The organism is Pseudomonas pseudonitroreducens, assembly GCF_021603645.1.
Taxonomy (GTDB): domain Bacteria; phylum Pseudomonadota; class Gammaproteobacteria; order Pseudomonadales; family Pseudomonadaceae; genus Pseudomonas; species Pseudomonas pseudonitroreducens.
This window is the reverse complement of record NZ_BQHJ01000001.1, coordinates 628,815-741,747: the sequence shown is the minus strand read 5'-3', so window position 1 is coordinate 741,747 and position 112,933 is coordinate 628,815. Positions and strand designations below refer to the sequence as shown.

The 112,933-nt window shown below is 65.1% G+C and carries 101 protein-coding genes, 1 other RNA gene and 1 pseudogene (2 of these 103 only partly in view); 61 read left to right on the top strand and 42 right to left on the bottom strand.

The features are described from left to right. Nucleotides 1-1,047, top strand: partial view of a pyruvate dehydrogenase (acetyl-transferring), homodimeric type gene (gene aceE / locus L6D89_RS03460; RefSeq protein WP_236198740.1) — the 3' portion only. Its footprint begins 1,602 nt before the window's first position; only the last 1,047 of its 2,649 coding nucleotides appear in the window; its start codon lies off the left edge, out of view; its stop codon occupies nt 1,045-1,047. Nucleotides 1,048-1,058: 11 nt separating this feature from the next. Then, nucleotides 1,059-2,999 (top strand): dihydrolipoyllysine-residue acetyltransferase, encoded by a 1,941-nt coding sequence (aceF, locus tag L6D89_RS03455; RefSeq protein WP_236198739.1) that lies wholly within the window; start codon nt 1,059-1,061, stop codon nt 2,997-2,999. Between the two features lie 277 nt (nt 3,000-3,276). On the opposite strand, the gene L6D89_RS03450 is transcribed toward aceF, so the two are convergent. Both L6D89_RS03450 and L6D89_RS03445 read right to left on the bottom strand, forming a co-directional pair. Beyond that, complete coding sequence (locus L6D89_RS03450; protein ID WP_236198738.1) at nt 3,277-4,140, bottom strand: MBL fold metallo-hydrolase; 864 nt, start codon at nt 4,138-4,140, stop codon at nt 3,277-3,279. After that, nucleotides 4,137-4,616 carry a GNAT family N-acetyltransferase gene (locus tag L6D89_RS03445; protein ID WP_236170709.1) on the bottom strand — a complete coding sequence of 160 codons (480 nt, stop codon included), beginning with the start codon at nt 4,614-4,616 and terminating at the stop codon, nt 4,137-4,139. The genes L6D89_RS03450 and L6D89_RS03445 overlap by 4 nt, the downstream gene beginning before the upstream one ends. A gap of 93 nt (nt 4,617-4,709) precedes the next feature. Here L6D89_RS03445 and L6D89_RS03440 point away from each other — a divergent pair, with 93 nt between their 5' ends. Both L6D89_RS03440 and L6D89_RS03435 read left to right on the top strand, forming a co-directional pair. Next, nucleotides 4,710-6,290, top strand: a complete 1,581-nt coding sequence (locus L6D89_RS03440) for a RimK family protein (RefSeq protein WP_236198737.1) — start codon at nt 4,710-4,712, stop codon at nt 6,288-6,290. Nucleotides 6,291-6,313: 23 nt separating this feature from the next. Further along, complete coding sequence (locus L6D89_RS03435) at nt 6,314-6,457, top strand: hypothetical protein (RefSeq protein WP_236198736.1); 144 nt, start codon at nt 6,314-6,316, stop codon at nt 6,455-6,457. On the opposite strand, the gene L6D89_RS03430 is transcribed toward L6D89_RS03435, so the two are convergent. Together L6D89_RS03430 and L6D89_RS03425 are read right to left on the bottom strand one after the other, a co-directional pair. Further along, complete coding sequence (locus tag L6D89_RS03430; protein WP_236170712.1) at nt 6,436-7,539, bottom strand: WD40/YVTN/BNR-like repeat-containing protein; 1,104 nt, start codon at nt 7,537-7,539, stop codon at nt 6,436-6,438. The two genes, L6D89_RS03435 and L6D89_RS03430, sit on opposite strands and share 22 nt — an antisense overlap. A gap of 27 nt (nt 7,540-7,566) precedes the next feature. After that, the gene (locus L6D89_RS03425; protein ID WP_236198735.1) at nt 7,567-7,836 is read right to left on the bottom strand and encodes a ubiquitin family protein; all 270 of its coding nucleotides are present in this window, start codon (nt 7,834-7,836) and stop codon (nt 7,567-7,569) included. Nucleotides 7,837-8,068: 232 nt separating this feature from the next. On the opposite strand from L6D89_RS03425, the gene L6D89_RS03420 reads away from it, so the two are divergent. The 8 genes from L6D89_RS03420 to L6D89_RS03385 all read left to right on the top strand — a co-directional run bounded on the left by L6D89_RS03420 (nt 8,069) and on the right by L6D89_RS03385 (nt 16,987). Further along, a complete protein-coding gene (locus tag L6D89_RS03420) occupies nt 8,069-8,257 on the top strand; it encodes a hypothetical protein (RefSeq protein WP_024763537.1) in 189 nt (62 codons plus the stop codon). Between the two features lie 176 nt (nt 8,258-8,433). After that, nucleotides 8,434-9,798 carry a glutamine synthetase family protein gene (locus tag L6D89_RS03415; RefSeq protein ID WP_236170713.1) on the top strand — a complete coding sequence of 455 codons (1,365 nt, stop codon included), beginning with the start codon at nt 8,434-8,436 and terminating at the stop codon, nt 9,796-9,798. 209 nt (nt 9,799-10,007) lie between these two features. Then, on the top strand, nt 10,008-11,321 hold the full coding sequence (locus tag L6D89_RS03410; RefSeq protein ID WP_236198734.1) for an NAD(P)/FAD-dependent oxidoreductase: 1,314 nt from the start codon (nt 10,008-10,010) through the stop codon (nt 11,319-11,321). Between the two features lie 644 nt (nt 11,322-11,965). Continuing rightward, on the top strand, nt 11,966-12,889 hold the full coding sequence (locus tag L6D89_RS03405; RefSeq protein ID WP_037018793.1) for a LysR substrate-binding domain-containing protein: 924 nt from the start codon (nt 11,966-11,968) through the stop codon (nt 12,887-12,889). Between the two features lie 139 nt (nt 12,890-13,028). Then, a complete protein-coding gene (locus L6D89_RS03400) occupies nt 13,029-14,114 on the top strand; it encodes an ABC transporter ATP-binding protein (RefSeq protein WP_236198733.1) in 1,086 nt (361 codons plus the stop codon). 56 nt (nt 14,115-14,170) lie between these two features. Continuing rightward, the gene (locus tag L6D89_RS03395; RefSeq protein ID WP_236170716.1) at nt 14,171-15,301 is read left to right on the top strand and encodes an ABC transporter substrate-binding protein; all 1,131 of its coding nucleotides are present in this window, start codon (nt 14,171-14,173) and stop codon (nt 15,299-15,301) included. 15 nt (nt 15,302-15,316) lie between these two features. Then, on the top strand, nt 15,317-16,153 hold the full coding sequence (locus L6D89_RS03390; protein WP_236170717.1) for an ABC transporter permease: 837 nt from the start codon (nt 15,317-15,319) through the stop codon (nt 16,151-16,153). An 18-nt stretch (nt 16,154-16,171) separates the two neighbouring features. Continuing rightward, entirely contained in the window at nt 16,172-16,987 is an 816-nt protein-coding gene (locus L6D89_RS03385; RefSeq protein WP_236170718.1) for an ABC transporter permease, read from the top strand. Between the two features lie 823 nt (nt 16,988-17,810). Here the strand turns inward: L6D89_RS03385 and tusA are convergent. Continuing rightward, nucleotides 17,811-18,050 (bottom strand): sulfurtransferase TusA, encoded by a 240-nt coding sequence (gene tusA, locus L6D89_RS03380; RefSeq protein ID WP_043251558.1) that lies wholly within the window; start codon nt 18,048-18,050, stop codon nt 17,811-17,813. Nucleotides 18,051-18,202: 152 nt separating this feature from the next. Between tusA and L6D89_RS03375 the strand changes: the two genes are divergently transcribed. After that, entirely contained in the window at nt 18,203-19,759 is a 1,557-nt protein-coding gene (locus L6D89_RS03375) for an alpha/beta hydrolase (RefSeq protein ID WP_236198732.1), read from the top strand. Between the two features lie 229 nt (nt 19,760-19,988). Here the strand turns inward: L6D89_RS03375 and L6D89_RS03370 are convergent, their stop codons facing one another. Then, nucleotides 19,989-20,867 carry a MaoC family dehydratase gene (locus L6D89_RS03370; RefSeq protein WP_236198731.1) on the bottom strand — a complete coding sequence of 293 codons (879 nt, stop codon included), beginning with the start codon at nt 20,865-20,867 and terminating at the stop codon, nt 19,989-19,991. Between the two features lie 100 nt (nt 20,868-20,967). After that, nucleotides 20,968-22,035, bottom strand: a complete 1,068-nt coding sequence (gene rlmM / locus L6D89_RS03365; RefSeq protein ID WP_236198730.1) for a 23S rRNA (cytidine(2498)-2'-O)-methyltransferase RlmM — start codon at nt 22,033-22,035, stop codon at nt 20,968-20,970. A gap of 345 nt (nt 22,036-22,380) precedes the next feature. On the opposite strand from rlmM, the gene acnA reads away from it, so the two are divergent. Both acnA and L6D89_RS03355 read left to right on the top strand, forming a co-directional pair. Further along, complete coding sequence (acnA, locus tag L6D89_RS03360; protein ID WP_236198729.1) at nt 22,381-25,113, top strand: aconitate hydratase AcnA; 2,733 nt, start codon at nt 22,381-22,383, stop codon at nt 25,111-25,113. Nucleotides 25,114-25,307: 194 nt separating this feature from the next. Next, complete coding sequence (locus L6D89_RS03355) at nt 25,308-26,873, top strand: methyl-accepting chemotaxis protein (protein WP_236170723.1); 1,566 nt, start codon at nt 25,308-25,310, stop codon at nt 26,871-26,873. A 157-nt stretch (nt 26,874-27,030) separates the two neighbouring features. Here the strand turns inward: L6D89_RS03355 and cprA are convergent, their stop codons facing one another. Further along, nucleotides 27,031-28,203, bottom strand: a complete 1,173-nt coding sequence (gene cprA / locus L6D89_RS03350; protein ID WP_236170724.1) for a cationic peptide resistance protein CprA — start codon at nt 28,201-28,203, stop codon at nt 27,031-27,033. A gap of 89 nt (nt 28,204-28,292) precedes the next feature. Beyond that, the gene (locus L6D89_RS03345; RefSeq protein ID WP_236198728.1) at nt 28,293-28,991 is read right to left on the bottom strand and encodes an alpha/beta family hydrolase; all 699 of its coding nucleotides are present in this window, start codon (nt 28,989-28,991) and stop codon (nt 28,293-28,295) included. A gap of 120 nt (nt 28,992-29,111) precedes the next feature. On the opposite strand from L6D89_RS03345, the gene ccoN (L6D89_RS03340) reads away from it, so the two are divergent. From ccoN (L6D89_RS03340) to L6D89_RS03260, 17 genes are all read left to right on the top strand, one after another. Then, complete coding sequence (gene ccoN, locus L6D89_RS03340) at nt 29,112-30,536, top strand: cytochrome-c oxidase, cbb3-type subunit I (protein ID WP_045209130.1); 1,425 nt, start codon at nt 29,112-29,114, stop codon at nt 30,534-30,536. 10 nt (nt 30,537-30,546) lie between these two features. Beyond that, nucleotides 30,547-31,155 carry a cytochrome-c oxidase, cbb3-type subunit II gene (gene ccoO, locus L6D89_RS03335; RefSeq protein WP_015477751.1) on the top strand — a complete coding sequence of 203 codons (609 nt, stop codon included), beginning with the start codon at nt 30,547-30,549 and terminating at the stop codon, nt 31,153-31,155. 4 nt (nt 31,156-31,159) lie between these two features. Next, nucleotides 31,160-31,351, top strand: a complete 192-nt coding sequence (locus tag L6D89_RS03330) for a CcoQ/FixQ family Cbb3-type cytochrome c oxidase assembly chaperone (protein WP_017516305.1) — start codon at nt 31,160-31,162, stop codon at nt 31,349-31,351. After that, entirely contained in the window at nt 31,348-32,271 is a 924-nt protein-coding gene (ccoP, locus tag L6D89_RS03325) for a cytochrome-c oxidase, cbb3-type subunit III (RefSeq protein WP_236170726.1), read from the top strand. The genes L6D89_RS03330 and ccoP (L6D89_RS03325) overlap by 4 nt, the downstream gene beginning before the upstream one ends. A gap of 343 nt (nt 32,272-32,614) precedes the next feature. Next, nucleotides 32,615-34,057, top strand: a complete 1,443-nt coding sequence (gene ccoN / locus L6D89_RS03320) for a cytochrome-c oxidase, cbb3-type subunit I (protein WP_045209126.1) — start codon at nt 32,615-32,617, stop codon at nt 34,055-34,057. Beyond that, a complete protein-coding gene (ccoO, locus tag L6D89_RS03315; RefSeq protein WP_017516817.1) occupies nt 34,057-34,665 on the top strand; it encodes a cytochrome-c oxidase, cbb3-type subunit II in 609 nt (202 codons plus the stop codon). Before ccoN (L6D89_RS03320) ends, ccoO (L6D89_RS03315) begins: the two co-directional genes overlap by 1 nt. A 5-nt stretch (nt 34,666-34,670) precedes the next feature. Further along, on the top strand, nt 34,671-34,862 hold the full coding sequence (locus tag L6D89_RS03310; protein WP_024763940.1) for a cbb3-type cytochrome oxidase subunit 3: 192 nt from the start codon (nt 34,671-34,673) through the stop codon (nt 34,860-34,862). Then, nucleotides 34,859-35,824 carry a cytochrome-c oxidase, cbb3-type subunit III gene (gene ccoP / locus L6D89_RS03305; RefSeq protein WP_236170727.1) on the top strand — a complete coding sequence of 322 codons (966 nt, stop codon included), beginning with the start codon at nt 34,859-34,861 and terminating at the stop codon, nt 35,822-35,824. Before L6D89_RS03310 ends, ccoP (L6D89_RS03305) begins: the two co-directional genes overlap by 4 nt. 211 nt (nt 35,825-36,035) lie before the next feature. Further along, the gene (gene ccoG, locus L6D89_RS03300) at nt 36,036-37,451 is read left to right on the top strand and encodes a cytochrome c oxidase accessory protein CcoG (protein WP_236170728.1); all 1,416 of its coding nucleotides are present in this window, start codon (nt 36,036-36,038) and stop codon (nt 37,449-37,451) included. Nucleotides 37,452-37,580: 129 nt separating this feature from the next. After that, nucleotides 37,581-38,126, top strand: a complete 546-nt coding sequence (locus L6D89_RS03295) for a FixH family protein (protein ID WP_373873546.1) — start codon at nt 37,581-37,583, stop codon at nt 38,124-38,126. Further along, complete coding sequence (locus tag L6D89_RS03290) at nt 38,123-40,600, top strand: heavy metal translocating P-type ATPase (protein ID WP_236198727.1); 2,478 nt, start codon at nt 38,123-38,125, stop codon at nt 40,598-40,600. The genes L6D89_RS03295 and L6D89_RS03290 overlap by 4 nt, the downstream gene beginning before the upstream one ends. Nucleotide 40,601: 1 nt before the next feature. Continuing rightward, the gene (ccoS, locus tag L6D89_RS03285; protein WP_236170731.1) at nt 40,602-40,823 is read left to right on the top strand and encodes a cbb3-type cytochrome oxidase assembly protein CcoS; all 222 of its coding nucleotides are present in this window, start codon (nt 40,602-40,604) and stop codon (nt 40,821-40,823) included. Beyond that, nucleotides 40,816-41,541, top strand: coding sequence for a sulfite exporter TauE/SafE family protein (locus L6D89_RS03280; protein ID WP_236170732.1), 726 nt, complete (start codon nt 40,816-40,818; stop codon nt 41,539-41,541). The genes ccoS and L6D89_RS03280 overlap by 8 nt, the downstream gene beginning before the upstream one ends. 72 nt (nt 41,542-41,613) lie before the next feature. After that, on the top strand, nt 41,614-42,996 hold the full coding sequence (hemN, locus tag L6D89_RS03275) for an oxygen-independent coproporphyrinogen III oxidase (RefSeq protein ID WP_236170733.1): 1,383 nt from the start codon (nt 41,614-41,616) through the stop codon (nt 42,994-42,996). 258 nt (nt 42,997-43,254) lie between these two features. Next, the gene (gene anr / locus L6D89_RS03270; protein WP_015477764.1) at nt 43,255-43,989 is read left to right on the top strand and encodes a transcriptional regulator Anr; all 735 of its coding nucleotides are present in this window, start codon (nt 43,255-43,257) and stop codon (nt 43,987-43,989) included. A 115-nt stretch (nt 43,990-44,104) separates the two neighbouring features. Continuing rightward, nucleotides 44,105-44,653: an adenine phosphoribosyltransferase gene (locus tag L6D89_RS03265; RefSeq protein ID WP_138521687.1), complete on the top strand. Its 549-nt coding sequence runs from the start codon at nt 44,105-44,107 to the stop codon at nt 44,651-44,653. Between the two features lie 284 nt (nt 44,654-44,937). Beyond that, nucleotides 44,938-45,768: a metal-dependent hydrolase gene (locus L6D89_RS03260; protein ID WP_236170734.1), complete on the top strand. Its 831-nt coding sequence runs from the start codon at nt 44,938-44,940 to the stop codon at nt 45,766-45,768. An 83-nt stretch (nt 45,769-45,851) separates the two neighbouring features. Here the strand turns inward: L6D89_RS03260 and L6D89_RS03255 are convergent, their stop codons facing one another. Both L6D89_RS03255 and L6D89_RS03250 read right to left on the bottom strand, forming a co-directional pair. Continuing rightward, nucleotides 45,852-46,247, bottom strand: a complete 396-nt coding sequence (locus L6D89_RS03255; RefSeq protein ID WP_236170735.1) for a GFA family protein — start codon at nt 46,245-46,247, stop codon at nt 45,852-45,854. A 26-nt stretch (nt 46,248-46,273) separates the two neighbouring features. After that, entirely contained in the window at nt 46,274-46,969 is a 696-nt protein-coding gene (locus L6D89_RS03250) for a TetR family transcriptional regulator (RefSeq protein WP_236198726.1), read from the bottom strand. 77 nt (nt 46,970-47,046) lie between these two features. On the opposite strand from L6D89_RS03250, the pseudogene L6D89_RS03245 reads away from it, so the two are divergent. The 3 genes and pseudogenes from L6D89_RS03245 to L6D89_RS03235 all read left to right on the top strand — a co-directional run bounded on the left by L6D89_RS03245 (nt 47,047) and on the right by L6D89_RS03235 (nt 50,217). After that, a pseudogene (locus tag L6D89_RS03245) lies at nt 47,047-48,626 on the top strand (flavin-containing monooxygenase). Beyond that, nucleotides 48,623-49,513: an SDR family NAD(P)-dependent oxidoreductase gene (locus L6D89_RS03240; RefSeq protein ID WP_236198724.1), complete on the top strand. Its 891-nt coding sequence runs from the start codon at nt 48,623-48,625 to the stop codon at nt 49,511-49,513. The pseudogene L6D89_RS03245 and the gene L6D89_RS03240 overlap by 4 nt, the downstream one beginning before the upstream one ends. A gap of 164 nt (nt 49,514-49,677) precedes the next feature. Then, nucleotides 49,678-50,217 carry a CbrC family protein gene (locus tag L6D89_RS03235; protein ID WP_236198723.1) on the top strand — a complete coding sequence of 180 codons (540 nt, stop codon included), beginning with the start codon at nt 49,678-49,680 and terminating at the stop codon, nt 50,215-50,217. Nucleotides 50,218-50,241: 24 nt separating this feature from the next. On the opposite strand, the gene L6D89_RS03230 is transcribed toward L6D89_RS03235, so the two are convergent. Both L6D89_RS03230 and ftrA read right to left on the bottom strand, forming a co-directional pair. Beyond that, nucleotides 50,242-51,390 carry an acyl-CoA dehydrogenase family protein gene (locus L6D89_RS03230; RefSeq protein ID WP_236198722.1) on the bottom strand — a complete coding sequence of 383 codons (1,149 nt, stop codon included), beginning with the start codon at nt 51,388-51,390 and terminating at the stop codon, nt 50,242-50,244. 75 nt (nt 51,391-51,465) lie between these two features. Continuing rightward, nucleotides 51,466-52,434: a transcriptional regulator FtrA gene (gene ftrA, locus L6D89_RS03225; RefSeq protein WP_236198721.1), complete on the bottom strand. Its 969-nt coding sequence runs from the start codon at nt 52,432-52,434 to the stop codon at nt 51,466-51,468. Nucleotides 52,435-52,527: 93 nt separating this feature from the next. On the opposite strand from ftrA, the gene L6D89_RS03220 reads away from it, so the two are divergent. Further along, entirely contained in the window at nt 52,528-52,968 is a 441-nt protein-coding gene (locus tag L6D89_RS03220; RefSeq protein ID WP_236198720.1) for a rhodanese-like domain-containing protein, read from the top strand. 47 nt (nt 52,969-53,015) lie between these two features. Here the strand turns inward: L6D89_RS03220 and recR are convergent, their stop codons facing one another. From recR to dnaX, 3 genes are all read right to left on the bottom strand, one after another. Further along, a complete protein-coding gene (gene recR / locus L6D89_RS03215; protein ID WP_236170743.1) occupies nt 53,016-53,615 on the bottom strand; it encodes a recombination mediator RecR in 600 nt (199 codons plus the stop codon). Between the two features lie 127 nt (nt 53,616-53,742). After that, nucleotides 53,743-54,069, bottom strand: a complete 327-nt coding sequence (locus L6D89_RS03210) for a YbaB/EbfC family nucleoid-associated protein (protein WP_017516839.1) — start codon at nt 54,067-54,069, stop codon at nt 53,743-53,745. A 37-nt stretch (nt 54,070-54,106) separates the two neighbouring features. Next, nucleotides 54,107-56,245, bottom strand: a complete 2,139-nt coding sequence (dnaX, locus tag L6D89_RS03205; protein WP_236198719.1) for a DNA polymerase III subunit gamma/tau — start codon at nt 56,243-56,245, stop codon at nt 54,107-54,109. A gap of 152 nt (nt 56,246-56,397) precedes the next feature. Here dnaX and L6D89_RS03200 point away from each other — a divergent pair, with 152 nt between their 5' ends. Continuing rightward, nucleotides 56,398-57,120: a substrate-binding periplasmic protein gene (locus tag L6D89_RS03200; RefSeq protein WP_236170746.1), complete on the top strand. Its 723-nt coding sequence runs from the start codon at nt 56,398-56,400 to the stop codon at nt 57,118-57,120. Nucleotides 57,121-57,181: 61 nt separating this feature from the next. Here L6D89_RS03200 and ffs read toward each other — a convergent pair. Further along, an RNA gene (gene ffs, locus L6D89_RS03195) (signal recognition particle sRNA small type) lies at nt 57,182-57,278 on the bottom strand. A gap of 221 nt (nt 57,279-57,499) precedes the next feature. On the opposite strand from ffs, the gene L6D89_RS03190 reads away from it, so the two are divergent. After that, nucleotides 57,500-57,859 (top strand): hypothetical protein, encoded by a 360-nt coding sequence (locus tag L6D89_RS03190; RefSeq protein WP_236198718.1) that lies wholly within the window; start codon nt 57,500-57,502, stop codon nt 57,857-57,859. A gap of 5 nt (nt 57,860-57,864) precedes the next feature. Here L6D89_RS03190 and L6D89_RS03185 read toward each other — a convergent pair whose 3' ends face one another. From L6D89_RS03185 to L6D89_RS03160, 6 genes are all read right to left on the bottom strand, one after another. Next, a complete protein-coding gene (locus L6D89_RS03185) occupies nt 57,865-58,242 on the bottom strand; it encodes a hypothetical protein (RefSeq protein ID WP_236198717.1) in 378 nt (125 codons plus the stop codon). A gap of 70 nt (nt 58,243-58,312) precedes the next feature. After that, entirely contained in the window at nt 58,313-58,660 is a 348-nt protein-coding gene (locus L6D89_RS03180; protein WP_275094667.1) for an HU family DNA-binding protein, read from the bottom strand. Further along, a complete protein-coding gene (ligA, locus tag L6D89_RS03175) occupies nt 58,644-61,031 on the bottom strand; it encodes an NAD-dependent DNA ligase LigA (protein WP_236198716.1) in 2,388 nt (795 codons plus the stop codon). Before ligA ends, L6D89_RS03180 begins: the two co-directional genes overlap by 17 nt. An 87-nt stretch (nt 61,032-61,118) precedes the next feature. Further along, entirely contained in the window at nt 61,119-62,018 is a 900-nt protein-coding gene (gene zipA, locus L6D89_RS03170) for a cell division protein ZipA (RefSeq protein WP_236198715.1), read from the bottom strand. A gap of 299 nt (nt 62,019-62,317) precedes the next feature. Then, a complete protein-coding gene (gene smc, locus L6D89_RS03165; RefSeq protein WP_236198714.1) occupies nt 62,318-65,806 on the bottom strand; it encodes a chromosome segregation protein SMC in 3,489 nt (1,162 codons plus the stop codon). Between the two features lie 26 nt (nt 65,807-65,832). Next, nucleotides 65,833-66,501 (bottom strand): GntR family transcriptional regulator, encoded by a 669-nt coding sequence (locus tag L6D89_RS03160; RefSeq protein ID WP_236170753.1) that lies wholly within the window; start codon nt 66,499-66,501, stop codon nt 65,833-65,835. A 184-nt stretch (nt 66,502-66,685) separates the two neighbouring features. On the opposite strand from L6D89_RS03160, the gene L6D89_RS03155 reads away from it, so the two are divergent. From L6D89_RS03155 to guaD, 5 genes are all read left to right on the top strand, one after another. Then, complete coding sequence (locus L6D89_RS03155) at nt 66,686-67,822, top strand: alkane 1-monooxygenase (RefSeq protein WP_236198713.1); 1,137 nt, start codon at nt 66,686-66,688, stop codon at nt 67,820-67,822. A 371-nt stretch (nt 67,823-68,193) separates the two neighbouring features. Beyond that, nucleotides 68,194-69,657, top strand: coding sequence for a xanthine dehydrogenase small subunit (gene xdhA, locus L6D89_RS03150; protein ID WP_236198712.1), 1,464 nt, complete (start codon nt 68,194-68,196; stop codon nt 69,655-69,657). Next, entirely contained in the window at nt 69,650-72,040 is a 2,391-nt protein-coding gene (xdhB, locus tag L6D89_RS03145) for a xanthine dehydrogenase molybdopterin binding subunit (protein ID WP_236198711.1), read from the top strand. The genes xdhA and xdhB overlap by 8 nt, the downstream gene beginning before the upstream one ends. A gap of 185 nt (nt 72,041-72,225) precedes the next feature. Further along, the gene (gene xdhC / locus L6D89_RS03140) at nt 72,226-73,077 is read left to right on the top strand and encodes a xanthine dehydrogenase accessory protein XdhC (protein ID WP_236198710.1); all 852 of its coding nucleotides are present in this window, start codon (nt 72,226-72,228) and stop codon (nt 73,075-73,077) included. A gap of 150 nt (nt 73,078-73,227) precedes the next feature. Next, nucleotides 73,228-74,532, top strand: a complete 1,305-nt coding sequence (guaD, locus tag L6D89_RS03135; protein ID WP_236198709.1) for a guanine deaminase — start codon at nt 73,228-73,230, stop codon at nt 74,530-74,532. Nucleotides 74,533-74,977: 445 nt separating this feature from the next. Here guaD and L6D89_RS03130 read toward each other — a convergent pair whose 3' ends face one another. Then, the gene (locus tag L6D89_RS03130; RefSeq protein WP_236198708.1) at nt 74,978-75,400 is read right to left on the bottom strand and encodes a universal stress protein; all 423 of its coding nucleotides are present in this window, start codon (nt 75,398-75,400) and stop codon (nt 74,978-74,980) included. Between the two features lie 165 nt (nt 75,401-75,565). Here L6D89_RS03130 and L6D89_RS03125 point away from each other — a divergent pair, with 165 nt between their 5' ends. The 4 genes from L6D89_RS03125 to L6D89_RS03110 all read left to right on the top strand — a co-directional run bounded on the left by L6D89_RS03125 (nt 75,566) and on the right by L6D89_RS03110 (nt 80,751). After that, nucleotides 75,566-76,489, top strand: a complete 924-nt coding sequence (locus tag L6D89_RS03125) for a LysR family transcriptional regulator (RefSeq protein ID WP_236170760.1) — start codon at nt 75,566-75,568, stop codon at nt 76,487-76,489. 165 nt (nt 76,490-76,654) lie between these two features. Next, on the top strand, nt 76,655-78,232 hold the full coding sequence (locus L6D89_RS03120; RefSeq protein ID WP_236198707.1) for an MFS transporter: 1,578 nt from the start codon (nt 76,655-76,657) through the stop codon (nt 78,230-78,232). A gap of 15 nt (nt 78,233-78,247) precedes the next feature. Then, on the top strand, nt 78,248-79,312 hold the full coding sequence (locus tag L6D89_RS03115) for an HlyD family secretion protein (RefSeq protein ID WP_236198706.1): 1,065 nt from the start codon (nt 78,248-78,250) through the stop codon (nt 79,310-79,312). Then, a complete protein-coding gene (locus L6D89_RS03110; RefSeq protein ID WP_236198705.1) occupies nt 79,309-80,751 on the top strand; it encodes an efflux transporter outer membrane subunit in 1,443 nt (480 codons plus the stop codon). The genes L6D89_RS03115 and L6D89_RS03110 overlap by 4 nt, the downstream gene beginning before the upstream one ends. A gap of 169 nt (nt 80,752-80,920) precedes the next feature. Here the strand turns inward: L6D89_RS03110 and L6D89_RS03105 are convergent, their stop codons facing one another. Next, nucleotides 80,921-81,697, bottom strand: coding sequence for a GntR family transcriptional regulator (locus tag L6D89_RS03105; RefSeq protein ID WP_017517526.1), 777 nt, complete (start codon nt 81,695-81,697; stop codon nt 80,921-80,923). A gap of 395 nt (nt 81,698-82,092) precedes the next feature. Between L6D89_RS03105 and L6D89_RS03100 the strand changes: the two genes are divergently transcribed. Next, a complete protein-coding gene (locus tag L6D89_RS03100; RefSeq protein ID WP_236170764.1) occupies nt 82,093-83,439 on the top strand; it encodes an NCS2 family permease in 1,347 nt (448 codons plus the stop codon). A 147-nt stretch (nt 83,440-83,586) separates the two neighbouring features. Here the strand turns inward: L6D89_RS03100 and L6D89_RS03095 are convergent, their stop codons facing one another. Together L6D89_RS03095 and uraH are read right to left on the bottom strand one after the other, a co-directional pair. Beyond that, complete coding sequence (locus tag L6D89_RS03095; protein ID WP_236198704.1) at nt 83,587-85,383, bottom strand: ATP-binding protein; 1,797 nt, start codon at nt 85,381-85,383, stop codon at nt 83,587-83,589. Between the two features lie 147 nt (nt 85,384-85,530). Next, nucleotides 85,531-85,884 carry a hydroxyisourate hydrolase gene (uraH, locus tag L6D89_RS03090; protein ID WP_045209039.1) on the bottom strand — a complete coding sequence of 118 codons (354 nt, stop codon included), beginning with the start codon at nt 85,882-85,884 and terminating at the stop codon, nt 85,531-85,533. 409 nt (nt 85,885-86,293) lie between these two features. Between uraH and puuE the strand changes: the two genes are divergently transcribed. The 5 genes from puuE to L6D89_RS03065 all read left to right on the top strand — a co-directional run bounded on the left by puuE (nt 86,294) and on the right by L6D89_RS03065 (nt 91,501). Next, nucleotides 86,294-87,229: an allantoinase PuuE gene (gene puuE, locus L6D89_RS03085; RefSeq protein WP_054910389.1), complete on the top strand. Its 936-nt coding sequence runs from the start codon at nt 86,294-86,296 to the stop codon at nt 87,227-87,229. Beyond that, on the top strand, nt 87,226-87,741 hold the full coding sequence (gene uraD, locus L6D89_RS03080; RefSeq protein WP_236198703.1) for a 2-oxo-4-hydroxy-4-carboxy-5-ureidoimidazoline decarboxylase: 516 nt from the start codon (nt 87,226-87,228) through the stop codon (nt 87,739-87,741). The genes puuE and uraD overlap by 4 nt, the downstream gene beginning before the upstream one ends. A 68-nt stretch (nt 87,742-87,809) precedes the next feature. Next, nucleotides 87,810-88,316, top strand: coding sequence for an ureidoglycolate lyase (locus tag L6D89_RS03075; protein WP_045209032.1), 507 nt, complete (start codon nt 87,810-87,812; stop codon nt 88,314-88,316). 53 nt (nt 88,317-88,369) lie between these two features. Then, complete coding sequence (locus L6D89_RS03070) at nt 88,370-89,704, top strand: urate hydroxylase PuuD (RefSeq protein WP_236198702.1); 1,335 nt, start codon at nt 88,370-88,372, stop codon at nt 89,702-89,704. Between the two features lie 450 nt (nt 89,705-90,154). Further along, the gene (locus L6D89_RS03065; protein ID WP_236170768.1) at nt 90,155-91,501 is read left to right on the top strand and encodes a nucleobase:cation symporter-2 family protein; all 1,347 of its coding nucleotides are present in this window, start codon (nt 90,155-90,157) and stop codon (nt 91,499-91,501) included. Between the two features lie 178 nt (nt 91,502-91,679). On the opposite strand, the gene L6D89_RS03060 is transcribed toward L6D89_RS03065, so the two are convergent. Both L6D89_RS03060 and L6D89_RS03055 read right to left on the bottom strand, forming a co-directional pair. After that, nucleotides 91,680-92,897, bottom strand: a complete 1,218-nt coding sequence (locus L6D89_RS03060; protein WP_373874927.1) for a methyl-accepting chemotaxis protein — start codon at nt 92,895-92,897, stop codon at nt 91,680-91,682. 491 nt (nt 92,898-93,388) lie between these two features. Further along, entirely contained in the window at nt 93,389-93,730 is a 342-nt protein-coding gene (locus tag L6D89_RS03055) for a hypothetical protein (protein WP_236198700.1), read from the bottom strand. Nucleotides 93,731-93,924: 194 nt separating this feature from the next. On the opposite strand from L6D89_RS03055, the gene dusA reads away from it, so the two are divergent. Then, a complete protein-coding gene (gene dusA / locus L6D89_RS03050; protein ID WP_236170771.1) occupies nt 93,925-94,929 on the top strand; it encodes a tRNA dihydrouridine(20/20a) synthase DusA in 1,005 nt (334 codons plus the stop codon). A 62-nt stretch (nt 94,930-94,991) separates the two neighbouring features. Further along, nucleotides 94,992-95,912: a transaldolase gene (gene tal, locus L6D89_RS03045; protein ID WP_045209021.1), complete on the top strand. Its 921-nt coding sequence runs from the start codon at nt 94,992-94,994 to the stop codon at nt 95,910-95,912. Nucleotides 95,913-95,977: 65 nt separating this feature from the next. Here tal and rssC read toward each other — a convergent pair whose 3' ends face one another. The 4 genes from rssC to L6D89_RS03025 all read right to left on the bottom strand — a co-directional run bounded on the left by rssC (nt 95,978) and on the right by L6D89_RS03025 (nt 99,412). After that, nucleotides 95,978-96,460, bottom strand: a complete 483-nt coding sequence (gene rssC / locus L6D89_RS03040) for an anti-sigma factor antagonist RssC (protein ID WP_017517513.1) — start codon at nt 96,458-96,460, stop codon at nt 95,978-95,980. Further along, nucleotides 96,457-97,641: a two-component system response regulator RssB gene (gene rssB / locus L6D89_RS03035; RefSeq protein ID WP_024763890.1), complete on the bottom strand. Its 1,185-nt coding sequence runs from the start codon at nt 97,639-97,641 to the stop codon at nt 96,457-96,459. Before rssB ends, rssC begins: the two co-directional genes overlap by 4 nt. A gap of 181 nt (nt 97,642-97,822) precedes the next feature. After that, nucleotides 97,823-98,527, bottom strand: a complete 705-nt coding sequence (locus tag L6D89_RS03030) for an MlaA family lipoprotein (protein ID WP_236170772.1) — start codon at nt 98,525-98,527, stop codon at nt 97,823-97,825. Between the two features lie 168 nt (nt 98,528-98,695). After that, nucleotides 98,696-99,412, bottom strand: a complete 717-nt coding sequence (locus L6D89_RS03025; RefSeq protein WP_236198699.1) for a UTRA domain-containing protein — start codon at nt 99,410-99,412, stop codon at nt 98,696-98,698. A gap of 114 nt (nt 99,413-99,526) precedes the next feature. On the opposite strand from L6D89_RS03025, the gene L6D89_RS03020 reads away from it, so the two are divergent. The 3 genes from L6D89_RS03020 (at nt 99,527) to L6D89_RS03010 (ending at nt 101,190) form a co-directional block, all read left to right on the top strand. Then, entirely contained in the window at nt 99,527-100,270 is a 744-nt protein-coding gene (locus tag L6D89_RS03020; RefSeq protein WP_236198698.1) for an HAD superfamily inactivated hydrolase PcrP, read from the top strand. Beyond that, nucleotides 100,267-100,848 (top strand): phosphonate degradation HD-domain oxygenase, encoded by a 582-nt coding sequence (locus L6D89_RS03015; protein WP_236170775.1) that lies wholly within the window; start codon nt 100,267-100,269, stop codon nt 100,846-100,848. Before L6D89_RS03020 ends, L6D89_RS03015 begins: the two co-directional genes overlap by 4 nt. Nucleotides 100,849-100,926: 78 nt before the next feature. After that, entirely contained in the window at nt 100,927-101,190 is a 264-nt protein-coding gene (locus L6D89_RS03010) for a DUF4404 family protein (RefSeq protein WP_024763885.1), read from the top strand. A gap of 70 nt (nt 101,191-101,260) precedes the next feature. Here L6D89_RS03010 and queF read toward each other — a convergent pair whose 3' ends face one another. The 5 genes from queF to L6D89_RS32605 all read right to left on the bottom strand — a co-directional run bounded on the left by queF (nt 101,261) and on the right by L6D89_RS32605 (nt 105,549). After that, on the bottom strand, nt 101,261-102,091 hold the full coding sequence (gene queF / locus L6D89_RS03005; RefSeq protein ID WP_236198697.1) for an NADPH-dependent 7-cyano-7-deazaguanine reductase QueF: 831 nt from the start codon (nt 102,089-102,091) through the stop codon (nt 101,261-101,263). 216 nt (nt 102,092-102,307) lie between these two features. Continuing rightward, complete coding sequence (locus L6D89_RS03000; RefSeq protein ID WP_236198696.1) at nt 102,308-103,015, bottom strand: copper resistance protein B; 708 nt, start codon at nt 103,013-103,015, stop codon at nt 102,308-102,310. A 9-nt stretch (nt 103,016-103,024) separates the two neighbouring features. After that, a complete protein-coding gene (locus tag L6D89_RS02995) occupies nt 103,025-104,698 on the bottom strand; it encodes a copper resistance system multicopper oxidase (protein WP_236198695.1) in 1,674 nt (557 codons plus the stop codon). A 10-nt stretch (nt 104,699-104,708) separates the two neighbouring features. Continuing rightward, complete coding sequence (gene copI / locus L6D89_RS02990; protein WP_236198694.1) at nt 104,709-105,245, bottom strand: copper-resistant cuproprotein CopI; 537 nt, start codon at nt 105,243-105,245, stop codon at nt 104,709-104,711. Between the two features lie 172 nt (nt 105,246-105,417). Then, entirely contained in the window at nt 105,418-105,549 is a 132-nt protein-coding gene (locus L6D89_RS32605; protein ID WP_275094668.1) for a co-regulatory protein PtrA N-terminal domain-containing protein, read from the bottom strand. A gap of 126 nt (nt 105,550-105,675) precedes the next feature. Here L6D89_RS32605 and L6D89_RS02985 point away from each other — a divergent pair, with 126 nt between their 5' ends. Both L6D89_RS02985 and L6D89_RS02980 read left to right on the top strand, forming a co-directional pair. Then, a complete protein-coding gene (locus L6D89_RS02985) occupies nt 105,676-106,356 on the top strand; it encodes a heavy metal response regulator transcription factor (protein ID WP_236170780.1) in 681 nt (226 codons plus the stop codon). Further along, entirely contained in the window at nt 106,353-107,669 is a 1,317-nt protein-coding gene (locus L6D89_RS02980; RefSeq protein WP_236198693.1) for a heavy metal sensor histidine kinase, read from the top strand. Before L6D89_RS02985 ends, L6D89_RS02980 begins: the two co-directional genes overlap by 4 nt. A 203-nt stretch (nt 107,670-107,872) precedes the next feature. On the opposite strand, the gene L6D89_RS02975 is transcribed toward L6D89_RS02980, so the two are convergent. The 4 genes from L6D89_RS02975 to L6D89_RS02960 all read right to left on the bottom strand — a co-directional run bounded on the left by L6D89_RS02975 (nt 107,873) and on the right by L6D89_RS02960 (nt 111,146). Beyond that, nucleotides 107,873-108,652 carry an ABC transporter permease gene (locus tag L6D89_RS02975; protein ID WP_205336452.1) on the bottom strand — a complete coding sequence of 260 codons (780 nt, stop codon included), beginning with the start codon at nt 108,650-108,652 and terminating at the stop codon, nt 107,873-107,875. Next, nucleotides 108,649-109,581, bottom strand: coding sequence for an ABC transporter ATP-binding protein (locus L6D89_RS02970; RefSeq protein ID WP_236170782.1), 933 nt, complete (start codon nt 109,579-109,581; stop codon nt 108,649-108,651). Before L6D89_RS02970 ends, L6D89_RS02975 begins: the two co-directional genes overlap by 4 nt. 105 nt (nt 109,582-109,686) lie before the next feature. Beyond that, entirely contained in the window at nt 109,687-110,304 is a 618-nt protein-coding gene (locus L6D89_RS02965) for a glutathione S-transferase family protein (RefSeq protein WP_236198692.1), read from the bottom strand. 116 nt (nt 110,305-110,420) lie between these two features. Continuing rightward, nucleotides 110,421-111,146: a transglutaminase-like domain-containing protein gene (locus L6D89_RS02960; protein ID WP_236198691.1), complete on the bottom strand. Its 726-nt coding sequence runs from the start codon at nt 111,144-111,146 to the stop codon at nt 110,421-110,423. 247 nt (nt 111,147-111,393) lie between these two features. Between L6D89_RS02960 and L6D89_RS02955 the strand changes: the two genes are divergently transcribed. Then, nucleotides 111,394-112,933: the 5' portion of an acyl-CoA dehydrogenase gene (locus tag L6D89_RS02955; protein WP_236198690.1), read on the top strand. The gene runs 953 nt beyond the window's last position; only the first 1,540 of its 2,493 coding nucleotides appear in the window; its start codon is at nt 111,394-111,396; the stop codon falls past the right edge of the window.

Genomic DNA, 112,933 nt, shown 5'->3' with positions numbered 1-112,933 from the left:
GTAGGCCAGCTGTACGAGCCGGTCGACAAGGAACAGCTGATGTTCTACCGCGAGGACAAGAAGGGCCAGATTCTCGAGGAAGGCATCACCGAGGCCGGCGCCATGTCGTCGTTCATCGCCGCCGGCACCGCGTACAGCAACTACCGCCAGCCGATGCTGCCGTTCTACATCTTCTATTCGATGTTCGGCTTCCAGCGCATCGGCGACCTCGCCTGGGCGGCCGGCGACAGCCTCACCCGCGGCTTCCTGCTCGGCGGCACCGCCGGGCGCACCACGCTCAACGGCGAGGGCCTGCAGCACGAGGACGGCCACAGCCACGTGCTGGCATCGGTCATCCCCAACTGCCGCACCTACGACCCGACCTACTCCTACGAGCTGGCGGTGATCATCCGCGAAGGTGTGCGGCAGATGATGGAAGAACAGCAGGACGTCTTCTACTACATCACCGTGATGAACGAGAACTACCCCCACCCGCCCCTGCCCAAGGGCGCCGAGGAAGGCATCATCAAGGGCATGTACCTGCTCGACGAGGACAAGCGCGGCGCCGCGCACCACGTCCAGCTGCTCGGCTCGGGCACCATCCTGCGCGAGGTGGAAGCGGCGGCGAAAATCCTCCGCGAAGACTTCGGCATAGGCGCGGACATCTGGTCCGTCCCCAGCTTCAACGAACTGCGCCGTGACGGCCTGGCCGTGGAGCGCTGGAATCGCCTGCACCCGGGGCAGAAGCCTCGGCCCAGCTACGTCGAGCAGTGCCTGGGAGGGCGGCGCGGGCCGGTGGTGGCGTCCACCGACTACATGAAGGTCTACGCCGAACAGATTCGCCAGTGGGTGCCAACCAAGGAATACAAGGTGCTGGGCACCGACGGCTTCGGCCGCAGCGACACCCGCGCCAGGCTGCGCCACTTCTTCGAGGTGGACCGCCATTGGGTGGTGCTTGCCGCGCTGGAGGCGCTGGCCGATCGCGGCGACATCGAGCCGAAAGTGGTGGCGGAAGCCATCGCCAAGTTCGGTCTCGATCCGGAAAAACCCAACCCGCTGGACTGCTGAGGAGAGGCACCGTGAGCGAGACAATACGCGTACCCGACATCGGCAACGGCGAGGGCGAAGTCATCGAACTGCTGGTCAAGGTCGGCGACCGCATCGAGGCCGAGCAGAGCCTGCTGACCCTGGAATCGGACAAGGCCAGCATGGAAATCCCCGCGCCGAGGGCGGGCGTGGTGAAGGCCATCAAGGTGAAGGTCGGCGACACCCTCAAGGAAGGCGACGAGATTCTCGAACTGGAGGCCGAAGGTAGCGCCACCGCGGCCAAGGCCGAAGAGCCCGCCAAACCTGCCGCTGAGCCGCCCAAACCCGCCGCCGCACCAGCCCCGCAACCCGCGCCCGCGGGAGGTGGTGGCGTGGAAACCATCAAGGTGCCGGACATCGGCAACGGCCAGGGCGAGATCATCGAACTGATGGTCAAGGTCGGCGACCGCATCGAGGCCGACCAGAGCCTGCTGACCCTGGAATCCGACAAGGCCAGCATGGAGATTCCTGCGCCCAGGGCCGGCGTGGTGAAGGCGATCAAGGTGAAGATCGGCGACACGCTCAAGGAAGGTGACGACATCCTCGAGCTGGAAACCGAGGGCAGCGCACAGGCGGCCAGTGCTCCGGCCGCTGCGGCTCCAGCGCAACAGCAGCCGGCCGCTGCGCCGGCGCCAGCACCAGCCTCCGGCGGAGTCAGCGGAGGTGGCGGCATCGAGACCGTCCGCGTGCCGGATATCGGCAATGGCCAGGGCAACGTCATCGAACTGATGGTCAAGGTGGGCGACTCCATCGAGGCCGACCAGAGCCTGCTGACCCTGGAATCCGACAAGGCCAGCATGGAGATTCCCGCGCCCAGGGCCGGCGTGGTGAAAGCCATCAAGGTGAAGATCGGCGACACGCTCAAGGAAGGCGATGAGATCCTCGAACTGGAAGTCGCCGGTAGCGCCGCGCCCGCTCCTGCGCAGAGCGCCGAGCAACCCGCTCCAGCGCCCAGTGCAAAAGCCGAGCAACCCAAGGCACCGGCAGCCGCGCCCGTCGGCGCGCCGAGCCGCGACGGCAGCAAGGTCCATGCAGGCCCCGCTGTGCGCATGCTCGCCCGCGAATTTGGCGTCGACCTGGCCGAAGTGAAGGGCAGCGGACCCAAGGGCCGCATCCTCAAGGAGGACGTGCAGTTGTTCGTGAAGGAGCAACTGCAACGGAGCAAGTCTGGCGCCTCAGCGGGAGCGACTGGCGGCGCAGGGATTCCGCCGATTCCGGAAATCGACTTCAGCAAGTTCGGCGAAATCGAAGAAGTAGCGATGACCCGCCTGATGCAAGTCGGCGCCGCCAACCTGCACCGCAGTTGGCTGAATGTGCCCCACGTGACGCAGTTCGAGTCCGCCGACATCACCGAGGCGGAAGCCTTCCGCATCGCGCAGAAGGCGGCGGCGGAAAAGGCCGGGACCAAGCTGACCATCCTGCCGATCCTGCTCAAGGCCTGCGCCCACCTGCTGCGCGAGCTGCCGGACTTCAACAGCTCGCTGGCGCCCAGCGGCAAGGCGCTGATCCGCAAGAAGTACGTGCACATCGGCTTCGCCGTGGACACGCCGGATGGCCTGCTGGTGCCGGTGATCCGCGACGTCGACAGCAAGGGGCTGCTGCAGCTTGCCCTGGAGGCCGCCGAACTGGCGGAAAAGGCACGCACCAAGAAGCTCTCCGCCGACGCGATGCAGGGCGCCTGCTTCACCATCTCCAGCCTCGGGCATATCGGCGGCACGGGCTTCACGCCCATCGTCAATGCGCCGGAAGTGGCGATCCTCGGCGTGAGCAAAGCGACGATGCAGCCGGTGTGGGACGGCAAGGCCTTCCAGCCACGGCTGATGCTGCCGCTGTCGCTGTCCTATGACCACCGGGTGATCAACGGTGCGGCAGCGGCGCGGTTCACTCGGCGGCTGGGAGAGGTGCTGGGGGATATTCGCAGTCTGTTGCTGTAACCGGAACACACCTGTTAGGAGCAAGCGTCCTCTTCGGAGAGGTCCGTGCCGCCGAATTTCCCTCACCCCAGCCCTCTCCCAGAGGGAGAGGGAGCCGACCGTGCCGGCTGACGCCGAAGTTTCATCCTTCACCGAACGGTCCCCTCTCCCCCTGGGAGAGGGTTAGGGTGAGGGCCGCCCCAAGCGCAGAGGCATCTCGTAGGAGCGGGCCCATGGGGCGCTGCTACAGGATCACCATCACCATCACCATCGCCATCGCCATCGCCATCGCGGGTGACTACATCCGATCCAGCGGAATCCGCAGATAGCGCACGCCATTGGCTTCGGCCTCCGGCAACACGCCGCCACGCATGTTCACCTGGATCGACGGCCAGATCAGCGCCGGTGCGTTCAGCGTCGCATCCCGGGCCACGCGCATGGCGACGAAGGCATCCTCGCTGATGCCATCGTGGACATGCACGTTTTCCCTGCGCTCGCGTTCGACCGTGGTCTGGTGCTGGTGCTCCTCGCGCCCCTCCGTCAGGTAGTCGTGGCAGAGGAGCAGCCGGGTCGAATCGGGCAGCGCGAACAGCCGCTGGATCGAACGGTACAACTGCCGCGCATCGCCGCCGGGGAAATCGCAGCGGGCGGTGCCGTAGTCGGGCATGAACAGCGTGTCGCCGACGAAGGCCGCATCGCCGATGCGGTAGGTCATGCAGGCCGGCGTGTGGCCGGGAGTGTGCAGGGCTTCGGCGTGCAGGCTGCCGATGCGGAAGGTCTCGCCGTCCGCGAACAGATGGTCGAACTGGCTGCCGTCGCAAGGGAAGTCTTCGCCCAGGTTGAACAGCCCGGCAAAGGTGCGCTGCACCTGGGCAATGCTGGAGCCGATGGCCAGGCCTCCGCCCAGTTCGCCCTTGAGCCACGCCGATGCGGACAGGTGGTCCGCATGCAGATGGGTTTCCAGCAGCCATTCCACCGTCAGGCCCTGTTCGCGCACATAGGCCACGATGCGCCGGGCGCTGTCATGGCTGACCCGGCCCGCTGCGGCGTCATAGTCCAGCACCGGGTCGACAATGGCGCAACGGCTCGTCGCGGGGTCGGCGACCACGTAGCTGTAGGTGGACGTGGCAGTATCGAAGAAGTGCTGAATGCGGGCGGTCATGCCGGGTTCCTTGCTGTCGGGGCCGGAGCGCCGAGCGCTTTCTCGTAGCGCCAGGCATCGCTGCCGTCTTCGTAGAAACCGGCGCTGCGGGCAAAGCGGACGTAGCCGCTGCGCTGGTAAAGGCCAATGGCGCTGGCGTTATCGGTGCGCACTTCCAGACGCAGGCGCCGGCAACCGCGCGCCCGGGCCTGCTCTTCGCAGCGCTCCAGCAGCGCAGCGCCAAGACCCTGCCCTCGCGCTTGCCAGGAAATCGCCAGGGAGTATAGGCGGGCGATCTCCGAGCCCCGTTTCAACAGGAGCAACGCGTAACCCAGCAACCCGCCATCACGTTCGGCGACCAGCAGGATGGCGCTGGGTGCTCCGATCAGTCGGCGAAAGCTGCGGCCACTGATGCGATCCTGCTCGAAACACGCCTCTTCCAGCTCCAGCAAGTTCACCAGATCGGCCGGCGCGGCAAGGCGATATAACAGCGACATGGGCACTCCGTAAAACTTTCGTAATGAACCGGGACATTTCAGAAAGTTGCTGCTTAATAGACACACGGCAACTTCCAGACAGGTCCGTGAACAATGTCCTCGTTACACACTAACTTCCATGAAAAGTTCAGCGCAAGTTCCCTGCATGTCGTCGCCGACACCTCTGCGGAGCCTCCTTCAGCGAGGGCCAGCCGGGTTCTGATCATCGTCGAGCGCAAGGAAGACTGGGCGTCCTATATTCCCAGCGAAGATATGCTGAGCGCCCGCGAGTACCTGGAAGATTCGCATCAGTTCGAATCGGGAAAGCGCTTCCAGGTCATCAACCTGTGCCGCCACTATAAATATCTCGGCCACGGTTATTACTGTTCACTATTGGCCGAAGCACGGGGCCACAAGGTGATTCCGTCGGTACGCACCATCAGCGAACTGGCGAAGAAATCCCTCTACGGCCTGGCCCTGGACGGCCTGGAAAGATCCCTGGAAAAAGCCCTCGCCCAGCATCCCTGCGCCAGCACCGACGGCTTCACCCTGCGCCTGTATTTCGGCCATACGGAGCTTGAGCCACTGCAGCCCATCGCCCGCCAACTGTTCGAGGCCTTCCCCTGCCCCATCCTGCTGGTGGACTTCCGCCGCACCGACGCCTGGCACATCGCGGGAATCCGCCCCGGCGCGCTGCACAAGCTGCGCGATAACCAGGAGGACCAGTTCGCCGACGCCCTCGACCGTTTCAGCCGGCGCGTCTGGCGCCAGCCCAATTCGCGGCGCCTGGCGCGCTACGACCTGGCCGTCCTACACAACCCGGCGGAAAGCCTGCCGCCCTCCAATGCCGGCGCCCTGGAAGGCTTCGTCCGGGTCGGCCGGCAACTGGGCATCGACGTCGAGTTGATCGAGAAAAAGGACTACGCGCGGCTGGCCGAGTACGACGCCCTGCTGATCCGCGAGACCACCAGCGTTGACGACCACACCTATCGCTTCGCCAAGAAAGCCGAGAGCGAGGGGCTGATCGTGATGGACGACCCGGCGTCGATCCTGCGCTGCACCAACAAGGTCTATCTCACCGATCTGCTGCGCAACCACGGCCTGGGCATGCCGGACACGGAAATCCTCTACAAGGACAACCCCCAGGAACTGGAGCGCGTCGGCGCGCGGCTGGGCTTCCCGCTGGTGCTGAAGATCCCCGACGGCTGCTTCTCCCGTGGCGTCTACAAGGTCGAGGACGCCCAGCAGCTGCGCAGCGTCAGCGCGCAGCTGTTCGAGCACTCGGTGCTGCTGCTCGCCCAGGAGTACCTCTACACCGAGTTCGACTGGCGCATCGGCATCCTCAACCGCCAGCCACTGTTCGCCTGCCAGTACTTCATGTCGCGCGGGCACTGGCAGATCGTCCAGCACCAGGCCGATGGCGAGGTGATCGGCGAGTGCCGCACGCTGCCGGTGGAAAGCGCGCCGCCCGCCGTCGTCGAGCTGGCACTGAAGACCGCCAACCTGATCGGCGACGGCCTTTACGGCGTCGACCTGAAGGAGGTGGACGGCGAAGTGGTGGTGATCGAAGTGAACGACAACCCCAACCTCGACGCCGGCATCGAGGATGCCTGCCTCAAGGACGACCTCTACCGCCGGGTGCTGGAGGAGTTCATCCGCCGCCTGGAACTCAAGCGCCGCGGCCAGGCGCTCTGAGCGCACCGCCCAAGGAGAAGCCCATGGAAGCCACACAGATCGGCCTGACCATCCTGATCGCCATCGTCGTGTTCGGCACCGCGATCAATTACTTCGACCACCGCATGAAGCCACGCGAGGTGCGCGAACAGGCCCGGCGCAAGGCTCAGCCAAAGCGCACGCAGTAGATCGGCGGCAGGTTGGCGGACAGGCATTGCCAGTGGTCGCCGCCATTCTCCGACAACCACAGGCCACCGGTGGTGGAGCCCATCGCCAGACAGGCGCCGTCATCGTCGATGGCCAGGCCGTGGCGATAGACCAGGTCGAAGGCGGCGCCCTGGGGCAACCCGCCATCGAGTACCTCGAAGCTGGCGCCGCCATCGCGGGTACGGGTGACGACGAAGCGGGCGTCCACCGGAATGCGGCAGACGTCCTTCACCGCCGGAACGAACCACGCCGTGCCCGGCCGTGTCGGGTGGACGGCGACGGCGAAACCGAAACTCGAGGGTTCGACCGGTACGTCGTTCCAGCGCAAGCCGCCATCGGTGGAGGTGAAGATGCCATTGTGGTGCTGCACCCACAGGCGATCCGGCTGTGCCGGGCAATGCACCAGGCGGTGCGGGTCCTGGATGGCGCCCTCTTCGCGCAACTCCGGCGGCATGTAGTCGGCGTACATGCCGGCGGTGCTCAGGCGCCAACTGGCGCCGCCGTCATCGCTCTGCCAGACGCCGCCGCAGGATACGGCGACGGTCAGGTGCCGGCTGTCGCGCGGGTCGACGCTGACCGAGTGAATCCCCGGCCAGTCATAGCCGCCACCCATCCAGCGCGAGCGCTCGGGCACATCCCAGAGCGGGCGGTTCAGCTCCCAGCTGTCGCCGCCGTCGTTGCTGCGGAACAGGCCGCCGGGAATGGTGCCGGCCCAGAGCACGCCGGGTTCGGCGGCGCCACCGGTTTCCAGGCACCAGATCTGTTGCAGGGTCCAGGGCGCGGGCGGCGCTTCGCCTTCCGCGGGTTCGGGCAGCGGGTCGGGTTGCGGCGGATAGGTCGGCACGCTGACTTCCTGCCAATCCTCCCCCGCGCGCTGGCGCCACAGCTTGCAGCCGAAGTGACCGAGGTTGAGCGCGGCGTAGAGAGTGTCGTCGCGCGGATCGGCGAGCACCGTGCTCAGGGGCTCGCCGATGAAGTCGCGGCGGCATTCCCGCCAGCCATCCGCGCCACGCTGGAAGGTGAACAGGCCCTTGCGGGTTGCCACCAGCAGTCGATCATCCATTCTGCTCTCCTGAATTGCCGCCGCGTCTCAACCACCGCTCAAGGCCTGCACCACGTAGACCTCGCTGTCCGCCGCCAGCGCATCGCTGAGGCGGGCGCGGTCCCGCAGGCGCAGCCCGTCGATGAAAATCGTCAGGTGCCGACGCAATCCGCCCTGGTCGTCCAGCAGGTAGCCGCGCAGCTTCGGCGCTTCGGCGAAGATCATTTCCAATGCGCCGGACAAGGTATCCGCGGTCAGCTCGCGCTCCTCGATGGGAACGTGACGCTGGATCGACGGGGCGAAGGCGATACGGCACATGGGCGAACTCGCAACGGGCGCTGACTGCACCAGTCTAGGGCAGGCGCGACGGGTGCTCCGAGCGCTTCGACGGGATGCGCGGTAGCCACGGGAGAGGCTCTGGAACGGCCTTCGCGGCAGTCCTTCCCCGGCATTCAGTTTCGATAACACGAAACCAAACGTCGTGAAAATCACATTTAACAAACCCATCCGCCGTGCGAGTCTCCGGGAATCGTCAGCCATAACCTTCGACATGCATCTGCTCGTTTCGCCCGCATCGCTGGAACCCGTCGCCGCCCGCAAGGCCGGCAGCGCTGTCCGCCTGCCGCGCAAACATGCCCGCTGGCTCGAACTGCAACCGCTGACCCTGCCTCTCGAACTGGCCTTCTGGGCGCTCTGGCACTGCCGCCACGCCCGTCCACCGGACAGCACCTCTCGCTGACCGGGCGTCATCGCCCGGATTCCCTCGACGGAACTACGCTCAAGGACTGGCACAACGCCGTTCTCGAACAAGACGTAGCCCGTTGCATCGCTTGCCTGCCTTCAATCCTGCGCCTGTCGGCGCGGCCCTGGCCTGCAGGTCGTCAGCGCATCCGTGTGGATGCTAACGAGAGCCCCATGAATTTCGCCTCCGTGCAAGAAGCCCAGTATTTCCTGGCCCAGAACCCCGATATCGAGATGGTCGAGCTGTTCATCCTCGACGCCAACGGCGTGCCGCGCGGCAAGCTGCTGCACCGCGAGGAACTGCTCGCCGTGTACCAGTCCGGCCGGCCGCTGCCCAGCACCATTCTCGGCCTCACCCTGCACGGGGAGGATGTGGAGGATTCCGGGCTGGTCTGGGACGTGGGTGACATCGACTGCCGCGCCTATCCCCTGCAAGGCAGCCTGGTGCGCCTGCCCTGGCGGCAGATTCCCACAGCAGCGGTGCAGGTCAGCATGCACCCGGAGGAAGGCAAGCCAGCCGACATCGCCGACCCGCGCCACGTGCTGCTGCGCGTGATCGACGGCCTCAAGGCCGATGGCTACCACCCGGTGATGGCCTGCGAGCTGGAGTTCTACCTGCTGGACGCCAAGCGCGATGCCAATGGCCGCCCGCAACCGGCGCTGGACGCCGACGGCGGTCGCCCGCGCGCCACGCAGGTTTATGGCCTGCGCGAGCTGGAGCAGATCGAGCCGTTCCTCGCCGACCTCTATGCCGCCTGCAAGGCCCAGGGCATTCCGGCGCGCACGGCGATTTCCGAATACGCGCCGGGCCAGGTGGAGATCACCCTGGAACACGGCGACGCGCTGCTCGCCATGGACCAGGCCGTGCGCTACAAGCGCCTGGTGAAAGGCGTGGCACACAAGCACGGCATGCAGGCCTGCTTCATGGCCAAGCCGTTCGACGACCTGGCCGGCACCGGCATGCACATGCACGTTTCCCTGGCTGACGCCGAGGGCAACAATCTCTACGCCAGCGAAGACCCTGCCGGCACTCCGCTGCTGCGTCAGTCCGTGGGCGGCATGCTGAAAAGCCTGCTCGACTCGCTGCTGCTGTTCTGCCCCAACGCCAACTCCTACCGCCGCTTCCAGGCCAACAGCTACGCGCCGCTGGCGCCGACCTGGGGCTGCGATAACCGCACCGTGAGCCTGCGCGTCCCGGGCGGCCCGGCCAACACCCGGCACGTCGAGCACCGCATCTGTGGCGCCGATGCCAACCCGTACCTGGCTGCCGCCGCCATCCTCGCCGGTATCCATCGCGGCATCCGCGAGGCCATCGATCCGGGCGCGCCGGTGGAAGGCAACGGCTACGCCCAGGCCAAGGAGCTGCTGCCCACCGACTGGCTCACCTCGCTGCGCGCGCTGGAGCGCTCCAGCTGGGCCCGCGATGCCCTGGGGCACGAATTCCTCGGTGTCTACCTGAAGGTCAAGCAGGCGGAGTACCGCCAGTTCATGGGCGAGGTCGGCGAGCAGGACTGGCGCTGGTATCTGACGCAGGCTTGAGGCTGTGCTGATAGAACTGCAGCGCCCCTCACCCCAGCCCTCTCCTACAGGGAGAGGGGGCCGTCCGTGCCGAGACGAGCTTTTCGCTCACTGATGCACCCGGCGAGAACCCAACTTCAAAGCCCGCTCCGATCAGTCCCCTCTCCCTCTGGGAGAGAGTCAGGGTGAGGGAGAAGGGCCAAACGAACGAACAAGAAAGGAACACCGTAATGAACGCCGCTGTTAACCCCGCCACGCCCGCCCCTGAGCGCGCGAAGTCCTATTACTCCGCGAGCCTCAACGAAGAGACCAGCTATCCCACGCTGCAGGGCGAGGTGAACGTCGACATCGCCATCATCGGCGGCGGCTTCACCGGCGTCGCCACCGCCGTGGAGTTGGCCGAGCGCGGCTACAAGGTCGCCATCGTCGAGACCAACAAGGTCGGCTGGGGCGCCAGCGGGCGCAACGGCGGGCAGGTCACCGGCAGCCTCTCCGGCGATTCCGCCATGGAAAAGCAGATGCGCCAGTGGCTCGGCGACGACGTCGACGACTTCATCTGGCACCTGCGCTGGCGCGGCCACGAGATCATCAAGAGCCGCGTGGAGAAATACGGCATCCAGTGCGACCTGAAGTTCGGCCACCTGCACGCGGCGATGAAGCCGTCGCACATGGACGAACTGAAGGCCACCTTCGATGACGCCAAACGCCGCGGCATGGGCGACGAGATCAGCCTGCTGGACGGCGCCGGCGTGCGCGCGCACCTGGAAAGCGACCTCTACTGCGGCGCCATCAAGAACACCCGCAACATGCACCTGCACCCGCTCAACCTGTGCATCGGCGAAGCCAAGGCCGCCGCCAGCCTGGGCGCGCTGATCTTCGAACACTCCGAAGTGCTGGACATCATCCACGGCCCGCGCCCGGCGGTGGTCACCTCCGGCGGCCGGATCAACGCCGCGCAGGTGATGCTCGCCGGCGACGTCTACCACAAGCTGGAGCGCAAGCAGCTCAAGGGCATGATCTTCCCGGCCATGGGCGGCATCGTCACCACCAAGCCGCTGGGCGAGCTGGCCAAGCGCATCAACCCGCAGGACCTGGCCGTCTACGACTGCCGCTTCGTGCTCGACTACTACCGCATGACCGGCGACGGCCGCCTGCTTTTCGGCGGCGGCGCCAACTACTCGGGCCGCGACTCCCGCGACATCGCCGGCGAACTGCGCCCCTGCATCGAGCGCACCTTCCCGGCGCTCAAGGGCGTGGACATCGAGTTCCAGTGGAGCTGCGCCATGGGCATCGTGATGAACCGCATCCCGCAGCTGGGCAAGCTGTCGGAGAACGTCTGGTACTGCCAGGGCTACTCCGGCCACGGCGTGGCGACCACCCACATCATGGGCGAGATCATGGCCACGGCGATGACCGGCGACCTGGAGAAGTTCGATACCTTCGCCCAGTGCAAGCACATCCGCGTGCCCATGGGCGACGTCTTCGGCAACCCGATGCTGGCGGCGGGCATGTGGTACTACCAGATGATGGAGAAGCTGCGCTAACGGCCAGCTTCACAGTCCGCTCCTACGCAGGCTGGCAAGGCCGAGGTTGCCGTTGCGCACGAACCGCTCTTTGTAGGAGCGAACTTGCTCGCGAACCTGGCCCCGCAGCGACGCCGTTCGCGAGCAAGCTCGCTCCTACAGGAAAGCCGTGCTCCGCGCTCTGACTCTTGCTCTAGAGGATTTCCAGAAAAACTTCCGCGCACTCCGAACCGCCCCGTTCAGGAGGCCTCGTCGAAGCGGAGTTTCAGGGGTTGAGCGACATGGATGTCGCGAGAGCCGCGATGGGCCAAGGATGGCCCTTCGCGGCGTGCCCCTGAAACTTCGCTTCAACGAGGGTATTTTTCGCCCCAAGCGAAAAACCGGATGATTGGGGCAAGACCTTTGCCTCCTTTGGGGCGTTTGCCAAAGGAGGTCGCCCGCGGGGGCGAAACAAGGAGTCCCAGCGCACGCCGATGCGGCGCGTAAACACCCGAGCCGAAACATCACCTCTGCAACATAAAGGGCGAGGCTGGCTCCGGCGCTTCGGGGAAGACACGGGAAACGCCCCGCAACAACCGCCCTCTCCGCCCGTACCCGCAGCCACTCGACACCACCGCCCCGCTCAGGGATAAAGGCTCCACTTCGCGCACCAGGAGTGAGCAGCCATGCGTTTCCCCTCGATGACCGCCCTGCGCGTGCTGGACGCCGTCGCCCGCCTGGGCAGCCTGTCCGGCGCGGCGAGCGAGCTGAGCCTGACCCGCAGCGCGGTCAGCCACCAGTTGCACAGCCTGGAAGACTGCCTGGGCATCCCGCTGACCGAACGGGTTGGCCGCGGCATTGCGCTGACCTACCACGGCGAATGCTTCGCCCGCGAAACCCAGCGCGCCCTGGCCATCCTCAACGAGGCGCGGCGCTTCGCCAACGCCGAGGAAGTCTCCGGCCGCCTGTGCGTGAGCTGCACGCCGGGCTTCGCCACGTACTGGCTGTGCCACCAGATCGGCAAGTTCCAGCGCGCTCACCCGCAGGTGGAGCTGAATCTGGTTTCCCCCCGCGTCCCCGACGATGTCAGCGATCGTGACGTCGACCTGTTCATCGCCTACGGCGTGGGCGACTGGCAGGACCTGCACGTGGACCTGATCGCCACCCTGGACACCTTCCCGGTGTGCAGCCCGTCGCTGATCAACTCCGTCGGCGGCCTCGATTCGCCGGAAGACCTCGCCAGCCTGCCGTTCCTGCACATGGTCGATCACTCCGACTGGCTGCTGTGGACCGCCGCTGCCGGGGTGAAGAACCTCAACGTGCGCAACGGCATCGTCTTCTCCGACGCGCACCTGGTGCAATCGGCGGCCATCGCCGGGCAAGGCGTGGCCATGGGCGATGCGCTGGTCAGCGGCGACGCCATGGCCAAGGGGCAGTTGGTGCGCCTGTTCAACGTCGCCATCGAGCCGCCCAATCGCTACTACTTCGTCACCGACCCGGCCAAGTCCGAACGCCCCGACGTACGGGCCTTCAAGGCCTGGATGAAGGCCGAGCTGCGGATGTCCGAGCAGTTCCGCCAGAATGCGCGCCACGCGCTGATTGGTGAGTGATTTCGAACAATGAGGGCAAAAAAACGCGATTGAAGCGAAGAGAGATTTGACAATACTGCGTTAAAAAAAGGCCGCTGATTTTTACCTGATCCTCACCCGGCGGCTGCTCGAACAAGAACAAGAAATCGAGGTAAGTGCAGTGGAGCGACAGCCCCAACTACGTGCGATCGGCATCGGCAAGAGCTACGGCAGTTTCAACGCGCTGGATGGCGTGAACATCGACATCCAGCAGGGTGAGTTCCTCACTCTCCTTGGCCCCTCGGGCTCCGGCAAGACCACCTTCCTGATGATCCTCGCCGGCTTCCAGGACCCATCCCGCGGTCGTCTGGAGGAAGGCGGCGCCGACATCACCAGGCGCCCCGCCGAGAAGCGCAACTTCGGCATGGTGTTCCAGGGCTACGCCCTGTTCCCGCACATGAGCATCGAGGACAACGTCGCCTTCCCGCTGAAGATCCGCGGGGTGAAGGCCGAGGAACGCAACCGCCGCGTGCGCCACATGCTGGAAGTGGTCGGCCTCGGCGAGCACCTGGGCAAGCGCCCCGGCGAGCTCTCCGGCGGCCAGCAGCAACGCGTCGCCATCGCCCGTGCCCTGGTCTTCGAACCGGACATGCTGCTGCTCGACGAACCGCTCTCCGCCCTCGACAAGAACCTGCGCGAGCAACTGCAGGCTGAGCTGCAACGCATCCACCGCCAGGTCGGCACCACCTTCGTCTTCGTCACCCACGACCAGAACGAAGCCCTCGCCCTGTCCACTCGCATCGCCATCTTCAACCGTGGCCAACTGGCCCAGGTCGACGCGCCGGAAATCATCTACAACCAGCCGAACAACCGCTTCGTCGCCGAATTCCTCGGCAAGATGAACCTCTTCCCGCTGAGCCAGGTGGGCCGCGCCGGCGAGCTGGCCTGCGGGCGCTTCGGCGAGACCGAACTGCGCGCCAGCTACTCTCCCGCCCTGCAGGCCGACGCGCCGCTGCTGGCGGTACGCCCCGAGCACATGCAGCTGCACAGCGCTCCGCCACAGGTGAATGGCCACAACGTGGTGCAGGCCGTGCTGACCGCCAAGACCTACCAGGGCGCCAGCACCGAGCTGTGCCTGGGTGCCGGCGCCGAAGGCAAGTTGCCCATGAGCCTGGCCGTACACGCCGACCACCAGGCCTCGCGCCTGGAGCACGGCTCGAAGGTCTGGCTGAGCTGGCCCATCGAGAAAAGCCTGCTGCTGGCCTGAGCCGCCGAACGCGTTAGTCCCCTTTTCGCCATCCCACCTGATCGGGAGCTGCCCCCATGTTCAATCCGAAAGAGTTCAATCCGCACCAGCAAGACTGCATCGAAGTCCTCATCGAGAAGACCCGTCGCGGCCAGATCGACCGCCGTACCTTCCTCAAGGGCATGGGCCTGATGGCCGCCCTGCCGCTGGCCCTGCGCAACGGCGTGAGCTTCGCCGCCGGCGACAAGCCGCTGGTGGTGGTGAACTGGGGCGGCGACGCCATCAAGGCCTTCGGCAAAGCCTGGACCGAGGGCTTCTCCAAGGCCACCGGCATCCCGACCAAGATCGACGGCAGCGGCCCCACCGAGGGCGCCATCCGCACCCAGCTGTCCAGCGGCCGGGTGAGCTGGGACGTGGTCGACGCGGAAAGCTCGATCCTGCAGAACCTCGGCAAGGAAGGCCTGGTGCAGCCGATCGACTACAACGTCGTCTCCAGGGACAAGGTGCTGCCCGGCTTCGCCTACGAATACGGCATCGCCGACTACATGCTCAGCTACGTGATCGCCTACGACAGCGAGCGCTTCGGCGACAAGGTGCCGAAGACCTGGGCGGACTTCTGGGACGTGAAGACCTTCCCCGGCAAGCGCACCCTCTACAAGTGGATGAACGGCATGCTGGAGGCCGCGCTGCTGGCCGACGGCGTGACGCCGGACAAGCTCTACCCGCTGGACGTGCCGCGCGCCATGAAGAAAATCGAGGAGCTGAAGCCCCACGTACTGGCCTTCTGGGGCTCGGGCGCGGAAACCCAGCAGTTGCTGATCGAGGGCGAAGTGTCCATGGGCGCAATCTGGAACACCCGCGCCCAGGTAATCACCGAGGACAGCGAAGACCGCATCAAGTGGACCTTCGACAACGCCCTGCTGGGCTGCAGCAACTGGGGCGTGCTCAAGGGCAACCCGGCCGGCACCGAGGCCGCGATGAAGTTCATCGCCTACGCCCAGGACCCGCAATCCCAGGTCGAGCTGTTCAAGATGTTCGGCAACGGCCCGGCCAACCCCGCCGCCGCCGCGCTGATCCCCGAGGACCGCAAGCACCTCAACTGCACCGATCCGGCAAACCTGCCCAAGCAGATCATGCTCAGCCACGAGTGGTACACCGACCACTACGCGGCGACCCTGGAGCAGTACCTGACCCACATTTCCAAGTGACGCGGAGCGCAGGTCATGGCCGATAACGCCCCCTCGCGGCTGAAGCTGGGCGCCCTGCTGCTGCCGCTGCCGGTTGTCCTGTTCGTGTTCTACGTACTGCCCTTCCTCGGCGTGCTCGGCTGGAGCGTGACCCTGCCGGAGCCGGGGATCGAGCAGTACCAGCGGATCATGACGGACCCGGCGATCCACGACGTGCTCTGGCGGACCTTCCGCCTGTGCACCACGGTCAGCGTGATCTCCCTGCTGATCGCCTACCTGATGGCCTATTGCTGGGTCTACAGCCCGCCGTTCTGGCAGCGCGTGGTGGAAATCTGCGTGTTCATCCCGTTCTGGCTGTCGGTGCTGGTGCGTGCCTTCGGCTGGCTGATCGCCCTGCGCAGCAACGGGCTGCTCAACGACTGGCTGCAGTACCTGGGCATCACCAACGAGCCCTTGCAGCTCACGCGCAACGAACTGGGGGTAGTGATCGGCATGGTCCACTTCATGGTGCCCTTCGCGCTGTTCCCGCTGGTCTCGACCATGCGCCGCCTCGACCCGCGCGTGCTGCTGGCCGCGCGCGGCCTGGGCGCCGGGCAGATGCGCACCTTCTGGAGCATCTTCGTGCCGCAGACCATTCCCGGCATCCTCGGCGCCTTCATCATCGTCTTCGTGTTCTGCCTGGGCTTCTTCATCACCCCGGCGATCCTCGGCGGTGGGCAGACGGTGATGGTGGCCGAGTACGTCTACCTGCAGATGTTCCAGACCAGCAACTGGGGCCTGGGTGCGGCGCTTTCAGTGGTGCTGCTGGCATTGGTGAGCGGGATGATCTGGGCGCTGTTGCGCATGACCCGCGTCGACAAGCTGGTCGGCTGAGGAAAGAGGTACTCATTGATGAACGCACACGAAACCAAAGCCCCCAGCCGCCTGCTGGCGACCATGGCGATGATCTTCATGATCTTCCCGCTGCTGGCGGTGATTCCGGTGTCCTTCACCAGCAAGCGCTTCCTCTCGATGCCCAACGGCAACTGGTCGCTGCGGCATTACCAGGCGCTACTGGACAGCCCGGAATGGCTCTCGGCGATCAGCCAGAGCCTGATCGTCGCCACCGCCACCTGCATCATCGCCACCGCCCTGGCGGTGAGCTTCAGCCTCGGCATCTGGTACCTGCGCTCGCGCCTGGCGACCCTGCTGATCGGCCTGGTGCTGCTGCCCATGGCGATCCCGCCGATGATCTCGGCGATGGTCCTGTACTTCATGGAAACCAAGGTCAGCCAGTTCGCCCCGGGCCTGGGCTACGACACCCTGGTCGGCCTGACCATCGCGCACATCGTGATGGTGGTGCCCTACGGCGTGGTGACCATGCTGGTGGCGCTCAGCCAGCTGGACCGACGCATCGAGCTGGCCGCGCGCAACCTCGGCGCGAGCCTGGGCCAGACCACCTTCATGGTGGTGCTGCCGAACCTCAAGCTGGGCGTGGCGAGCACGGCGCTGCTGTGCTTTGCGCTGAGCTGGGAGGAGATCGCGGTGACGCTGTTCGTTACCAGCACCGAGGTGAACACGTTGCCCCGGCAGATCTGGTCCGGCCTGCGCGACAACATCGACCCGGCGGTGGCGGCGATTTCGGTGGTGCTGATCGCCCTGACCTTCGTCGCGCTGATCGGGCGAATGATCGCCCAGAAGATTGCAGCACGCCCGGCAGGAAGCTGAAGCCTTTCCCTGTAGGAGCGAGCTTGCTCGCGAACAGATCCCCCGGCAGCTCCGGCGCTGGGCGGTTCGCGAGCAAGCTCGCTCCTACAAAAAAGCGCTATCGCCAGTGATTCTGCGGCCGAGACTCAGCGTAAGAGCGGACTCTGTCCCCGATCGCGCATCGGCCACTCCCTGCGACAACCGAGCGGCGCAAAGTCATCGCGGACGAAGTCCGCTCCCCGCGAATCCGAGCCTGTAGGAGCGAGCTTGCTCGCGAACAGATCTCCCGGCAGCTCCGACGCTGGGAGGTTCGCGAGCATGCTCGCTCCTACAGAACAGCGCTATCGCCGGTGATTCTGCGGCCGAGACTCAGCGTAGGAACGGGCTCCGTCCGCGATCGCGCATCGGCCACTCCCTGCGACAACCGAGCGGCGCAAAGACATCGCGGACGAAGTCCGCTCACCGCGAATCCGAGCCTGTAGGAGCGAGCTTGCTCGCGAACAGGTCCCCCGGCAGCTCTGGCGCTGGGCGGTTCGCGAGCAAGCTCGCTCCTACAGAACAGCGCTATCGCCGCTGACTCTGCGGCCGAGACTCAGCGTAGGAGCGGACTCCGTCCGCGATCGCGCATCGGCCACTCCCTGCGACAACCGAGCGGCGCAAAGACATCGCGGACGAAGTCCGCTCCCCGCAAATCCGAGCCTGTAGGAGCGAGCTTGCTCGCGAACAGATCCCCCGGCAGCTCTGGCGCTGGGCGGTTCGCGAGCAAGCTCGCTCCTACAGAACAGCGCTATCGCCGGTGACTCTGCGGCCGAAACTCAGCGTAGGAGCGGTATCGGCAGAACGATCAGTCCGCCTTCTTGCGAATCCAGTACAGGTAGGTCCCCGCCTCTTCCTGCTGCTCCACCAGCTCGTGGCCGAGGAACACGCAGAACTTGGGAATGTCACGGCGCGTGGAAGGGTCGGTGGCGATCACCTTGAGCAGGCCGCCGGCCGGCAGGTCGCGCACCTTGTTGTGCAACATCATGACCGGCTCGGGGCAGTTCAGGCCGGTGGCGTCGAGAATCGCATCGACTGGCTGGGACATCGGGTAACTCCAGAAAAACCAATGGCGCATTGTCGCGCAAAGCGCACCATGCGGTCACCTCGCGTCCGTCCGGGTCACCCAACCTTGGTTGGGGGTGGGCGCTGCGGGCGCCGGGCATGCTGGCGCACCTGCCTGATCCGCCTGGAGTTCCGATGCGCGCCCTTCTCTGCCTGTGCCTCGCCCTGCTCGCCGGCTGCGCCGCCCGCGACCAGGTTCCGGACTTCAGCGCCAGCCGCGGCCAGGACCTGCCGGCCACCTGGTTCGAGGCAGTCATCGTCGCGCGCGACGGCACGCGGCTTTCCGCCACGGTCTTCCAGCCCGCGCTGAAGGCCGGCGAAACGGCCCCGGTCATCGTCCACACCCACGGCTGGGGCGGCTGGCGGGTGACCGGGCCGGAGGGTTACTACGGCAAGAACATGATGTCCGGCCGCGCCGCCTTGCGCGCCTGGAAGGCCGGCTTCTGGGTGGTCAGCTACGACCAGCGTGGCTGGGGCGGCAGCGACGGGCGCATCGAGATGATGAACCCGCAGTTCGAGGTCCAGGATGCCAGCGCGGTGATCGACTGGGCCGCCACGCACCTGGCACGGCTGACCATGGACGGCCCGAACGACCCGCGCGTCGGCATGCTCGGCGAGAGCTACGGAGGCGCCGTGCAGCTATTGGCCTCGGCGGAAGACCCGCGCATCGACGCCATCGTGCCCATCGCCACCTGGTACGACCTGGCCGACGCCCTGGCGCCGGATGGCCAGCTGAAGATCGGCTGGGGCGGCGTACTGGTCAGCCTCGGCCTCGCCACAGGCTACGACCTGGGCAAGTTCGTCCAGGCCGATTACCTGCACACCAGCGGCGGCCGTATGGCCGCGCCGGTGCAAGCCGAGCTGCACGCCAACAGTCTTGCCAGCTATTGCGCGGCGGGCCGCCTGCCCCATGCCGACGCCCTGCTGATACAGGGCCTGCGCGACACCCTGTTCCCGCTGGACCAGGGCCTGCAGATCCGCCAGTGCCTGAAGCAGGGCCCGGCCGACGTGCGCCTGCTCGGCATGCAGGGCGGCCATATCCTGCCGCCGCCCCTGCAAGCCTGGAGCGGATTGCCGCCGTTCAACAACGAGCCGGTGATCCATTGCGGCTCGCGTGCGATCAATCTCTATACCGGCATCGTCGCCTGGTACGAGGAGAAGCTGCGCAAGCGCCCTGGCGCCGCCGACGGCGTGCCGGACCTGTGCATCAGCCTCGATCTCGACCAGGGAATGGCGCTGGACGACCTGCCTCCTCCGGGCGCCACCGTCGCACTGCCGGCCACGGCGCTCCGGCCGGCATTGAGTGGCCTGGTGCAGCCTTCGACGTTCATCCCCTTGCAGCGCGTGGGCGAAGCCAGCGCCTTGCTCGGCAGCGCCGAAGTGCGCCTGGATCAACCGCTGACGGAACGCCCGGACGCACAGGTTTTCGCGGCCCTGGCGATCCGCAGCGCCGATGGCCGCACGCGGCGCCTGGATGAACAGGTAAAACCCCTGGCGAACCAGGGCAGCACACGCCTCAACGCCGTCAGCGCCAGCCTTGCCCCGGGGGACGAGATCGGCTTGCAGGTGAGCGGTTTCAGCGACCAGTACCTGTTCAACAGCTCCTGGCGTTTCTCGGAGGTGGAGTTGCAGGGCGAAGTGCAGCTACCGAGCCTGGTGCCGCTGCAGCCGCGTGTGGCGGAGCGTCGATAAATACGCATCGGTCGTCGAACCGTAGGATGGCGTGGAGCGAAGCGATACCCATCAATGGCCCGCGAGCAATCACGGCAGACATCGTGTTCGACGGGTTGTCAGCATCGGGCAAGCGCTGCGCCGAGCGGTTCGCGAGCAAGCTCGCTCCTACAGGTTTGCATCGGCGCACTGTTTGTAGGAGCGAGCTTGCTCGCGAACAGAGCCGCACCAACGCTTCCCGGCGAAACGCCTAACGCAACGGCCCGTCCGGCGCCTCGTCCAGCTGCGCCAGCAGCATCGGCTGGCCATCGCCTTCGGCGGGCAGCAACGCCCACTGCTCCTTCTTGCCGAGGCGGCGATAGACCTGCTTCACCTGGCTGCCCAGCGGCAGCGGCGCCTTGAAGTGCGCGTCCAGGCGCACGTTCTCCGCCAGGCGACGGCCGGTGAGGCTGCGCGCCAGGCCCCACATGCCGTGGGCGAAGGGTTTGCCGAAGCCGTAATGCGAGGCCATCAGCCGCGACAGGTGCAGTGGGTTGAAGTCGCCGCTCAGCCCGGCATAGCGCCAGCCGACGATCTTCGGCACGCGCCACTGCACGCCGGAATGCACCGGCGCTTCCAGTGTGTGCCACTGGGCGCGCTCGGGCAGCGGATCGGCTTTGGCCTCGGCATCGAGGAAGTCGCCGCGGCGCAGGTAGGTGGTGATCGACTGCCAGTAGAGCATGTCGTGGTGCCAGGCCTCGGTGACCACATCCACCTCCAGCCCAAGCTCGCTGCGTCGACTGGTGAGAATGCGGCAATCGAACTGCAGCGGTTCGTTCTCGTCGAGCATGCGGTAGCGCTGGATGTGGCTGCGCAGGTGGATCAGCCCCACGACCGACAGCGGCATGCGCGAGCGGCTGAGCAGACGCAGGTGCAGCGGCAGGCTGATCACCTGCGGATAGAGCAGCGGCACGCCCAGCGCCGGATCGAGCCCGAAGTGCTGGCGGTAGGCGCGCAGGTGGCGCAGGTCGAATTTCAGGGTGCGGCTGTCCATCGCCAGGTAAGGCACGCGCTCATCGCGGCCAAGGCCGCGGCGCGGCAGCAGCATGCGGCTGTAACTGCCCAGGAGGGAGGGCAACTTTCGCTTCACGAAGGTCTCCGCAAGGATTCGCGCCGCACAGCATGGGCAATGCCGGGCGGCGCGGCAAGTCACCGAAGGTCGGGTGGCGTGGCCGGGCAGTTCCGCGCCGCTAGCGCTCGCCCCTCTCGATGCGGCGCAGGTGGCAGGTTACTTCCTCACGGTCGTGGTAGAGCTGCTTGCAGCCGATCTGCACTTTCAGCCCGCGCTCGCGGAAGGACTCTTCCAGGCGATCAAGGATGCGCCGTACCTCGGCGTAGCGCTGTTTCATCGGTAGCTTGAGGTTGACGATGGCCTCGCGGCAGAGTCCCTCGCCGATCCAGGTTTCGATCATCGCGCCCGTGCGCGCGGGCTTCTCGACGATGTCGCAGACCATCCAGTCCATGCGCTGGCGCGGACGGAAGGCGTAACCATCAACGCGCTGGTGCTCCACCAGCCCGGAGTACATCAGGTTCTCCGCCATCGGCCCGTTGTCCACGGCGACCACGCGCATCTCGCGGTTCACCAGTTGCCAGGTCCAGCCGCCGGGCGACGCGCCCAGGTCCACGGCGAGCATGTCCGGCGCCAGACGGCGATCCCAGTCGGCGCGGGGGATGAAGTGGTGCCAGGCTTCTTCCAGCTTGAGCGTCGAGCGGCTGGGCGCCTCGCGAGGGAACTTCAGGCGCGGGATGCCCATCGGCCACATGGCGCAGTTGCGCGCCTCGGCCAGACCGATGAACGCCTCGCGACCGGAGCGGAAGGTCAGCAGCAGGCGCGGCAGGCTCGGGTCTTCCACCAGCTTGCCGGCTTTCACCAGGGCCGCGCGCAGGGGCTTCTCGAACTTGCGGCAGAAGGTCGACAGCTCCTTGCCGTCGTTGGTGTCGAACACCTCCAGCCAGAGGCTGCCGCACTGCGGGAAACCGGCCAGGGCCTCGAGGATCGCGCCGATACGGTCCGTTTCCGGCAACGCGGTGAAACCGCTACCACGCGCCCACTGGCGCGGGAAGATCAGCTCGGGAAAGCGCAGTTGGCGCATCAGGCGCTCGGCGCCATCGGCGTCCATGCAGATAAATTCGGCGTAGGCGCTAGCCGGCTTGGCGCGGGCGTAGCCGGGAATGTCCAGGCGCGCGGCGTGCTCGGACAGCTCGGCGCAGACCTCGTTCTCGAAGCCCGGCCGGCAGTGCAGTAACAGGGTATTCATCGGGGTGTCTCCTCGGCCGCGCACTATAGAGGCTGCCCACGAAGGTTTCATGCAGATTCGCAGGAATAGTCCCACAGACAGAGTCATTTGTTCTGAACCCGTTCGCCAAGCGAACGGTCCAGAACAGATGGCAACACCCCGTCGGACGGTCTAGCTTGAGTGTTCTGGCCTAACCGCCCAGAAGACTGCCCGATGATTGCCCTGCATGGCGAAATTTGCCGTCAATCGCGCTTTTTCTGCGATGGATCAGCTCGGTTGAGCGCACTTTCGCCAAGTATCGCTAGCGCACCCGAGATCAGCCGTGCCTGACGATCACGAGCAGAATCCAAGCCTGAGGAGAATGTCATGCCCGCAGTGGATAGCCTGAACAGCCTGCGTACCCTGGAGGTCGCCGGCAAGACCTATCACTACTACAGCCTGCCTGAAGCGGCGAAGAGTCTAGGGGACCTGGGCAAGCTGCCGATGTCCCTGAAAGTCCTGCTGGAAAACCTGTTGCGCTGGGAGGACGGCAACACCGTCACCGGCGACGACCTCAAGGCCCTGGCCGGCTGGCTGAAGACGCGCAGCTCCGAGCGCGAAATCCAGTACCGCCCCGCCCGCGTGCTGATGCAGGATTTCACCGGCGTGCCGGCGGTGGTCGACCTCGCCGCCATGCGTGACGCCATGGCCAAGGCCGGTGGTGATCCGCAGAAGATCAACCCGCTGTCGCCGGTCGACCTGGTCATCGACCACTCGGTAATGGTCGACAAGTTCGCCAGCCAGTCCGCCTTCGCGCAGAACGTCGAGATCGAGATGGAGCGCAACGGCGAGCGTTATGCCTTCCTGCGCTGGGGTCAGAACGCCTTCGACAACTTCCGCGTGGTACCGCCGGGCACCGGCATCTGCCACCAGGTCAACCTGGAGTACCTGGGGCGCACCGTGTGGACCAAGGACGAGGACGGCCGCACCTACGCCTTCCCTGACACGCTGGTCGGTACCGACTCGCACACCACCATGATCAACGGCCTCGGCGTGCTCGGCTGGGGCGTGGGCGGCATCGAGGCGGAAGCGGCGATGCTCGGCCAGCCGGTGTCGATGCTGATCCCCGAGGTGATCGGCTTCAAGCTCACCGGCAAGCTGAAGGAAGGCATCACCGCCACCGACCTGGTGCTGACCGTCACCCAGATGCTGCGCAAGAAAGGTGTCGTCGGAAAATTCGTCGAATTCTACGGCGACGGCCTCGCCGACCTGCCGCTGGCCGACCGCGCCACCATCGCCAACATGGCCCCGGAATACGGCGCCACCTGCGGTTTCTTCCCGGTGGACGAGATCACCCTGGGCTACCTGCGCCTGTCCGGCCGCCCGGAAGATGCCGTGAAGCTGGTGGAGGCTTACAGCAAGGCCCAGGGCCTGTGGCGCGAGAAAGGCCACGAGCCGGTGTTCACCGACTCCCTGCAACTGGACATGGGTGATGTCGAAGCCAGCCTCGCCGGCCCCAAGCGTCCGCAGGATCGAGTCGCCCTCGGCCACGTCAGCCAGGCCTTCGATGACTTCCTCGGTCTGCAGATCAAACCCGTGCCCAGCGAAGAAGGCCGCCTGCTCAATGAGGGCGGCGGCGGTGCGGCCGTTGGCGCGTCCAGCGCGACTGGCGAAGCCGACTACCAGCACGAGGGCCATACGCATCGGCTGAAGAACGGCGCCGTGGTGATCGCCGCCATCACCTCCTGCACCAACACCTCCAACCCCAGCGTGATGATGGCCGCCGGCCTGCTGGCGAAGAAGGCGCTGGAGAAGGGCCTGCAGCGCAAGCCCTGGGTAAAGAGTTCGCTCGCCCCGGGCTCCAAGGTGGTCACCGACTACTTCCGCGCCGCCGGCCTGACCCGCTACCTCGATGAACTTGGCTTCGACCTGGTGGGTTATGGCTGCACCACCTGCATCGGCAACTCGGGCCCGCTGCTGGAGCCCATCGAGAAAGCAGTGCAGCAGGCCGACCTGACCGTCGCCTCGGTGCTCTCCGGCAACCGCAACTTCGAGGGCCGCGTGCATCCGCTGGTGAAAACCAACTGGCTGGCCTCGCCGCCGCTGGTGGTCGCCTACGCCCTGGCCGGCACGGTACGCACCGACCTCACCAGGGACCCGCTGGGTACCGGCAAGGATGGCCAGCCGGTCTATCTGAAGGACATCTGGCCAACCCAGCAGGAAATTGCCGACGCCGTACAGAAGGTCGACACGGCGATGTTCCACAAGGAATATGCCGAAGTCTTCCAGGGTGATGAGAAATGGCGCGCGATCCAGGTGCCGGACGCCCAGACCTACGTCTGGCAGAACGATTCCACCTACATCCAGCATCCGCCGTTCTTCGAGCACATCGCCGACGCACCGCCAAAGGTCGAGGACATCAACGGCGCCAGCATCCTCGCGGTGCTGGGCGACTCGGTGACCACCGACCACATCTCCCCCGCCGGCAACATCAAGAAGGACAGCCCCGCCGGTCGCTACCTCAGCGAGCACGGCGTGGCCTACGCCGACTTCAACTCCTACGGCTCGCGGCGTGGCAACCATGAGGTGATGATGCGCGGCACCTTCGCCAACATCCGCATCAGGAACGAGATGCTCGGCGGCGAGGAAGGCGGCAATACCCTCTACGTGCCCACCGGCGACAAGCTGGCGATCTACGACGCCGCCATGCGCTACCAGCAGGACGGCACGCCGCTGGTCATCGTGGCGGGCAAGGAGTACGGCACCGGGTCGTCGCGCGACTGGGCGGCCAAGGGCACCAACCTGCTGGGCGTGAAGGCAGTGATCGCCGAGAGCTTCGAGCGCATCCACCGTTCCAACCTGGTGGGCATGGGTGTATTGCCGCTGCAGTTCAAGGATGGCCAGGACCGCAAGGCGCTCAAGCTGACCGGCAAGGAAGTGCTGAGCATCAGCGGCCTGTCCGGTGCGCTGAAGCCGCACATGAACCTGAAAGTCACGGTGAAGCGCGAGGACGGCAGCGAGGACAGCTTCGAGATGCTCTGCCGCATCGATACCCAGAACGAAGTCGAGTACTTCAAGGCCGGCGGCATCCTCCATTATGTGCTGCGCAGCCTGATCTAGAGCGGAGCGGCGGCCTGCAACGGGCCGCCGCCCTCCTTCTTTGGTTTCATTTCCGTGACCGATGGCGATAGGCTATCGTCCATATCCTGGCGTCACTCTTCTGACATTTTTCTGTGATCGCTATCAAATTTCCGATCCGGCGGCCGATAAGCTGGACAGACGTACCATTTCGACCTTCCCGAGATTCCAGCCTGATGCGCAACAACCAGCCGATCACCCAGCGTGAACGCACCTTCCCCGCCGAACAGCGGCTGATCTCCACCACCGATGCCCGCGGCGTCATCGCCTATGCCAACGACGCCTTCACCGCCATCAGCGGCTTTTCCCGCGAGGAGCTGGTCGGCGCGCCGCACAACCTGGTGCGCCATCCGGACGTCCCGGCAGCCGTCTTCGCGCACATGTGGGCGACCCTGAAGAAAGGCCGCCCGTGGATGGGCATCGTCAAGAACCGCTGCAAGAACGGTGATCACTACTGGGTCAGCGCCTACGTCACGCCCATCTATGAGCGCAACGAGATCGTCGGCTACGAATCGGTGCGGGTGAAACCCTCCGCCGAACAGGTACGCCGAGCCGAAGCGCTGTACGCACGGATCAACGCCGGCAAGTCAGCCATTCCCACCCGCGACCGCTGGTTGCCGGTGCTGCTGGACTGGCTGCCGTTCATCCTGATCGGCCAGATCGGCTTCCTTATTGGCGTCTGGCTGAATTCCCACTGGGGCTTCCTGCTGGCGGCGCTGCTCTCCATTCCACTGGGCCTGGCCGGCCTCGGCTGGCAGCAGCGCGGCCTCAAGCGCCTGCTGCGCCTGGCCGAGCAGACCACCTCCGATCCGCTGATCGCACAGATGTACACCGACAGCCGCGGCGCCCAGGCACGCTTGGAAATGTCCATTCTCAGCCAGGAAGCACGCCTGAAGACCTGTCTGACGCGTCTGCAGGACACCGCCGAAACCCTCACCGAGCAGGCCCGCGAAGCCGACTCGCTGGCCCACCACAGCTCCGCCGGCCTCGACCGCCAGCGCCAGGAGACCGAGCAGGTGGCCACCGCCGTCAACCAGATGGCCGCCACCACCCAGGAAGTGGCTGACAACGTGCAGCGCACTGCCGATGCCACCCGCCAGGCCAACGACCTGACCACCGAGGGCCGGCAGATCGCTGCCGAGACCCGCGAAGCGATGCAGCGCCTCTCCAATTCCGTGGGCGAAACCGGTGAAGCGGTCAGCCAGCTGGCCCGCGACAGCGAGCAGATTGGCGGCGTGGTGGACGTGATCAAGGGCATCGCCGACCAGACCAACCTGCTGGCCCTCAACGCCGCCATCGAGGCCGCGCGTGCCGGTGAAATGGGCCGCGGCTTTGCCGTCGTCGCCGACGAGGTCCGCTCGCTGGCCCAGCGTACCGCCGAGTCGACCGGACAGATTCACCAGTTGATTGCCAACCTGCAGAACACCGCCACCGAGGCGGTACGCGCCATGGACTCCGGTCGTCGCCAGGCCGATGAAGGCGTGGAGCGCGTGCTGCAGGCGGACAGCGCCCTGGTGGGCATCAGCGATGCGGTGGCCAACATCACCGAGATGACCACCCAGATCGCCGCCGCTGCCGAGGAGCAGAGCGCCGTGGCCGAGGAGATCAACCGCAACATCAGCACCATCGCCAACCTCGCCGACCAGACCTCGGGCGAAGCCCAGCGCACCGCCCTGCTCAGCGAAGAGCTGACGCAGACCGCGCACCGCCAGTATTCGCTGGTGGAGCGGTTCAACCGCTGAGGCCAGACAACGCGTAGGGCGCATAACGCGCCCTACGCCTCTGTCGCGCGGCGACAACTGTAGGAGCGAGCTTGCTCGCGAACCTGGCCCCGCACAGAGGCAGTTCGCGAGCAAGCTCGCTCCTACAAAATCCACCGACCCGCAGCATTTCGCCGGGTTACTTGAAGTCCCACTGCATCTGCGCCGGAATGCTGACATCCCGCGAGGAATGCACGCACACGTCCACGTAATCGGTGAAACGCGGCGGCGCGGCGATGCCTTCATCCAGCAGGCGCTGGTTGTCGAACAGGTAGTTGAGGTCGGCGAAGCCGCTGTACAGACGTAGCGCCCGCAGCACCAGGCGCGGATTGGCCTTGCCGATGCGGCTTTCGAAGCTGCCGGCCAGCTCGCGCAGGTCCTCACTGCTGACCTTGCGATAACGCTTGCCCACCGGTGCCTCGCCACGAGCGTCGGCGTAGGCGCGATCGATTTCGCCGAAGGTGCAGGCCGAACCGTTGCCCGCGGAGATGTGGTAGAGGCTGTGGCTCAGAGTCGGCTTGAGAGCCAGGGCCACCAGCGCTTCGGCGCAGTAGTCCACCGGGATCACGTCGATCTGCTCATCCAGGCCGCAGGTGAAGCTCTCGAGGGCGAAGCCCATGCGGAACACCCAGAAAATGCTCCCCGAGGCGCGACAGCCAAGCTCGCGATGCCCCACCACGATGGAAGGACGCGCCACCACCAGGGGCAGCGACGGCAGCTCCTCGCGCATGCGCCGCTCGATCTCGGCCTTGGAGGCCGTGTAGTCCACCAACTGGTCTTCGCTGTCCGGGAAATCCCAGGACTCGCGAACCGGCGACTCGCGTTGCGGCCCGCAGCACATGGCCGTACCCACATGCAGGAAGCGCTTGAGATTGCGCGACTGACTGAGCAGCTTGGCGAAAGCAAAAGTGCCCTCGACATTCACCGGCCAGATGCTTGGGTTCTTCGAGAACGAAGCCACCGCCGCGCAGTTGATCACCTGCTCCACCCGCATCAGGCGGGCACGCGCGCCCTGCATCCAGGCGGTATCCAGCAGGTCGCCGCAGAGAATCTGCTGCTCCTGAAGGCTCTGCAGCGCAGATTCCGGCACACAGTGCAGGCGCAGGTTGTCGCGCAGGCGCAGCAGGCCCTGCTCGGGCGATTCGGCGCGAACCAGGAACAGTAGCGCCGGAGCGTGACCATCGGCGATCAGGTGGGCGGCGACGGCGCCACCGAGGAAGCCCGTGGCGCCGGTCAGCAACAGGCTATGCGCGGCGCTGGTGGAGTATCGGAGGGGTTGGGTGGCAATGCGTTCAGCGTAATCGGGGTTCATGGCAGCTTTCGGCCTGTCCTCTGGAAGCGGGGCGTCGACTACCAGGAGTCGACGCCGGCGAGGATAGGAAGCGCTGCCTTAAGGGCCGATTAGGGCAATAGAAAAGCTTCGATCCTTGCCGCAGTGCTTTGCAGATGCTGCTCGTGAGTCAGCCCGGAAGCCTTCAACGGCTTCAGGTCATGGTCGGCAGCCGCCAGCCAGTGCAACTGGATCGCCGGTGACAGCGAATAGCCGGCCACCGTGGGGCGATCACCCAGCGCATCGCGCTCGCCCTGAACGATCAGGGTCGGCGTCTGCAGATCCGCGAGATGGGCGACGCGGGGCTTTTCCGGCTTGCCGGCGGCATAGAACGGGTAGCCGAGACAAACCAGCGCGTCCACACCCAGCTCGTCCGCCAGCAGGCTGGCCATCCGCCCGCCCATGGACTTGCCACCGATGGCCAGCCGGCCCGGCACTTCGGCGCGGACCTGGGCATAGACCTGCCGCCAGCAGTCGAGCAACTGCTTCTGCGGATTCGGCGGACGGCGCCGACCGTCCTCGCGACGCATAGCCATATAGGGGAACTCGAATCGCACTACCGAGATACCTCTTTCAGCCAGACGCGCGGCGATCTCGTGCATGAACGGACTGTCCATCGGCGCACCGGCGCCATGCGCCAGAACCAGCGTCGCTGACAGTTCGCGGGGTGCCGGGTTCCGCAGCAGCGACAAAGGACCGCAGGCGCGCGCGACAGAGGTCTCAGGCGCCAATTGATCCGAATCAATATTCCAAGAGGTGCCTTTATCCATCCTTCACTCCGCTAATTCCGAATTAGTACCTATCCCAAGGGGGAGGGGCGGCATACGCCGTAAGCCGTAAAAACCTTGCCGGGATGGGCATAGCCCATAACCGTGGATGGAAGCCCATAAATGAGCACAACCAATCAGACCGCTTATAACTATAAGGTGGTCCGCCAATTCGCCATTATGACAGTGGTGTGGGGAATCGTCGGCATGGCCGTCGGTGTCCTGATCGCCGCGCAACTGGTGTGGCCGGACCTTAACCTCGGCCTACCGTGGACGAGCTTCGGGCGCCTGCGTCCGTTGCATACCAATGCGGTGATTTTCGCCTTCGGCGGCTGCGCACTGTTCGCCACCAGCTACTACTCGGTGCAGCGTACCTGCCAGACCCGTCTCTTCGCAGGCCCGCTCGCTTCCTTCACCTTCTGGGGTTGGCAGCTGGTGATTCTGTTGGCCGCCATTACCCTGCCGCTGGGCATGACCTCCTCCAAGGAGTACGCCGAGCTGGAATGGCCGATCGACATCCTGATCACCATTGTCTGGGTTTCCTACGCCATCGTCTTCTTCGGCACCCTGATGAAGCGCAAGACCAAGCACATCTATGTGGGCAACTGGTTCTTCGGCGGCTTCATCCTGACCGTGGCGATCCTGCACGTGGTCAACAACCTGGAGATCCCGGTCAGCCTGACCAAGTCCTACTCGCTGTACTCGGGCGCCACTGACGCCATGATCCAGTGGTGGTACGGCCACAACGCCGTGGGCTTCTTCCTGACCGCCGGCTTCCTGGGGATGATGTACTACTTCGTTCCGAAGCAGGCCGAGCGTCCGGTCTATTCCTATCGCCTGTCCATCGTCCACTTCTGGGCGCTGATCGCCGTCTACATCTGGGCCGGCCCGCACCACCTGCACTACACCGCGCTGCCGGACTGGGCGCAGTCGCTGGGCATGGTGATGTCCCTGATCCTGCTGGCTCCGAGCTGGGGCGGCATGATCAACGGCATGATGACCCTCTCCGGCGCCTGGCATAAGCTGCGCACCGACCCGATCCTGCGCTTCCTGGTGGTTTCCCTGGCCTTCTACGGCATGTCCACCTTCGAAGGCCCGATGATGGCCATCAAGACCGTCAACGCCCTCTCCCACTACACCGACTGGACCATCGGCCACGTACACGCCGGCGCTCTGGGCTGGGTAGCGATGGTGTCCATCGGCTCGCTGTACCACATGATCCCGAAGGTCTTCGGCCGCGAGCAGATGCACAGCGTGGGCCTGATCAACACCCACTTCTGGCTGGCCACCATCGGCACCGTTCTGTACATCGCCTCCATGTGGGTCAACGGCATCACCCAGGGCCTGATGTGGCGCGCAGTGAACTCCGACGGCACCCTCACCTACTCCTTCGTCGAAGCCCTGGCCGCCGGCCACCCCGGCTTCATCGTGCGAATGATCGGTGGTGCCATCTTCCTGCTGGGCATGCTGGTCATGGCCTACAACGTCTGGCGCACCGTAGCGGCCGCCAAACCGGCTGAAATGCAAGCCGCGGCGCAGATGGCCTGAGGAGACCGACATGAAACACGAAGTACTTGAGAAAAACGTCGGCCTGCTGGCCCTGTGCATGGCCGTCGCCGTGAGCATCGGCGGCCTGACCCAGATCGTCCCGCTGTTCTTCCAGGACGTGACCAATACCCCGGTGGAAGGCATGAAGCCCTACACCGCCCTGCAACTGGAAGGCCGTGACGTTTACATCCGCGAAGGCTGCGTGGGCTGCCACTCGCAGATGATCCGTCCGTTCCGCGCCGAGACCGAGCGCTACGGCCACTACTCCGTTGCCGGCGAAAGCGTCTGGGACCACCCGTTCCTGTGGGGCTCCAAGCGTACCGGCCCGGATCTGGCCCGCGTTGGCGGCCGCTACTCGGACGACTGGCACCGCGCGCACCTCTACAACCCGCGCAACGTGGTCCCGGAGTCGAAGATGCCCGCCTACCCCTGGCTGGTCGAGAACAAGCTCGACGGCAAGGACACGGCGAAGAAACTGGAAGTGATGCGTGTCATGGGCGTGCCCTACACGGACGACGACATCGCCGGCGCCAGCGACGCCGTCAAAGGGAAGACCGAAATGGACGCGGTAGTCGCGTACCTGCAGGTCCTCGGCACCTCCATCAAGAACAAGCGGTGACAGCATGGATATCGGGACCATTCGCGGCCTCGGCACCGTCATCGTGATGGTGGCCTTCGTCGGCGTACTGCTCTGGGCTTACGGCGGCAAACGCAAGGAGCGCTTCGACGAAGACGCCCTATTGCCCTTCGCGGATGACCCGGCAGCCAAGCGTCACGCTGAGCAAGAGCAAGCTTCTAGGAGCAACAACGCATGACTACCTTCTGGAGTCTGTACATCACCGTACTAACAGTCGGCTCGCTGATCGCCCTGCTGTGGCTGGTATTCGCCACCCGCAGCGGGCAGTCCTCGAACACCACCGACCAGACCATGGGCCACGCCTTCGACGGCATCGAGGAGTACGACAACCCGCTGCCCAAGTGGTGGTTCCTGCTGTTCGTCGGCACCATCGTGTTCGCCGCCGGCTACCTGGTGCTCTACCCGGGCCTGGGCAACTGGAAAGGCGTCCTGCCGGGCTACGACGGCGGCTGGACCCAGGACAAGCAATGGGAGCGTGAAGAAGCCCTGGCCAAGGAAAAATACGGCCCGATCTTCGCCAAATACGCCGCCATGCCCGTGGAAGAAGTCGCAAAAGATCCGCAAGCCATGAAAATGGGCGAGCGCCTTTTCGCCACCTACTGCTCGATCTGCCACGGCTCGGATGCCAAGGGCGCGGTGGGCTTCCCCAACCTGACCGACAGCGACTGGCGCTGGGGCGGCACCGCCCAGGACATCGAGACCACCATCCTCGGTGGCCGCCACGCCGCCATGCCGGCCTGGGGTGAAGTGCTGGGCGACAAGGGCGTGCAGGACGTGGCCGCTTTCGTGACCGCCAACCTGGACGGCCGCAAGCTGCCCGAAGGGGTGAGCGCCGAGAACGTGGACAACGGCAGCAAGCTGTTCGCCACCACCTGTGTCGCCTGCCACGGCCCGGAAGGCAAGGGCAACCCAATGATGGGCGCACCTGATCTGACTCACCCGGGCGCCTTCATCTACGGTTCCAGCTACGCGCAACTGCAGCAGACCATCCGTCACGGCCGCCAGGGCCAGATGCCGGCGCAGGAGCAATACCTGGGCAAAGACAAAGTGCACATTCTCGCCGGTTACATCTACAACATTTCCGGCCAGGCGAAGTAAACTCCCCGCCCCCCAACTCGCGCCCACTAAAACGGGCGCGAGTTTCTTACCTCCGCAATATCGCGACGAAGTGTCGCACCCTCTCTATCTCCTTTCTTCACACCCTTCCGGTTCACGTCTAAGCTGAATTCCATTCGCAAACCTGCAATACGACTAACCTGACCCACTTCCCAGGTTGGTACGAACGAGCCGAAATGAGCGGCAAACAGCGGCGCAAAGCGCTCCGGAGCAGGCGTCAAACCGGCTTCGCGCCAAGGCCCGGCGCGTTGCAATGGCCACCTGCTTTCTCCATACTTGCCGCCGTTTTTTTGTCCATAAAATCCAAAAACCGTGGAACCTTAGAATGAGCACAGCAATCAGTCCGACTGCTTATAACTATAAGGTCGTCCGCCAGTTCGCCATCATGACGGTGGTCTGGGGGATACTTGGAATGGGGGTTGGTGTTTACATCGCCTCACAGTTGGTTTGGCCCCAGTTGAACCTGGACCTGCCCTGGACCAGCTTCGGCCGACTGCGTCCGCTGCACACCAACCTGGTGATTTTCGCCTTCGGCGGCTGTGCTCTCTTCGCAACTTCCTACTACGTCGTACAGCGCACCTGTCAGACCCGCCTGGTCTCCGACAGCCTCGCCGCCTTCACCTTCTGGGGCTGGCAAGCGGTAATCGTGCTGGCCGGCATTACCCTGCCGCTGGGCTACACCTCCTCCAAGGAGTACGCCGAGCTGGAATGGCCGATCGACATCCTGCTGGCCATCGTCTGGGTGACCTATGCACTGGTGTTCTTCGGCACCGTGATGAAGCGCAAGACCAAGCACATCTACGTGGGTAACTGGTTCTACGGCGCGTTCATCCTTGTCACCGCCATGCTGCACATCGTCAACAGTGCAGAACTGCCGGTCACCTGGTTCAAGTCCTACTCGGTCTACGCCGGCGCCACCGACGCGATGATCCAGTGGTGGTACGGCCACAACGCCGTGGGCTTCTTCCTGACCACCGGCTTCCTCGGCATGATGTACTACTTCGTTCCGAAGCAGGCCGAGCGTCCGATCTACTCCTATCGCCTGTCCATCGTGCACTTCTGGGCGCTGATCACCCTGTACATCTGGGCCGGTCCGCACCATCTGCACTACACCGCGCTGCCGGACTGGGCGCAGTCGCTGGGCATGGTGATGTCCCTGATCCTGCTGGCTCCGAGCTGGGGCGGCATGATCAACGGCATGATGACGCTGTCGGGCGCCTGGCATAAGCTGCGCACCGATCCGATCCTGCGCTTCCTGGTGGTCTCCCTGGCCTTCTACGGCATGTCCACCTTCGAAGGCCCGATGATGGCCATCAAGACCGTCAACTCCCTGTCGCACTACACCGACTGGACCATCGGCCACGTACACGCCGGCGCCCTTGGCTGGGTTGCGATGATCTCCATCGGTTCCCTGTACCACCTGATTCCGAAGGTCTTCGGCCGCGAGCAGATGCACAGCGTAGGCCTGATCAACGCGCACTTCTGGCTGGCTACCATCGGTACCGTGCTGTACATCGCCTCGATGTGGGTCAACGGCATCACCCAGGGTCTGATGTGGCGTGCGATCAACGCCGACGGCACCCTCACCTACTCCTTCGTGGAAGCCCTGCAGGCCAGCCACCCGGGCTTCATCGTCCGTGCTCTGGGCGGCGCCTTCTTCGCCTCCGGCATGCTGCTGATGGCCTACAACACCTTCCGTACTGTGCGCGGTTTCAAACAGGCTGACGCCGATGCCGCTGCCCAGATCCCCGCTGTAGGAGCTCACTGATGAAGCACGAAGTAGTCGAGAAGAATATCGGCCTTCTGGCCTTCTTCATGGTCATTGCGGTGAGCATCGGCGGTCTGACCCAGATCGTTCCGCTGTTCTTCCAAGACGTCACCAACAAGCCGGTCGAAGGCATGAAGCCGCGCACCGCGCTGGAACTGGAAGGCCGTGACATCTACATCCGCGAAGGCTGCGTAGGCTGCCACTCGCAGATGGTCCGTCCGTTCCGCGCCGAGACCGAGCGCTACGGCCACTACTCCGTCGCCGGCGAAAGCGTCTGGGATCACCCGTTCCTGTGGGGCTCCAAGCGTACCGGCCCGGACCTGGCCCGCGTCGGCGGCCGCTACTCCGACGACTGGCACCGCGCGCACCTGTACAACCCGCGCAACGTAGTGCCGGAATCGAAGATGCCCTCCTACCCCTGGCTGGTGGAGAACAAGCTCGACGGCAAGGACACGGCGAAGAAAATGGAAGCCCTGCGTACGCTGGGCGTGCCTTACACCGACGAAGACATCGCCGGTGCCCGTGACGCCGTCAAAGGCAAGACCGAGATGGACGCTGTCGTCGCCTACCTGCAAGGCCTCGGCACCATCATCAAGAGCAAACGGTGACAGTGATGGATATCGGGACCATTCGCGGTATCGGCACGGTAGTAGTCATGGTCGCCTTCGTCGGCGTCCTGCTCTGGGCCTATGGCGGCAAACGCAAGGAGCGCTTCGACGAAGACGCCCTGCTGCCCTTCGCGGATGACCCGGTCGCCAAAAAGCACGTCGAGCAAGAGCAAGCTTCTAGGAGCAACAAAGAATGACAACCTTCTGGAGTCTGTACGTCACCGTACTTACCCTGGGCACCATCTTCGCCCTCGCGTGGCTGCTGTTCGCCACCCGTCGCGGTCAGCGCAACGAAGCCACCGATGAAACCGTCGGCCATGCCTTCGACGGCATCGAGGAGTACGACAACCCACTGCCCAAGTGGTGGTTCATGCTGTTCGTCGCCACCTTCATCTTCGCCCTCGGCTACCTGGTCCTGTACCCGGGCCTGGGCAACTGGAAGGGCCTGCTGCCGGGCTACCAGGACAAGGCCGAATTCGCCAACGGCGAACAGGGCTGGACCGGTGTGCACCAGTGGGAAAAGGAAATGGCCAAGGCCGATGAGAAGTACGGCCCGCTGTACGCCAAGTTCGGCGCCATGCCGATCGAGGACGTGGCCAAGGACGAGCAGGCCCTGAAAATGGGTAACCGCCTGTTCGCTTCCAACTGCTCCGTCTGCCACGGTTCCGATGCCAAGGGTGCCCACGGCTTCCCCAACCTGACCGACGCCGACTGGCGCTGGGGCGGCGAGCCGAAGGACATCATCGCCACCATCGAAGGCGGTCGCCACGCGGCCATGCCGGCCTGGGGCGAAGTCATCGGCGATGCCGGCGTCCACGATGTGGCTGCCTTCGTCACCACCAAGCTGGACGGCCGCAAGCTGCCAGAGGGCGTGACTGACGAGCAGGTCGCCAACGGCCAGAAGATCTTCGCCACCAACTGCGTGGCTTGCCACGGCGCAGAAGGCAAAGGCACCGCTGCCATGGGCGCACCCAACCTGACCCACCCGGCCGCGTTCATCTACGGTTCCAGCTTCGCCCAGCTGCAGCAGACCATCCGCTACGGCCGCCAGGGCCAGATGCCGGCTCAGCTGGAGCGTCTGGGCAAAGATCAGGTGCACCTGCTCGCTGCCTACGTGTACAGCCTGTCCCATGGCGAAGGTGAGAAGAGCGCGGAATAATCCTGCTCTTTCCTACACCCATAGCGACACCCTGCGGCGCCGGTTTCTACACCGGCGCCGCTCTATTTCTGGGTCCATAATTCCTTGCGCGACCAACTGTCGCACCGTTGCAACCCCCACCACGCCGTATCATTGTTAGGCGTGCAAGCATATTTCTGACCCTCTCGGCATGTATCGACAGGGCGCCCTCCCGCTGCCGTGGAATGCACTGATGAGCAAACAGATTCCGGTCCAGGACGTCACTCCGCCCACTAAAGGCAAGAGTGAAAGCGTCGACCTTTATGCCTCCCGGGAAAAGATCTATACCCGAGCCTTTACCGGGTTCTTCCGCAACCTCCGCATGGCCGGGGGCGCCCTCCTCTTCCTACTCTACTTCGGCACCGTGTGGCTGACCTGGAATGGTCGTCAGGCGGTGCTCTGGGACCTGCCCGAGCGCAAGTTCTACATCTTCGGCGCGACCTTCTGGCCGCAGGACTTCATCCTCCTTTCCGGCTTGCTGATCATCAGTGCCTTCGGCCTGTTCTTCATCACCGTGTTCGCTGGCCGCGTGTGGTGCGGCTACACCTGCCCGCAGAGCGTGTGGACATGGATCTTCATGTGGTGCGAGAAAATCACCGAGGGTGATCGCAACCAGCGCATGAAACTCGACAAGGCGCCCATGAGCGGCAACAAGCTGCTGCGCCGCTTCGCCAAGCACAGCCTCTGGCTGCTGATCGGCCTGGTCACCGGTCTGACCTTCGTCGGCTATTTCGCGCCGATCCGCGATCTGCTCAGCGATCTGGTCACTGGCCAGGCCGACGGCTGGGCCTACTTCTGGGTCGGCTTCTTCACCCTCGCCACCTATGGCAACGCCGGCTGGCTGCGCGAGCAGGTGTGCATCTACATGTGCCCTTACGCGCGCTTCCAGAGCGTGATGTTCGACAAGGACACCCTGATCGTCTCCTACGACCCGCGTCGTGGTGAGGGCCGTGGCCCGCGCAAGAAAGGCGCCGATTACAAGGCCCAGGGCCTGGGCGACTGCATCGATTGCACCATGTGCGTACAGGTCTGCCCGACCGGCATCGACATCCGCGACGGCCTGCAGATCGAGTGCATCGGCTGTGCCGCGTGCATCGACGCCTGCGACAGCATCATGGACAAGATGAACTACCCGCGCGGCCTGATCAGCTACACCACCGAGCACAACCTGTCGGGGCAGAAGACCCACCTGGTGCGCCCGCGTCTGATCGGCTACGCCATCGCCCTGTGCATCATGATCGGTCTGCTGATCACCGCCATCTTCCTTCGCCCGCTGGTCGGCTTTGACGTCAGCAAGGACCGCGTGCTCTACCGCGAGAACGCCGAAGGTCGCATCGAGAACGTGTATAGCCTCAAGGTCATGAACAAGGACCAGAAAGACCATACCTACGTACTCAGCGCCAAGGGCCTGGACGGCCTGATCCTGGAAGGCAAGAAGGAAATCTCGGTCGCTGCCGGGGATATCTTCAGCATGCCGGTGGAACTGTCCATCGATCCGGAGAAACTGCCCTCGACCACCAACGAGATCAGCTTCACCATCCAGTCGGTAGACGACCCGTCGATCAGCAAGGAATCCACCAGCCGCTTCATCGGCCCACGCCTTCGTTGAACCGACGCTGAACGAATTGGCACCCCATGTTGCGCATGGGGTGCCAGCACCGAGCGAAATACGTAGAATTCGCCCGCCCCTTCACCGGGCAGCGCCCCGTATGGCGCTGCCAGCGAGAGATCAAAGAGCATGCAATCGGCCATGAAGACACCCGTGGAACCCTGGTACAAGCACCTCTGGCCGTGGATCATCATCGCCATGCTGGCCACCTCGATCTTCCTCAGCCTGACGATGGTCAATATCGCCGTGAACAACCAGGACTCCCTGGTCAGCGACAACTATTACGAGGCCGGCAAGGGCATCAATCGCTCCCTCGACCGCGAGCACCTCGCCCAGCAACTCAAGCTGCGGGCGAAGATCAGCTTCGACGAGCTGACCGGCGAAGTGGACCTGCGCCTCACCGGCGACAGCCGTCCGGCCACGCTCACCCTGAACCTGCTCTCCCCTACCCTTGAGTCCCAGGACAAGCACCTGGAACTGCGCGCCAGCCCCGCCGAGCCCGGCCGCTACACCGCCAGCCTGGACGCCGCTGTCAAAGGTCGCCGCTTCGTCGAGCTGCTCGGCGAGGAGAACGGCAAGACCTGGCGTCTGTTCGAGGAAGAAAAGGTCGCTCCCGGCGGTACCTTCGACCTCGGCGACGAGCCCCTCAGCGGAGATGAAGCCGAGCGCCCATGAGCGCCGCGCTGCTCTGTTACCACTGCGCGCTGCCGGTACCACCCGGCAGCCGCTTCGTTGCGCCAGTCCTGGGCCAACCCCGCGAATTCTGCTGCCCAGGTTGCCAGGCCGTAGCCGAGGCCATCGTTGCCGGCGGACTGGAAGGCTATTACCGCCACCGCACCGAAGCCGCGCCAAACCCTGACGCCTTGCCCGAACAGCTGGCTGACGAGCTGAAGCTGTTCGACCGTCCCGACGTTCAGCAGCCCTTCGTCCAGCACCAGGGCGATCTCGCCGAGACCGCCCTGATCATGGAGGGCATCAGCTGCGCCGCCTGCGGCTGGCTGATCGAGAAACACCTCAAGGGCCTGCCCGCCATTGCCGAGGCTGGGCTGAACCTGTCCAATCACCGTCTGCACGTGCGCTGGTCCGACAGCGAGCTGCCACTGAGCGAGCTGCTCGCCGAGCTGCGCCGTATTGGTTACGCAGCGCACCCGTTCCAACCGGATCGCGCCGCCGAACAGTTGCACCAGGAGAACCGCAAGTCCCTGCGCCAACTGGGCGTCGCCGGCCTGCTGTGGTTCCAGGCGATGATGGCAACCATGGCCACCTGGCCGGAATTCAACATCGACCTGAGCCCCGAGCTGCACGAAATCCTGCGCTGGGTGGCGATGTTTCTCACCACCCCCATCGTCTTCTACTCCTGCCAGCCGTTCTTCCGCGGCGCCGTGCGCGACCTGCGCACCCGCCACCTGACCATGGATGTCTCGGTCTCCCTGGCCATCGGCGGCGCCTACCTCGCGGGCATCTGGACCGCCGTCACCGGCCATGGCGACCTGTATTTCGACGCCGTGGGCATGTTCGCCCTGTTCCTGCTGGCTGGCCGCTATCTCGAACGCCGTGCCCGTGAACGCACTGCAGCCGCCACCGCACAACTGGTCAACCTGCTGCCTGCATCCTGCCTGCGTCTGGACGACAGAGGCCAGAGCAGCCGTGTACTGCTTAGCGAACTGAACATTGGCGACCGAGTACTGGTGCAGCCCGGCGCAGTGGTCCCGGCCGATGGCCTGATCCTCGATGGTCAGTCGAGCGTCGACGAATCCCTGCTCACCGGCGAATACCTGCCGCAACCCCGCCAGAGCGGCGACAGCGTCACCGGCGGCACCCTCAACGTCGAAGGCCCGCTGACCGTGCAGGTCAAGGCCCTGGACGGCGACAGCCGGCTGTCCGCCATCGTCCGCCTGCTCGAGCGCGCTCAATCGGACAAGCCGCGTCTCGCCGAGCTCGCCGACAAGGCCGCGCAGTGGTTCCTCATTGCCCTGCTGGTGCTGGCCGCCGTGGTCGGTCTGTTCTGGTGGCAGCAAGACGCCTCCCGCGCCTTCTGGGTGGTCCTGGCGATGCTGGTGGCCACCTGCCCCTGTGCGCTGTCACTGGCTACGCCGACCGCCCTGACCGCCGCCACCGGCAGCCTGCACAAGCTCGGCCTGCTGGTGACACGAGGCCACGTGCTGGAAGGCCTGAACCACATCGACACGGTCATTTTCGACAAGACCGGCACCCTTACCGAAGGTCGGCTGACACTGCGCGCAGTCCGGCCACTGGGAGCGCTGGACAGCGATGCCTGCCTGGCCCTGGCCGCCGCCCTGGAGAACCGCTCCGAACACCCCATCGCCCGTGCCTTCGGCCGCGCGCCGCAGCCCGCCGAGAATGTCGAGAGCCATCCCGGCCTGGGCCTGGAAGGCCTGGTCGGCGAGCGCCGCCTGCGCATCGGCGAGCCATCGTTCGTCTGTGCCCTGAGCGGTAGCGAAGCGCCTCAGCACCCGCAGGAACCCGGTCAGTGGCTGCTACTCGGTGATGCAAACGGCGCCCTCGCCTGGCTGGTGCTGGACGATCGCATCCGCGAAGACGCCGCCGACCTGCTCGACGCCTGCCGCGCCCGTGGTTGGCGCACGCTGCTGCTCTCCGGCGACAGCTCGCCCATGGTCGGTCGCGTCGCCGCCGAACTGGGCATCGACGACTGCCGCGGCGGTTTGCGCCCGGACGACAAGCTTGAAGTCCTGCGCCAGCTGCACCAGCAAGGCCGCCGCGTGCTGATGCTGGGCGACGGGGTGAATGACGTTCCGGTGCTGGCCGCTGCCGACATCAGCGTCGCCATGGGTTCCGCCACCGACCTGGCCAAGACCAGCGCTGACGCCGTGCTGCTGTCCAACCGCCTGGACAGCGTGGTGCAGGCCTTCAGCCTGGCCCGCCGCACCCGCCGGGTCATCATCGAGAACCTGCTCTGGGCGGGGCTGTACAATGGGCTGATGTTGCCCTTCGCAGCCCTCGGCTGGATCACTCCGGTGTGGGCTGCGGTGGGCATGTCGATCAGCTCGCTGACCGTGGTACTCAACGCCCTGCGCCTGACCCGGCTGCCCAAGGGCGCCGGTGCCCCGCCAGCGACCACTGCCCTGCCCGTCGCCCCGCAAGCGGCGCAGGCGCTGCCACGGAGTTGAAATGCCCGCACTCTACATAATGATCCCGGTTGCCGTGGTGATCGTCGGCATCTGCATTGCGATCTTCTTCTGGGCGGTGAACAGCGGCCAGTACGACGACATGGACGGGCCGGCCCACAGCATCCTGTTCGACGACGAAGACCCCAAGCACCAGGCCGGCATCGACGAAGCCGAAGGTGCCGACTCGCACGCCAGCCAGAAGCAGGACAAACGCGATGCCTGAACTGGCGCCTTTGCTGGCGTCCGCGCTGATTCTCGGCCTGCTCGGCGGCGGTCACTGCCTGGGCATGTGTGGCGGTCTGATGGGTGCGCTGACCATGGCCATCCCGCCGGAGCAACGCGCACGGCGGCTGCGCCTGCTGCTGGCCTACAACCTCGGCCGCATTCTCAGCTACGCCTGCGCCGGCCTGTTGCTCGGCCTCGCCGGCTGGGCGGTGGCGCGCACACCATTTGCCTCGGCATTGCGGGTGGTCGCTGGCCTGCTGCTGATCGCCATGGGCCTCTACCTGGCCGGCTGGTGGAGCGGTCTGACACGCATCGAAGCCCTGGGGCGCGGCCTCTGGAAGCACATCCAGCCGTCCGCCAGCCGCCTGCTTCCGGTCAGCACGGTGCCGCGCGCGCTGCTGCTGGGGGCTCTCTGGGGCTGGCTGCCGTGCGGCCTGGTCTACAGCACCCTGCTCTGGGCCACCAGCCAGGGCTCGGCCATCGACAGTGCCCTGCTGATGCTCGCCTTCGGCCTCGGCACCTGGCCGGTGCTGCTGGCGACCGGGCTCGCCGCCGAGCGCATCACCGCACTGCTGCGCAAGCGCAGCGTGCGCATGGCAGGTGGCATCCTGGTGATCCTCTTCGGCCTGTGGACCCTCCCCGGTCCACACCAGGCCTGGATCATGGGTCACGAAATGCACGCCAGCATCGCCCAGCAGCACCATAAAGCCGCTTGATACAGGTCAACAGGCCTTTGCCGGACTCTCCCTAGACTGCGCAGGAAAAGCTCGCCACCGGGGAACATCGGCATGCTCGACAATATTCGCTGGGACGCAGATCTGATACGCCGATACGATCTGTCCGGCCCGCGCTACACCTCCTATCCCACAGCCGTGCAGTTCCACGAAGGAGTCGGACCCTTCGACCTGCTGCATGCGCTGCGCGATAGCCAGAAGGCGCAGCGGCCGCTCTCGCTCTACGTGCACGTCCCGTTCTGCGCGAACATCTGCTACTACTGCGCCTGCAACAAGGTCATCACCAAGGATCGTGGCCGCAGCGCCCCCTACCTGGCTCGTCTCATCCACGAAATCGAGATCGTCAGTCGTCACCTGGGCCGCCAGCAGCCAGTCGAGCAGCTGCATTTCGGTGGAGGTACCCCGACCTTCCTGAGCCCCGGCCAACTGCGCGAGCTGATGGCGCAATTGCGCACGCACTTCCATTTCGCCGAGGGTGACTTCGGCGACTACGGTATCGAGATCGATCCGCGCGAGGCCGACTGGTCTACCATGGGCCTGCTCCGCGAGCTGGGCTTCAACCGCGCCAGTATTGGCGTGCAGGACTTCAACCTGGACGTGCAACAGGCCATCAACCGCCTGCAGAGCCTCGACGAAACCCGCGCCATCATCGACGCAGCGCGCACCCTGCAATTCCGCTCGATCAATATCGACCTGATCTACGGGCTGCCCAAGCAAACCCCGGAGACCTTCGCCCGGACCGTCGAGCAGGTCATCACCCTGCAGCCCAACCGACTGTCGGTTTTCAACTACGCGCATCTCCCCGAGCGCTTCCCCCCGCAACGCCGAATCAGGGCCGAAGACCTGCCCTCCCCCGGGCAGAAACTGGAGATGCTGCAGCGCACCACCGAACAACTGGAAGCCGCCGGCTACCGCTACATCGGCATGGACCATTTCGCCCTGCCGGACGACGAACTGGCCATGGCCCAGGAAGACGGCACCCTGCAGCGCAATTTCCAGGGCTACACCACCCACGGCCACTGCGACCTGGTGGGCCTGGGGGTTTCCTCGATCAGCCAGATCGGCGACCTCTACTGCCAGAACAGCACTGACATCGCCGACTACCAGACCACCCTCGACCAGGGCCAGCTCGCTACCCGCCGCGGCCTGCACTGCAACAAGGACGACCTCATTCGCCGTGCGGTGATTCAGCAGTTGATCTGCCACTTCCAACTGGACTTCGAAGACATCGAAGACCTCTACAACATCGACTTCCGCGGCTACTTCGCGGAAATCTGGGACGACCTCGAACGCTTCGCCCGGGACGGCCTGATCACCCTGGGGCCGAGGGGCATCGACGTCAGCGCCTCCGGCCGATTGCTGGTCCGCTCGCTGTGCATGCTCTTCGACCGTTACCTGCCGATGCAAAACCTGCAACGCTTCTCGCGGGTCATCTGACCCGCGGGTTCCGTTTCGCACGACCGACGGTACGGGGCCAACTGTCGCACCCTTTGCTACAGGATGTGTCCTTGACCGCAAGGTGTAGGAACAGCCCTGAATCGGCACTTTTCGAAAGGATTCGAGACCACTCCAAGCACTACGAAACCCTCATCCCCGTCGCTGGAACCAGCGATTCAGACAGGTCGCCAACTGGCGCGCGACTTGCGGTCTGCGGTACCCTTGGTTTTTGTGTGCCATCCCATTCAAGGAACACTCATGGCCGAAACCATCAAAGTGCGCGCCCTGCCCCAGGCGCACTGCAAGGATTGCAGCCTGGCTCCCCTCTGCCTGCCCCTGTCGCTGAACACCAACGACATGGACGCCCTCGATGAAATCGTCAAACGCGGCCGCCCGCTGAAGAAGGGCGAGTTCCTGTTCCGCCAGGGCGATGCCTTTGGCTCCGTCTTCGCCGTACGCTCCGGCGCACTGAAGACCTTCAGCATCACCGACGGCGGCGAAGAGCAGATCACCGGCTTCCACCTGCCCAGCGAGTTGGTCGGCCTTTCCGGCATGGACACCGAGAGCTACCCGGTATCGGCCCAGGCCCTGGAAACCACTTCGGTCTGCGAGATTCCCTTCGAGCGCCTGGACGAGCTGTCCGAGCAACTGCCGCAACTACGCCGCCAGTTGCTGCGCGTGATGAGCCGCGAAATCCGCGACGACCAGCAGATGATGATGCTGCTGTCGAAAAAGACCGCCGACGAGCGTATCGCCACCTTCCTGGTCAATCTCTCCGCACGCTTCCGCGCCCGTGGTTTCTCGGCCCAGCAATTCCGCCTGGCCATGTCGCGCAACGAAATCGGCAACTACCTGGGCCTCGCAGTGGAAACCGTCTCCCGCGTGTTCACCCGCTTCCAGCAGAACGGCCTGATCGCGGCTGAAGGCAAGGAAGTGCACATCCTCGATTCCATCGAACTGTGCGCATTGGCGGGTGGCCAACTGGAAAGCTGATCCGACTGAAAGCTGACCGACTGGTTGACTTTCCGGTCATCGAAAACGGGCTCGCCGATTGGCGGGCCCGTTATACTTTGGCCTTTGCAAAAACCGCATCAGGTGCACATCCAGCATGATCCTCAACCAACTCGACCTGAAGTCCGTGATCCGTGCCGTTCCCGACTTTCCCAAGCCCGGCGTCATGTTCCGCGACATCACTCCGCTGTTCCAGTCGCCGCGAGCCCTGCGCTTCGTTGCCGACAGCTTTATCCAGCGCTACGTCGAGGCCGACTTCACGCACATCGGCGCCATGGATGCGCGCGGCTTCCTGATCGGTTCGATCATCGCCTACGAGCTGAACAAGCCCCTGGTATTGTTCCGCAAGCGCGGCAAGCTGCCGGCGGACGTCCTGGCCCAGGCCTACGAAACCGAGTACGGCGAAGCCCTGCTGGAGGTCCACGCCGACAGCCTGTGCGAAGGTGACAGCGTGCTGATCTTTGATGACCTGATCGCCACCGGCGGCACCCTGCTGGCCGCCGCGCAACTGGTGCGCCGCATGGGCGCCAGCGTGTTCGAGGCCGCAGCGATCATCGACCTGCCGGAACTTGGCGGCTCGACCAAGCTCAATGACGCCCAGATCCCCACCTACAGCCTGACGGCCTTCGCACTCGACGAAGCCTGAGCCACGCTGTTCACCAAAACGGGCGCTGCGGCGCCCGTTTGCATTTGCGCCGCTCCCGCAAACCAACTCCCCATCCAATGACTGGTCGTGACCCGTTTGGCCTGATTCGACCTGGCCGCGGCCATATATGACCTGGCGATTGTCCGACAAGACTTCGAACATGACATCAGCTGATGACACATTCGAAGGTGGCATCACGAACTAACGACAGGACTTGCCCGGGTCGCCGCCCCTGCCGCGCCGCCCCCGGAACTCCAAGCCCGCACAACAAGAAGGAGTTAGTCATGAACGCCAGTACCACGCCGATCCGCGCCAACTTCCCGGTCCGCCGCATGGATTTCACGTTCAGTGAAACGCCGAAATACTGGTGGGACGGGCAGCCTTTCATGACCCACTTCATGAATAACCTGTCCTCGCTGTTCCCTTATGGCGAGAAGTTCTTCGTCGACAGCGTGCGCGCCGTCCGCGAGCGCATCCAGGACCCGCAGCTGCAGAAGGACGTCAGCGCCTTCATCGGCCAGGAAGCCATGCACTCCAAGGAGCATGCGGCCTACAACGAGTACGCCGACGAGCACGGCATCGACCTGGAAACCCTCGAGTTGCGCATCAAGGTGCTGCTCGAATCCATCAGCAAGGTCACCACCAGGAAGCACCAGCTGGCGATCACCTGTGCCCTGGAGCACTTCACCGCGACCATGGCCGAACAACTGCTCAAGCGTGAAGACCTGAGCAGCCAGATGAAGTCGGACAAGATGTACAAGCTGTGGATGTGGCACGCGGTCGAGGAGAACGAGCACAAGGCCGTCGCCTATGATGTCTACCAGCAGGTCTACGGCGGCTATTTCACCCGCACCGCGGTGATGCTGCTGACTACCGTGATCTTCCTCAGCGTCATCGCCGGCTTCCAGATCAACCTGCTGCGCCGTGATGGCCAGCTGTTCAACTGGCGCAGCTGGAAGCACGGCCTGGGCGTACTGCTGCACCCGCGCCGCGGCTACTTCGTCAATCTGATCCGCCCATGGCTGGACTACTTCCGCCCCGGTTTCCACCCCTTCGACCACGACACCAAGGCGCTGGAAACGCGCTGGAAGGAGACGCTGGATTTCGCCGGCTGACCCTTTTGCGGCAAGTAAAAACGCCAGGCAATGCCTGGCGTTTTTCATTCACGGGAAAAAAGCTCGCTCCTACGAAAAGCCGGTCAGCCCTCCTGCCGGCGCGGCAGGTCGTCGACCGTGTCGAACCACGACAATTGCGACGAGCACCAGACATGGCACTGCGGCTCGATCAGCTCCGGCTCGTCGAGAGTCACCGTATTGAGCCCCACCGTCGCGCCGTCGCGCACACGGAATTCCATCGGTGTCCCGCACTTCACGCAGAAGCGCCGCTCACCCTCCTCACTGGAACGCCACATCCCCAACTCACCGGCGATATAGGCAAAGCCCGTCAGTGGAATTACCGCCCAAGGCACTGCCGGCGCGGCATTGGACTTCTGGCAGATACGGCAGTGGCAGTAGCCGGTTTCCTCCGGCTGCGCATCCACGCGATAGCGCACCGCGCCACAGGCGCAACCGCCGAACAGGGGCAGGGGCAGCATGGCAATCTCCGACAATCAGCAAAGACTCACAGCCTAGCCAGCATGCCGAAGGTCTGCAGCACCGCGACGCCGGTGAAGAGCAACAGGATTTGTCGCTCGGCAAGGGTGCAGACTTCTTCGCGCAACTCCGGCGGGCGCTCCAGGTAATCCAGAGACTGTTGGAACAATTGCCGGCTGATCAGCCGCGACAGCTGGTCCAGTTCGCCCACATCGACGTCCGGCAGCAGATGGAACTGACGGATGTCTTCGGCCATGTCCTCGCCAAACTCGTCCATCACCCGCGCCAGCGCTTCGCGCAGCACCGGCGACGGCCCGTGCAGCTCGCGCACGCCGATGATGAAGGCCTGCGGGTTGCGCGCGACGAAATCGAAGAACAGCCGCACCGTCTCCCGGGTTACCCGCTGGCCGCGCTCCAGGTCCAGGCCGAACGGCACGCTGGCCGCGCCCGCCCTCGGCAGGGCGCGCTCGGCTGCCTCGCGGCGCAAGTCGCGCAACGGTTGGCGCAGCTGGGTGGCGATATCGCGGATGATCGCCAGGCCCAGGTCATCCACGTCGCCGAAGTGGCGGTAGAAGGTGTTCGGGTTCAGCCCCGCCTCGCGCGCCAACTCGCGCAGCCCCAGGCTGCTCAGGCTGCGCCGGCTGGCTGCCAGACGCAGCGCGGCATCGATCAGCGCGCGCTTGCCCGCGGCCTCCACCGGTCGTTCTTCCTGTTCGATTTCCATGAGTTTGGCGCCCGACCCCATCTAAGGTTGGTTGTTGCTGAAGTATACAGATGTCTACATTCTCACCACGTAGACAGTTGTATACGCCAGCAACAATCATAACAGGAGCTTGGCAATGGGTACCCAACCAAAGACTGCCCCCCGACACTGCAAAGTCGCCATCATAGGCACCGGGTTTTCCGGGCTGGGCATGGCGATCCGCCTGAAGCAGGAAGGCGAGAATGACTTCCTGCTGTTCGAGAAGGATGCCGGCGTCGGCGGCACCTGGCGGGTCAACAACTACCCGGGCTGCGCCTGCGACGTGCAATCCCACGTCTACTCCTTCTCCTTCGAGCCGAACCCGGACTGGACGCGCATGTTCGCCCGTCAGCCGGAAATCCGTGCCTACCTGGAGAATTGCTGGAAGAAGTACCGCCTGGAAGACAAGACGCTGCTCAATACCGAGATGGCGCGCTTCGAATGGAACGACGAGCAGCAGCTCTGGCACCTGTTCGACACCGCCGGTAACCACTACACCGCCAAGGCCGTGGTGTCGGGCATGGGCGCCCTGTCGATCCCCTCGGTGCCGGCGCTCAAGGGGCTGGAGAACTTCCAGGGCAAGGCCTTCCACTCACAGCAGTGGGACCACGACTACGACCTCAAGGGCAAGCGCGTGGCGGTGATCGGCACCGGTGCCTCGGCGATCCAGTTCGTTCCGGAAATCCAGCCGCTGGTGGCCAAGCTCGATCTCTATCAGCGCACCGCGCCGTGGATTCTGCCCAAGCCGGACCGCGCCATCAGCGACAAGGAACGCGCACGTTTCCGCCATTTCCCGGCGGTACAGAAGCTCTGGCGCGGCGCGCTCTACAGCATGCTCGAAGGTCGCGTGCTGGGCTTCACCTTCGCGCCCTGGGCGATGAAGCTGGTAGGCAAGCTGGCAGAACGTTTCATCCGCCAGCAGATCAAGGACCCGGACCTGCGCCGCAAGCTGACCCCGGACTACACCATCGGCTGCAAGCGCGTACTCATGTCGCACAACTACTACCCGGCACTGGCCGCCGCCAACTCCTCGGTGATCGTCGACGGCATCCGCGAGATCAAGGCCGGCAGCATCATCACCAGCGATGGTCGTGAACGGCAGGTGGACGCGATCATCTTCGGCACCGGCTTCACCGCCAACGACCCGATTCCCCGCGGCGTGGTGTTCGGCAAGGGCGGCGTGGACCTGCTCGACACCTGGCAGAACGGCCCGGAAGCCTACAAGGGCACCATGACCCGCGGCTTCCCCAACCTGTTCTTCCTCATGGGCCCGAACACCGGTCTGGGCCACAACTCGATGGTCTACATGATCGAATCGCAGATCGCCTATGTGCTCGGCGCGATCAAGCTGATGGACCGCCGCGAGTTGCAGAGCGTCGAAGTGAAGCAAGAGGTGCAGGACCGCTGGAACGAGAAGTTGCAGCGCGGCCTCAACCACAGCGTATGGAATACCGGCGGCTGCAAGAGCTGGTACCTGCACCCGGTGAGCGGACGCAACTGCACGCTGTGGCCGGGCTTCACCTGGCGCTTCCGCGCGCTGACCAGCCAATTCGACCCCAGCGCCTATCATTTGAAATCCAAGCCACTGTCCAGCCCTGTCGTCCAACCCCAACGCCACGCAGAAGAGGTGCCGGCATGAAGAACTTCGAGAACAAGGTCGCCGCCATCACCGGCGCAGGTTCGGGCATCGGCCGCGCACTGGCCGTCGAACTGGCCTCGCGTGGATGCCACCTGGCACTGGCTGACGTGAATAGCGCAGGTCTGGAAGAAACCCGCCAGCTGCTCTCCTCCACCGGCGTGCGCGTGTCCATCGACACGGTGAACGTCGCCGACCGTGAGCAGGTGCACGCCTGGGCCGACAAGGCCGCCCGCGAACATGGCAAGGTCAACCTGGTGTTCAACAACGCCGGCGTCGCCCATGCCGGCACCGTGGAAGCCAGCGACTACGAAGAGTACGAGTGGATCACCAACATCAACTTCTGGGGCGTGGTCTACGGCACCAAGGCCTTCCTGCCGCACCTGAAGGCTTCCGGCGACGGCCATGTGGTCAACGTCTCCAGCGTTTTCGGGCTGTTCTCCCAGCCGGGCATGAGCGCCTACAACGCCACCAAGTTCGCCGTGCGCGGCTTCACCGAATCGCTGCGCCAGGAGCTGGACATGGAGCGCAGCGGGGTCTCGGCCAGCTGCGTGCACCCTGGCGGGATCAAGACCAACATCGCCAAGACCGCGCGGATGAACGACAGCATGGTCAAGGTCACCGGGCAGAACGCCGAACAGGCCCGCACCCAGTTCAACGACCAGTTGCTGCGCACCACCCCGCAGAAGGCCGCGCAGGTGATCATCCGCGGTGTGGAACGTGACTCGCGGCGCATCCTGATCGGCCCGGATGCCCACGCCATCGACGTGATGCTGCGCCTGCTGCCGGTCTGGTACCAGAAGGTGGTCACCAGCAGCATGAAGCTGGCCAAGCGCTTTGCTCCCAAGCCCAAGCGTAAACAGACTGCGGAGGGCTACGAGGCCAAGTAACGCGTCAACGCAAAGAGTCCCTTTTTCCCTGTCGGGCCGGCGCCCATCCCCCTTACCCCCGGATGGGCGCCGTTTTTTTCCTGCACAGTGACCGCTCCGCCCTCTGCAATCGGCTGGTTATACTGGCAAGCTGTTTTCAGCGAAGCAGACCAAGGAGGACGACCATGAGCCAGACGCTCCCCACCTTCCGCTATCACCCGGATCCGCTGGCCACCGGCAGCCTGGTCGCCTCGGACGCAACCTGCCGTTGCTGCCAGCAGAAACGCGGCTATGTCTACACCGCCTCGGTCTACACCCGCCTCGACCTGCCGGAAAACTGCCTGTGCCCCTGGTGCATTGCCGACGGCCGTGCGGCCGAACGCTTCGAGGCGAGCTTTGCCGATGACTACCCACTGCTGGATGCCGGCGTACCCGACGCCGTAGTGCGCGAAGTCTGCGAACGCACACCGGGATTCGCTTCCTGGCAGCAGGAACACTGGCTGAGCTGCTGCGGCGACGCCTGCGCCTTCCATGGCGATGCTCGGCGCGAAGACATCATCGCCCTGGGGGCCACCGGGTTGGCCGGACACTTCCCCGACTTCGGCTGGCCGCAGAAGACCTGGTTGCAGGTCGTCGAGCACTACCAGCCAGCCGGCAATCCGGCGATCTACCACTTCAGTTGCCTGCACTGCGGCCAGACGCACTACGGGATGGATTTCACCTGAGCGGCGGACGTCCCCACTGGCCGCTCAGAGCCCCATCTGCTTGGCGATGATCTCGTTCATGATCTCCCGCGTACCACCGCCAATGGAGAGGATGCGGTTGTCGCGGTACAGCCGCTCCACCAGACTCTCGCGCATGTAGCCCATGCCGCCCAGCACCTGCACCGCGTCGTAGGTCACCCGGTCGGCGACATCCGTGGCGAAGTTCTTGGCCATGGAGATTTCCTTGATCACGCTCTTGCCGGCAGCCATCTTCGCCGCCTGGCGGTAGGTGAATTCGCGGGACACTTCGACCTGCGTCGCCATTTCCGCCAGCCGATGCTTGAGCACCTGGAACTTGCCGACAGGCTTGCCAAACGCCTCGCGCTCGCGGCTCCAGGCCAGCGCCTCGTCGAGCGCCAATTGCGCCGTCATGTTGGCCATGATCGCCAGTGCCAGGCGCTCGCTCTGGAAGTTGGCCATGATGCAGGCGAAACCCATGTTCTCAGCGCCGATGAGGTTTCCCACGGGCACCTTGCAGTCGTCGAAGAACAACTCGGCGGTGTCCGACGCCCACCAGCCCATTTTCTTCAACTTGCGGCCCACGGTGAAACCGGGAGTGCCCTTCTCCACCAGCAGCAGGCTGACGCCACCGAAGCCATCCCCACCGGTGCGCACCGCCACGGTGTAGTAGTCGGCACGCACACCGCTGGTGATGAAGGTCTTGCTGCCGCTTATGCGGTAATAGTCACCGTCGCGCACCGCGCGGGTCTTCAGGCTGGCCACATCGGAACCGCCGGACGGCTCGGTGACCGCCAGCGCCATGATCTTCTCACCGGCCAGCACCTGCGGCGCGATGCGCTCGCGCAACTGCGGACGGCCCCACTTGATCAGTGGCGGCAGGCCGATATCCAGCGATCCCAGCCCCGCCACCAACCCGCCGGAACCGCAGCGCATCAGCTCCTCGCTGGCCGCCACCTTGGCGAACAGATCGCCCTCGTGGCTGCCGCCGAGCGCCTCCGGATAGCCGATGCCGAGGATGCCGGCCTCGCCCGCCTTGCGGTACAGCTCACGGGGAAACTCCTCAGCCTCTTCCCAATCGGCGACATGGGGGAGGATTTCACGCTCGACGAAGCGCCGCACGCTGTCGCGGACCAGGCGGTGGCTGTCATCGAAGTAGTCGGTGAACGCAGACATGGCAATGCTCCAGGCGGTTTGACTGAAACTTACCTAGCGCTTGCTTGGTTTTCAAGCCGAGACACCTGCCATCGGCTAGGACAGATGCGCCGTCCCGAACCGCTCGCGGTACGCCGAGGGTGCCACGCCGGCGGCACCGCGGAAGGCATTGCGGAAGCTCTCCACGGTGCCGAAGCCACATCGCTCGGCTATACGCTCGACACTGTCGGCGCTGCTTTCCAGCAGCTCGCGCGCACGCAGCATGCGCTCGTGCTGCAGCCAGGCCTTGGGCGTCATGCCGGTGGCCTCACTGAAACGGCGCAGGAAGGTGCGCTCGCTCATGGCCACACGGCTCGCCAGTTCACCGACGGCAATCGACCGGTGCAACTGCTGCCGCGCCCAGTCCAGCAGCGCCGCGAGGTCATGCCGGGGAGTCTGCGCCACCGGCGCCGGGATGAACTGTGCCTGACCGCCGCCGCGCTGAGGTGACATCACCAGCCGCCGCGCAACGCTATTGCCAACCTGCGCACCGAAGTCCCGCGCCACCAGGTGCAGGCAGGCATCGATGCCCGCCGCGCTGCCGGCGGAGGTGATCAGTTGCCCGGCGTCCACGTAGAGCACCTGGGCATCGACATCGATCGAGGGGTAGCGTGCCGCCAGTTCTTCGGCGTAGCGCCAGTGCGTGGTCGCCCGCTGGCCGTTCAGCAATCCAGTGGCAGCCAGGATGAACACACCGGAACAGATCGACAGCAGGCGCGCGCCTTCGTCATGGGCCTTGCGCAGCGCCTGCAGCAATTCGGCAGACGGCGCCTCGGCGCGATCCCGCCAGCCCGGCATGATGATGGTGCCCGCCGTATCGAGCGCCTCCAGCCCACCATCGGCCAGCACACGGATGCCCCCCAACGCGCGCAGCGGTCCCTGATCCACCGCCACGACCCGGTGGCTGTACCAGGGGAAATTGAACTCGGGGCGAGGCAGGCCGAAGATCTCCACGGCGATGCCGAATTCGAAGGTGCACAAGCCGTCATAGGCGAGAATGGCTACGTCCAGGGGATTACGCGGCATTTGGCGGAAAACTTCCGATCAGTGTCGTGACCGCCACTGTAGCCGACTCGAAGAGGCACATACAGTGCTCCGATCTTTCACAGGAGCCTTGCCATGCCCAGCCTCGTCAGTCAGTTCCCCGCCGCCCTGCCCGCCGACGCCCTCGCCCACTTCAGCCACCGACTGGCCTTCGAGACCGACTGCTCGGACGTCAACGACGCACTGCAGAATGGCGAGCAGGATTTCCTTCTGCTCGACGTGCGCCATGCCGCCGCGTTCGCTCGTGGGCATGTCCCCGGCGCGCTGAACCTGCCGACGCGGGAGATCGACGCACGACGCATGGCACAGTTTCCGGCGGGCAGCCTGTTCGTCGTGTACTGCGCGGGGCCTCACTGCAATGGCGTGCACCGCGCCGCCGCCAGGCTCGCCGCGCTGGGCCTGCCGGTGAAGGAGATGATCGGTGGCGTCACCGGGTGGCTGGATGAAGGCCTGGCGCTGGTCGGCACGGACGAATCGCCAGCCGCGGGCGGCGCCGGGATCAGCTGCGCCTGTTGAGGTCAGAAGCAACAAGGCCGGAATCACTCCGGCCTTGTTCGAATCTGTCAGTGGCTGATCGGCCTTCGCCCTGCCAGGGCGTGGGCCAGCGTGCCGCCATCGACCAGTTCCAGTTCGCCACCCAGCGGTACGCCGTGGGCGATGCGCGACAGCACCAGGTCACCGCCGCCCAGCAACTGGGCGATGTAGTGGGCAGTCGCCTCACCTTCCACCGTAGGGTTGGTGGCCAGGATGATCTCGCTGAAATTGCCGGCCTTGATCCGCGCTTCCAGCTCGGGAATACCAATGGCCTCCGGGCCGAGGCCGTCCAGCGGCGACAGGTGTCCCTTGAGCACGAAATAGCGGCCGCGGTAGCCGGTCTGTTCAACGGCAAACACGTCCAGCGGACCTTCCACCACGCACAGCAGACTGTCGTCACGGCGCGGGTCGGTGCACTGCGGGCAGAACTCATCCTCGGACAGGGTACGGCACTGCTTGCAGTGGCCAACGCCTTCCATCGCCTGGGTCAGCGCCTGGGCCAGGCGCAGGCCGCCACTACGATCGCGCTCCAGCAGCTGCAGCGCCATGCGCTGGGCACTCTTCTGCCCCACTCCGGGCAGGGTGCGCAGGGCGTCGATCAGTTGGCGGATCAGCGGCGTGAAGCTCATGGGACGGTCTCGAATTTCCGGAGGTTAGAACGACTGTAGGAGCGAGCTCGTTCGCGAACCCTGCCAGACCGAAGAGGCCGGAAGCGTGTTCGCGAGCAAGCTCGCTCCTACAGGGGCAGAGCCGGGTTCAGAAGGGCATCTTGAAACCGGGCGGGAGTTGCATGCCGGCGGTCATGCCGGACATTTTCTCCTGGTTGTTCTGCTCGATCTTGCGCACGGCGTCGTTCACCGCAGCGGCGATCAGGTCCTCGAGGATTTCCTTGTCTTCCTGCATCAGGCTGTCATCCAGGGAGACGCGCTTGACGTCGTGGCGGCCGGTCATCACCACGCTCACCAGGCCGGCGCCGGATTGACCGGTCACTTCGGCGTTGGCCAGCTCTTCCTGCATCTTCTGCATTTTTTCCTGCATCTGCTGGGCCTGCTTCATCAGGCCGGCCATGCCACCTTTCATCATGTCGAGTTCCTCGATTCGTTCAGTCGTCGACCAAGGCTCACGCCTTGGCCTCCAGGGGTTCGATAGTACCGTCGCGGACAATCGCGGCGAACTGTTGCTTCATCTGTAGCACATACGGGTCGGCGGCAATCGACGCCTCGGCCTGGCGCTGACGCTCGGCGCGCTTGCGCGCGGCGGCCTGGGCCGGGGTTTCCTGCTCGGGCTTCTGCTGGGTGACCTGCAGGGTCAGGGTACGCCCGTGGAACTGGTTCAGGGCGTCGTTCAGGCGGCGCTGCTGGGTCGCGTTGAACAGCGCGCTCTGGCCCGGGTCCAGGTGCAGGTGCCAGTTGTCGCCGTCCACTGCCACCAGGGTGCAGTTGGCGCCAATGCTGGCGGTCAGGCCGGCCAGGCCCAGGCGCGGGAACAGCTCCAGCCACTCGGCGGCAAGCCCGGTGGCGGGCATGGCGGCGGGCTCGGGTTCCGCCTCGACCTGCTCCTGCGGTGCCTCGCCCTCGAGGTAGCCGTAGGATTCCATGTCGACTTCGTAGTAGTCCTCGGCTGGCGGCGGCTCGTCATCGCGGTCGTCGTCCTCGGCCAGAACGTCGGCAATGCTCGGTGCAGGCTCTTCCACCTTGGCTGCCGGCGTCTCGACCGGTGCCGGCGTGGCGGCTATCGGTGCAGGTGCAGGTGCAGGTGCAGGTGCAGCAGGTTGCATTGGCGCGGGAGTCACCACAACCGGTGCGGCAGGCTCGTCCCACGGCAGATCGACCGGCGCTTCGGCGACGGTCGGTTCCGGTTCGACAACCGGCACCTTCGGCTCGGGCTGCACAGCGGCTTCAGGCTCGACCGGGGCCGGCTCAGGCACAGGTTCGATAACCGGAGCAGGCGCAACGGCAGGTTCGGCTTGCGCGGAAGGAGCCGGAGCCGCCTGAGGCTGAGGCGCGACAACAGCAGGCGCAACCGCAGCAGCCGGCACAGGCGCAACAGCTGGCGCGGCAATGGATGCAACCGGCGCTGCAACGGCGGCGCCGGCCACTGGGTTCGGGTTGGAATCAGCCGTGGCCTTGCTGATCCCCAGGTCCTTTAGTGGTGACCTCGGTGCGCCATCAGCATCCGCCGGGCGGAACGCCAGCATGCGCAGCAGCACCATCTCGAAACCACCACGGGGATCGGGCGCCAGCGGCAGGTCGCGGCGGCCGATCAGGCCCATCTGGTAATAGAACTGCACGTCCTCGGCCGGCAGGGCCTGGGCCAGTGCCAGCACGCGGTCGCGGTCGCCCTGGCCGTTGTCCACCGCCTCGGGCAGCGCCTGGGCAATGGCCACGCGGTGCAGCACGTTGAGTATTTCAGCCAGCACACCACCCCAGTCCGGGCCTTGTTCGGCCAGGTGGCGGACGGCTTCCAGCAGTGCACGGGCATCGCCTTCCAGCAGCGCATGCAGCACGCCGTAGACCTGACCGTGATCCAGGGTGCCGAGCATGGCGCGCACGTCGGCGGCCAGCACCTTGCCCTCGCCGAAGGCGATGGCCTGGTCGGTGAGGCTCATGGCATCACGCATGGAACCATCGGCGGCACGGCCGAGCAGCCACAGCGCATCGTCCTCGAACGGCACGTTCTCGGCGCCCAGGACGTGGGTGAGGTGCTCCACCACGCGCTCTGGCGGCATGTTCTTCAGGGAGAACTGCAGGCAGCGCGACAGGATGGTGACTGGCAGCTTCTGCGGGTCAGTGGTGGCCAGCAGGAACTTCACGTGGGGCGGCGGTTCCTCCAGGGTCTTCAACAGGGCGTTGAAGCTGTGGCTGGAGAGCATGTGCACTTCGTCGATCAGGTAAACCTTGTAGCGCCCGCGGCTCGGCGAGTACTGCACGTTGTCGAGCAGCTCGCGGGTGTCCTCGACCTTGGTGCGGCTGGCGGCGTCCACTTCGATAAGGTCGACGAAGCGGCCCTCATCGATCTCGCGGCACACCGAGCACTGCCCGCAGGGGGTCGAGCTGACGCCGGTCTCGCAGTTCAGGCACTTGGCCAGAATCCGCGCGATGGTGGTCTTGCCCACGCCACGGGTACCGGTGAACAGGTAGGCGTGGTGCAGGCGCTGGTTGTCCAGCGCGTTGATCAGGGCCTTGAGCACATGGGTCTGGCCGACCATTTCGCGGAACGAGCGCGGACGCCATTTGCGGGCAAGAACCTGATAACTCATTGAAATCCATCGCGACAGGTAAGCAGAAGTGCGCTAATCCTAGCGAAGCGGACCGTAAATTGCACTCGATGTCCGCACCGGTCGTTGTCGCATCTTGGCAAGGGCCGGTCTAAACGGCATTGTGTCGTCGTTCTGCCATCAACGGAGCCTTGATGCGCTTCCTCGCCACCGCCCTGCTGCTCACCGCCACCCTCGCCCAGGCCGACGACCGTCCCCTGCGCTTCTCGGTGGTCGACAGCTGGGCGATGCCGCTCGCGCAGATCGAGAATGGTGAGCTGACCGGCGGCATCATGTTCGAGCTGTTCAACGAAGCGGCGCACGAGCTGGGCCGAACCGCTGCCTTCCATATCGTGCCCCGCGCCCGGATCGAGCAGGCGCTGCTCAGCCAGTCCGTGGATGTGCGCTGCTACGTGTCGCGCACCTGGATCGAACATGAGTTCGACAATTATCGCTGGACCGTGCCACTGATGGTGCAGCGCGACCTGCTGGTGGTCCGCGATGCCCCGGCGGACAGGCTGGAAACCTTGCCCAGCCAATCCGTCGGTACCGTGCTGGGCTATCACTACCCGCGCCTGCAGCCGTTGCTGGACAGCCACTGGCTGACTCGCGACGACGCGCGCAACCAGGAACTGGTGCTGAAGAAGCTGCGCATCGGCCGTTATCAGTACGCAATCAGCAGCGAGTTCGCGCTGAGCTGGTTCAACCGTGAACTGCCCGAGGCGGAGCGACTGCGAATCGCCAGCGTGATCGAGGAAACGCCACTGGCGTGCATGGTGCTGGACACGCCCGAAGTCCGCGCCGACGAGGTGCTCTCGGTGCTGGCGAAGATCAAGGCGTCAGGGAAGATCGAGCAGATCCTGGATCACTACCGCTGAGACGGGCAGCGCTCGACAGGGCGCGAGGCGGGCCATTTTCCAGGCCCCGAAATGGAGGCGGCCCCGCCAGCCACACCCCGGCACACAATGTCCCCGCCTTGGCTGCTTCCTTCCGGACCTGACCAGGTAAGCGAGTAATCGTTGCGGGGGGACCGACAGGGCCACCATCGCGAGAACCCGCCAGTTCGGCGAGCCGCGCCATTGTAGCGGCTTGAGCGCAAGTTACAAGCACTTCAAACACTTACGTTCATTACCTTGATACGCATCGCAGCCCACGAGCAGTTCTCCGTCCAGTCGCTCAAGGTTCTTCACGGCATGCCGAAGCACTGGATGAGGCCTCCCGTTCGAGGCGGCCCGATGCCAAGCAAGGAGTGTCCGAATGCGATCTGTCGTGGGCTGTACTGCGTTACTCGCCATTGCTCTCTGCGGCCCGCTGCAGGCGGCCAGTGGCGGCACCATCACCTTTCGCGGCGCCATCGTCGAGCCAACCTGCCAGATCGGCGTGAGCGATTTCACCCGCGGCAGCAGTCGCATCGAGATCAGCCAATGCAGGCAATCCCTGAGCCTTCAGCTCAGCGAGCCTCGCGGCAACCAGCCCGTGGTGAACTATCGCCTCACCGACAACCAGGGGCGCCCCGTCGAGAAGCTCAGCCCGCCGAACGGGGATTTCTCCGCAATGATCCGTACCGCCAGCCAGGGCGGCGCGCGCAATCTCGTGCTGGTCGCCGAGTATCTGTAAGGGCGCTACGGCTCTTGCAGCAATCCCTCGGGCCGAGGCTGGGTGGAAACTTCCAGGTTCGGCCCGATGAACAGGTCCATCTTGCTGTAGCCCGGACGAGTGCTGAACGTGGAGTAGCGCTCTGCCCCCTGGTGGAACTGGAAGGCGACCCGGTACTCACCCGAACGCAGCAGGCGCAGCGGGAAGGCGCGCGCCTCGCCCGGCTTGATTTCACCGGCAAGGGATTCCTCGCCGTTTTCCTTGAAGCTGTAACTCACCGCCGGCCCACCTACGCCGTCATAGTGGAGGACGATCTGCGGGCGCTCGGTCCAGGCCACGTAGGCCCCGAACAACAGCACCAGTGCGCCAACGCCGAGCAGGCGCTGCTTTCTTGCCTTGTCCATTTCGCTCTCCGTCTACCGCTGGCCCGCCCCGCCCTGCATCGCAACACAGGGACCGGAACGGGCCTGCCGATCAGTTCAGGCTGTCGACCAGGGCCTTGGCGGGCACCAGGCGCACCGCCTTCTTCGCGGCGATCTCGATGCTCTTGCCGGTCTGCGGGTTACGGCCGGTGCGGGCTGCGCGCTCGCTGACCTTGAGCTTGCCGATACCCGGCAGGGTCAGCTCGCCGTCGTTCTCCAGGGCATCCTGGGTGATCTGCGCCAGTTGCTCGAACACACCGCGCACGGCGGCCTGGGTCAGGTCGAGGGATTCGGCGATATCGCGAACCAGTTGGTCCTTGGTCATGGGCATGGAATGACTCCTTGATGCGTTGATCTTGATTCTTTGGTTGGAAGAAAGCGTGTCAGGCGCTGAGGCCATGCTCGGCCAGCAGCTTGATCAGCTGCTCTTCGTCCATTACGGCGACGCCGAGTTCCTGGGCCTTGGCCAATTTCGATCCCGCCCCGGGCCCTGCGACAACGCAATGGGTCTTGGCCGAGACGGAGCCGGCCACCTTGGCGCCCAGGCTTTCGAGTTTTTCCTTGGCGATATCGCGGCTCATGGCCTCCAGGGTGCCGGTCAGCACCCAGGTCTGGCCGGCCAGCGGTAGACCTTCGACGACTTTGCGCTCGCTACGCCAATGCATGCCGAACTCAGACAATTGGGCTTCGACGGCCTTGGCGCGCTCTACCCGAGCTGCATCGGAAAAATATTCGCGCACGGACTGCTTGGCCTTCTCGTTGACTCCTTTCAGCGTACTGAGGTCCAGCCAGTCCTGGCTGAGGGCGACCAGCGCATCGAGGCTGCCGGTCTTGTCGGCCAGCTTCTCGGCACCGGTGGCGGCGATGAAGGGAATGTTCAGCTTGTCGATGAAACCCGCCAGAGTGGCAACGGCAGCGAACTCGGCGGAGACCTCGCCCTCCTCCTGCAGCTCGATGCCACGCTCCAGCAACTGGGCGATGATCTCGCGGTTATGCTCATCGCCAAAGAAGTTGTGAATCTCGTAGGCGACCTCGCCGCCGACATCCGGCAGGTACGTCAGCACTTCCGGCAGCGCCTTCTGGATCCGCGCCAGGGAGCCCAGTGAGCGTGCCAGCAGCTTGGCGGTCTCCTCGCCCACGTCAGGGATGCCCAGGGCGAAGACGAAACGTGCCAACGCCGGTTTGCGGCTATCCGCGATGGCGGCGAGCAGGTTGCGCGTGGAAACTTCGGCGAAGCCTTCCAGCTCGATGACCTGTTCGAAGGTCAGGGTGTAGAGGTCCGCCGGCGATTTCACCAGGCCCTTGTCCACCAGTTGCTCGACGATCTTGTCGCCGAGGCCGTCGATATCCATGGCGCGGCGCGAAACGAAGTGAATGATCGCCTGCTTGAGCTGCGCCTGGCAGAACAGCCGGCCGACGCAACGATAGATGGCGCCTTCGCTGACCGACTCCTTACCCTTGCTGCGCTTGACCAGCTGGGTGCGCTCGACCTGCGAGCCGCACACCGGGCACTGGGTGGGAATTGCCACCGGGCGGGCATCCGCCGGACGGCGCTCGGTGACGACCTGCATGACCTGCGGGATCACGTCGCCGGCCCGGCGGATGATCACGGTGTCGCCGATCATCAGCCCCAGGCGGGCAACCTCGTCCATGTTGTGCAGCGTGGCGTTGGACACGGTCACGCCAGCCACCTGTACCGGCTTCAGGCGCGCTACGGGCGTTACCGCGCCGGTGCGACCGACCTGGAATTCCACGTCGAGCAGCTCGGTGAGCTCTTCCCGTGCCGGGAATTTATGCGCGATGGCCCAGCGCGGCTCGCGGGCGCGGAAGCCCAGCTCACGCTGGAAGTCGATGCGGTTGACCTTGAACACCACGCCATCGATCTCATAGGCCAGGCTGTCGCGACGATTGCCGATGTCTTCGTAATAGGCGCGGCAACCCTCGACGCCCTTGGCCAGCTTCAACTCTCGGCTGATCGGGATGCCCCAGCCCTTGAGGGCTTCGAGGATATCCACCTGGGTAGCGGGCAGCGTGCCGCCCTCGACACGACCGAAACCGTAGCAACAGAACTCCAGCGGGCGGCTCGCGGTAATCTTCGAATCCAGTTGGCGCAGGCTGCCGGCAGCAGCATTGCGCGGGTTGGCGAAGGTCTTGCCACCGGCTTCCATCTGCCGCTCGTTGAGCGCCTCGAAACCGGCCTTGGACATGAACACCTCGCCACGCACCTCCAGCACCGCCGGCCAGCCGCCGCCTTTCAGACGCAGCGGCACGTTGCGGATGGTGCGCACGTTGACGCTGATGTCCTCGCCAGTGGTGCCGTCGCCGCGGGTAGCGCCGCGAACCAGCACGCCATTTTCATACAGCAGGCTGACCGCCAGGCCATCGAGCTTGGGCTCACAGCTGTACTCCACCTCGGCACCGCCGCCGAACAGGTCGGAGGAAGGCAACTGGTCGGCCAGACCTTCACGCACGCGGCGGTCGAAGTCGTTGAGGTCCTGCTCCTCGAAGGCGTTGCCCAGGCTGAGCATCGGTACTTCGTGGCGCACCTCGCCGAAAGCCGAGGCTGCCGCACCACCAACGCGCTGGGTCGGCGACTCCGGGGTGATCAGTTCGGGATGTTCGCTTTCCAGCGCCTTCAGTTCGCGAAACAGACGGTCGTACTCGGCATCCGGCACGCTCGGCTCGTCAAGCACGTAGTAGCGGTAATTGTGATCGTCGAGTTCGCTGCGCAGCTGGGCGATGCGTTCGGCAGCGGATTGGGAGTCGGTCATGCGGGAATCTCGGGCGGCAAGGGGTTGCGGCTAGAAATGCGAAGCCCCAAGGGTCGCTTGGGGCTTTTTGTGCAGCGTGCGGAAAGCTTAGCGCTTCTGGGTCAGTGCGCGCCGCTCGAAATCGATGATGCGCTGACGGTAATGCTCGATGGTCTGCGCAGTCATCACGCTGCGCTGCTCATCCTTCAGCTCGCCATTGAGCTCCTGGGCCAGCTTGCGGGCGGCGGCGATCATTACGTCGAACGCCTGCTTGGGGTGACGCGGGCCGGGCAAGCCGAGGAAGAAGCTCACGGCGCGGGTGCTGAACTGGTCGATGTTGTCCAGATCGAAGGTGCCCGGCTTGACCGCGTTGGCCATGGAGAACAGCACTTCACCGTTGCCCGCCATGCTCTCGTGGCGATGGAAGATGTCCATCTCGCCATAGCGCAGGCCGCTTTCAAGAATATTCTGCAGCAGCGCCGGACCCTTGAAGCCATTCTCGTCGCGGCTGATGACATTGATGATCAGCACTTCCTCGACCGGAGCCTGGGACGCGGAAGTGGCACCCGTGGGGGCGGCAGGAGCTGCACGCTCCTTGTCCTTGCGGCGTTCCTTCTTCGGCTTTTCCTTCTCCTGCGGCGCTTCTTCGTCCAGCGGGTTGGGGAAATCCTCTTCGTCCAGCGGGCCGAGCAGGTTCGGTGCCGGGTCGTCCAGATTCAGGTCGCCCTGGCGCGGCTCGCCGCGGCGCTTGCCGCGCGACTCCTTGGCGCTGACCTTGGGCAGGTCTTCCTCGTCCAGTTCCGGCTCGCGGTGTTCGACCACCCGGGAAGGCCCGAGCAGTTCAGGAGTGCTTTCATCCCCGTCATCGGGCTGGTTGGCAAACTGGCGATCCAGTTTGAACCGCAACTTGCCCTTGCCACCCCGCATGCGACGCCAGCCGTCGAACAGAATGCCGGCGATCACGATAAGCCCAATGACGATCAGCCATTCGCGCAGACCGATATCCATCTAATCCCGTAGCCCCTGAACAAAAAATGATGATGAAGAAAAGGACATCCTATCCCTTGAAAACGTGGAGCCAACTTCATGTTCTGACTGATGTTTTCCACGCGATACAGAAGTGGACGTTAAGCTAACACGCTCTCACATAACTTTACACTGTCTATGGCGACACTCAGCCGCACTCTTTGCAACTTTTCATAGCGGCTGCCGCTTGCGCATTGAAAGTGCAGCCTACCCCAATCAAATCAATGCTTTAGGTTTGAAACAAAGCATCTGGCCAGCATAGCGCAAGTTCGCTTGGGCGATCACGCTTCAGCCAGCGCAACGGCCTCTTCCACATCCACCGCCACCAACCGCGAACAACCCGGTTCGTGCATGGTCACGCCCATCAACTGGTCGGCCATCTCCATGGCGATCTTGTTGTGGGTGATATAGATGAACTGCACTTTCTCCGACATCTCTTTCACCAGTCGCGCATAACGGCCGACGTTGGCATCGTCCAGCGGCGCGTCGACTTCGTCGAGCATGCAGAACGGTGCCGGGTTCAGCTGGAAGATTGCAAACACCAGCGCCAGAGCGGTCAGGGCTTTCTCGCCACCGGACAGAAGATGGATGGTGCTGTTCTTCTTCCCCGGCGGCCGCGCCATGATCGCCACCCCGGTATCGAGTAAATCCTCGCCGGTAAGTTCCAGATAGGCGTGACCGCCGCCGAAAACCTTGGGGAATAATGCCTGAAGGCCAGCATTGATCTGGTCGAAGGTTTCCTTGAAGCGGTTGCGGGTTTCCTTGTCGATCTTGCGAATGACGTTTTCCAGGGTATCCAGCGCTTCCACCAGGTCGTCGTTCTGGTCGTCGAGGTAGCGTTTGCGCTCGGATTGCTGCTGGTATTCCTCGATCGCCGCGAGGTTGATCGGCCCCAGGCGCCCGATGCGCGCAGCCAGCTCTTCCAGGCGGGTTTCCCAGATTTTCTCGGCGGCATCATGGGGCAAGGTGCCCAGCACGCCATGCAGGTCGTAACCGTCCTCGTGGAGCTGCTCCTGGAGTGACTTGCGACGCACGTTCAAGGCCTGCCAGTCCATGCGCTGCTGCTCCAGCTGACCGCGCAGCAGTTGCGACTGCTGCTCGGCCTGGGTGCGGCGCTTTTCGGCATCACGCAGTTGGCGGTCGGCGTCTTCCAGCGCCAGCCGCGCGTGCTTGAGCTCATCCTCGACAGCCATGCGCCGGTCGAGCAGTTCCTCCAGGCGCATGCGCAGCTCTTCCAGCGGCGCGGCGCCCTCCTCCAGGTTGAGGTTGAGTTGTTCGCAACGCTCGACCAGGCGCACGGCCTGGCTGTCCAGGCGCTCCAGCGCCTGGCGGGTGGATTCGTGCTGGGCGCGCAGGGAACCAACGCGCACAGCCAACTGATGGGCTTGATCCTTGTGCTGGCGGGACTCCTGGCGGATGCGGTCGAGCTTCTCGCGCATGCCGTCGCGTTCGGCGAGCAGCGACTCACGGCGCTCGGTGTCTACCGCCATGGCGTCCAGCGCTTCCTGCAGGCTCAGCCGGGCTTCGCCCAGTTGCTCCTGCTCGATGGCGTGCTGCTCGGCGAGCTCGGCCAGTTCTTCGTCCAGACGACGGCGGCGCAGGGTCAGTTGCTCGACCTTGGCCTGCTGCGCCGACAGTTGCGCTTTCAGCTCGCCCTGGCGTCGACCTTCGTCCTGCAGGCGGCGACGCACCTGGTCGCGGCCCTCCTCGGCCTGACGCTGTTCATCACGCAGGCGCGCCAGCTGTTCGTCGATCTCGGCAAGGCGCTGCTCCAGCGTCTCGCGCTCGGCGTATAGCCGCTCCAGTTCCTGGCCTCGCGCCAGCACGCCGCCGTCGGCGGATTCGCCACGGCGCACGCGCAGGAAGTTGCGGCCGACCCAATAGCCATCACGGCTGACCAGGCTTTCGCCATCGCCCAGCGAAGCGCGCTGGGCCAGCGCCTGATCCAGGCTTTCGACCGGACGCACGCGGCCCAGCCAGTAGCTCAGGTCGACATTGGTCTCGACCTTGTCCAGCAGGCTGCCGGGACGGGAAACGGCGCCGGCAGCCAGATCGAGCAGGCGCAGCTCACCCTTCTCCAGTGCGTCGAACGGCAACCCTTTCACATCATCCAGCAGTACGCCGTGCAGGTCGGCGCCGAGCACGGTTTCTACCGCCAGCTCCCAGCCTGCCTGTACCCGCAGGCCTTCGGCAAGGCGCGGGCGCTGTTCCAGCCCTTGCTGACGCAGCCATTGCGCGGTGCCATCGCCCGGATCCAGCGCGGCCTGCTGCAGCGCCTCCAGCGAGGCGATGCGGCCATTCAGGCGCTGCAGCTCGCCCTGCGCCTGGTGCTGCGCGGCGGTGCTTTCCTGCAGCGACTGGCGCACACGCTCCAGGCGCTCGGCCAGTTCCTGCTCTTCGATCTGCGACTCTTCCAGCAGCAACTCGATGGCGGCAACCTGCTCGCCCAGCTCGAGGATCGCCGCATCTTCCGGGTCAGCAGCCAGTTGCGTGCGCTCGTCGCTCAGGCGGCGCTGGCGCTCGGCCTGGCGTTCGAGGCTCTGCTCCAGGTGCTGGATGCGTGACTGCTGTACCTCGGCTTCGCGGCGCGGTTCTGCGCTCTGCTGGTTGAAGGCATCCCAGCGCTGCTGCCAGTCGTGCATGCGCTGCTCGGCCTCTTCCAGGCCAACGGTGGCCTCTTCGGCGGCGGCAGCGCTGATTTCCTGCTCCGGGGCCAGGCGCTCCAGCTCTTCTGCCAGGGTGGCGAGCAGGGTGCGGTCGTGGCCCAGGTGGGATTCGGTTTCCTGGCGGGTTTTCTCCGCCTCGCGCAGGTCGTCCTGCAACTGGCGCAGGCGCTGCTGGCCATGCTGAATGCTCTGCTCGACACGGGCGATATCGCCGCCCACGGAATAGAAGCGGCCCTGCACCTGGTTGAAGGTTTCCGACAGCTCATGGTGGCCATCACGCAACCGTTCGATACTCGCGTCGGCGCTGCGCTGCTCGGCCACCAGCGCCTCGAAGGCCACCTCCTGGTCGCCGATCACCTTCTCCTTCTGCCCGACCTGCTCGTTCAGGTCGCGCCAGCGCAGGGCGCCGAGCTGGGCCTTGAGGGTGCGTTCCTCGGCCTTGAATTCCTGGTACTTCTCCGCCGACTGGGCCTGGCGGTGCAGGCGCTCCAGCTGACGCTCCAGCTCTTCGCGCAGGTCGGTCAGGCGCGCGAGGTTTTCCTGGGTGCGGCGGATGCGGTTCTCGGTTTCGCGGCGGCGCTCCTTGTACTTGGAGATGCCGGCGGCTTCCTCGATGAAGTTGCGCAGGTCCTCGGGCTTGGCTTCGATCAGCTTGGAGATCATGCCCTGCTCGATGATCGAGTAGCTGCGCGGCCCAAGGCCGGTGCCGAGGAAGATGTCGGTGATGTCACGACGCCGGCACTTGGTGCCATTGAGGAAATAGGTGTTCTGGCCGTCGCGGGTCACACGGCGGCGAATGGAAATCTCGGCGTAGCTGGCGTACTCGCCCAGCAAGGTCTGGTCGGAGTTGTCGAACACCAGTTCGATGGATGCCTGGGTCACCGGCTTGCGTGTGTTGGAGCCGTTGAAGATGACGTCGGTCATCGACTCGCCGCGGAGGTTCTTCGCCGAGCTTTCACCCATCACCCAGCGAACGGCGTCGATGATGTTGGACTTGCCACAACCATTGGGACCGACCACGGCCGCCATGTTGCTCGGGAAATTGACCGTCGTCGGGTCGACGAAGGACTTGAAGCCCGCCAGCTTGATGCACTTGAGCCGCATGCGCCGTCTTCCCCCTTTTCTTCTGATTAGCGAGCTTGTCGTTCAGCCAGTGCGGCCAGGACCAATTGGCTGTTGTGCCGACCGTAGTCGAGCAGCACCTCACGGATACCCGCCTCGTCGCGCCCCACCACCGCGCGAAGCAGGCTTTCGAAGCTGCCGATGAACTGGCTCATCTCGCCTTTGCGACGCTCCAGGGCCAGATGATAGGTGCGGCTGATGGCCGGCAGGAGATTTTCCACGGTCTCCTGCAGGTAGGGGTTGGCGGCGAACGGGAAGGCGGCACGCATGATGTCGAAGCTGGACTCGACGAAGGCGTTGATGTCGCCACGTTCGAGGTTCTCCAGCAGGCGCTGCTGGATCGCCATGAAGGGCGCCAGGTCGGTTTCGTCGTGCCAGGTCCGGGCCACGCTGCTGGCGAGCATGATGTACAGCTCCATCACCAGCGAATAGAGGCTTTCCACATGCGCGGCGGACAGCTCGGAGACTTGTGCTCCACGGCGCGGCAGGATCACCACAAGGTGACGGCGTTCCAGGATCAGCAACGCCTCGCGAACCGAACCGCGGCTGACGTTGAGGGTCTGGGTGACCTTCTGCTCCTGGATACGTTCGCGCTCCTTGAGTTCGCCCCGGATGATGCGCTCGGCAAGGTGATGCGCGATCTGCTCAGCCAGGCTGTCCGGGGCCTTGAACGTCATGGTTGTCCTTAAGAATCGGGGCGCTTTCGAGGGGGATGCTGCGGGGGCGAAGTGTAACACAGGGTGTTACCTCGCCATCCCCCGCCCGGGAGGGACGACAGAACGAAGGTTGGTGCGTCCATCGGGGTGAATTGGCGCAGGATTGTCCGACAATCCTACACAAGAGACGTATCGGGAGTCGTCCATGTTCGCCTTGTTCCTTTCCCCTGCCTGGATGTTGCGTCTCAAGAAAGCCGGTTACTGGATCTGGCTGGTGCCGGTCTTCGGTATTCCGGTCAGCTATTGGTGGTCGTTCGGCAGCGAGTACCCCAATGCCTGGGCCTGGCTGGTGATTACCGTGGTGTTCGGGGTGATCCCGCTGCTGGACTTCGTGGTTGGCCGCGATCCCGCCAACCCCGACGAAGTGCAAGAGGTCCCGCCCATGGAGCGCGAAGGCTACTACCGCTTCCTCAGCCTGATGACCGTGCCGCTACTGCTGGGCATGCTGGTCTACGGCGGCTGGGTATTGGCCACCTACGACGCCTGGAACTGGGTCGGCCAGTTGGGCTGGATTCTCTCGGTCGGCACGGTGATGGGGGCCATCGGCATCACCGTCTCCCACGAGCTGATCCACAAGGACCCGGAGCTGGAGCAGAACGCCGGCGGCCTGTTGCTGGCAGCGGTGTGCTACGCGGGCTTCAAGGTGGAGCACGTGCGCGGCCACCATGTGCATGTTTCCACGCCGGAAGACGCTTCGTCCTCGCGCTACGGCCAGAGCCTCTACGCCTTCCTGCCCCACGCCTACAAGCACAACTTCCTGAATGCCTGGAAGCTCGAGAAAGAGCGCCTCAAGCGCAAGGGCCTGCCGGCGCTGCACTGGCGCAACGAACTGATCTGGTGGTACGTGATCAGCGCGCTGTTCCTGGCCGGTTTCAGCGTCGCCTTCGGCTGGATCGGCGCGGTCTACTTCATCGGCCAATCGGTGATGGCCTTCACCCTGCTGGAGATCGTCAACTACGTCGAGCACTACGGCCTGCACCGTCGCCGCCTGGACACCGGGCGCTACGAGCGAACCACCCACGAGCACTCCTGGAACAGCAACTTCCTGCTGACCAACCTGTTCCTCTTCCACCTGCAGCGCCATTCCGACCACCACGCCAATGCCAAGCGCCGCTACCAGGTGCTGCGGCACTTCGACGAAAGCCCGCAACTGCCCAATGGCTATGCCGGAATGATCGTCCTGGCGCTGTTCCCACCGCTCTGGCGCGCAGTGATGGACCGCCGGGTACGCGCCTACTACGCCGGCGAGGAATACCAGCTGAGCGCCACCCAGCAAGCCTGATCGACGAGTTCCACGCCTTGGCGGCAAGCCCTACCCCGGCTTGCCGCCTTTTTTCTTTCCGCCGCCCTGCATCGGGCCGCTCTTCGTAGGATGGCGTGGAGCGCAGCGATACCCATCATTACCGCGCGAAGACAGCATGGGTATCGCTCAGGCTCCACCCATCCTACCGACCTGGCGCGGTGCAGACCGGTCATTGCGGCGGTTCGCGAGCAAGCTCGCTCCTACGAAAAGCCAAGCCCTCCCCGCCACTTGTCATCCCGGAAAAACTTTCTGACCTTTAGGACAGAAATTTTATTGACTCAAAAGTCAGCTTTCCATAAATTCGCCATCCAGTGCCCTACCAAAAACAAGAATCAGCCTGGAGGCAAGCCTTGATCAGGTTCCTGCTCAATCGCGAGCTGCGCGTCGAAGACCGCCTCGATCCCAATCTCACCGTGCTCAACTACCTGCGCCAGACCCTGGGCAAGACCGGCACCAAGGAGGGTTGCGCCTCCGGTGACTGCGGCGCCTGCACCGTGGTGGTCGGCGAGCTGGTCGGTGAAGAAGGTGCCGAGCGCATCCGCTACCGCACCCTCAACTCCTGTCTCACCTTCGTTTCCTCGTTGCACGGCAAGCAGCTGATCAGCGTCGACGACCTGAAACACCGTGGCGAACTGCACGGCGTGCAGCAGGCCATGGTCGACTGCCACGGCTCGCAGTGCGGCTTCTGCACCCCCGGCTTCGTCATGTCGCTGTTTGCCCTGCAGAAGAACAGCGCCGGCGAGAACGCCGAGGAGCGCAAGGCCGAAGCCCATGAAGCGCTGGCCGGCAACCTGTGCCGCTGCACCGGCTACCGCCCGATCCTCGACGCTGCCGAACAGTCCTGCTGCCAGAAGCAGCCCGACCAGTTCGACGTCGCCCAGCCGGAAATCATCGCCCAGCTCAAGGCCATCGCGCCCAGCGAAACCGCCGAGCTGAACAGCGGCGACAAGCGCTGCCTGCTGCCGCTGACCATCGCCGACCTGGCCGACATCTACACCGCCAACCCGCAGGCGCGCCTGCTGGCCGGCGGCACCGACCTGGCCCTGGAAGTCACCCAGTTCCACCGCGAACTGCCGGTGATGATCTACGTCGGCCACGTCGAGGAAATGAAGCGCGTCGAGGTCTTCGACGACCGCATCGAGATCGGCGCGGCGACTCCGCTGACCGACTGCTATGAAGCGCTTTCCCGCGACTACCCGGACTTCGGTGAGCTGCTGCACCGCTTCGCCTCGCTGCAGATCCGCAACCAGGGCACCCTGGGCGGCAACATCGGCAACGCCTCCCCCATCGGCGACTCGCCGCCGCTGCTGATTGCCCTCGGCGCCCGCCTGGTGCTGCGCAAGGGCGCCGAGCGCCGCGAACTGCCGATCGATGAATATTTCATCGACTACAAGGTCACCGCGCGCCAGGAGGGCGAGTTCATCGAGCAGGTGATCATTCCGCGCCCGCAGGCCAGCCAGGCGTTCCGCGCCTACAAGGTCTCCAAGCGCCTGGACGACGACATCTCCGCCGTGTGCGCGGCCTTCAGCGTCACCGTCGAGAACTGCAGGATCACCGCCGTGCGCACCGGCTTCGGCGGCATGGCGGCGATTCCGAAGCGCGCCAAGGCCTGCGAGGCCGCGCTGCTCGGCCAGACCTTCAACAGCGCCACCTTCGAACGCGCCGCACAGGCCCTGAGCGAAGATTTCGCGCCGCTCACCGACTTCCGTGCGAGCAAGGAATACCGCCTGCTCACCGCGCAGAACCTGCTGCGCAAGTGCTTCCTGGAACTGGAAGCCCCTCAGGCCGTGACCCGGGTGACCCACTATGCATAAGCCCCAGAAAAGCCAGGAAGAACTGGCCGCACTGTTCCGCGCCGACCTGACCACCGGCGTCGGCCGCAGCGTCAAGCACGAGAGCGCGCCCAAGCACGTCAGCGGCGAAGCGCAGTACATCGACGACCGCCTGGAATTCCCCAACCAGTTGCACGTCTACGCCCGCATGAGCGACCGCGCCCACGCGCGCATCACCCGGCTGGACGTCAGCCCCTGCTACCAGTTCCCCGGCGTCGCCATCGCCATCACCAAGGATGACGTGCCCGGCCAGCTGGACATCGGCCCGGTGGTCGCCGGCGATCCGCTACTGGCGGACGGCAAGGTCGAGTACGTCGGCCAGATGGTCATCGCCGTCGCCGCCGACAGTCTGGAAACCGCGCGCAAGGCCGCCATGGCCGCGATCATCGAGTACGAGGACCTGGAACCGGTGCTCGACGTGGTCGAGGCGCTGCGCAAGAAGCACTTCGTGCTCGACAGCCACCAGCACAAGATCGGCGACTCCGAGGCCAAGCTGGCCACCGCGCCGAACCGCATCCAGGGCACCCTGCACATCGGCGGCCAGGAACACTTCTACCTGGAGACGCAGATTTCCTCGGTGATGCCCACCGAAGACGGCGGCGTGATCGTCTACACCTCCACGCAGAACCCCACCGAAGTACAGAAGCTGGTGGCCGAAGTGCTGGGCATCTCCTTCAACAAGGTGGTCATCGACATGCGCCGCATGGGTGGCGGCTTCGGCGGCAAGGAAACCCAGGCCGCTGCACCGGCCTGCCTGTGCGCGGTGATCGCGCGCCTCACCGGCCGTCCGACGAAGATGCGCCTGCCGCGCGTCGAAGACATGCAGATGACCGGCAAGCGCCACCCCTTCTACGTCGAATACGACGTGGGCTTCGAGGATGACGGCCTGCTGCACGGCATCAACATCGAGCTGGCCGGCAACTGCGGCTACTCGCCAGACCTCTCCGGCTCCATCGTCGACCGCGCGATGTTCCACTCGGACAACGCCTACTTCCTCGGCAACGCCACAGTGAACGGTCACCGCTGCAAGACCAACACCGCGTCGAACACCGCCTACCGCGGTTTCGGTGGCCCGCAGGGGATGGTCGCCATCGAGGAGATCATGGACGCCGTCGCGCGCCATCTGGGCAAGGACCCGCTGGAAGTGCGCAAGCGCAACTACTACGGCAAGGACGAGCGCAACGTCACCCACTATTACCAGCAGGTGGAACACAACCTGCTGGAGGAAATGACCGAGGAACTGGAAGCCAGCGCCGAGTACGCCAAGCGCCGCGCCGAAATCCGCGCCTTCAACGCCAGCAGCCCGGTGCTGAAGAAGGGCCTGTCGCTGACCCCGGTAAAATTCGGCATCAGCTTCACCGCCACCTTCCTCAACCAGGCCGGCGCGCTGATCCACATCTACACCGACGGCAGCATCCACCTGAACCACGGCGGCACCGAGATGGGCCAGGGGCTGAACACCAAGGTCGCCCAGGTGGTGGCCGAGGTCTTCCAGGTCGATATCGACCGCGTGCAGATCACCGCGACCAACACCGACAAGGTGCCGAACACCTCGCCGACCGCCGCCTCCTCCGGCGCCGACCTGAACGGCAAGGCCGCGCAGAACGCCGCCGAGATCATTCGCCAGCGCCTGGTGGAATTCGCCGCCAGGCACTGGAAGGTGACCGAGGAGGACGTCGAGTTCCGCAACAACCAGGTGCGCGTGCGCGACCTGATCCTGCCGTTCGAGGAGCTGATCCAGCAGGCCTACTTCGGCCAGGTGTCGCTCTCCTCCACCGGTTTCTACCGTACGCCGAAGATCTTCTACGACCGCAGCAAGGCCCGCGGCCGGCCGTTCTACTACTTCGCCTATGGCGTGTCCTGCTCGGAGGTGATCGTCGACACCCTCACCGGCGAGTACAAGATGCTGCGCAGCGACATCCTCCACGACGTCGGCGCCTCGCTGAACCCGGCCATCGACATCGGCCAGGTGGAAGGCGGCTTCGTCCAGGGCATGGGCTGGCTGACCATGGAAGAGCTGGTCTGGAACGCCAAGGGCAAGCTGATGACCAACGGCCCGGCGAGCTACAAGATTCCGGCCATCGCCGACATGCCCATCGACCTGCGGGTGAAGCTGGTGGAAAACCGCAAGAACCCGGAGCAGACGGTGTTCCACTCCAAGGCTGTCGGTGAGCCGCCGTTCATGCTGGGCATCTCGGTGTTCTGCGCGATCAAGGACGCCGTGGCCAGCCTGGCCGACTATCGCGCCCAGCCGCAGATCGACGCTCCGGCCACTCCCGAGCGCGTGCTCTGGGGCGTGGAGCAGATGCGCAAGCTGAAACTGGCTCAGGCCGAGAAAGCACCGGCTCAGGTCGAGCCGGCGTGATCTGACCATGGGGCACCGCTGGCAGGGAGAGACGTCCCCACTTCCGTCCTCCGCCCTGCCAGCGGTACCCCACCCAATAGAGAGCCGTAGGAGCGGACTCTGTCCGCGATAGGCCCGCATCGCGCTGGATGCCATCGCGGACAAAGTCCGCTCCTACGCAAAGCCCAACCTTGAGGTTCGTCACGATGAACTGGATCAGTGCCCTCGCCGACCTGCAACAGCGCGCCGAAGCCAGCGTGCTGGTGACCATCATCGAAGAACGCGGCTCGACCCCGCGCAACGCCGGCTCGAAGATGGTCGTCAGCGCCGACAAGCTCTACGACACCATCGGCGGCGGCCATCTCGAATTCAAGGCCATGGCCATCGCCCGCGAGATGCTGCTGAACCGCGAGCGCGAGCCGAAGCTGGAACGCTTCAGCCTCGGCGCCAGCCTTGGTCAGTGCTGCGGCGGCGCCACCGTGCTGCTGTTCGAACCCATGGGCCAACCCCAGGCGCACATCGCCGTGTTCGGCGCCGGCCATGTCGGCCGCGCTCTGGTCCCGTTGCTTGCCAGCCTGCCGTGCAAGGTGCGCTGGATCGACTCGCGGGAAGCCGAATTCCCCGACCATATCCCCGAGGGCGTCACCCGTGCGATCAACGAGGAAGTGATCGACGAGATCGACGAGATGCCCGCCGGCAGCTACTACATCGTCATGACGCACAACCACGCGCTGGACCTGGAGTTGACCGCGAAGATTCTCGAGCGCAACGACTTCACCTACTTCGGCCTGATCGGCTCGGACACCAAACGCGCCAAGTTCGAACACCGCCTGCGCGACCGCGGTTTCGCCGCCGATACCGTGCAGCGCATGCGTTGCCCCATGGGGATCAGCGAGGTGAAGGGCAAGTTGCCGGTGGAGATCGCCGTGTCCATCGCCGGCGAAGTCATCGCCACCTACAACGCCACCTTCGGTCAGGAGACCGGCAAGGGCGAGAACAGCGTGGCCAAACTGTTACCCAGCAGCCGCCGCGCGCGCACCGCCGAAAGCGGAGCCTGATAGTTCGATTGCCGGCCACGTGTGATGGGTATCGCTGCGCTCCACCCATCCCACAAAAAAAGACCCAGTGTTCCGTAGGATGGGTGGAACGAAGCGATACCCATCGAACAGCGTCCAAAGACGCGATATTTTTCGATTTGCGAGAGATTGATGAGCACTCAAGCCAAAGCCTACCGCGCCAGCATCCTGCACAGCGTCGCCGACCCCGCCGAAGTCGGCGTGGAGCAGTCCTACCAGTATTTCGAGGACGGCATCCTGCTGGTGGAAGACGGCAAGGTCGCCCGCCTCGGTCACGCCGCCGAGCTGCTGCCGCAACTGGGCGGCGTGGAAGTGGTCGAGTACCGCGATGCGCTGATCACCCCCGGCTTCATCGACACCCACATCCACTACCCGCAGACCGGCATGATCGCCTCCTACGGCGAGCAGTTGCTGGACTGGCTGAACACCTACACCTTCCCCACCGAGAAGCAGTTCGCCGACCCGGCCCATGCCGCCGACGTCGCCGGCATCTTCCTCAAGGAACTGCTGCGCGCCGGTACCACCACCGCGCTGGTGTTCGGCACTGTGCACCCGCAGTCGGTGGACGCGCTGTTCGGCGCTGCGGAAAAGCTCGACCTGCGCCTGATCGCTGGCAAGGTGATGATGGACCGCAACGCGCCGGACTACCTGACCGATACCGCCGAAAGCAGCTACACCGACAGCAAGGCGCTGATCGAGCGCTGGCACGGCAAGGGCCGCCTGCTCTACGCAGTCACCCCGCGCTTCGCCCCCACCAGCACCCCGGAACAGCTCGACGCCGCCGGCCGCCTGCTCAAGGAATTCCCGGGCGTGTATATGCACACCCACCTGTCGGAAAACCTCAAGGAAATCGAGTGGGTCAAGGAGCTGTTCCCGGAGCGCAAGGGCTACCTGGACGTCTACGACCACCACGGCCTGCTCGGCCCGCGCTCGGTGTTCGCCCACGGCGTGCACCTGTGCGACGGCGAATGCCAGCGCCTGTCGGAAACCGGCTCGGCGGTGGCCTTCTGCCCGACCTCCAACCTGTTCCTCGGCAGCGGCCTGTTCGACCTGGCGAAGCTTGAGAAGCACAAGGTGAAAGTTGGCCTGGGCACCGACGTCGGCGCCGGCACCAGCTTCTCCCAGCTGCAATCGCTGAACGAGGCCTACAAGGTCATGCAACTGCAGGGCATCAAGCTCGACCCGTTCAAGTCGCTGTACCTGGCCACCCTCGGCGGCGCCCGCGCGCTGGAACTGGAAGACAAGGTCGGCAGCTTCGCCCAGGGCAACGAGGCCGACTTCGTGGTCCTCGACTACAAGGCCACCCCGCTGCTGGACTACCGCCTGCAGCAGGCCAAGACCCTGGAGGAGAAACTCTTCGCACTGGTCATCCTCGGCGACGACCGTACCGTGAAGGAAACCTTCGCGCACGGCCGCAACGTGCATCGCCGCGGTTGACCCCTTACGGCTTCGGCGCCGGGTCCTCGCTCAGGACCAACCCGGCGCCGGGGCCGCTTTTCTTTCCACGCTGCGTGGCGCCTCTATTTCGGCGCCAGGCTTCCTGGCGTGCGTAGGAGCAACTGTCTTTCCTCGGGAAGCCCGTGCCGATGCTCTCCCCCTCACCCCAGCCCTCTCCCGGGGGTGAGGGAGCCGTCCGTGCCGGCTGTTGCCGACGTTTCATCCTGCACCGAACGGTCCCCTCTCCCTTTGGGAGAGGGCCAGGGTGAGGGATGGCCCAGGCGCAGAGGTATCTCGTAGGAGCGGACTCCGTCCGCGATCGATTCCCGGCAACGCGACGGTGCCAACCTGGGTTCGCGAGCAAGCTCGCTCCTACGAAGAGCGTGCTGGTCTGGGCCTGTAGGAGCTCGCTCGCGAACCGCACGGCACCGGACCAACAGACACGTTACTCCCGCACCTCGACCAGCACCGGGCACGGCGCCCGCTCGATCACCCGCTGCCCCACCGATGGGTCCAGCAGCCGTTCGATGCGCCCCAGATGCCGGTGCCCGATCACGATCAGGTCGCACTCCAGCCGCTCCGCCTCGCGCAGGATGGCGCGGGCCGGATCGCCGGCCACCACCGCTCCGCTGGCCACGCACGGCTGCAACCGGGTCACCGCCTCATTCACCAGCGCCTGCGCTTCATGCTGCTCCTGCTCGGCCGGCGGGTACTCCAGCGCATCCTGGCGCGGCATGGCGAAAGCGCGGTCCACGGCGCAGACCACATGCACCTCGGCGCCGTGGTCACACGCCAGCTCTCCCGCCGTGGCAACGATCCGCGCCGACTGCGCCGCGCCGTCGATGGCCAGCAGAATCCGCTTGAACATGTCCTTCTCCTTCGTGAAACAGAATCCGCTGCCATTCTTCGGGCCTGAGCACGGAGCGTAAAGGCACGCCAAACGTAATGGACCATTGCGTCAAACGCACGCTTGCCCAGCAAGCGCGTCGCAATGGAACATGAATGGCAATGCAGCAACCCTTTCGGAGTCACCATGGCCCTGCCCGATCTCAATCTGCTGGTCGCCCTCAACATCCTGCTCGAAGAAGGCAGCGTGGTCGGCGCCGCGCGGCGCATGCACCTCAGCGCTCCGGCCATGAGCCGCACCCTGTCACGCATTCGCGAGGCGGTGGGCGACCCGATCATGGTTCGCGCCGGCCGCAACCTGGTGCCGACACCGCGCGCGCTGCAGTTGCGCGAGGAAGTCAGCGACCTGGTGGAACACGCCATGCGCCTGTTCAACGCCAAGGAAAACCTGCGCATGGACCAGCTCGAGCGCTGCTTCGTGCTGCGCTCCAACAACGTGCTGGTGGGCGGCTTTGCCTCGCGCATGCTGGCGGTGATGAAGGAAGAAGCACCGCGCTGCAGCCTGCGCATCGCCCCGGAAGCCGACTTCGACGACGAAGCCCTGCGGCAGAACCGCATCGACCTCTACATCGGCGCCACCTCGACGCTGGAGCCGGAAATCCGCACGCAGACCCTGTTCACCACCAACTTCGTCGGCCTGGCGCGGCGCGACCACCCGATCTTCGACGACGAGATCACCCCGGAGCGCTTCGCCTCTTTCCCGCAGATCAGCGTATCCCGTCGCGGCCGTGCCATCGGGCCGATCGACGAGGAACTGGCGAACCTCGGCCTGCGTCGGGAAATCCGCCTGACCGCGCCGACCTTCCACTCGTCGATCTTCGCCCTGCTGGAATCCGACCTGGTACTGCCCATTGCCGAGCATTCGCTGTGGCGCCTCGACCGCCTGGGCTTCGCCCTGCGCCAGTTCGACATCCCGCTGCCACTGAAATCCGTGGTGATCCTGCAGGCCTGGCACCCGCGCTTCGACAACGACCCGGCGCACAGCTGGCTGCGGCAGACGGTAAAGCGCGTGTGCATCGAACTGCGCGAGAGTTCCGGCCTGCTGAGCTGATTGCGGCCAATCAGTGCGCCAGATGCACTGATTAGCTGCAATCATTTCAATTTTCACAACTCACACCCTTCCCTAGACTCGGTCGCAAATACCCGAGTTGATTCCTATGCCTTGCACATCACCGCCTCCCGGCGGCGGCATCGGCCATCCCCGTGGAGGCCGGCCATGACCGCGCTCGCGCCGATTTCCGCCGCCGCACCACAATCGGCCGCAGCCAAGCCCGCTGCCCAGCCATTCGGCCTGCGCATCGTGGTCGGCATGCTCGGCGTGCTGATCGCCTCCCTCAGCGCCGGGCTCAACGAGAAGGTCACCGACCTGGCCATGACCGACGTGCGCGGCGCGCTGTCCATCGGCCATGACGAAGGCACCTGGCTGCTCGCCCTGTATTCGGCGGCGCAGGTCGCCGCCATGGCCTTCGCGCCCTGGTTCTCGGTCACCATGTCGCTGCGCCGCTTCACCCTCGGTGCCATCTGCGCCTTTGCCCTGCTCGCGCTGCTCTGCCCCTTTGCGCCGAACGTCGAGACTCTCTACCTGCTGCGCCTGCTGCAAGGGTTCGCCGGGGGCTGCATGCCGCCGATGCTGATGACCGTGGCGCTGCGCTTCCTGCCGCCGGGGATCAAGCTCTATGGCCTGGGCGCCTATGCGCTGACCGCCACCTTCGCGCCGAATCTCGGCATGCCGCTGGCAGCGCTGTGGACCGAATTCGTTGGCTGGCACTGGGTGTTCTGGCAGGTCATTCCACTCTGCGCCGTGGCGCTGGTCGCCGTCGCCTGGGGCATCCCACAGGACCCGCTGCGCCTGGAGCGCCTGCGCCAGTTCGACTACGTGGGCCTTTCCCTCGGCCTGCCGGGCATCCTGATGCTGGTGATCGGCCTCTTGCAGGGCGAGCGTCTGGACTGGTTCGAGTCGGACCTCATCACCCTGCTGGTGGTCGGTGGCGCCGGGCTGCTGGCGGCGTTCTTCGTCAACGAGTGGACGCATCCGCTGCCGTTCTTCCGCCTGGATATCCTCAAGCGACGCAACTTCACCCACTCGCTGATCACCCTGGCCGGTGTGCTCGTCGTGCTCGGCGCCTGCGCCGGCGTGCCGGCCTCCTACCTCGCCTCGACCCACGCTTATCGCCCGCTGCAATCGGCACCGATGGCGCTGCTGGTGGCGCTGCCCCAGTTGATCTCGCTGCCGCTGATCGCCGCGCTGTGCAACATCCCCCGCGTGGATTGCCGCTGGGTGCTGGCCATCGGTATCAGCCTGTGCGGCCTGTCGGCCTTTGGCATGAGCCAGCTGACCAGCGAGTGGACACGGGAGAACTTCTACACCCTGCTGGCACTGCAGATCATCGGCCAGCCAATGGCCGTGGTACCACTACTGATGTCGGCCACCAGCGTGGTGGCGCCCATCGAAGGGCCATTCGCCTCGGCCTGGTTCAACAGCGTGCGCGGCTTCTCCGCGGTGCTCGGCAGCGCGGTGGTGTCGATCCTGATGACCTGGCGCGAGCACTACCACTCCAACCGCCTGGTCGACCACCTGGGCAATGCCCAGCAGGCCCTCGGCCTGCGCCTGGAGCAACTGGGCGGCGCCGAGAACATCGGTCGCCTGGCCGGGCAGGTGCGCGGCCAGGCCGGCGTGCTCGCCGCGTCCGACACGCTACTGGCGATGTCCTGGCTGGCCGCCGCCCTGCTCGTGCTGATTCCGCTGATGCCGCTGCGGGTCTATCCGCCGCGTCCCGTCATCTCCAACAACTGATTCAAAGGTCTGCCCATGTCGAAACTCAGCTCCCGTCGCGGCAGTCTGGCCCTGGTCGCCGTGCTGCTCGCCCTTGTCGTCTACCTGCTGCTGCGCCTGCTCGCCCCGAGCCGCGAGCAGAGCACCGACGACGCCTACGTCCATGCCGACTTCACCCTGGTGGCGCCGAAAGTCGCCGGCTTCATCGAGCAAGTGCTGGTGGAAGACAACCAGTCGGTGAAGGCCGGTCAGGTCCTGGCGCGCATCGACGCCCGCGACTACCGTGCCGCGCTGGATGCCGCCGAAGCCGACGTGCTGGCCGCCGAGGCACGTCACCACCACGTCGCCGCCGACCTCGAGCGCCAGCAGGCGGTGATCGCCCAGACGGCCGCGCAAGTACAGGCCGACCAGGCCGCGCTGACCTTCGCCACGCAGGAACTCAATCGCTACCAGCACCTCGCCACTCAAGGCGCCGGTACGCTGCAGAACGCCCAGCAGGCGCGCTCGCATGTCGACTCGGCGAAGGCCGTGCTGGACAAGAACAAGGCCGCCGCCCTCGCCGCTCGCAAGCAGCTCGACGTGCTGCTGGCGCAGCAGGCCGAAGCTCTCGGCGCCTTGAAGCGTGGGCAAGCGCAGTTGCAGCAGGCACAACTGAACCTGTCGTACACCGAAATTCGTGCGCCGTTCGACGGCATGGTCGGCCGCCGCGCCGTGCGCGTCGGCGCCTACACCACGCCAGGCAATGCTCTGCTCGCCGTGGTTCCCCTGCAGGACGCCTATGTCGTCGGCAACTTCCAGGAGACCCAGCTGACCGACGTGCAGCCCGGCCAGAGCGTGGAGATCAGCATCGACACCTTCCCCGGCGAAAAGCTGCGCGGTCATGTCGACAGCATCGCCCCGGCCACCGGCCTGAGCTTTGCGCCCATAGCTCCGGACAACGCTACCGGCAACTTCACCAAGATCGTCCAGCGCATCCCGGTGAAGATCGTCCTCGACGCCGACCAGCCGCTGCGTGACAAGCTGCGCGTGGGCATGTCGGTGATCGCTCGTATCGACACCGGCAAGCACGCGCCGGATGAGCAGAAGGTAGCCGTGCAATGATCGCCGCCCGCACGCCTCTGTTCGTTGCCCTGCTCGCGCTCAGCGCTTGCAGCGTCGGTCCGGACTTCCAACGTCCGGGCGATGCCGACGCGGTGAACTGGTCCGCCCAGCGCGGCCAGACGCCGAGCCAGGCGCTCGATGCGCCCCTGGAAGCGCAGTGGTGGACACTGCTGGGCGACTCGCAGCTGAATGACCTGCAACACCGCGTGGCCGCCGCCAACCTCGACCTGCGCGAAGCCGACGCACGCCTGCAGCAAAGCCGGGCGATCCGCCAGGCGCTGGGCGGCGACGCCGTACCCAATGTCGGTGCGGACCTGGGCTACCAGCGCAAGCGCAACAGCGAAGTCGGCCTGAGCGACCCGTCGGGCAAGGCCGGCAAGGACAACTTCAACCAGCTCGATGGCAGCTTCGACCTGTCCTGGGAGCTGGACTTCTGGGGGCGCGTGCGCCGCCAACTGGAAGCCGCCGACGCCAACGTGCAGGCCACCGAGGAAAGCCGCCGCGACGTGCTGGTCTCGGTGCTCGCCGAAACTGCGCGCAACTACCTGCAACTGCGCGCCGAACAGGACCTGGAAGCGATCATCCGCAGCAACCTGGAGATCGCCCAGCGCAGCCTGGAACTGACCCGCCTGCGTCGCGCCGATGGCGTCGCTACCGAACTTGACGTTGCCGAAGCCCTGACACAGGTGGCCAGCATCGAGGCGCGCCTGCCCGACAGCCAGAAGCGCCAGGCGCGACTGATCAACGCCCTGGGCTACCTGCTCGGCGAGGCACCCGGGGCGCTGCAAGCCGAGCTCGCCCAGGCCAGGCCCCTGCCGCAGCCACCCCGTGGCGTGCCGGTCGGCCTGCCCTCGGAGCTGGCCCAGCGCCGCCCGGATATCCGCCGCGCCGAAGCCGCGCTGCATGCCGCCACCGCCAGCATCGGCGTGGCCAAGGCGGACTTCTATCCGCGCATCAGCCTCAACGGCAGCTTCGGCTTCCAGGCACTGCAACTGTCCAACTTCGGTGACTGGAACAGCCACACCTTCGGTATCGGCCCGAGCCTGTCGCTGCCGATCTTCGAGGGCGGCCGACTGAAGGGCATGCTCGCCCTGCGCGAGGCGCAGCAGCAGGAATCGGCTATCGCCTACCGGCGCACGGTGCTCAACGCCTGGCGCGAAGTGGACGATGCGCTCACCGACTACGCCGCCGAGCAACGCCGTCTGGCCAGTCTGGACAGCGCCGCCGAACATGGCCGCACTGCCCTGGCCAACGCCCGCGAGCAGTACAAGGCCGGTGCGGTCGACTTCCTCAACGTACTCAGCGCGCAGCGCGAGCTGCTGGCCACCGAGGAACAGCAGGTACGCAGCCGCGAAGCCGTGGCGACTACGCTGGTGCTGCTCTACAAGTCACTGGGTGGCGGCTGGCAGCAGACCGAGCAAAGCGCCCAGAACCTGTAGGAGCGAGCTTGCTCGCGAACGCATTGCACCCTGAAGGTTCCGGAGGGAAGCGAGTTCGCGAGCAAGCTCGCTCCTACGAAAAGCATTGCGCGCCAGGACGAATACCAAAAGCGCCCCGTGCAGAAACGAAAAAGCCCCGCAATGGCGGGGCTTTTTTCTGGCTCGGCGATCAGGCCGCCGAGTCGGCGTCAGCCTTGCTGCGGCGCGGCTTCTTCTTGCCCGCCAGCAGGTGCGAGAACACTGCGTGCAGGTCGCCGGAAGCGCCGTCCACGTCCAGGTTCAGCTTGTCGTCGATGTGCGCCATGTGGTGCATCATCAGGGTCACGGCCTTTTCCTTGTCGCCCTTTTCGATGGCGTCGAGGATCTCGTTGTGCTCGTCGAACGAGCAGTGCGAACGGCCACCGCTTTCGTACTGGGCGATGATCAGCGAGGTCTGCGACACCAGGCTGCGCTGGAATACCACCAGGGGAGCGTTCTTCGCCATCTCGGCAAGCTTGAGGTGGAACTCGCCGGAAAGACGGATGCCAGCGCCGCGGTCGCCGCGGGCGAAGCTGGATTGCTCCTGTTTCACCATGTCGCGCAGTTCGGCCAGGGTATCGCTGCTGGCGTTGTCCACGGCCAGTTCGGTGATTGCGCGCTCGACGGTGCGGCGGGCGAAGAGAATCTGCCGGGCTTCGTCGATGCTCGGGCTGGCCACCACGGCGCCACGGTTCGGGCGCAGCAGCACGACCTGCTCGTGGGCCAGGCGCGACAGGGCACGGCGGATGATGGTGCGGCTGACGCCGAAGATCTCGCCGAGGGCCTCTTCGCTCAGCTTGGTACCGGGAGCCAGGCGCTGCTCGAGGATGGCATCGAAGATGTGCGCGTAGACGATCTCGTCCTGAGTGCCGCTGCGCGCCTTGCCATTGCGCGGCTGCTTCCTGATCTGTTGCAACTGGTCGGTCATCGGAGTCGAACCCTGCTCAGCCGGGTTGAACCGGCGCGAAATCCGTGGGGGCTGGAGTGAAGCTGGCCGCGGGCCAGGCATGGGGCACAGTGTACACAAAGTGGCCACTATCGTGCAGCCGTCGCGAGTGACTCGCTAGCAAGCCCCAGGCCGCGCGGCGCAGGAACTTGGAGAAGATCGACGTGCGACCATTCCGACGCTTTGCTTGTAAAAATCTTTCAGCAAGACACTAAACATTATTTGAACTTTTTGTACACAACTGCATAATCGCGGCGTGACTTCCTGACCCAAAGGTCAACATTCACACCCTCACAACTCTTTCCGTTAGCGCAAGGGACGCAGGTGAACCAGCCGACGGCAAGGGACCAACAACAAGAGCGTTGAGGAGTACCGCTGTGGAAAGCACCAAACAAGAACAACAAGCCTTTGCATCCAGTCCCCCCGCCACCGGCCTGCTCGAACGCCTGTTCAAGCTGAGCCAGCACGGCACCACCGTGAAGACCGAACTCGCCGCGGGTCTCACGACCTTCATCACCATGGCGTACATCATCTTCGTCAACCCCAACATCATGGCCGACGCCGGCATCGACCATGGCGCCGCGTTCGTCGCCACTTGCCTGGCCGCGGCGCTCGGCTGCTTCCTCATGGGCCTGTACGCCAACTGGCCGGTGGGCCTGGCACCGGGCATGGGCCTCAACGCTTTCTTCACCTACACCGTGGTCAAGACCATGAACTACAGCTGGGAGATCGCGCTGGGCGCGGTGTTCATCTCCGGCATCGCCTTCATGATCCTGACCTTCTCGCGCATCCGCGAATGGCTGCTCAACAGCATTCCGGTCAGCCTGCGCTTCGCCATGGGCGCGGGCGTCGGCCTGTTCCTCGGGCTGATCGGCCTGAAGACCGCCGGCATCGTGGTCGCCAGCCCCGCCACCCTGGTGCACCTGGGTGACCTGACCAGCCCCGGCCCGCTGCTCGCCGCCATCTGCTTCCTGATGATCGCAGTGCTGGAGTACCGCCGCGTGTTCGGCGGCATCCTGATCAGCATCCTCACCGTCACCGTGGCCGGCATCGCCCTGGGCATCGTCCAGTTCGGCGGCGTGTTCTCCATGCCGCCGAGCCTGGCGCCGACCTTCATGGCCATGGATATCTCCGGCGCGTTCAACGTGACCATGATCAGCGTGATCCTGGCCTTCCTCTTCGTGCACATGTTCGACACCGCCGGCACCCTGATGGGCGTAGCCCAGCGCGCGCACCTGGTACGCGAGGACGGCCGCATCGAGAACCTGTCGAAAGCGATGAAGGCCGACAGCACCTCCAGCGCCTTCGGCGCGGTGCTCGGCGTACCGCCGGTGACCAGCTACGTTGAGAGCGCAGCGGGCGTCGCCGCCGGTGGCCGCACCGGCCTGACCGCCGTGGTGGTCGGCGTGCTGTTCGTCGCGGCAATGTTCTTCGCCCCGCTGGCCGGCATGATCCCCGCCTACGCCACCGCCGGTGCGCTGATCTACGTCGCCATGCTGATGATGGGCGGCATGGCCCACATCGACTGGAACGAGCACACCGAGACCATCCCGGCCATCGTCACCGTGATCATGATGCCGCTGACCTTCTCGGTCGCCGACGGCATCGCGCTGGGCTTCGTGACCTACGTGGCGATGAAGGTCTTCACCGGCCGCCACAAGGACGTGACCATCAGCCTGTACGCGCTGTGCGCGATCTTCGTGGCCAAGTTCATCTTCCTCTAAGGCGCCCGATACAGCACAAGGCCCCGGCTATTGGTAGCCGGGGCCTTGGATTTTCTGCCAGCTGGAATCCGGCTCAAAAGCCCCGAAAAGCGCACTCGTGTCGCCCCGCGGCACATTTCGAACGAAGCAGACAGCTCCGCCTGGGCGCTAGACCGAAGCGTCCGGCAGGATCAGCGACACGCTGAATTCGGTCCCCTCTCCCAGTCGGCTCTTCACGCTGATCTGTCCGCCCATCTGCTCCAGCAGACTGCGGCACAGGGCCAGGCCCAGACCGGTGCTGCCATGACTGACGCGGTAGCCGTCGAGGGTATGCGAGTACGGCTCGAAGAGACCGTCGAGAACATCGGGCGTCATGCCTGTGCCGGTATCCGCCACATCGATCCGCACGCCGACCATGCCCTTGCCCTGCCCGCGCGCCACCAGACGCAAGCGGATGGAGCCCTCTTCGGTGAACTTCAACGCGTTGTTCAGCAAGTTGCCGACCGTCTCGCGCAAACGCTGCGGGTCGCACCAGACATTGCAATCCAGCGCCAGGTCGAAATCTGTCTTCAACTCCAGCCCTTTGGCGGCGGCGTCTGCGGCCAGCAACTGCAACTGGCCGTCGAGCAAGGCGCGTAGATCGACCACCTCCGGATTCAACTGCAGGCGCCCGGACTTGGCGAGGCTCAGTGTCTGCAGATCACCCAGCAGGTGAAGGAGATTGCCGACCAGCCCCCGCGCGACGGACAGCGGCTCCAGCCGCCGCGAAGGGTCACTCGGGTCCTGGGCCAGATCGAGCATTACCAGGATGTTCTGCAACGGCCCTTGCAGCTCCCCGCCAATACCCGCCAGGTACTGGCTCTTGCCGCGGCTGATCGCGTCGATACGCGCATTGGCATTGCGCAAGGCGCGCACCAGTTCGTCACGCCCGGTAATGTCGATGGAGCCGCAGATCGCTCCGATCAATTCATCCTTGCTGTCGCGATAAGGCCGCCCCCAGTGGTGAAACACCTTGCGCCCTGCGGGGCTACGAAACTCCACGTCGATGTCAAAGGGCTCACCCTTGACGATGGCTTCCAGATGCTTCTTGCGGAAAACTTCCGCCTCCACGGGATTGGAGAAGAAACCCAACTCGCCGAGCGTCTTTCCGACGATCTCATCCAGCTCCAGGCCGAACATCTGCAGCATGCTGCGATTGCAGAACAGGATCCGGCCATCCAGACCACGCACGGACATCGGCTGGGGCAGCGCATCGAGCATGCTGCGAATCAGCGCCAGCTCCTGAAGTTGCTCATCACTCAGCTCGGCCGGAACCGCCTCGGATTCCTGTCTATCGCCGCCTTTGACCAGACCGTGGCGCCTGCCGATATCGATCAGCTCAACCAGCGACTTGGCGTGGAGCTTCTGCATCAGCCGCACCTTGTAGGTACTCACGGTCTTGTCGCTGATCGACAACTGGTCAGCGATGGCGATGTTGCTCAGCCCTTGCGCCAACAGTTGCAGCACGCTCAGTTCGCGCACCGAGAGATCCCGCAGGAGGTTGCCATGCCCGGCCTCCTCGGCAGCGCTGACACTGCCCAGGGCATGGCTGGGAAAGTAACTGTGCCCCTGGGCGATCGCGCGCACCGCTTCGCGCACGGCCTGCGGGTCCTCCTGTTTGCTGACGAAGCCGGCAGCCCCGGCGGTCAGGCAGCGTCCGGCGAAGTACTCCGAATCCTGCGAGGTGAGCACCAGCACCTTGACCGGAGAGTCCTGGGCCACCAGGCGTTGCAGCACTTCCAGCCCGCCCAGGCGTGGAATGGAAAGCTCCAGGATCATCAGATCGGGCTTGCACAGTCGCGCCTGATGCAGTGCATCCGGCCCGTTGTCGGCCTCGCCCACCACCTCATGTCGGTCGGCCTCCATCATCAGCCGCAAGGCATGACGCGTTACCGGCTGTTCTTCGACGATCATGATTCTGCTCATGGGATTCTCGGACAGGAGGGTTGCAGTAGTTCTAGACCAGCACCGCCAAGCCTGCGCGCGAAACATCACGGGCAAAAAAAAGCCCGCAGTGTGGGCGGGCTGAGGAAGACTCCACGAAGAGTCGGGGGGAAGACCTATGGGCGGGGACTAGCTGCCGCGATAGGTGGAGTAGCTGTAGGGGGAAATCAGCAGCGGCACATGGTAGTGGTCGCTTTCCGAGGCGATGCCGAAGCGCAGCACGACCTGGTCGAGGAACGCCGGCTGGGGCAGCTCCACGCCACGGGCGCGGTAGTAGTCGCCGGCATTGAACAGCAGCTGGTAGACGCCGGCACGGAAGTCTTCGCCCTGCAGCAGCGGTTCGTCACAGCGGCCATCGTCGTTGGTCACGCGGGTGGTGATCAGTTCCAGCTGCTGACCTTCGACGCGATACAGCTCGATCTTGATGCCGTGGCCAGGGCAGCCGTGGGCGGAATCCAGTACGTGAGTGGTCAGGCGTCCCATGGGCTTATCGGTGTCCTGCGGCAGAGCCGGCCGACACCTTCCTCCTCTGTCTTGTTGATGCGATTGAGCGAGCTGCCATCGGAACAGCCCGCAGGTGCGTTTGAGTGCAGTGAATATACCCAGCGACACGACTTATTGTATACAAAAAAGTAATTCATCCCGCCAAAACCCCTCTCTCGCCCTGCTCGGCCGCCCGCTTCAGAAGCCCCCGAATACCCAGCGCAAGCCGCGCCAGTACGGGGCCCGCTCACCATCCAGCGCCCCTCGATTGCTGACGAACGGGATGAAACGACCGTTGCGCAGATTGTATTTACAGACCACTCAACATTTTGTATACAATGCATCCATCACGGCAGCGCACAGTCCACCGACCCGGCGCCGACCGCCAACCACAAGAAGGAACACTGCAGTGAGCGCTGATTACCCACGCGACCTGATCGGTTACGGCAACAACATCCCCCATCCGCACTGGCCGAACGATGCGCGCATCGCCCTGTCCTTCGTCCTCAACTACGAGGAAGGCGGCGAGCGCAACATCCTCCATGGCGACGCCGAATCCGAAGCCTTCCTCTCCGAAATGGTCGCCGCCCAGCCGCTCAAGGGCGAGCGCAACATGTGCATGGAATCGCTCTACGAATACGGCAGCCGTGCCGGCGTGTGGCGCCTGCTCAAACTGTTCAGGAAATATGACCTGCCGCTGACCGTATTCGCCGTGGCCATGGCTGCCCAGCGCCACCCGGAAGCGATCCGCCAGATGGTCGCCGACGGCCACGAGATCTGCAGCCACGGCTACCGCTGGATCGACTACCAGTACATGGACGAGGCGCAGGAACGCGAACACATGTTCGAGGCCGTGCGCATCCTCACCGAACTGACCGGCCAGCGCCCGCAGGGCTGGTACACCGGCCGCCTGGGCCCGAACACCCGCCGCATCGTCCGCGAGGACGGCAACTTCCTCTACGACTCCGATACCTACGACGACGACCTGCCCTACTGGGACCCGGCAAGCACCGCCGAGAAGCCGCACCTGGTGATCCCCTACACCCTGGACACCAACGACATGCGCTTCACCCAGGTGCAGGGCTTCAACAAGGGCGACGACTTCTTCGAATACCTCAAGGACGCCTTCGACGTGCTCTACGCCGAGGGTGCCGAGGGCGCGCCGAAGATGCTCTCCATCGGCATGCACTGCCGCCTGCTGGGCCGTCCGGCGCGTATGGCCTCGCTGGAGCGTTTCATCCAGTACGTTAAGGGTCACGAGAAGGTGTGGATCACCCGCCGCGTCGACATCGCCAAGCACTGGCACGAGAACCACCCGTTCAAAGCGCAGGAGAACCCGGCATGAGCCGCTTCCAGACCCTGACCCCGGCCAACCTCGACCGCGCCGCCTTCGTTGCCACCTTCGCCGACATCTACGAGCACTCCCCGTGGGTCGCCGAGAAGGCCTACGACCTGGGCGTCGACGACAGCCTGAACGACATCGAACAGCTGCAGCAGCGCATGGCCGACATTCTCCTGTCCGCCAGCCACGAGGCTCAGTTGGCGCTGATCAACGCGCACCCGGACCTCGCTGGCAAGGCCGCGATCCGTGGCGAGTTGACTGCCTCCAGCACCGCCGAACAGGCCGGCGCCGGCATCCAGGACTGCAGCGCCGAGGAGTTCGCCCGCTTCACCGAACTCAACGACGCCTACAAGGCCAAGTTCGGCTTCCCCTTCATCAAGGCGGTGAAGGGCAGCAACCGCCACCAGATCCTGGCCGCGTTCGAAGAACGCATCCACAACACGCCGGAGCAGGAATTCCAGACCGCCCTGGCGGAGATCAACAAGATCGCGATGTTCCGCCTGCAGCAACTCTGAGCCAGCGGACCTTCATTCCCCTTCCACCGGAAGGGGCCCATGCGAACAACGAAATAAGAAGACCAGCCATGCGTACCCTGAAGATCGAGCCGTTGACCAAGGAAGCCTTCGCCCCATTCGGTGATGTCATCGAAACCGAAGGCAGCGATTTCTTCATGATCAACAACGGCTCCACCCGCCGTTATCACAAGCTCGCCACCGTCGAAACGGCGCAGCCCGATGACAAGGCAATCATCAGCATCTTCAGCGCCGAATCACTGGAGATGCCTTTGCGCATCCGCATGCTGGAGCGTCATCCGCAGGGCAGCCAGGCGTTCATTCCGCTGCTCGGCAACCCCTTTCTGATCGTGGTCGCGCCACTTGGCGATGTACCTGTATCGGGCCTCGTCCGCGCTTTCCTGTCCAACGGCAAGCAGGGCGTCAATTACCACCGCGGCGTCTGGCACCACCCGGTGCTGACGATCGAAAAGCGGGATGACTTCCTGGTGGTCGATCGCAGCGGTTCTGGCAACAACTGCGACGAGCATTTCTTCACCGAGGACGAACAGCTCCTCCTCGACCCCCAAGCGAACTAATAAGAGAGGCCCGCCTGCCGCGACGGCGGCACCCGGGCAAGAGGTAAAAAACTGTGGAAGCACATCTCATCGAATGGCTGAACCTGCTGGTCCGCTGGGTCCACATGATTGTGGGCATCGCCTGGATCGGCGCCTCGTTCTACTTCGTCTGGCTGGAGAACAACCTCAACCGCGCCAACCCGCGCGAGGGGCTCTCCGGTGATCTCTGGGCGATCCATGGTGGCGGTATCTACCACCTGGAGAAGTACAAGCTCGCCCCGCCGAAAATGCCGGACAACCTGCACTGGTTCAAATGGGAGGCCTACTCCACCTGGATGTCGGGCGTCTGCCTGCTGACCATCGTGTTCTACCTGAACCCGACCCTGTACCTGATCGCCCCGGGAAGTGACCTCGCCCCGGCCGCAGCCATCGCCATCGGCATCGGCTCGCTGATCGCCGGCTGGTTCATCTACAGCACCCTGTGCGACTCCCCGCTGGGCAAGAAACCCGCCCTGCTCGGCGCCATCCTGTTCGGCCTGCTGGTCCTCGCCGCCTACCTGCTCAGCCAGGTGTTCAGCGGCCGCGGTGCCTACCTGCACGTGGGCGCCATCATCGGCACCATCATGGTGGGCAACGTGTTCCGCGTGATCATGCCGGCCCAGCGCGCGCTGGTTAAGGCCATCGAGGAAGGTCGCGAGCCTGATCCGGTATTGCCGGCCAAGGGCCTGCTGCGTTCGCGCCACAACAACTACTTCACCCTGCCGGTGCTGTTCATCATGATCAGCAACCACTTCCCGAGCACCTACGGCAGCCACTACAACTGGCTGATCCTGACCTGCATCGCGGCGCTGGCAGTGATCGTGCGTCACTACTTCAACACCCGCCACAATGGCAACGGCATGGCCTGGGCGCTGCCCGCCGGCGCCGTCGGCATGATCGCCCTGGCGTTCGTCACCGGCCCGAACTTCCCCAGCAGTGACAACACTGCCAGCGCCCAGCCGGCGAAGGTGGAGTACCAGCCGCTGCCGGAAACCGCCGTCGGCGGCAAGACCCCGGCAGAACGCGCCAAGGACGAGGAAGCCGCCAAGGCTGCCGCTGCCCAGCAGGCTCAGGCCGCTCCGGCCCAGGCCTCCACCGCCGGTTCGCCCGAAGGCTTCGACAAGGTCCATCACGTCATCCAGGAGCGCTGCGCCGTCTGCCACTCGGCCAAGCCGACCAGCAACCTGTTCAGCACCGCGCCGGCCGGCGTGATGTTCGACACCCCGCAGCAGATCCAGCAGCTCGCCCCGCGCATCCAGGCGCAGGCCGTGGCTTCGCAGGTGATGCCGCTGGGCAACATCACGCAGATGACCACGGAAGAGCGCAAGCTCATCGGCGACTGGATCGCCAAGGGCGCCCAGGTGAATTGAGCCTGCGGCACGGCCAGGAAAACCGCACCCTCGGGTGCGGTTTTTTTATGCCTGCGCAAACCCTCAGGTTGCTTCGGCAGGCGCCTCAACCGATCGCGGACAGAGTCCGCTCCTACGCAGATACCAAACCTTGGCGTAGGAGCGGACTCTGTCCGCGATTGCCATCCGCCTGCACCATGCCCCTGAAACAAAAAATGTAGTCCACTCGACCAAAGGCTACAGAAATACCAAAGCCAGGAAACACGCGGCCTAGAGCCATGCAGCACCATGGAGACAAAACGTGACCGACGAGTTGTATACAAAAATCGATTGAACCTAATACACATCGCGTTTATAAAGTCCCGCACCGCTTCACCCGCTCGGCCCCGGGGGTGAGATCGGCCAGTACTTCCCGGTTGTCGTGCCCGTCCGGCAACCAGCGACTGACAACAATAAAAACCGAGGTGTTGCATGTCCGTGGTAACTGAGCGCTCCCATACCGGCTCGCCCGTCGACCAGCGTTTGCCTTTGCTGCAGCTGCTGCTGGTCGGCTTCCAGCACGTTCTCCTGATGTACGGTGGCGCCGTCGCCGTACCGCTGATCGTCGGCCAGGCCGCCGGTCTCTCCCGTGAAGAAATCGCCTTCCTGATCAACGCCGACCTGCTGGTTGCCGGCATCGCCACGCTGGTGCAATCGCTCGGCATCGGCCCGGTGGGCATCCGCATGCCGGTAATGATGGGCGCCAGCTTCGCCGCCGTCGGCAGCATGGTCGCCATGGCCGGCATGCCCGGCGTCGGCATGACCGGCATCTTCGGCGCGACCATCGCCGCCGGCTTCTTCGGCATGCTCATCGCGCCGTTCATGAGCCGCATCGTGCGCTTCTTCCCGCCGCTGGTGACCGGCACCGTGATCACCTCCATCGGCATGTGCCTGTTCCCGGTGGCGATCAACTGGGCCGGCGGCGGCAAGGCGGCAGCCAACTTCGGCGCCATCGAATACCTCGCCCTGTCGTCCTTCGTGCTGGCGGTGATCCTGCTGATCAACCGCTTCCTGAAGGGCTTCTGGGTCAACGTCTCGGTGCTGATCGGCATGCTGCTGGGCTACATCATCGGCGCCAGCATGGGCATGGTCAGCCTCGACGGCATCGAGCAGCGCCCGTGGTTCGACATCGTCACCCCGCTGCACTTCGGCGCTCCGGAATTCCACCTGGCCCCGGTGCTTTCGATGTGCCTGGTGGTGGTGATCATCTTCGTCGAGTCCACCGGCATGTTCCTCGCCCTGGGCAAGATCACCGAGACCGAAATCTGCCCCAACCGCCTGCGCCGCGGCCTGCTGTGCGATGCCAGCGCCTCGTTCGTAGCCGGCTTCATGAACACTTTCACCCATTCCTCGTTCGCCCAGAACATCGGCCTGGTGCAGATGACCGGCGTGCGCAGCCGCTACGTCACCGCTGCCGCCGCGCTGTTCCTGATCGCCCTGTCGCTGCTGCCCAAGGCCGCCTTCCTGGTCGCTTCGATTCCGCCAGCGGTACTCGGCGGCGCCGGCATCGCCATGTTCGGCATGGTCGCCGCCAGTGGCATCCGCATCCTCCACGAAGCGGACATCGTCGACCGCCGCAACCAGTTGCTGGTGGCGGTGAGCATTGGCATGGGGATGGTGCCGGTGGTGCGTCCGGACTTCTTCGCCGCCCTGCCCCAGTGGATGGAGCCGATCACCCACAGCGGCATCGCGATGACCGCGATCTGGGCCGTGGTGCTGAACATTCTGTTCAACATCCTCGGCGAACAAGGCCGCGACGCCCTCTGCGGGCATCACTGAAACCCTTTCGCGGGCGTCTCCCGGACGCCCGCACCAAGACGCGTCCTACTCCTTCGCGGCTTTTTTTAATTCTGCGGCTCTAAACCGCCTAGTCTTTGCTCGCGAACAGCCCCGCAACGGGGTCTGGTTCGCGAGCAAGCTCGCTCCTGCAGGGTGGCTTTCATACGGGCAGTCGGATTTAGCCTTCCGGGCGGTAGCCCAGGCGCAGGCCGCCCCACTGGCGTCCGCGCACGTAGATCGGCACCGAAAGGTCGTGCATCAGCTCGCCGGTATCACGGCAGTAGGTCTGCAGCAGCATCGGCTGGTTGTGACTGCCGCAGCGCACCCCGGTGCGGTCGTTGAACAGGCGCTTGCTGCGGCTCTTGAGCATGTCCACCTGCAAGTCGCCGCTCGGCGGATGGCTGAAAGCCTGGTTGTGCGTCGGCACATAGCCCTCGGCGGTGCAGGCAATGGCGAACACCAGACCTTCGTGACGTTGCAGCAGGTCTTCCTGGATACGCGGCAACACCTCGTCGGTATAGCGGTCGAAGCGCGTGCGGTACTTCTGCGGGCGGGTGCCGGGCAGCGGCTGGTAATCGCGATCGAACAGATCGTCCGGACCGATGCGGCCGGTATCGATGTCCGCCTCGAATCGCGCGCCGATGGCCTGCGCGCCCGCTCGCGCGAGGTCGTAGATGCGCTGGTGATAATCGTCCAGGGCCACTTCGGCCAGGCGCTCGCTGATCATTTCCGCCTGGGTTTCCAGCTGCACCGCCGCGTCCGCCAGCCGGTGCGTCTGCTCATCGCTCGCACGCAGGTCGCCGCGCACCTGCTCGACGGCAGCGAACAGGCTGTCCAGCTGATTGCGGTTGATCTCGGCGCCTTCGGCGATCTCGGTGATCTGGGTTTCCACCGTGGCGGCCAGCCCGGCGATGTCCTGCAACTGCCGGCCAGTACTTTCCACCTGACTGACGCCCAGGCCGAGGTCATCGGTGAGCTGGCGAATCTGCTCCACCACCTCGCCGGTCTGGCGCTGGATGTCCTCGATCATCTGCCCGACTTCGTCGGTAGCCTCGGCGGTACGCCCGGCCAGACCGCGAACTTCCTCGGCGACCACGGCGAAGCCTCGGCCGTGCTCGCCCGCCCGCGCCGCCTCGATGGCCGCGTTAAGGGCCAGCAGGTTGGTCTGGCTGGCGATGGACTGGATGACCTGGGTGACACGCTGGATATCCTCACTGCGCGCATTCAGCGTCTCGATCAGCGCGCGGCTGGCACTGGCGCGCTGGCTCAGTTGGCGCATGCAATCGATGGCGGCGTGCAACTCGCTGCGCCCGGCATCGCTGCCGGCACGGGCGAGCGTGGCCGCCTCCTTCGCCTGGCGCGCCAGATTCGAAGTGGCGCGCTCGGTGTGGATCATCACCTCGGCGCTGCCGACGATCTGTTCGGCGGCCACCACCTGGGACTCCAGCTTCTCCACCAGGCGCTGCACCGAGAAGGACACCCCGGCAGCGGACAGCGCATTGCGACTGGTGCCCTGGGACAGCTCGCGGGTCAGCTCGGCGACATCCGGCAGCACCGCCAGCGCACCGGCCGAGGCCGTCCGCTCGGGAACGAACCACGGCCCCCAGAGCAGCACCGCGGCCAGCAGCAGACACAGCGACAGCGGCCAGCCGCCCAGCGCCTGGGCGATGAACAGCAGCACCAGGCCGCAAGTCTGCAAGGTAAGGATGAGGATGATACGCGGACGCGCGATATCCATGGCGGCAGCTCTCTTCTACTGGGCCTCGACCGCTGCGCAGCGCAGGCACGCTAGCGGGAAGCCTGATTATTCTTGTCAGAGCCATTAGGCCGCCTGCTGCACCCGGCGGCTATCGTTCCTTAGTGGTAGACGAGGCGCTGCTTGAGTCGCTACAGGCAACTGCGCGCCGCCTGGGTGATCGCATCGTCCGGGCTCGGCGAATGGCGACGATAGAGCACCACATCGCTGCCCTTGTCCGCTGCCGTCGTCTCCAGCAACGCCTCAGGGCTGTCGCCCGATGTGGCCGGTATCAGCAGCCGGTAGCCAAAGCGGATTTCCTTCACCGTCGACGACGAGCGGATTGCCTGCCATTTCGGCAACAGGCAGGTCATGTAGACCGAGGGCGATTTACCGCTCTCCAGCCGCAATGCCGGAGCATCCTCCTTCAGCTTGCCCGGCGAGGAGCAGGCGGCCAGCAGGATCAGCGGAAGCGTCAGCAATAGGGGTTTCATCGAGTGAGATCCTTCTGTCAGGAAACCAGAGGGTAGCAGTTGCGTCGATGCTGACCGCCAGGCCAGGTCAAGCCCAGGACAGACCGCCTGCCGGTTTCCGTGCGCATCCTCGGCAAGACCGGTAAAATCTCCGCCCTTTCCGCGGTGCGAGCGATTTCGCGCCCCCCCCCAGCGAAGCCAGATACGAAGCACCGATGACCACTGCCGCTCCGACCGCCACTACCCGCCCCGAGCCCTCCCGCCGCTTCTCCGTGGCGCCGATGATGGACTGGACCGACCGCCACTGTCGGTACTTCCTGCGTCAACTTTCCAGCCACGCCCTGCTCTACACCGAGATGGTCACCACCGGCGCCATCCTGCACGGCGATGCTGCGCGCTTCCTGCGCCACGACGAGTGCGAGCACCCGCTGGCGCTGCAACTGGGCGGCAGCAACCCGGCGGATCTGGCCGCGGCGGCGAAGCTGGCCGAGGAAGCCGGCTACGACGAAGTGAACCTGAACGTCGGCTGCCCCAGCGACCGTGTGCAGAACAACATGATCGGCGCCTGCCTGATGGGCCACCCGGCGCTGGTCGCGGACTGCGTGAAGGCCATGCGTGACGCGGTATCGATCCCGGTGACGGTCAAGCACCGCATCGGCATCAACGGCCGCGACAGCTACGAAGAGCTCTGCGACTTCGTCGGCCAGGTGCGCGATGCCGGCTGCCGCAGCTTCACCGTGCACGCGCGCATCGCCATCCTCGAAGGCCTGTCACCCAAGGAAAATCGCGAAATCCCGCCGCTGCGCTATGACATCGCCGCGCAGCTCAAGCGCGACTTCCCGGAACTGGAGATCGTCCTTAATGGCGGCATCAAGACCCTGGAGGAATGCCGCGAGCACCTGCAGGTGTTCGACGGCGTGATGCTTGGCCGCGAGGCGTACCACAACCCTTACCTGCTGGCCCAGGTGGACGCCGCGCTGTATGGCTCGCCAGAGCCCGCCATCACCCGCGCAGAAGCCCTGGCGCGGATGCGCCCGTACATCGAGCGGCACATTGCCGAGGGCGGTGCGATGCACCATGTGACCCGCCACGTCCTGGGCCTGGCGCAGGGATTCCCGGGCGCGCGACGCTTCCGCCAGCTGCTTTCGGTGGACGTTCACAAGACCAAGGATTCCCTTGGCCTGCTCGATCAGGCCGGAGAACTTCTCGCCGGTCATTGAGTCCCGTTGAGTGGCGCATCGGCCTCGGGTAAGGTCGGTGCACTCTCTACGGAAGACGCGCCATGACCTCCAAGCTGGAACAACTCAAGCAATACACCACGGTTGTCGCCGATACCGGCGATTTCGACGCCATTGCCCGCCTGAAGCCAGTGGATGCCACCACCAACCCGTCATTGCTGCTGAAGGCTGCCGCCCTGCCCCGCTACACCGAGCACCTGGCGCGCGCCACCGAAGGCGCACAGGGCGACGCCGGCCTGGCCTGCGACCGCTTCGCCGTCGCGGTGGGCAAGGACATCCTGGGTGTTATTCCGGGGCGCATCTCCACCGAAGTGGACGCCCGCCTGTCCTTCGATACCGAAGCCACCCTGCAGCGCGCCCACCGCCTGATCGACCTGTATGACCAGCAGGGCATCGGCCGCGATCGCGTGCTGATCAAGATCGCTTCCACCTGGGAAGGCATTCGCGCGGCCGAGCAACTGGAGCGCGAAGGCATCCAGACCAACCTCACCCTGCTGTTCTCCTTCGCCCAGGCCGCCGCCTGCGCCGACGCCGGCGTGTTCCTGATCTCACCCTTCGTCGGGCGCATCTACGACTGGTACAAGAAGGCCAACAACCGCGACTACGTGGGTGCAGAAGATCCGGGCGTGCAGTCCGTTTCGCGCATCTATCGCTACTACAAGGCCAACGGCTACGAAACCGTGGTGATGGGCGCCAGCTTCCGCAACCTCGGCCAGATCGAGCAGCTCGCCGGCTGCGACCGCCTGACCATCAGCCCGGACCTGCTGCAGCAATTGGCCGACGCCCAGGGCGAACTGCCACGCGCACTGCAGCCCGGCGGTGGCGAGGCGCGCCAGGTGCTGGACGAAAGTACCTTCCGCTGGCAGATGAACGAAGACGCCATGGGCACCGAGAAGCTCGCCGAAGGCATCCGCCTGTTCGCCCGCGACCAGGAAAAGCTCGAGGCGCTGCTCGCCAACCGCTGAAAACTGCGGACGAGCAAACGCAAACCGGCGCCCCAGGGCGCCGGTTTGCATTTCAGCTCATCGAATCAGTGGCGCTCGAGCGCGCTCACCAGATCGTGGAAGGCCTCGCGGTTGGTCTCGTTCAGGCCCATCAGGATACGGTGGGCCTCGAGCACCTTGCCGCGTACCACCTCCTCGGACTGGTCCTGGGGAGGCAGATCGGTCAGGCAATCCGAGCACGGAATCGGGCGGTCAACGATGTTGAACACCTGATCGAAGCCCATCGACTGCAGCAACCGGGTGATGTCCGCGTTGGTGGTGACCAGCGTGGGCAACAGGCCGACCTTCTGCCGCGAGAGAATCGACAACTTCGCCAGGAGGCCCAGCGTGGTGCTGTCGATGCTCTGGGTTTCCGTGAGATCGATGATGATCGCCGAGAAATTCAACGCGGCGAAGATTTTTTCAATGGTGGCATCCAGCGCCGAACACAGGGTCAGTCGGACTTCGCCCACGAACTTCAGGACGAATGAGCCATCCTGCTCGGCGAACTGGATTTTACCGGTACTCATGCAAGGTTCCTGCTCAACACCAGCAAGGCAATATCATCCGGCATCTCGGACAACTTGGCCAGTCCGAAGACTTGACGCAGGCCATCCAGGGTTCCGCCGGCGGCGACGACCTGCTCGGGCAGGGCCGTCTCCTTTTCCTTCAGCGTAGCTCCCGGAAGGACGTCGAGAATGCCGTCCGAGAACAGGGAAAGACTGAAGGATTTGGGAAGATCGAGGACATGATCCTCGTAAGTCGCTTCATCGAACAGCCCCACCGGCAGGCCACGGCCTTCCAGGTAGCGGGCTTCACCATCGACATAGAGCACTGGCAGCGGCAGATGGCCGCCGATGCTATAGGTCAGGCGATCGGTATCCAGGTCGATCACGCCACCGAGCATGGTCACGTGCTTGCCCAGGTTGCAGTTGATCAACCCGCGGTTGATGTGGCCGAGGACGTCCGACGGCTTGAACTCCGGCAGCATGTCGTTGCGCTTGGACTCGTACAGCAGCCGCGTGGTCATGAACTTCAGCAGCACGGTGACGAAGGCGGACGAAGCGCCGTGGCCGGAGACGTCCGCCAGGTAGAAGCCGATGCGCCGGGCATCCACACGGAAGTAGTCGACGAAATCACCCGACAGGTACAGCGACGGAATGATCTGGTGGGAGAAGGCCAGGCCTTCGGACTCCCAGGGCGTTTCCGGCAGCATGTTCATCTGCACCTGGCGACCGGCGTTCTGGTCCTCCTGGAGCAGGTTCAGGCTGGCCTGCAACTCGCGGTTGGCGGTTTCCAGCTTCTCGCGGTAGCGGCGGTTTTCCGAACGCAGGAAGGCGCGGTCCAGCGCACGGCGTACCGAGTGCTCCAGGACGGCGAGGTCTTCCAGCGGCTTGATCAGGTAGTCGGCGGCGCCCAGGCGCAGGGCCTCGACGGCGTCGCTCATGACACCGGCACCGGACAGCACGATCACCGGGGTTTCCACCGCCATCTCGCTGACGCGACGGATCAGCTCGAGGCCGTCCATCTGCGGCATGCGCAGATCGCAGATCACCAGGTCGGGGAGTTGGTGCTCGAAGACTTTCAGGCCTTCCAGGCCGTTGGTGGCCTGTGTGACCTTGAATCCGCTGTCTTCCAGGTAGGCGGCGAGGCTTTCGCGGACGACGTCGTCGTCATCGATAATCAGCAGCGAGGCACTGGCTTTGTGCATGGGTCATCCAGGCAAACGGCGCCGGGGTTGTGGTTTGGCGCTCATTCTAGGGAACAGCGGCGCGGGTCGGTCGCGACAAGGCGCAGACACTACTCCCATCCGCTCAAGGGTTCAAGCAGGCGCCGCCCGCGCCACCAATGGCGCGGGCTGGAGGACAGAAAAGGTCTGCGCGCAAGGCCGATCAGAAGTCGTCTTCGACTTCGCCGTCCTTCACCTTGAACTCGCGGTTCTGCAAGTAGGCGTTGCGGATGAAGGTGTACTTGTCGCCGCTGATCAGCTTCTCGGACTTGAGCAGGTCGGCACGGGTATCGACCACGTCGACGCCGCGAACGCTGTTACGTACCGATACATTGTCGATGTACGGATACGGGCCGGTGTAGGCATCCGGGATCAGCGACGGCGCATCGCGCAGGGTGCTCGGGCCCAGCAGCGGCAGCATCACGTAGGGGCCACTGCCCACGCCGTAATGGCCGAGGGTCTGGCCGAAGTCCTCGTCGTTGCGGCGCAGTCCCATATGGGTAGCCACGTCGATGAAGCCGGCCAGGCCGAAGGTGGTGTTGAACAGCAGACGGCTGGTATCGACGCCGGCGTCACGGAATTTCAGCTGCAGCAGGTCGTTGACCAGGTTCTTCACGTCACCGATGTTGCCGAAGAAGTTGTGCACGCCATCCTGCACGACGTTGGGGGTGACGTACTGGTAACCCTGGGCCAGCGGCTTGAGCGCGTAGGTGTCCAGGGTGTCGTTGAAGGTGAAGATCGGGCGGTTGATGCTTTCCCACGGGTCGTCTTCGCTGGCGGCCTGGGCCAGGAACGGGATCGTGGCCAGGCCGGCGGCGGCGAGCAGGCTGAAGCAGCGTTTCGTCCATTGGACGCCAAGTGGGCGCATCGGGAATTCTCCAGTGAATGTCTTTCGGGCCAGCCATGGCGGCCCCGCTATGCGGGCAGATTATATAGAGGCGAAACGGTTTTGCGGACCCGAACCGATCTCACAGGATTTCGATTCGTGGCCGCGCACTACCGTTTCGCTTGCTCCAGCCCAAAGCATAGTGCCAGTTCAGTCCGGATACCGTGCGTCGATGACAATTTCCAGTGCGTCGGAGCGCCAGAACTCCTGGTCCCACTCCACCAGCCGGCCGCCGTCGACAAAGCTTGCGCGCTCCACATGCAGGCCCGGCGCGCCTGGCGTCAGTTGCAGCGGTGTCGCCTGCGCAGCCACCAGCGCCGTGGAATGCATGGCCAGCTCGGAGCGCGACAGGCTCAGCCCCAGCTCCTCGCGCAGTACGCGGGTGAGCGAGGTGTCCAGCCCGTGGTCGAGCAGGCCTGGGCACCAGCTGGCATCCAGGGTGAGTTCCTCCAGCATCACCGGCCGCTCGTCGACCCAGCGGCGACGCAGGATGTGAAATACCTCGGCCTCTTCATCCAGCCCCATGCGGCGCGCCAGTGCCGGCCCGGCAGCGCGGCGTTCGGCGGCCAGGACCTCGGTACGCGGTACACGCCCCTGGGCCTGGACGTAATCCATGAAACCGGTGCTGCGGGTCGGGTTGTAGCGGATGCGCGGCGGCGAGACGAACCAGCCGCGACGGTTCTCGCGGTAGAGCACGCCCTCAGTTTCCAGCTGTTGCAGCGCCTCGCGCAGGGTCACTCGGGTGCAGCCAAAGCGCTCGGCCAGCTCACGCTCGGCGGGCAGGCGTTCAGTCAGGGCGGCACTGGCAATGTCCTGCGCAAGCTGGTCGCGGATACGCAGGTAGTGGGGGATGGGTTCGACCGGCATGGGGCATCATCCACGAAAAAGGCGCGGCGATTATAACGACACCACGGCGGACTTCATCGGACCGTCACAATGGCCGGCTAATCTGGCCTAGACCAATCATCAGAAAAGCCCACCATGCCTGCGACTGCCGAGCTTCCGCACTTCACTACCCTGCTGTTCGGACTGTCGGGCGACCTGGTGGACTTCGGCGCAAGGACGCTGCCGGTAGCCCTGCAACGCACCTGCCCCGATTGTCCGCCGGAACGCCTGAGCAACGCCCTCACCCTGCCTCCGCAGGAGGCCCTGGAACTGGCGCTGGGCCGTTGCGCCGACAGCCAGGAGCGCCGCCACTTCCAGTCCGCCCTGGACGCCGCCGCCCAGGCCCACGCCGAAGCCACTCCCGGCGCCCTGGACGCCTTGCAGGCACTGCACCAGCGCGGCGTCCCCTGCGCCTGGCTCGACGAATTGCCCAGTGCCACCGCGCTGCACCTGGCTGCCGTAGTGGACGAGCACCTCGCTACCGGGCTGGAAATCGCTGGCCGTCAATGGCCAGCGCCGGACTCCTGCTGGCAGGCGCTGATGCAGCTTGGTACGCCAGCGCTGGACGGCTGCGTGCTGGTCAGCGGCCAGCCGCGCCTGCTCCAGGCTGGCCTCAACGCCGGCCTGTGGACCATCGGCCTGGCCGCCAGCAGCCCCCTGTGCGGCCACGCGCCGGGCGACTGGGACGCTCTGGGCAGTCTCGACCGCGACCGCCTGCGCGCCCAGGCCACACTCGGCCTGTACCGTCTCGGCGTGCACTCGGTCATCGATCATCTGGGCGAGCTGGATTCCTGCCTGCAGGACATCGCCGGCCGCCGCCTGAAAGGAGAAAAACCATGAAGCACGAGCGCCACCGCTTCCTCGACGAGCTGGCCGAGCGTTTCGCCAGCCACGGCGCCGAGCCTTACGGCGAAGCCGTCAGCCAGGCCGAGCACGCGTTGCAGTGCGCCACCCTGGCCGAGCGCGCCGGCTGCTCCGACAGCCTGGTGATCGCCGCCCTGCTCCACGACATCGGCCACCTCTACGAGGACCCTGAGCTGATCGAGGAACAGGACCTGCGCCACGAAGAGTTCGGCGCCAGCCTGCTACGCGAGCTGCTGCCCGAATCCGTCTGGCAGCCGATCCGCCTGCATGTCGCCGCCAAGCGCTACCTCTGCGCGGTGGACCCTGCCTACCACGCCGGCCTGTCCTGGGCTTCGCGGCAGAGCCTGGCGCTGCAGGGCGGCCCTTTCGACGAGCGCGGCGCCAGCGCTTTCCTCAACGCGCCCTTCTCCCAGGACGCCCTGACCCTGCGGCGGCTGGATGACCTGGGCAAGGACCCGGCCATGCGCACGCCGGAGCTGGAGCACTTCTTCCCGCTGCTCGAACGCCTCCTGCGGGTTGATCGGCATCAGGCAAGGGTGCGCGCGGCGAGTTAAGCTCAAAGGCATGGCGATGGACCTTTTCCCTGCCGGGCGAGGTCCATCTTTGGGTACGTACCGCAGAAGGACACCACCATGCCGACACAACGCCTCCAGGAAGAACTCCAGGCCCTGCGCGACCAACTGGAGCGTCAGCCGCCGCTGAACGCGGAAGAGCGCGAATCGCTGCAAGCGCTGATCAAGGACATCGAGTTGCAGCTGGCCAACGAAGAGGCGCTGGCCGACGAGACCCTGATGGATAACGTCAACCTGGCCGTCGAGCGCTTCGAGGCAAGCCATCCGACCTTGGCCGGCACGCTCCGCTCCATCGTGCAGAGCCTGGCGAACATGGGCATCTGAAGCTCCCAGACATGAAAAACCCGGCCATGGCCGGGTTTTTTGTATCTGCGATTTACAGGCGCGCCGAGAATTACTGACGCACCAGCCGGCGATTGTCCGGCTGCACGGCATCGCTGCTGCGGTACGGGTTGATGTCCAGCCCGCCACGGCGCACGTAGCGCGCATAAACGGTCAGGCGAGCCGGCTGCAGCAGGCGCTGCAGGTCGAGGTAGATGCGCTCGACGCATTGCTCGTGGAAATCCTGGTGCTGGCGGAAAGAAACCACGTAGGCCAGCAGACTCGCGGCATCCAGCGCCGGACCGGCGTACTCGACTACCAGGGTGCCCCAATCCGGCTGGCCAGTGACCGGGCAGTTGGATTTGAGCAGGTGGCTGTAGAGCACTTCGTCAACGCGACGGGTGTCATCGCAACGCAGCAGCTCCGGGCGCGGGTGGTCGTAGCTTTCTACCGCGACGTCCAGGTCGTCGACACAGGTGCCCTGGATGACTGCCACGCCCTCGCCCGCCACTTCGTCCAGGCCGCGAACACGTACGCCTACCGGCGCGCCAGCGGCGGCGGACAGATCACGCTCCATCACCGCGCGCACGGCTTCGGCATTGTCGAAGGCAGTCTGGTTCAGCGAGTTGAGGTAGAGCTTGAAGGACTTGGACTCGATGATGTTCGGCGACTGCGCCGGAATCGAGAACTCGCCGATGGCGACCACCGGCTTGCCCGACGCGGTCAGCCAGGACAGTTCGTAGCAGTTCCAAAGGTCCACGCCCTGGTACGGCAGAGTATCCGCGGTCAGGCCCAGTTCCGCCCACTTGGTGGTGCGGGAGATCGGGAACAGCAGCTCCGGCGCGTAGGTGGAGACGTATTCGCTGGATTTGCCCAGGGGCGAGTGTTCGGCGGGATGCTGCATGGGGAGGTCCTGCTGGATCGGCGATGCGGGTGGTGACGCGAGGCGGCGAGTGTATACAAATCCGCCGCCCCTTTCAGCAGCCGGCGGACGAGCCGGATATCCCGACGTATCCAGCATGCGCCTTTGTAGGATGGGTGGAGCGGGGCGATACCCATGCTGCCTGCGCACCGAATCGATGGGTATCGCTGCGCTCCACACCATCCTACGCAGAGCCAGTCAGAACCACATCCGCACGCCCGCCACCCAGTAGCCCTCCTCGTCCTCCTCGCCCTCGCCGCGAGCGATATCGCCACTGCGGCCGTAGGTCCTGTTCCAGACGTAGCCGAAGTAAGGCGCGAACTCCCGGCGCACTTCGTAGCGCAGGCGCAAGCCCACCTCAAGCTCGCTGCCGCCCGCGCCAACGCCGGTATCGCGGTCATCGGCCAAGGCCAGGTTGTACTCCAGCGCGGGCTCAAGAATCAGCCGCTGGGTCAGCAGCAGCTCGTACTCGGTCTCCAGGCGCAACGACGGGTCGCCGCGCTCGCTGAGGAACAGGTTGGCGTCCACCTCGAACCACTGCGGCGCCAGCCCCTGGAACCCCAGCACTGCGTAGCTGCGCGACGGCCCCGGCTGGTCGTCATGGCGCACGCCCACCTGCCAGTCCCAGAAATCCGCGAGCATGCGCTGGTAGAGCAGTTGAACCTCGTTATCGGTGGTCGGGCCGCCGGCGTCGCGCTCACCTTCGAGTTTCAGACGCAGCTTCTGGTAATCGCTGCCGTACCAGCCCTGGGCTTCCCAGCCCAGCGCCTGGTCGTTGCCGTGGAAGCGGCTTTCCAGGCGCTGGATCAGCAGTGATCCCATCGGCATGTCGTCCATCTCGGCGCTTTCAGCGGGCAAGGCCAGGCCCAGGGTCGCCGCGCAGGCCACCGTTGCTATGCGTTTCATGGCGGTTCCTCAGAGGCTGGCGCTGGCGGGTGCCGGCTCGACGATGACCTTGCGCATCATGCCGGCGGCCATGTGGTAGATCAGGTGGCAATGGAAGGCCCACTCGCCCAGCGCGTCGGCGGGCACGTCGACCTCCAGGGTGCTGCCCGGCGCCACGCTGACCACGTGCTTGAGCGGGTTGAAGCGGCCGTTGCCCTTGTCCAGTTGCATCCACATGCCGTGCAGGTGCATGGGGTGGGTCATCATGGTGTCGTTGACGAAGCGGATGCGCACCCGCTCGCCGTAGGTCAGGCGGATCGGCTCGGCTTCGGAGTACTTCTTGCCGTCGATGGACCAGAAGTAGCGCTCCATGTTGCCGGTCAGGCGGAACTCGATGCTGCGGTCCGGCGCGCGGTAGTCGGCATAGGGGCGCATGGCCTTGAGGTCCGCATAGACCAGCAGGCGGTTGCCCGGCTCGGCCGGTTGCGGCGTCAACCCGCTGCCCGGCGCGTAGTCGGACTTCGGCGCGGCCATGGCCGAGTGATCCATGCCTGCCATCTGCGCATGGTCCATGCCGGCCATGCCGGAGTGATCCATACCGGCCATGCCCGAATCCTTCGACGCGCCCATCGCCATGCCGCCGTGGTCCATGCCCTCGTGGCTCATGCCCATGTCGGCCATGGTCAGTAGCGGCCGCTCGCGCAATGCCGGCACCGCGGCCACCAGGCCCGCGCGCGGCGTCAGCGTCGCACGGGCATAGCCGCTGCGGTCCATGGCTTCGGCGAAGAAGGTGTAGGCGCGGTCCTCCTGCGGCTGGACAATCACGTCGTAGGTCTCGGCCACGGCGATGCGCAACTCGTCCACCGTCACCGGCTGCACGTCGTTGCCGTCGGCCTGCACCACGGTCATCTTCAGGCCGGGAATACGCAGGTCGAAGTAGCTCATACCCGAGCCGTTGATGATGCGCAGGCGCACCCGCTCGCCAGGCTTGAACAGGCCGGTCCAGTTCTGCGTGGAGTCCTGGCCGTTGACCAGGAAGCGGAAGCCGGCAATGTCGGCGATGTCCGTTGGCGTCATGCGCATGCCGCCCCAGTCCAGGCGATCGCGCAGGGTTGCCATAAGGCCATTGGCGCTGGAATCGGCGATGAAATCGCCGAGGGTGCGCTGATTGCGGTTGTAGTAATCGCTCTGCTTCTTCAGGTTGGCAAACACCGTTTCCGGCTTGGTGTCGTGCCAGTCCGCCAGCAGCAGGGTGTATTCACGGTCATAGCGGTACGGCTCGCGCGCCTTCGGCTCGATCACCAGCGGGCCGTACAAGCCCTCGATTTCCTGGAAGTCGCTGTGCGCGTGGTACCAGTAGGTGCCGGACTGTTTCACCGTGAAGCGATAGGTGAAGGTCTCGCCGGGCTTGATCCCCGGGAAGCTGATGCCCGGCACGCCGTCCTGGGTATAGGGCAGGATCAGCCCGTGCCAGTGCAGCGAGGTGTCACGGTCGAGGGTATTGGTGACGCGCAATTCGACGTCCTCGCCCTCCTTGAAGCGCAACTCCGGCGCGGGCGTCTGGCCGTTCACCGTCAGCGCCTTGCGCGCGCCATCGGACAGCTTCAACTCGCCCTCGCCAATCGTCAGGTCATACACGCCCGCCTGCGCCACCCACGGTGCCAGCAGCAGCGCCCCCAGGGCCCAATCCCTTGCGCGAATCATCTCGGCGCGCTCAAGGCTTGACGGTCAGTTTGCCGACCATGCCGGCCTGGTAGTGCCCCGGAATGTTGCAGGCAAACTCCAGGCTGGTGGCCTTGCTGAAGGTCCAGGTCAGCTCGGCGGTCTTGCCCGGCTCCACCAGCACGCTGTTGGGGTCGTCGTGCTTCATCATCTGGCCGTGGCCCATCTTCGAATGGTCCATCTGGCTCATGTCGTGCTGCATACCGGTGGGCGTGAGCATCCCGGCATCCATCATCTGCTGCATTTCCTTCTGGTGGCCGGCGTGCATGGCGGCGCTGCCCAGGTTGAACTCATGCAGCAGGCTGCCGCCGTTGTGGATGACGAAGCGCACGGTCTCGCCGGGCTTCACGTCGATGTTTTCCGGCTCGAAGAACATCTCGCCCAGCTTGATCTCCACGGTGCGGGTGGCCTGGGCGGCCTTGGCCGGCTTGCCGAAGTCATAAGCGTGCCCGGCATCGGCCAGGGCCGGCAGGCTGATAGCGCTGGCAAGACTGATGACAGCGGCTTGGAACAGATGGCGCGGGGACATGGCAAATCTCCTTCTTGGGATGCTGGCCATGGTCGCTGTCGGCCGCTGAGACTTACCTGTCGGGAAGATTACAACTCTGTCAGCTTGGCGCTGAACCACCCGGCGCGGGGTATAAAGAGGGCGAAAAAAAGCCCGCCGAAGGGCGGGCAAGGGGTAACACGATGCTGCGGATTCAACAGACCTGGCGCGCAGAGGCAGCCCGTTCCTGCATGCGCTGGAAGGTGATGTCCCCTCCTCCATCGGCCAGCGCCGGCATGGCGGGGAACAACAGCAGGGCAAACAGCGTGGAGATGATCAGGTGCATGGCGGACTCCTCGAAGACGCTGAAGAATGAACACGCCGCCACTCTGCAACGCCGACGCTGTCAGCCCGCTGACCGCCCCATTACCCTGACGACAGCTGCGCCCCGAGCGCCTGGATGGATACCCGGATGAAACTCCTCATCGTCGAAGACGAACCGCGCATCGGCCAGTACCTGCAGCAAGGCCTGAGCGAAGCCGGCTTCGCCGTCGACCTCAGCGCCGACGGCGACGAAGGCCTGCAACTGGCCCTGGCCGGCGAGCATGACCTGCTGATCCTCGATGTGATGCTGCCGGGCCGCGATGGCTGGCAGATCCTCCAGGCGCTGCGCCAGACCGGCAGTGCCGTGCCGGTGCTGTTCCTCACCGCCCGCGACGCCGTGGAGGACCGCGTGCGCGGCCTGGAACTGGGCGCCGATGACTACCTGGTGAAACCCTTCGCCTTCGTCGAACTGCTCGCCCGCGTCCGCACGCTGCTGCGCCGTGGCGGCCAGCAGATCCAGGAAACCACCCTGCAACTGGCCGACCTCGAACTGGACCTGTTGCGCCGCCGCGTGCAGCGCGCCGGCAAGCGCATCGACCTGACCGCCAAGGAGTTCGCCCTGCTGGAATTGCTGCTGCGCCGCAGCGGCGAGGTGCTGCCCAAGTCGCTGATTGCCTCCCAGGTGTGGGACATGAACTTCGACAGCGACACCAACGTCATCGAAGTCGCCATCCGCCGCCTGCGCGCCAAGGTCGACGATGATTTTCCGCAGCGCCTGATCCATACCGTGCGCGGCATGGGCTACGTCCTGGAAGAGCGCGAAGCATGAGTGCCCGCCTGTCCCTCGGCCTGCGCCTGAGCCTGCTGTTCGCCGCCTGCACCGCGGCTGTTTCGCTGCTGGCAGGCATCGTTTTCAGCCGCGCCAGCGAGGCGCACTTCATCGAGCTGGACCAGCAGTTGCTGAGCGGCAAGCTGGCGATCTTCCGCGACGTGCTGAATGGCGTGAGCAGCGCCGAACAACTCGCGCCGCATAGCGCCGAGCTGCGCCGCGAGCTGGAACGCCACCCCGACCTCGGCCTGCGCCTGCAGGGCCCGGACGGGCAGCGCTGGTTCTGGCAATTTCCAACGATGAACATGGCCAGCGACGAAGCCCCTGCCTACCGCGAACTGCAGGCGCCGCTGGATGCCGCGAACCCGAAGGGCGCGCAGCTCACGCTGATCCTCGACATCACCCATCACCAGCATTTCCTGCAACGCATGCAGCGGCTGATCTGGATGACCATGGGCTTCTCCGCCCTGGCCACTGCGCTGCTCGGCGCCTGGGCCGCGCGCGCCAGCCTGCGCCCACTGCGGCGCATGAGCGAAGTGGCGGCGCAGGTCAGCGCACACTCGCTGACCACCCGCCTCGACGCCGGGCAGATGCCGCAGGAACTGCGCGGCCTGGCCGCCGAGCTGAACGCCATGCTGGCGCGCCTGGAAGAGGCCTTCCAGCGCCTGTCGGCCTTCTCCGCCGATATCGCCCACGAGCTGCGCACGCCGCTCACCGGCCTGCTGACCCAGACCCAGGTGGTGCTGTCGCGCTCACGCAGCCTGGAGGACTACCGCGAGGCGTTGCACGGCAACCTCGAGGAGCTGGAGCGGCTCACCGTGATGGTCAACGACATGCTGTTCCTGGCCAAGGCCGACCACGGCCTGCTCACCCCCAGCAGCCAGCCGCTGGCGCTGGCCAGCGAGGTGGACGAGCTGCTGGAGTTCTACGGGCCGCTGGCCGAGGAAAAATCCATTCGCCTGGAGCGCGATGGCGAGCTGTCGGTACAGGGCGACCGCGCCCTGCTGCGCCGAGTGCTGGCCAACCTGCTGGATAACGCCCTGCGCTTCACCCCCGACGCTGGCCTGATTCGCGTACGCCTGGAGCCGGGCCGCCTGAGCGTGGAAAACCCCGGCCGGGAGATTCCAGCCGAGCGCCTGCCGCGCCTGTTCGACCGCTTCTACCGCGCCGACCCGGCCCGCCGCGAAGGCCAGGGCGAGCATGCCGGGTTGGGGTTGGCGATCTGCCGCTCCATCGTCCGCGCCCATGGCGGGGAGATTCGCTGCGAATCGGCCGATGGGTGGACACGGTTTGTTATCGAGTTTCCGGGCTAGGAGCCCCTCACCCTAACCCTCTCCCAGAGGGAGAGGGGACTGTACGGCATAGGCGGAAACCAAGGCATCAGCCGGCACGCGCGGCTCCCTCTCCCTCCGGGAGAGGGCTGGGGTGAGGGCAAACCAATGCAGCGAAGTTCCAGCCGGCCCAAAAAACAAAAAGGCCCCAATCGGGGCCTTCTCGCATCAACGCAATGCGTCACTCACTGGCGCATCCCGCGCCCGCTCACCAGCAGGCGCACGCAGAACACGTAGAGCAGCACAGTCGCTACCAGCATGAAGATCACCGCCGTGCCGATGCGGATGTCGGACACGCCGAGGATGCCGTAACGGAAGGCGTTGACCATGTGCAGGATCGGGTTGGCCAGCGACACGGTCTGCCAGAACGGCGGCAGCAGCGTGATCGAGTAGAACACCCCGCCCAGGTAGGTCAGCGGTGTCAGCACGAAGGTCGGGATGATCGAGATGTCATCGAAGTTGCGCGCGAACACCGCGTTGACGAAGCCGCCCATGGAGAAGATCGCCGCCGTCAGCACCACCACCAGCACGGTAATGCCGATGTGATGGATCTGCAGGTCGGTGAAGAACAGCGACAGGATGGTGACGATCACACCCACTGCCAGCCCGCGCAGCACGCCACCGCAGACGAAGCCGAGGAGGATGGTGTGCGGCGACACCGGCGACACCAGCAGTTCCTCGATGTTGCGCTGGAACTTGCTGCCGAAGAAGCTCGACACCACGTTGCCGTAGGAGTTGGTGATCACCGACATCATGATCAGCCCCGGCACGATGTACTGCATGTAGGTGAAGCCACCCATGTCGCCGATCTGCCGGCCGATCAGGTTACCGAAGATGACGAAGTACAGGACCATGGTGATCGCCGGCGGCAGCAGGGTCTGCGGCCAGATACGGAGGAAGCGGCGGACTTCGCGGTAGACGATGGTGTTGAGGGCAACCCAGTTGGCGCGCAATTCGTGGCTCATACCGCCACCTTCGACAGATTCTTCTCCACCAGCGACACGAACAGTTCCTCCAGGCGGTTGCTCTTGTTGCGCAGGCTCAGCACCTGCAGGCCCTGGGCATTGAGCTGGACGAACAGGCCGTTGATGCCCAGCGACTTGTCCACCTGAACCTCCAGGGTGTGGTCATCCACCAGGCGTACCGGGTAGCCGTCGAGCTTCGGCGGTTCGCTGAGCGTGCCCTGCAGGTCGAGGTAGAAGGTCTCCACGTGCAGCTTGCTCAGCAGCTTGCGCATGCTGGTGTTCTCGACGATGGTGCCGTGGTCGATGATCGCGATGTTGCGGCACAGCTGCTCGGCCTCCTCCAGGTAGTGGGTGGTGAGGATGATGCTGATGCCTTCGCCGTTGAGCTCGGTGAGGAAGTTCCACATCGAGCGGCGCAGTTCGATATCCACGCCGGCGGTGGGCTCGTCGAGGATCAGCAGGCGCGGCTCGTGGACAAGCGCGCGGGCGATCATCAGGCGGCGCTTCATGCCGCCGGACAGCTCGCGGGAAGCCGAATTGCGCTTGTCCCACAGGCCCAGCTGGGTCAGGTACTTCTCGGCGCGGCCCTTGGCCACACTCATCGGGATGCCGTAGTAGCCGGCCTGGGTGACGACGATGTCGAACACCTTCTCGAACTGGTTGAAGTTGAACTCCTGGGGCACCACGCCCAGGCAGCGCTTCAGGCCGTAGGGATCCTTGTCCAGGTCATGGCCGAACACATTGACCGAGCCGCTGGTCTTGTTCACCAGGGTGGAGAGGATGCCGATGGTGGTGGATTTGCCGGCACCATTGGGGCCCAGCAGGGCGAAGAAATCGCCTTCGGCGACATCCAGATCAATGCCCTTGAGGGCCTGGAAGCCGTTGCCGTAGGTCTTCGTCAGTTGACGGATGGACAGCGCGGAACTCATGGGTTTTCCCGTTGCAAGTCGGTGGAAAGACGCATGTCTTTGGAAAAGGCCTGCTTGATAAGGGTACGCCGCGAGGATTGCAACCTCCGGGGCACGCGCAGGCAATCAGGTCAGGTCGGTCATCACTGCCGCACGGTAGGCCGGACGCGCCTTCAGGCGTTCGTACCAGGCCGCGAGATGCGGCTGAGCCGGGCGCTCGATGGGCATTTCGAACCAAGCATAGATGAAGCTGCCGAGCGGAATGTCACCCATGCCGAATTGTTCACCGGTGAGGAACGGCTGCTTCGCCAGCGCGGCCTCGGGTACCGCCAGCAGGGCCACGCAGGTATCGATGGCGGCCTGGATGGCAGCGGCATCGCGTTGCTCCGGCGGGGTGCGCAGGGTACCCCAGAACACCGTGCGGAGCGGCGCGGCGAAGGACGAGGTGGTCCAGTCCATCCACTTCTCCGCGCTGGCGCGGGCTTGCAGGTCCTGCGGATACAGGTCCGGGGCATAGCGTGCGGCGAGGTAGCGGACGATGCTGTTGGACTCCCAGAGGACGAAGCCGTCGTCCTCCAGCGTCGGTACCACACCGTTGGGGTTCAGCGCGCGATAAGGGCCGTCGTTGACCAGGCCGAAGGCACCGCCGGCGTCGATCCGCTCATAGGCAACCCCCGCCTCCTCCGCGCACCAGAGCGCCTTGCGCACATTGGAGGAGTTCTTCCGGCCCCAGATCTTGAGCATGCTGCGCCTCTCTTGTTGTCGTCATCGGGTGAAGGCACAGCCCGCAGGCGTGACTTCGGATGACGGCACCCTACCGGCAACGACGCCAGGAAAAAAGCCGCAAGCACTGATGGTGACTATCGATTGTTTTCATGTGGCCGATTGTTTTCGTGTGGATGACTGTTTTCAGGCGGGCGAGCGTGTTCTTGCCTGGCCGCTTCGCTGCGCATGTCACCCTCCAGCGGCGCGTCCTCGCCCTGGAACAGATGCGGGTAGCACTGTTTGAGATAGCCGAAGAAGAACTCCTCGGGCACATCGGGGAACTGGCCGTGGTCGCGCAGGTACTCCATGTGCCGCTCGCCGTCGCGATTGAACGGGTGGAAAACGCTGTCATTGCGCCCATCGAACTCCAGCGGCAGCACGCCGAAGGCCTCGCACAGGCCGATATCGAAGGCCGGCGTGGCCTTGACCCAGCGACCTTCGAGGAACAGTTCGGTGTAGCCGTGCATGGCAAATACTTCGCTGCGCAGCAGTTGCAGCAGGCGCGGCGTGGCCAGGTGATTCTTCACGTCGGCCAGACCGATGCGCGCGGGGATGCCGCAATGCCGGGCGCAGGCTGCCAGTAGCGTGGCCTTGGGCACGCAGTAGGACTGCCCGGCCTCCAGCGCATGGCTGGCCTTGAGGGTCTGTGGGTCACGGCTGAACACGTAGGGGTTGTAGCGAACCTTGTCGCGCACCGCGTAGTACAAGGCCACCGCCTGCTCCAGCGGCGTGCCGCCGTCACCGCGGTGATTTAGAGCGAACTCGATTACCCCGGGGTGGTCACTATCAACGAAGCGGCTGGGCTTGAGGTAGGGCTGCATGGCGTTCTCTCCGGGCTCGTGGTCCCTGGCGGGTCGTCCTTGATGGCGCCACCAGTCTAACCAGCCGGATCGGCTACCCGACAAGGCGATCCGGCCAAGCTGTCCGGCCATGCGGCCATCGGCCCACGTTCGGCCAGCTAAGCTTCCGGTGCATTCTGACGGGAGCCCGTCAGGTGCTTGCGCACTGTTCGTCACCAGGCCCGCCGCGACCGCTGTCGCCCCTGCGGGCTGTCATGGAGGAATCCGCATGCTGTTGCTCTGGTTACTCGTCCTGATTCTCGGCGTCGCCTGGCTTGCGCACCGCCGCACCGCGCCGCTCAAGGCCCTCGGCATCGTCGCCGTATACCTCGTGCTGATGAGCCTGTTCAGCCACGCCCACGGCTGGATGGTGCTGTTCTGGCTGATCTGGGCCGTGGTCGCGGTGACGATTCTCGCCACCGACCTGCGCCGCAGCCTGTTCACCTCGCGGCTGTTCGCCTGGTTCAAGAAGACCCTGCCGCCGATGTCCGAGACCGAACGCGAGGCCATCGAGGCCGGCACCGTCTGGTGGGATGGCCAGCTGTTCAGCGGCCGCCCGGACTGGCAGACGCTGCTCGCCTACCCCCGCGCACAGCTGACCGAGGAGGAGCAGGCCTTCGTCGACGGCCCCACCGAACAGCTCTGCGCGATGATCAACGACTACCAGGTCGGCAAGGACATGGACCTGCCGCCGGAGGCCTGGGCCTTCATCAAGGACCAGGGCTTCTTCGGCCTGATCATTCCCAGGGAATACGGCGGCAAGGGCTTCTCCGCCTTCGCCCACTCCCAGGTGGTGATGAAACTCGCCACCCGCAGCGGCGACCTCGCCTCCACCGTGATGGTGCCCAACTCCCTCGGCCCGGCCGAACTGCTGCTGCACTACGGCACCGACGCCCAGCGCCAGCGCTACCTGCCGCGCCTGGCCAGCGGCACAGAAATCCCCTGCTTCGCCCTCACCAGCCCGCAGGCCGGCTCCGATGCCGGCGGCATGACCGACGTTGGCGTGGTCTGCAAGGGCCAGTGGCAGGGCGAGGAAGTCCTCGGCCTGCGCCTGACCTGGGAAAAGCGCTACATCACCCTCGGCCCCGTCGCTACCCTCCTCGGCCTGGCCTTCAAGTGCCATGACCCGGACCACCTGCTGGGCGAGGAAGAAGACCTCGGCATCACCCTGGCGCTGATCCCCACCGACACCGACGGCGTGCAGATCGGCCGCCGCCACGTGCCGCTGGGCGCGGCCTTCATGAACGGCCCCAACTCCGGCAAGGACGTCTTCGTGCCGCTGGACTACATCATCGGCGGCCAGGAAATGATCGGCAAAGGCTGGATGATGCTGATGAACTGCCTGTCGGTGGGCCGCTCGATTTCCCTGCCGGCGGTCGGCACCAGCGCCGCCAAGGCCGGCAGCTACGTCAGCGGTCGCTACGCGCAGGTGCGCGAGCAGTTCAACGTGCCGCTGTCGGCCTTCGAAGGCATCCAGGAGGCCCTGGCGCGCATCGGCGGCAACGCCTGGCTGATGGACAGCGCGCGCATCCTCACCGCCAATGCCGTGGACCTGGGCGAGAAGCCCTCGGTGCTCTCGGCCATCCTCAAGTACCACCTGACCGAACGCGGCCGCGAGTGCATCGCCCACGCCATGGACATCCACGGCGGCAAGGGCATCATCCTCGGCCCGAACAACTATCTGGGACGCTCCTGGCAAGCCGCGCCGATCTTCATCACGGTGGAGGGCGCCAACATCCTTTCGCGCAACCTGATGATCTTCGGCCAGG

What these genes read in the sequence shown, in the direction of transcription:
- L6D89_RS03450 (WP_236198738.1), bottom strand. Translation starts at nt 4,140, where the DNA reads ATGACCGCCCGCATTCAGCACTTCTTCGATACTGCCACGTCCACCTAC.
- L6D89_RS03445 (WP_236170709.1), bottom strand. Translation starts at nt 4,616, where the DNA reads ATGTCGCTGTTATATCGCCTTGCCGCGCCGGCCGATCTGGTGAACTTG.
- L6D89_RS03440 (WP_236198737.1), top strand. Translation starts at nt 4,710, where the DNA reads ATGTCCTCGTTACACACTAACTTCCATGAAAAGTTCAGCGCAAGTTCC.
- L6D89_RS03435 (WP_236198736.1), top strand. Translation starts at nt 6,314, where the DNA reads ATGGAAGCCACACAGATCGGCCTGACCATCCTGATCGCCATCGTCGTG.
- L6D89_RS03430 (WP_236170712.1), bottom strand. Translation starts at nt 7,539, where the DNA reads ATGGATGATCGACTGCTGGTGGCAACCCGCAAGGGCCTGTTCACCTTC.
- L6D89_RS03425 (WP_236198735.1), bottom strand. Translation starts at nt 7,836, where the DNA reads ATGTGCCGTATCGCCTTCGCCCCGTCGATCCAGCGTCACGTTCCCATC.
- L6D89_RS03420 (WP_024763537.1), top strand. Translation starts at nt 8,069, where the DNA reads ATGCATCTGCTCGTTTCGCCCGCATCGCTGGAACCCGTCGCCGCCCGC.
- L6D89_RS03415 (WP_236170713.1), top strand. Translation starts at nt 8,434, where the DNA reads ATGAATTTCGCCTCCGTGCAAGAAGCCCAGTATTTCCTGGCCCAGAAC.
- L6D89_RS03410 (WP_236198734.1), top strand. Translation starts at nt 10,008, where the DNA reads ATGAACGCCGCTGTTAACCCCGCCACGCCCGCCCCTGAGCGCGCGAAG.
- L6D89_RS03405 (WP_037018793.1), top strand. Translation starts at nt 11,966, where the DNA reads ATGCGTTTCCCCTCGATGACCGCCCTGCGCGTGCTGGACGCCGTCGCC.
- L6D89_RS03395 (WP_236170716.1), top strand. Translation starts at nt 14,171, where the DNA reads ATGTTCAATCCGAAAGAGTTCAATCCGCACCAGCAAGACTGCATCGAA.
- L6D89_RS03390 (WP_236170717.1), top strand. Translation starts at nt 15,317, where the DNA reads ATGGCCGATAACGCCCCCTCGCGGCTGAAGCTGGGCGCCCTGCTGCTG.
- L6D89_RS03385 (WP_236170718.1), top strand. Translation starts at nt 16,172, where the DNA reads ATGAACGCACACGAAACCAAAGCCCCCAGCCGCCTGCTGGCGACCATG.
- tusA (WP_043251558.1), bottom strand. Translation starts at nt 18,050, where the DNA reads ATGTCCCAGCCAGTCGATGCGATTCTCGACGCCACCGGCCTGAACTGC.
- L6D89_RS03375 (WP_236198732.1), top strand. Translation starts at nt 18,203, where the DNA reads ATGCGCGCCCTTCTCTGCCTGTGCCTCGCCCTGCTCGCCGGCTGCGCC.
- rlmM (WP_236198730.1), bottom strand. Translation starts at nt 22,035, where the DNA reads ATGAATACCCTGTTACTGCACTGCCGGCCGGGCTTCGAGAACGAGGTC.
- acnA (WP_236198729.1), top strand. Translation starts at nt 22,381, where the DNA reads ATGCCCGCAGTGGATAGCCTGAACAGCCTGCGTACCCTGGAGGTCGCC.
- L6D89_RS03355 (WP_236170723.1), top strand. Translation starts at nt 25,308, where the DNA reads ATGCGCAACAACCAGCCGATCACCCAGCGTGAACGCACCTTCCCCGCC.
- cprA (WP_236170724.1), bottom strand. Translation starts at nt 28,203, where the DNA reads ATGAACCCCGATTACGCTGAACGCATTGCCACCCAACCCCTCCGATAC.
- L6D89_RS03345 (WP_236198728.1), bottom strand. Translation starts at nt 28,991, where the DNA reads ATGGATAAAGGCACCTCTTGGAATATTGATTCGGATCAATTGGCGCCT.
- ccoN (WP_045209130.1), top strand. Translation starts at nt 29,112, where the DNA reads ATGAGCACAACCAATCAGACCGCTTATAACTATAAGGTGGTCCGCCAA.
- ccoO (WP_015477751.1), top strand. Translation starts at nt 30,547, where the DNA reads ATGAAACACGAAGTACTTGAGAAAAACGTCGGCCTGCTGGCCCTGTGC.
- L6D89_RS03330 (WP_017516305.1), top strand. Translation starts at nt 31,160, where the DNA reads ATGGATATCGGGACCATTCGCGGCCTCGGCACCGTCATCGTGATGGTG.
- ccoP (WP_236170726.1), top strand. Translation starts at nt 31,348, where the DNA reads ATGACTACCTTCTGGAGTCTGTACATCACCGTACTAACAGTCGGCTCG.
- ccoN (WP_045209126.1), top strand. Translation starts at nt 32,615, where the DNA reads ATGAGCACAGCAATCAGTCCGACTGCTTATAACTATAAGGTCGTCCGC.
- ccoO (WP_017516817.1), top strand. Translation starts at nt 34,057, where the DNA reads ATGAAGCACGAAGTAGTCGAGAAGAATATCGGCCTTCTGGCCTTCTTC.
- L6D89_RS03310 (WP_024763940.1), top strand. Translation starts at nt 34,671, where the DNA reads ATGGATATCGGGACCATTCGCGGTATCGGCACGGTAGTAGTCATGGTC.
- ccoP (WP_236170727.1), top strand. Translation starts at nt 34,859, where the DNA reads ATGACAACCTTCTGGAGTCTGTACGTCACCGTACTTACCCTGGGCACC.
- ccoG (WP_236170728.1), top strand. Translation starts at nt 36,036, where the DNA reads ATGAGCAAACAGATTCCGGTCCAGGACGTCACTCCGCCCACTAAAGGC.
- L6D89_RS03295 (WP_373873546.1), top strand. Translation starts at nt 37,581, where the DNA reads ATGCAATCGGCCATGAAGACACCCGTGGAACCCTGGTACAAGCACCTC.
- L6D89_RS03290 (WP_236198727.1), top strand. Translation starts at nt 38,123, where the DNA reads ATGAGCGCCGCGCTGCTCTGTTACCACTGCGCGCTGCCGGTACCACCC.
- ccoS (WP_236170731.1), top strand. Translation starts at nt 40,602, where the DNA reads ATGCCCGCACTCTACATAATGATCCCGGTTGCCGTGGTGATCGTCGGC.
- L6D89_RS03280 (WP_236170732.1), top strand. Translation starts at nt 40,816, where the DNA reads ATGCCTGAACTGGCGCCTTTGCTGGCGTCCGCGCTGATTCTCGGCCTG.
- hemN (WP_236170733.1), top strand. Translation starts at nt 41,614, where the DNA reads ATGCTCGACAATATTCGCTGGGACGCAGATCTGATACGCCGATACGAT.
- anr (WP_015477764.1), top strand. Translation starts at nt 43,255, where the DNA reads ATGGCCGAAACCATCAAAGTGCGCGCCCTGCCCCAGGCGCACTGCAAG.
- L6D89_RS03265 (WP_138521687.1), top strand. Translation starts at nt 44,105, where the DNA reads ATGATCCTCAACCAACTCGACCTGAAGTCCGTGATCCGTGCCGTTCCC.
- L6D89_RS03260 (WP_236170734.1), top strand. Translation starts at nt 44,938, where the DNA reads ATGAACGCCAGTACCACGCCGATCCGCGCCAACTTCCCGGTCCGCCGC.
- L6D89_RS03255 (WP_236170735.1), bottom strand. Translation starts at nt 46,247, where the DNA reads ATGCTGCCCCTGCCCCTGTTCGGCGGTTGCGCCTGTGGCGCGGTGCGC.
- L6D89_RS03250 (WP_236198726.1), bottom strand. Translation starts at nt 46,969, where the DNA reads ATGGAAATCGAACAGGAAGAACGACCGGTGGAGGCCGCGGGCAAGCGC.
- L6D89_RS03240 (WP_236198724.1), top strand. Translation starts at nt 48,623, where the DNA reads ATGAAGAACTTCGAGAACAAGGTCGCCGCCATCACCGGCGCAGGTTCG.
- L6D89_RS03235 (WP_236198723.1), top strand. Translation starts at nt 49,678, where the DNA reads ATGAGCCAGACGCTCCCCACCTTCCGCTATCACCCGGATCCGCTGGCC.
- L6D89_RS03230 (WP_236198722.1), bottom strand. Translation starts at nt 51,390, where the DNA reads ATGTCTGCGTTCACCGACTACTTCGATGACAGCCACCGCCTGGTCCGC.
- ftrA (WP_236198721.1), bottom strand. Translation starts at nt 52,434, where the DNA reads ATGCCGCGTAATCCCCTGGACGTAGCCATTCTCGCCTATGACGGCTTG.
- L6D89_RS03220 (WP_236198720.1), top strand. Translation starts at nt 52,528, where the DNA reads ATGCCCAGCCTCGTCAGTCAGTTCCCCGCCGCCCTGCCCGCCGACGCC.
- recR (WP_236170743.1), bottom strand. Translation starts at nt 53,615, where the DNA reads ATGAGCTTCACGCCGCTGATCCGCCAACTGATCGACGCCCTGCGCACC.
- L6D89_RS03210 (WP_017516839.1), bottom strand. Translation starts at nt 54,069, where the DNA reads ATGATGAAAGGTGGCATGGCCGGCCTGATGAAGCAGGCCCAGCAGATG.
- dnaX (WP_236198719.1), bottom strand. Translation starts at nt 56,245, where the DNA reads ATGAGTTATCAGGTTCTTGCCCGCAAATGGCGTCCGCGCTCGTTCCGC.
- L6D89_RS03200 (WP_236170746.1), top strand. Translation starts at nt 56,398, where the DNA reads ATGCGCTTCCTCGCCACCGCCCTGCTGCTCACCGCCACCCTCGCCCAG.
- L6D89_RS03190 (WP_236198718.1), top strand. Translation starts at nt 57,500, where the DNA reads ATGCGATCTGTCGTGGGCTGTACTGCGTTACTCGCCATTGCTCTCTGC.
- L6D89_RS03185 (WP_236198717.1), bottom strand. Translation starts at nt 58,242, where the DNA reads ATGGACAAGGCAAGAAAGCAGCGCCTGCTCGGCGTTGGCGCACTGGTG.
- L6D89_RS03180 (WP_275094667.1), bottom strand. Translation starts at nt 58,660, where the DNA reads ATGGCCTCAGCGCCTGACACGCTTTCTTCCAACCAAAGAATCAAGATC.
- ligA (WP_236198716.1), bottom strand. Translation starts at nt 61,031, where the DNA reads ATGACCGACTCCCAATCCGCTGCCGAACGCATCGCCCAGCTGCGCAGC.
- zipA (WP_236198715.1), bottom strand. Translation starts at nt 62,018, where the DNA reads ATGGATATCGGTCTGCGCGAATGGCTGATCGTCATTGGGCTTATCGTG.
- smc (WP_236198714.1), bottom strand. Translation starts at nt 65,806, where the DNA reads ATGCGGCTCAAGTGCATCAAGCTGGCGGGCTTCAAGTCCTTCGTCGAC.
- L6D89_RS03160 (WP_236170753.1), bottom strand. Translation starts at nt 66,501, where the DNA reads ATGACGTTCAAGGCCCCGGACAGCCTGGCTGAGCAGATCGCGCATCAC.
- L6D89_RS03155 (WP_236198713.1), top strand. Translation starts at nt 66,686, where the DNA reads ATGTTCGCCTTGTTCCTTTCCCCTGCCTGGATGTTGCGTCTCAAGAAA.
- xdhB (WP_236198711.1), top strand. Translation starts at nt 69,650, where the DNA reads ATGCATAAGCCCCAGAAAAGCCAGGAAGAACTGGCCGCACTGTTCCGC.
- xdhC (WP_236198710.1), top strand. Translation starts at nt 72,226, where the DNA reads ATGAACTGGATCAGTGCCCTCGCCGACCTGCAACAGCGCGCCGAAGCC.
- guaD (WP_236198709.1), top strand. Translation starts at nt 73,228, where the DNA reads ATGAGCACTCAAGCCAAAGCCTACCGCGCCAGCATCCTGCACAGCGTC.
- L6D89_RS03130 (WP_236198708.1), bottom strand. Translation starts at nt 75,400, where the DNA reads ATGTTCAAGCGGATTCTGCTGGCCATCGACGGCGCGGCGCAGTCGGCG.
- L6D89_RS03125 (WP_236170760.1), top strand. Translation starts at nt 75,566, where the DNA reads ATGGCCCTGCCCGATCTCAATCTGCTGGTCGCCCTCAACATCCTGCTC.
- L6D89_RS03120 (WP_236198707.1), top strand. Translation starts at nt 76,655, where the DNA reads ATGACCGCGCTCGCGCCGATTTCCGCCGCCGCACCACAATCGGCCGCA.
- L6D89_RS03115 (WP_236198706.1), top strand. Translation starts at nt 78,248, where the DNA reads ATGTCGAAACTCAGCTCCCGTCGCGGCAGTCTGGCCCTGGTCGCCGTG.
- L6D89_RS03110 (WP_236198705.1), top strand. Translation starts at nt 79,309, where the DNA reads ATGATCGCCGCCCGCACGCCTCTGTTCGTTGCCCTGCTCGCGCTCAGC.
- L6D89_RS03105 (WP_017517526.1), bottom strand. Translation starts at nt 81,697, where the DNA reads ATGACCGACCAGTTGCAACAGATCAGGAAGCAGCCGCGCAATGGCAAG.
- L6D89_RS03095 (WP_236198704.1), bottom strand. Translation starts at nt 85,383, where the DNA reads ATGAGCAGAATCATGATCGTCGAAGAACAGCCGGTAACGCGTCATGCC.
- uraH (WP_045209039.1), bottom strand. Translation starts at nt 85,884, where the DNA reads ATGGGACGCCTGACCACTCACGTACTGGATTCCGCCCACGGCTGCCCT.
- uraD (WP_236198703.1), top strand. Translation starts at nt 87,226, where the DNA reads ATGAGCCGCTTCCAGACCCTGACCCCGGCCAACCTCGACCGCGCCGCC.
- L6D89_RS03075 (WP_045209032.1), top strand. Translation starts at nt 87,810, where the DNA reads ATGCGTACCCTGAAGATCGAGCCGTTGACCAAGGAAGCCTTCGCCCCA.
- L6D89_RS03065 (WP_236170768.1), top strand. Translation starts at nt 90,155, where the DNA reads ATGTCCGTGGTAACTGAGCGCTCCCATACCGGCTCGCCCGTCGACCAG.
- L6D89_RS03060 (WP_373874927.1), bottom strand. Translation starts at nt 92,897, where the DNA reads ATGATCCACACCGAGCGCGCCACTTCGAATCTGGCGCGCCAGGCGAAG.
- L6D89_RS03055 (WP_236198700.1), bottom strand. Translation starts at nt 93,730, where the DNA reads ATGAAACCCCTATTGCTGACGCTTCCGCTGATCCTGCTGGCCGCCTGC.
- dusA (WP_236170771.1), top strand. Translation starts at nt 93,925, where the DNA reads ATGACCACTGCCGCTCCGACCGCCACTACCCGCCCCGAGCCCTCCCGC.
- tal (WP_045209021.1), top strand. Translation starts at nt 94,992, where the DNA reads ATGACCTCCAAGCTGGAACAACTCAAGCAATACACCACGGTTGTCGCC.
- rssC (WP_017517513.1), bottom strand. Translation starts at nt 96,460, where the DNA reads ATGAGTACCGGTAAAATCCAGTTCGCCGAGCAGGATGGCTCATTCGTC.
- rssB (WP_024763890.1), bottom strand. Translation starts at nt 97,641, where the DNA reads ATGCACAAAGCCAGTGCCTCGCTGCTGATTATCGATGACGACGACGTC.
- L6D89_RS03030 (WP_236170772.1), bottom strand. Translation starts at nt 98,527, where the DNA reads ATGCGCCCACTTGGCGTCCAATGGACGAAACGCTGCTTCAGCCTGCTC.
- L6D89_RS03025 (WP_236198699.1), bottom strand. Translation starts at nt 99,412, where the DNA reads ATGCCGGTCGAACCCATCCCCCACTACCTGCGTATCCGCGACCAGCTT.
- L6D89_RS03020 (WP_236198698.1), top strand. Translation starts at nt 99,527, where the DNA reads ATGCCTGCGACTGCCGAGCTTCCGCACTTCACTACCCTGCTGTTCGGA.
- L6D89_RS03015 (WP_236170775.1), top strand. Translation starts at nt 100,267, where the DNA reads ATGAAGCACGAGCGCCACCGCTTCCTCGACGAGCTGGCCGAGCGTTTC.
- L6D89_RS03010 (WP_024763885.1), top strand. Translation starts at nt 100,927, where the DNA reads ATGCCGACACAACGCCTCCAGGAAGAACTCCAGGCCCTGCGCGACCAA.
- queF (WP_236198697.1), bottom strand. Translation starts at nt 102,091, where the DNA reads ATGCAGCATCCCGCCGAACACTCGCCCCTGGGCAAATCCAGCGAATAC.
- L6D89_RS03000 (WP_236198696.1), bottom strand. Translation starts at nt 103,015, where the DNA reads ATGAAACGCATAGCAACGGTGGCCTGCGCGGCGACCCTGGGCCTGGCC.
- L6D89_RS02995 (WP_236198695.1), bottom strand. Translation starts at nt 104,698, where the DNA reads ATGATTCGCGCAAGGGATTGGGCCCTGGGGGCGCTGCTGCTGGCACCG.
- copI (WP_236198694.1), bottom strand. Translation starts at nt 105,245, where the DNA reads ATGTCCCCGCGCCATCTGTTCCAAGCCGCTGTCATCAGTCTTGCCAGC.
- L6D89_RS32605 (WP_275094668.1), bottom strand. Translation starts at nt 105,549, where the DNA reads ATGCACCTGATCATCTCCACGCTGTTTGCCCTGCTGTTGTTCCCCGCC.
- L6D89_RS02985 (WP_236170780.1), top strand. Translation starts at nt 105,676, where the DNA reads ATGAAACTCCTCATCGTCGAAGACGAACCGCGCATCGGCCAGTACCTG.
- L6D89_RS02980 (WP_236198693.1), top strand. Translation starts at nt 106,353, where the DNA reads ATGAGTGCCCGCCTGTCCCTCGGCCTGCGCCTGAGCCTGCTGTTCGCC.
- L6D89_RS02975 (WP_205336452.1), bottom strand. Translation starts at nt 108,652, where the DNA reads ATGAGCCACGAATTGCGCGCCAACTGGGTTGCCCTCAACACCATCGTC.
- L6D89_RS02970 (WP_236170782.1), bottom strand. Translation starts at nt 109,581, where the DNA reads ATGAGTTCCGCGCTGTCCATCCGTCAACTGACGAAGACCTACGGCAAC.
- L6D89_RS02965 (WP_236198692.1), bottom strand. Translation starts at nt 110,304, where the DNA reads ATGCTCAAGATCTGGGGCCGGAAGAACTCCTCCAATGTGCGCAAGGCG.
- L6D89_RS02960 (WP_236198691.1), bottom strand. Translation starts at nt 111,146, where the DNA reads ATGCAGCCCTACCTCAAGCCCAGCCGCTTCGTTGATAGTGACCACCCC.